The organism is Gelria sp. Kuro-4, from assembly GCF_019668485.1.
In the GTDB taxonomy this organism is placed as follows: Bacteria; Bacillota; DTU030; order DUMP01; family DUMP01; genus DUMP01.
Genome location: NZ_AP024619.1, coordinates 132,501 through 247,296, shown reverse-complemented (window position 1 = coordinate 247,296; position 114,796 = coordinate 132,501). Strand labels below are relative to the sequence as shown.

Genomic DNA, 114,796 nt, shown 5'->3' with positions numbered 1-114,796 from the left:
ATTGTCGAGAAAATGATCCGCCGCCACCCCCACGTGTTCGGCGAAGTGAAGGTGGGAACGAGCGCCGAGGTCCTGGTGAACTGGCAGCAGATCAAGCGCCGGGAGAAAGAAACGGCGGGGGAGGAACCGACGGCGCTAGGCGGCGTGCCGCGTGCTTTGCCGGCGCTGCTTAGGGCGTACAAGATCCAGGAACGGGCGGCCCGGGTGGGTTTCGACTGGCCGGATGCGGGCGGCGCCTGGGAGAAGGTGGGTGAGGAGGCGCGTGAGCTGAAGGCGGCGGCGGCCGGCGGCGATACAGCGGCCGTGGCGGAGGAGCTGGGGGATCTTTTGTTTGCAGTGGTAAATGTCGCCCGCTTCCTCAAGGTGGAGCCGGAGCTGGCCCTGGCGGCGACGACACGCAAGTTCGAGGAGCGCTTCGCCTTCATCGAACAAACGGCGGCGGCCACGGGTCGTTCGGTGGAGGAGTTGTCGCTGGCGGAGATGGACGACCTGTGGGAGCAGGCCAAGGCCATGGAAAAACTTTCTTAACGGGCGCGAAGTAAGAAGGATATTGGCTTTTCTTGGAGAATAGAAGAACAAGGTGACAGGCACGAATGAGGAGGGATTGTTGTGAACAAGACCGACCTGGTAAGCGTAGTCGCCGAGAAGAGCGGGCTTACCAAGAAAGACGCGGAAAAGGCCGTGAGCGCCGTCTTTGATGCAGTAGGCGAAGCGCTGGCCGCCGGCGAGAAGGTGCAGGTGGTGGGCTTCGGCACCTTTGAGGTGCGCGAGCGCGCCGCGCGCAAGGGCCGTAACCCGCAGACAGGCGAGGAGATTGACATCGCCGCGGCGAAACTGCCGGTGTTCAAAGCCGGTAAAGGCCTGCGTGAGACGGTGGGCAGGTAAGCACACCGGCCCGGGAGAGCACAATGTGGCGTTGAAAACGGGGGCGGCCCTCTGCGGCCGCCCTTTGTCATAGAGTTTAGAGGAGGCCTGGCAATGCGCCTGGATAAGTTTCTCAAGGTGGCACGCTTGGTGAAGCGCCGCACCCTGGCCAAGGAGGTTTCCGATCAGGGACGGATTATGCTCAACGGCCGGGTGGCGAAGCCGGCCAGCGAGGTGAAGCCCGGGGATACACTGCAGCTCAGCTGGGGCGGGAAACGGGTGACGCTGGAGATCCTGGCGACGCGGGAAAACGTGCGCGCCGCCGAAGCGAAGGACCTTTACCGGGTCATCAAGGAAGAACCCTGGGGCGGCGCTGCCGCGCCGCGGGACTAAAGACGGGGGCGAGGGGCATACTAAGGGCAAGAAAGCTGCGAGGAGGCTGCTACCGTGTTCAGGAGACGCCGCTTCTTGGCCCTGCTCGTTGTTGCTCTTGTTTTTGCCACCGCCGGTTGCCTGCGCCGTCCCCAACGGGCGCCCCTGCCGCCGCCGGCGAAAAAACCTCAGACCACCGGCCCGGTGGCGGTGGCCCGTTCTGGACGGGAACCGACCCTGTCGCTCTATGACAACAAAACCGGCCAGCGCCGCGATATAAAAATGGAGGAGTACATCGCTGGCGTGGTGGCGGCGGAGATGGAGCCCACGTGGCCGGAAAACGCCCTGGCCGCCCAGGCTATTCTGGCCCGCACCTTTACCCTGGAGGAGCTCGAGACCAAGGGCGGCACCCGGGCGCTCCACGGGACCGACGTTTCCACCAAGGTGGAGGAGTTTCAGGCCTACGACCCGACCCGTATCAACGACAAGGTCCGCCGGGCAGTGCAGATGACCCGCGGGCAGGTGGCTACGTACAACGGTAAGTTCATCCGCGGCTGGTTCAGCGCCTTTGCCGGGCCGCGCACGGCTACGGCCAAGGAGGGACTCGCCTTCAAGGGGCCGGAACCGCCCTATATTAAAAGCGTGAAGAGCCCCGGGGTGCGCTATGCGCCGCCGAATGACCGGAGCTGGACTGCCACCTTCACGCGTTCGGAAATCACTGGGGCGCTCGCCAAGATGAACCTGAGTCCGGGTGCCGGCGGCACGGTGAGCATCGCCAAACGCGGCCCCACCGGCCGGGCGGTGACCCTGAACGTTTATGGTACTCAGGTGCCGGGCGCGGATTTCAGGGTGGCGATCGGCAGTACCCGCTTGAAGTCCATCCTCATTGACGATATCAAGACCAGCGGTGACCGGGTGACCTTCCGCGGCCGCGGCTTCGGCCACGGGGTGGGCCTGTGCCAGTGGGGCGCGTACGCCCTGGCGAAAGAAGGCAAGAGCCCGCAGGATATCATCCGCTACTTCTTCAAGGATGTACGCGTCGACCGCCTGTACCGGTGAAAGAGCGGCCGGGGGCCGGCCGGGGTGAATCCCCGGCCGGCCCCGTTTGTCATTCTCTCGTCCCGCCCGGCATATATACAATTAAGTAGGGTTGGCAGGCGCCCGGTCCGGCGCGAAACCTGGCGGCGGGGAGGGGAAGGCTATGGAGCTCAAGCCCGAGGAACACCGTGTACTCATGCTGAACCGGGAACGGCTGGAGATAAGCGGTGTCCGGCATGTGGACAGCTTCGACGACAAGAGCATCGTGCTCGAGACCAACCTTGGCGTGCTGCACCTCAGGGGCGAGGGCCTGCACATCAAACAGCTCAGCCTGGAACAGGAGAAGCTGGAGGTGGAGGGAGAAATTACCAGCTTGGAGTACAGCGAGAGCCGTGCCGAAAAACGAGGCAAAGGGATCTTGGCACGCCTCCTAAAGTGAGGGGAGCGAAGCAGGCGTGCTGGAAGTTGAACTCACCACCTTAGGCTTTACCCTGGCCTGCGGCGCAGGCTTGGGCCTTTTGTTCGATCTTTGGCGGGCGTGCCGGGCGGTGCTGCACCCAGGCTGGATAGTCACCTCGGCCGGGGATTTGCTGTTCTGGCTGGTGGCCATGCTCGTGGCGGCGGCGACGCTGATGCTGGCGAACTACGGCCAGGTACGTCTGTACGTTTTTCTCAGCCTGGGGGCGGGTTTTGGCCTCTACCAGCTGGCTCTGAGCCCCCTCCTGCGCCGGCCGCTGCGGCTCAGCGTGCGCTTTTTCTACCGGGGGGCGGGTGGGGCCCTGCGCCTTCTGGGCTGGCCCTTTTTGTTTCCGGCCCGCCTGGCCCTTGGGCTGATGCAGGCGGGAAGCCAGGGCGGCCGCCGGTGGGGCAGGGCCGTGCAGCGGCTCATCAGGAGAAAGCTTGAGCTCTTAAAACCGAACAGGAAATCTTGACAGCGAAAGCAGGAAAACGCCCGGCGGCGCCGAAAAGAACTAGAAAGGCCGAGTGGTCGGGCAGCGAGGTGAACCGGGTGGCAATCTCCTTGCGCAGGGAACAGGGCGGCAGACGCCTCAAGGTACCGTGGCAGAAACATTCCGGGCCGCGGAAAAAGCCGCGGTGGGGCGTTTTCTTGCTTCTGGGTTTAACCGGTTATTTCCTTTATTGTTCGGCCGGGCAGCTCCGGCTGGCGCTGGAGCTAAAGGGCAGGCTGGACCAGGTGAACGCCCAGATCGCGGCGACCGAAAAGCGCACCGCGGAGCTGAAACAGGAAATTACCTACCTCAAAAGCGATGCTTATGTGGAAAAGGTGGCGCGCGAGCAGCTGGGATTGGTTAAGCCGGGGGAGATAATCTTTCTTCCGGCCCCTGACCGGGCGCAGAAATAAGTCGTTGACAGAAAAAGGGTTGGACAGCTATAATAATTCTGTTGGAGACGATATCAAGGAGGAAAGGGTCGCGCATGGCTTTGGAGGTAGGCAACATCGTCGAAGGTGTTGTCACGGGTATAACGCACTTTGGTGCCTTCGTCACGTTGCCGGGCGGGCAGACGGGGCTGGTGCACATTTCGGAAGTAGCCGACGCTTATGTGCGGGATGTTAAGGATTACCTTAAGGAAAACGACCGGGTGAAGGTTAAGGTCATCAGCTTGGATAAGAACGGCAAGATCGGTCTTTCCATCCGCCAGGTTACCCATGAAGGCCCGCGGCGGCGCGGCGGTCACCGCGAAGCGCGACATGCGAGTTTAAGCTTCGAAGACAAACTGGCCCGCTTCTTGAAGGAAAGCGACGAGCGGCAGTCGGACCTGCGCCGCAGCGCAGAGGAAAAGCGGGGCGGGCGGGGCACAAACCGGCGCAATCCCGAAATGTGGTAGTAGCCGTAAGAGAAAAGGGCAGGTTTGTGGCATCCTGAGGGATGCCTTTTTTTGTGGGAGGAAGAGCAATGCGTCTGGCCGCCATTGACATCGGCACCAATTCCACCCGCCTGCTCCTGGCGGAAACCGCCGGCAGCGGGCTGAAAGTCATCCGCGAGGAACTGGCCGCCACGCGCCTCGGCGAGGGAATCGGCGGCAGCAACGTGCTTAAGCGGCCGGCCCAGGCCAGAACAGCGGCCGCTGTCGCCCGCTTTTTGGAAGCTGCCCGGGCCGAAGGGGCCGTGCGGGTACGCCTTTTTGCCACCAGCGCGACGCGGGAGGCGGCCAACCGCGCCGAGTTTTTGGCGCGGGTGAAGGCGCTCACCGGGCTGTGTCCCGAGGTCCTAAGCGGCGCCGACGAAGCCCGGCTCAGTTACCTGGGAGCGGCGCGGGCGCTCGGCCTCACGGGGCTGGTGCTGGTGCTGGATGTGGGCGGCGGCAGCACCGAGCTTATTTGGGGCGAAGGCGAAAAACTTCATGCCGTGGAGAGCCTGAAGGTGGGCGCGGTGCGGCTGACCGAGGCCTACCTGAGGTCTGACCCGCCGACTCCGGCCCAGCTGGCCGCCCTGGAGCAACAGGTGCACGCCGCCCTGGCGCCGCTCGCTGCGCGCTGGCGGGGGAGGACCGGGCAGGCGGTGGCGGTGGGTGGAACGGCTACAACCTTGGCCGCCATGACCCAGGCGCTTACGGTGTACGACCCTCGGAAGGTGCATGGTTTTTACCTTACGGCGGCTCAGGTGGAAAGCCTGGCCGTAAAACTGGCCCGGCTTACGGTAAAAGAACGGCGGAAGCTGCCCGGCCTTCCCCCGGGCCGGGCGGATATCATCGCCGCCGGGGCCGCCGTCTTGGCTCTGGCTGTGCAGGATTTGAGGCTGCCTGGTCTCACTGTGAGTGCCGCGGACCTGCTCCTGGGATCGCTCTATGATGAGCTGGCGCACCGTCCTGTAACCGGCGGCGGGGAGAAGGCATAAACTGAGTTGAACGCTACTTGTTTTTCTGGGGGGTTGATCGGTGAGGGGTGAAGAGCTGCTTGCCGGCTTAGTGCTGAAGTCGCGTGCCACCGACGGCGCGCCGGCGTCGAACCTCAGGCGGGAGCTTCTGGCCACGGCGCGGATTATTATACCCATCCGGCCCCAGGGCTCCAAGTATAAGTTTTGGCCGTTGGGAAACTCTAAGTCAGGGTGAAAAAATGGCGGAACGAAAGGCAGCGGCCGGCAAGGAAAAACGCCAGCTGGTGGGAGTACGCAAGGAAGATGTCGATCGCCTGCGCGGCCGGCGGCGCCTGTATGATCCCGAGCGGGGGCCGGAAAACAAGGACTAAAATTTGAGCGGGCAGTTATAAAGCTGCCCGCTTTGGTACAAGCTAGCAATGGAGGTGAAAGTGCATGCCAGATGAAAAGCAGGGCGGAGAAGGTGGCGGCAACAATCAGATGGTTCGCCACGACCGTGACCTGGGTGGAGTAGGCTCCTGGGTCAGTCACATCGTGCGGTTTGTCGTTGCGGCGCTGGTGCTGATGCTGGTCGGCTATGTGGTTCCCGGTTTTAGCCGCCTGACCTTCGGTACCGCGCTCCTGGCAGCTATCGTCATTGCGCTGTTCGGTTACGTCATCGAGGCCATTGGCGGTCGCCAGATCTCGCCCTACGGCCACGGCATAGTGGGGTTTATCGTTTCGGCCATCGTTATCTATGCCGCGCAGTTTGTCGTGCCTGGTCTCAGGGTAACCATCCTCGGCGCTCTGCTCGGGGCCTTCGTCATCGGTATAGTCGATATGTTTATCCCGACGAAGGTGCGGTAAGGGTCAAGGCAAGGAAATGGGGCCCAGTCTCTGGGTCCCATTCTTTTTCTTGACGAGTGGCCGTCAGAAAGGTATAATGGGGACAAAAGGGGAGCTGGAAGGATCCGGCTGAGAGGGGACCTGGCGGTCCCGACCCTTAAACCTGATCTGGGTAATGCCAGCGTAGGTGCCATATGCTGACTACCGAGAGCTTGAGGCTGCCTGGCCCAGGGAGGGTTAGGCAGCCTTGATCATTTAGGAAGGGGGAAGACGGATGCCAGTTGTCAACGTCAGCCTGCAGGTGCTGCCGGCGGTGCCGGAAGAGCGCATCTACCCGGTGGTGGACAAGGTGATTGAGCTCATTCAAGCCTCCGGGGTGAAGTACGAGGTGGGCCCCATGGAAACCACCATGGAGGGGGAACTGGACCTGCTCCTTGACATCGTAAAAAAGGCCCAGGAGGTTTGCACTAAGGAGGGGGCCGCGCGCGTTGTCTCGGTGGTCAAGATTGATTATAAACCGGCTGGCGTTACCATGGCCGAGAAAGTCGGCAAGTACCGGCGGTAACTGGGTGGCGCCCGCCTTTCTAATGTTTCTTCTCGTACTTTGGGAAGCAGCGGTACGGCTCTTGATGATCGAGCCGTGGCTCCTGCCTGCTCCTTCCGCCATCCTGCGCGCCCTGGGCGAAGGCGGGCCGCTGTTTGCGCAACATACGGCTGTCACCTTGTACGAGTCCCTCCTCGGTTTTCTTCTGGCGGTGGTGCTGGCCTTTGCCCTGGCTTTTGCCATGGATGCCTTGCCCCTGGTGCGCCGGGCGCTGTATCCGCTCCTGGTGGCCTCGCAAACCGTGCCCATCATCTCAGTGGCGCCGCTTTTTCTCATCTGGTTCGGCTACGGGCTCCTCCCCAAGGTGCTCGTGGCGGTACTGGTATGTTTCTTTCCTGTAGCGGTGAGCCTGCTCGACGGCCTGGCGGGGGTGGACGGCGAGCTTATCGATCTGTTACGCTCCATGGGGGCGAGCCGCCTGACCCAGCTTCGACTGGTCAAACTCCCGGCGGCGCTGCCGGCGCTTTTTTCAGGGCTCAAGATCGCCGCCACCTACAGCATCATGGGCGCCGTCATCGGCGAGTGGCTGGGTGCCCAGGCCGGCCTGGGCTACTACATGACGCTCTCCCAGCGTTCCTTCGCCACGGCGCGGGTGTTTGCCGGCATCGGTATCATTACGCTGCTCAGCTTGGCGGTGTTCAAGGTAATCGAGCTTTTGGAGCACCGTCTGATGCCTTGGCTGCGGCTGAGGAGCGAGGAATAGCAACATAAGGGAGGAAGAAACCGTGAAACGACTGATTGCCCTATCCCTGCTCCTGGCACTCATACCTGCCCTGCTGGGCGGCTGCAGTGCTCAAACGGGGGACAAGGCGGTGCCGCCGACCCCTCCAGCGACCCAGGAGCCCGTCAAGGCGACGGTGCTGCTCGACTGGACGCCCAATACCAACCACACCGGGCTTTATGTGGCACGGGACAAGGACTATTACAAGGAGCAGGGCTTGGATGTCAGCATCGTCGGGCCGCTGGAGGGCGGTGTGGCCCAGCTGGTGGCCGCCGGCAAGGCGGACTTCGGCGTTAGCTACCAGGAAGAGGTGACCAACGCGCGCGTGGCCGGCATCCCGGTGAAGGCCATCGCGGCGGTCATCCAGCACAACACCTCCGGTTTCGCTTCGCCGGTGGAAAAGGGAATCAAAACCCCCAAGGACTTTGAGGGCCGCAAGTACGGCGGCTGGGGTTCGCCCATGGAAGAGGCCATGCTCAAGGCCCTCATGGATAAACACGGCGCCGACTTCAGGAAAGTAGAAATGGTCAACATCGGCTCGGCCGACTTTTTCACCACCGTGAAAAAGGACGTGGACTTCGAATGGATCTACTGGGGTTGGACCGGCATTGAGGCCGAGCAAAGGGGTATCAAGCTCAATTTCATCAAGCTGATCGATGAAGACCCGGCCCTCGACTACTACACCCCGGTCCTTATTGCCAGTGAAAAGACCCTCAGCGAAAGACCGGAACTCGTGAAAAAGTTCCTTAAAGCCACCAGCCAGGGCTACGAATACGCCATCGCGCACCCGGAAGAGGCGGCGAACATTCTCACCAGCGCTGTACCGGAACTGAACAAGGACCTGGTGCTGGCCAGCCAGAAGTACCTGGCCCAGGAGTACCGGGCCGATGCGCCGCGCTGGGGTGAAATGAAAGAGAGTGTGTGGAAAAACTACGCCGACTGGATGTACGACCGCCGAGTGATCGAAAAGAACATCGATCCCAAGGCGGCCTTCACCAACGAGTTTTTGCCTGCGAAGTAGGTGGGGCCGCTGATCCTGCCCGGAAGGCCGTGAAGAGTTTGCTGAAAGTGGAAGCACGGGGCATCAAGAAAACGTACGGCAACCTGCCGACCCTGGGCGACGTGAGCCTTACCCTGGCGGAGGGGGAATTCGTTGCCGTCGTAGGGCCCAGCGGCTGCGGCAAAAGCACCCTCTTTAACATCATCTCCGGGCTCCACCTGCCGGACGCCGGCACGGTGCACATCGACGGGGAGGACTACACGGGGCGTACCGGCCGGGTGAGTTACATGCACCAGAAGGACCTGCTCCTTCCCTGGCGGACCATCCTGGACAATGTCTGCCTGCCGCTGGTGGTTAAGGGATTAAACTGGCGGCAGGCGCGCGCCCAGGCCGCCCCTTATTTTCCCGACTTTGGTCTGGCCGGGTTCGAGCGCCACTACCCGGCCCAGCTCTCCGGGGGCATGCGGCAGCGGGCGGCGCTCCTTCGGACCTACCTCTTCGCCAGCGACATCATGCTGCTCGATGAACCCTTCGGGGCCCTGGATGCCCTCACCCGGCGCAAGATGCAGCTTTGGCTGCTCTCCACCCTGGAGCGGTACCAGACCTCGGTGCTCCTCATAACCCACGACGTCGAGGAGGCGCTCCTTCTCTCCGACCGGGTGTACGTACTGAGTGCGCGGCCGGCGCGGGTGAAGCTGGAGCTTAAGGTGGACCTGCCGCGCCCGCGCTCAGAAGAGACGGTGATGGCGCCGGGTTTCATCGCGCTTAAGCGCCGGCTGCTCGCAATCTTGTAAACAGAGGCGAAAGATGGCTTTCTTTGATCCGGTGGCGCCGGAGTATGACAAGTGGTACCAAACGCCGATCGGGCGTTTCCTCGATCAGGTGGAGACAAAGCTGGCCTTCGACCTCTTCACCCCGCACGCAGGTGCGCGCGTGCTGGACGCCGGGTGTGGTTCCGGCCTGGCTTACGTTTCTGCCACCTGGCGATCCACACATCCGTGTGGCCATGCAAGAAGGTCAAGATCTTTGATTTGAAGGGCGCTGCGGTCTGCCGTAATTGCGGCACTGCCACGCTGGCTAGACACGCTTTGCGTTGTATATGTCTCTATACCGGAACTTAAGGGTAGTGGTGAGGCAAATGATGAAAGAAGCCACAAAATAAAAGAGTACCTCCGTCAAAAGACGGGGTGCTCCTTTCATAAATACGGTAGACCAGGAATGCAGAATCCTTCAGCTATAAAGAGCTTACTGTTTCTGCAGCTGATCAGTCAGTGCCGCCTGTGCGGCCATTACTCGTCTCCGATCCCTTGTAGCGACCGGGGCTTTGTACCATGGGGGCAATAAAGTAATAGTAATGGGGAATATAGGTACACCTAAATCACCTACAGCTTCGACCAGGTCTTCACGCACCCCTGCCCCCACCACCGGAATACCGATCTTTTCTACCGCAGTCATAATAATGTTCAGCCCACTCTGAACGATTTCCGGTGTAGTCTCTGAACCAAGGTTGGCATTGGCCACCAAACCGGTTACTTTCAGGTGAGTGGCTTTTTCAATTGTAGTGAGCATTTTCTCAATACTAGGAACATCCCTAGTAAAAGGCCGGCAGGTGTTAACCACGAGTAACAGCTCGTGAGGCAGCAGTTTCAATTGATCGCTGAATCGACCCAATGCTGTGGCACCAATATCGTCGCCGCCGACGTCCACCACCACGTTTAATTCAGGATCATCAAAGGCTCCTTGGATGCGAGGGACAATAACAGGAAGGTCCGCCTGGACTAGTTCACGGGGCGGTGCTACTACCTCGATACCTTGGGCCATCAGTTTTTCGGTAACATCCCGCGACCGGAAATAAGGGCTGACAATGTCCAGATCGGCAATAGTAACCTTTTTATGTTGGGTGGCTAGTGTTTGTACATAGTTAAGTGCTATTTCTGTTTTACCGCTGCCAAATGCCCCTACAAAGATTGTTATCCGCTTCTCCAAATACATATTTCGACCTCTCAGCTTACTGTATTTCTGTGCTATGCATATATTTGCGGCCGTTCTTCCTGGTTCAGAACGCGCAAAGCCCCTTGAGCCAGGGCTTCCATCTCCCCTTCACCAGGATAAACCAGCACCGGTGCCAAAAACTCCACCCGTTCCTTAATCCAGGAAGTGAGTAATTCCGAGTGGGCCATACCTCCAGTCAGTACTATGGCATGGGGCCTATCTTTGAAGACGGCGGTGAGAGCACAGATGCTTTTGGCCACCTGGTACGCTAACGCCTTAAAAACAAGTTCAGCCTGCTCATCACCTTTTTCCACCCGCCGCTGTACTTCCCTGGTGTCAGTTGTCCCTAGATGAGCCATTAGGCCGCCTCGGCCTTTCACCATCCGCATTACATCTTGAAAGGTAAAACGGTCGCTGTAGCAAAGCCGGACCAAATCGCCTACCGGCAAAGTGCCGCTTCTTTCCGGCGACATGGGCCCCTCCCCATCCAAGGCGTTGTTTACATCTACCACCCGGCCGCGCTTATGGGCGCCAACAGAGATTCCGCCGCCCATATGGGCCACGATTAGATTGAGCTCTTGATATGGACGAGCCAGGGCCTTAGCGGCCTGACGGGCAGCCGCTTTTTGATTTAGGGCATGAAATTTGCTGCGGCGCGGTAATTCCGGCAAACCTGAGATGCGGGCCACCTCATCGAGCTCGTCCACCACTACCGGGTCTACGGTGAAAGCAGGGATGCCGCCCGCCTCTTGCGCCAGATCATAAGCTAAGATCGGCCCTAAGTTGCACGCATGTTCACCCCATTTGGCCGATCTTAAATCGGCTAGCATGCGCTCGTTTATCTGATACGTCCCGCCAGCCAGTGGCTTGGTAAGGCCTCCTCTACCGACTACCGCCGACAACGATGACAGAGCGATGTTCTTTTTACTGAGGAAATCCAAAACCGCCTTCTTGCGCAGGCCGTATTGGTTGATCACCGATCCACAGGCTTCCAGTTCGGCTGGCGGGTGGGACAGGTTTTCAGCCATAAGAAGTTGATCGTCGGCAAATAAAGCCAGCTTGGTGGATGTGGAACCGGGATTTAAGACCAAGATATGCATTTTTCTTCCCCCCCTTGTCCAATGCCTTCGATGACGCCAAGGAAACAGCCGCTTAAGTACCAAGCCTACTTCTTCAAATAGTGAGCCAACAAATTGGCTACCGCCAAGGAATTTAATTTGGTGTCGGCGCTGTCACTCCTGGATGTGGCAATGAGTGGGGCCCGGGCACCAATGACAACTGCCGCACCTTTAAAGTGAGCGCAGTGAACGAAAGACTTGTGAATTACATTCCCCGTCTTCATATCAGGCATTAGAAGAATGTCTACCTTACCTGCCACAGGGCTGGCAATACCCTTGTGGGCGGCAGCTTCTTCTGACACGGCGTTATCAAAAGCCAATGGCCCGTCTACAACAGCATTCTTTATTTCACCTCTATCGGCCATCTTAGCCAGGGCTGCGGCATCGAGAGTTTCAGGCATATCTGGATTAACTAACTCCAGTGCACATATAACCGCTACGCATGGGGTTTCGATGCCTAGTGCTTGAGCCAGCTGAATACCGTTTTCTAGAATACTTTTCTTTTGCTGAAGATCGGGCGTGATATTAATAGCACAGTCGGTTACTATTAACAGCTTTTCTTTTCCGGTCCATTCGAAAACACTGGCGTGGCTAATTAAACGCCCTGTTCGCAATCCCTTTTCTTTATCCAGCACCGGTCGTAGGAAAGTAGCTGTTTGCAGTAAGCCTTTCATGAGTACATCTGCCTCACCGGAATTGACTAAAGCCACAGCTTGCTTGGCACAGTCGTCTGAACTGGTCGCCTGTACTATGGTATAGGTCGTTGGATCCTCGTTAAGATCTGCCAGCAGGTCTGAAATACCCTTGGGATCGCCTACCAGTACCCCCTCTGCTATACCAACCTTTTTTGCTTCTATGATTGCCGTTAATACTTCTGGATCAGCCGCTTGAGCCACCGCCACGCGCACGGGACCCTGAGCCCTTGCTTGGGAAATCACTTCTTGGAAATTCTTCATTTACATCCCCTCCATGGCCAAATGCTGGATTGTTAGATTGGGCTAACCTTGGCGCAGTTCCTTATTGTCTGAGGCAGCTGCATATAAATTCCAACATGTAAAAGCTTTGCTCTACCTGACAAACAGAGGGACAGTTAGCTGGAAGCTCCAAAGTCAATTCTTAAAGCTGCCCCCGGCTTGCGGGAGCAGCTTTTGAGACCCTACTTTTGAGCAGCGCTTCGTCCTTTTTCGATGGCCTCTTTGTTAAGCGGCAATAGGTTCTGCCTATGTGCGGGCAGGTTCTTCCTTAAAGCTTCCAGTAGACCGTTTGGGGTCACCACGCCAGTAACCTCCACCACAGCGCCTAACGCCACCATGTTGGCCACCCGGGCATTTCCTAATTCATTGGCCACTTGGGTGGCTGCTACCTTAACTATGGTCACATCTTGGCGCTTGGGTTCCCGGGTTGCCAGCGAAGAATTTATCACCAGTACGCCGCCCGGCTTTACCGCTTCTTCAAACTTATCGAGAGAAGGCAAGTTCATCGCTACCACACAGCTGGGGCGGCTTGCCACCGGCGAGCCAATCTCCCGATCGGACACGATTACCGTACAGTTGGCAGTGCCGCCGCGCATTTCTGGCCCGTAAGAAGGAATCCAAGATACCTTCTTACCCTCGTCCATAGCCGCATGGGCCAGCAGCTGGCCCATGAGTAGTACGCCCTGGCCGCCAAAACCGGCAAAAATGAATTCCTGTTGCATCTACTCCACCTCCTTGGGAACCTTAAACTCACCCAGGGGGTAGTAGGGAATCATGTTTTCTTCCAGCCACTTTAAGGCCTTCTCCGGCGCCAGGCCCCAGTTGGTGGGGCAAGTCGACAGCACTTCTACTAAAGCGAAGCCGTTGTTGTTAAGTTGGACTTCAAATGCTTTTTTGATAGCACGCTTGGCTTTTTGGATATTGGCCGGAGAGTTAACTGCTACCCGAGCAATATACTGTGGAGCTACCAATGTAGATAGCATTTCGGCGACGCGAATGGGATATCCCACCGTATTTACATCCCGGCCGTTAGGCGAGGTGGTGGTTTTCTGACCCTCTAAGGTGGTTGGTGCCATCTGCCCGCCGGTCATGCCGTAGATCGCGTTGTTGACATAAATGACGGTAATGCTTTCACCTCGGTTGGCGGCGTGGACGATTTCCGCTGTACCGATGGAGGCCAGGTCACCGTCCCCCTGGTAGGTGAAAACGATGCGATCGGGCAGGGCTCGTTTAATACCGGTGGCCACCGCCGGTGCACGCCCGTGGGCGGCCTCCTGAAAGTCTACATTAAAATAGTTGTACGCCAGCACAGAACAACCTACCGGTGCCACCCCGATGGTACGTTCCGCCACACCCAGCTCATCAATGGCCTCGGCCACCAGGCGGTGAATGATGCCGTGCGTGCAGCCGGGGCAGTAGTGGGTGTTGACATCGGCCAGGGACTGGGGACGAGTGAATACCACCTTCATGCCTCACACCTCCCATTTACCGCCTTTTCGATTTCCGCCAGAACTTCTTCCGGGGTCGGGACAATACCCCCAGAGCGGCCGTAGAAGTAAACCGGCCGCTTGCCGTTCACGGCCAGCCGTACATCCTCTACCATTTGGCCGCAGTTCATCTCCACGCTGAGGAAAGCCTGAGCTGTGTCGGCGAGTTCGGCCAGCGCCGCACTGGGGTACGGCCACAGGGTGATGGGGCGGAAAAGGCCGGCCTTAATCCCCTTTTCCCGCGCCGCATCCACGGCGCTGCGGGCGATGCGGGCTACGGTGCCGAAGGCGGCGACCACAATAGCGGCATCATCGGTCCGGTACCCTTCCCAGCGCACTTCTTCCGCCGCTGCGCGCGCGTACTTTTCTTGCAGGCGGCGGTTATGCATCTCGAGGCGCTCGGGCTGCAGCTCCAGGGAGTTGATGATGTTTTTGGGCCTATCTTTTTTCCAGCCGGTGGTGGCCCAGGGCTTGGGCGGCAGTTCCCGCTTCTCCTCCGCCGGGAACGCCACAGGCTCCATCATCTGGCCCAGCAGGCCGTCGCCCATGATCATTACCGGGTTGCGATACTTGTCGGCCAGATCAAAGGCCAGGATGGTGAGATCCACCACCTCTTGGACCGACGCCGGAGCCAGGACCAGTAAACGATAGTCGCCGTGGCCGCCGCCCTTGGTGGCTTGAAAGTAATCGGATTGTGAAGGCTGAATGCTGCCCAGGCCGGGTCCGCCGCGCGACATGTTCACCACGACGCACGGAAGCTCGGCCCCGGCGATGTAGGAGAGGCCTTCCTGCTTCAGGCTGATGCCGGGGCTAGAGGAAGAGGTCATCACTCGTGCTCCTGCACCGGCAGCGCCGTAGACCATGTTGATGGCGGCGACTTCGGATTCCGCCTGAAGGAAGACGCCTCCCACCTGCGGCATCCGCTTGGCCAGATACTCCGGGAGTTCGCTCTGGGGTGTTATCGGGTAGGCGAAGTAAAGACGGCAGCCGGCCTGAATGGCCGCCTCGCCCAAGGCTTCATTACCCTTCATGAGCAGCTTTTCGCTCACGGTTCTCCCTCCTTCTTCTACTCGCGATAGACTTCAATGACACAATCAGGGCACATGCGGGCGCAAGTGGCGCAACCAGTGCATTTGTCCGGATCCAGAGCTTCGGCTGGGTGGTAGCCCAGCTTATTGATTTTGTCACTCATAGCTAGGATTTTTGCAGGGCATACTGTGGTGCAAAGTCCGCAGCCTTTACACCGATCCCCATTGAACACCACTTTTCCACGAGCCATTTCTTTCCCTCCCTTATACAACATGAAGTAGCAAACAAGCCTAAATTGTAGTTGACACAAAGGAACCTAAAAAGGGGTGGGGGGCCGACCAATTTTGGGGGCGCTTCCGGGAGATGGCCGCTTACAAGGCTTCCCCACCCCAAAACTATGACTGACATGTAAACTAGACTAAGGCGCCTGGATTAGGTAAGTGATATACTAAATGTAAAGCTCGCAAGTTTCATTAGCATGATATAATCCCAATGTGGTAAACTAATTTAGAAGAGTATTGTTACAAAGGAGGCCAACGCTGTGGAGGAGCGCATTAGCGAAGACAAACGAGAGAAAAAAGAGATGATTTGTTCGGCAGTGTGTGAACATGTCTACAGCCTACTAAGAATGGCCTGTGCCGAGTTGAAACAGTGCTTAGAGAAACACCAGTCTCATTCCACTCTTACCTTTTGGGAATGAGTGATTAGCCGTCACATGGTTCACATTATGGCTGCACGAAGTACTAGTGCAGCTTTTTAATTCCTCGTAGAATAGCATCTTCTGGAGATAAATACAAAACTCATGATCGCCCCAATGCCCAAGAAGGTTGTGGTTGTAAACGTTTCACTATGCAGGCCTGTAAAGACCATATACTCAGCCAACACCAGCAAGATTATTGAGACCACCTTAAGGCCCAGTGGCTGAGGCCATTTAAGCTGCAAGAAGACATTCGCTCCCAGAGTGAGCCCTAATAAAACAAACAGTGTCTTCATACATACCCCACACTTCCCTCACGCCTCAACATAGTTTACTTCGTTCTCAACATCATGCTGTAAAAGATGATGTTTGTTGCTGCACTCTTTCTATTATGGCGTTAGAATCCTTGAGCCCCTTTACCACTTCAGCAAATACAAGCACCGAAAGGAGGATATATACAATACTGAATATCGCGATCGACCATTTTCCTGTTGAAATATAACCATTTACTTGATACAAACCGCCAACTACAGTTGTAAACCACAGTGCACACCCTGGAATAAACGCAAGTTTGGGATTGCCACGCCAAGCTAAAATAAGGGTCGATAGAATCATTAATACGGCTCCACCAAGCAAATGATCGGCTAGCAACCAATTACCTAACGCCTCTAACACAGTAGAGGAAAAAGTAAGTAGGGCAATAATAATTGTGCTACATATTGTTGCTCCGACCACGGATTTGAACCAGCTGTATTGCGGCTTATCAGGCATAATCTCCTGAAAGATACATCTTCCTGTTCTAGGTAATGATTCGGCAGTTGTCATAACAAAGGCATTGAACCACACCATGGCAATCACGGTTCCAAGTTCGGCTGGAATGGCTGAAAAAGCAGCGTTTACTACCGTGCCAAACCCCTTACCAAACACCGGCGCTGGGCCTGTCGTTCTCATTGTTTCCACTAAAAAGTTACTGTCGGTGCCGGCAGCCATACACAACAACGCCGTTATTGCTATGAGTAGTTCCAGCGCAAAGGCACCTACGGCGACAAACCTCACATCAGTTTCCTTATCGATCTGCTTTGATGTAGGGCCGGTTCCTAATAAAGCATGCCCGCCTGAAATGGCACCGCAGCCCAGGAAAACAAACATCATAGGCCAAAGCGGCATACCGAGCATACTTTTAAACCCGTAGACCGCAGGCAAAACAAGAGGCAGGTTACTCTTAAGCAACGAAATGATGCCTAGAATAAGGCCCGCCATTAGAATATACAGATTCAGGTAACCGCGAGGAACCAAAAGGGCCCAAACTGGAAGACCGCTTGCGAAAAGAACATAGATCAAGAGGATTATGCGCCAGGTAGTTAAACCTATAGATATAGGAGGCATTTTAAAACCATAATAAATGGAACCAACGATTATAGCTATGGCGACAATGGTAACCGGTACAGGATTAACCTTTTTCTTGTAAAGAAGGTATCCAGTTATCACGGCAACAGGTACTGATATTATCGCACAAGGCACTGCCTGTGGAATACCTGCAAAACTCCCGGCTGCTGTGTTTATAAAGGCAGCCGATGCGCCAATCATGTATACAAAAGCAAATATCTGGATGATAGCACGGGCACGGGATCCTAAAATGTGCTGAGTATATTCACCAAATGTTTCACCTCCAAACCGGACAGATCCCATTATGGCAAAATAGTCGTGCACCGTACCCAGGATAGCACTTCCTACCAACAAATAAACTACACCAGGCAACCAACCCCAAAGAGCCGCAAAAGCAGGACCGGTAATAGGTCCAGCCCCCGCGATGGCCGGCCAATGAGATCCAAGAAGTACAACTTTATTCTGGGGCGCAAAGTCAACATCATCACGTTTGTAATGTGCAGGTGTGGGACGTGAATCATCAGGCTGCGCAATCGTTTTTTCTAAATGCTTACCCCAGATATTAAAGTTGAAATAGCCAACACATAGAGCAAGCAGCATTATAGGCAGTGTCGTCATGCCTTTCACTCGCTCCTTTGCTTTTGAATGGAATCCAGCTATACGTGGTATGATTGCTACACACTTGGGCTAGAACTGGTCACTATACGTGTTGTGTAATATTGTGATTAGGTGGTATAATGTCTCATTTACCGGGGTCGCGACTCCGTGCTTCTTACCTTCTCTTACTACAGCACCGTTAATGAATTCGATTTCTGTTTTCCGCTTTTTCATTAAATCTTGCGTCATTGATGGATAGTGTCCCCTCACCTTGGACGACAGGTCGTTTAGAAAGTCCATGCACTCCTCAAAATCGAGGTTTATACCTTTTGCACCAGCTACAGTAACGATTTCTTTAGTGATGTCCTTAAAGAGGGACTGGGTAATTTCGCCCTGATCCAGTAACGTACCCGTCCGTATTCTGCATACCGTACATAATGCGTTTAAGTTGCAGTTAATAACAAGCTTGCGCCAGATGTCTCGTTCTACCTCTAAGGATATCTCTGCGTTAATCCTTGCATTTCGAAATACCTGTTCGACTTGTTTTACTTTGTCATCGACGATATTATTCAAAGGCTTGAAATGTATCGTGCGTTTAGCCAGCTCACTGCTGATGCGGCCTGGTCCTAGAAGTACACTTGCAAAGTCGATTACGCCAAAAAGGACCTTGTCCTCACCTACTACATCAGCTATTTTCTCTGCATTTCCCAATCCGTTCTGTAAAGTTAGTACACGTGTATCCGGCTGAATCATCGGTGTGGCGTTCTTAATAGCCTGTTCGGTATGGGTCCCTTTCACCAAGAAGATTACTAGATCCACAGGACCAACCTGGGCTGGTGAGGTCTCGGCATTGATCTTTACGTTTTCTTCAACGCCATCACAGATCATAGTTAAGCCATGTTCTTTAATAGCTTTAATGTGGTCTTCCCAAACGTCTACCAGCGTAACGTCTTCGCCTGCTTGGGCCAGTAGACCGCCGAAGAGGCTTCCCATGGCTCCTGCACCCAGAACAGCAATCCTCATTACGTGATCCCCCTTCCAATTTTCCCCACATGGTGTACTTACTAATTTAATTAACTCCGTACACGTGCCGGACAAACCTCATACACTCTAGCTGGTTCGATCCGACCCCCTTTCAAAAAACACTCCTTCATCCACTCCTAGTACTCGGGCGAGAACCCTAAGGCTGGCAACAGATAGACCGCACTTGCCATGTTCGACATCACAGATGAAGCTACGTGACAACCCGCTCTTTTGGGCTAGGGCACGTAAAGATAGTCCTTGTTGTGTTCTAAGTTGGCGCAGTCTTTTGCCGACCATTGGTAGTCTCACCTCCCTGGACTAGTGCATGCCATGGCCGACCACATGTAAAACTCAGCGGTCGGCTGCGGCGACCAGTTATCTTCGTTCGCGGTGAGTATTCACTAGTTTTCTACGAAATTCGCAGTATTTTATGGTCGTCAGGCACGACCTGTCCGCTTATTGTTTTATACCTAATGTGCGGTATAATAGTGTACGGTGTCGCCGTACAGGGAGGGTAAGTTATCATGGAGGATATAGGGGCCAGGCTTAAGCGGATCCGCAAGAAAAAGGGCTTTTCCCTGCGCGGTTTGGGAAAAGCCGCTCATGTGTCCCATTCTTTTATCGCCGACATTGAGTCTGGACGAAGTAAAACGTCTTTGGATACGTTAAATTCGCTGGCAAAGGCATTAGATGTCTCTATACTGGAGCTTACAGGTGGTGAGAAACCACCTGTCACAAATACAGGAGATGACAGTTATTTTTGTGTCCGGGAACATAATGATTATGAGGGTTGGTCCGTATCGAACCGGACCATTGACCCAGAGCTGATTGCATTGTGGAACGACCTCGTGTGCCGCGAGGATTTGCAGGCCATGCTGAAGCAAATACGGAATTACGAACCGGAAACAGTGCGCAAGCTGATAGAGACCATTGGTTTGATTGAAAAAACTGGCAAACATTGAAGGGGTGCACGTGCCTGCGGGCCCTTGACTAAAGGAAGACATGCAGGTATAATAATTATTGTCGCGATGTCAAGCCGCGATGTACATGGCGCGGGGTGGAGCAGTCCGGTAGCTCGTCGGGCTCATAACCCGGAGGTCGCTGGTTCAAATCCAGCCCCCGCAACCAATTTAAACGTGGCGGCGTAGCTCAGTTGGCTAGAGCATGCGGTTCATACCCGCAGCGTCAGGGGTTCGAATCCCTTCGCCGCTACCATTCAAGATACTAACTTCCGCATTGAAAAAGCGGAAGTTTATTTTTGCCGTTCCATCTGGTTGCAGAACGACAGTATCCACGAAGGCGTCAACGGCTTCCTTAAGCTCGTTGGCGTCTTTTTTTGTTTCTATAGCCTGGGCGCACCTTTTTAGGTAATCCCGGATGGATTCTGGGGTAAACATGGCGCCGGCGGACTGCTCCACCTCCTAGAGCTTGGCGCGCAGACTGTGCCGCAACTCCCCTTCGCTCCGAAGACGTTCCTGCACGTCCTTGGTGCCAAGGCCCTGGGCCACGAAGTCTACCAAGTTACTGATCCTGCGTTCTGCTGCCGCCAATTCCTCCCGAAGGTACTCGGCCTCGGCTTTCCGGTCGGCATCCTGTTTCGCGGCATAATCGCTTTCGGAGGATTTTGGATGCCAGTGGGCTTTTTATCAAATTTTTTTATGGGCAAACCGAATTTCCAGGAGGATTCTACACCAGAATGTAGTATAATAAAGCTAAGCAAACCGTATAATGTGAATGAGTCCTCTGTATGCGAAAGTCGGCTCCATGCCGTGCGCGCATAACGGCGCCTAGCTACAGAGGGTTGCGGAAGGCCCTGTCTGCTTCGAAGTCCCAAGTTTATGTTTGGGATACTCATGTAGGAGCGATGGGGCCTTCCTGTTTGTGTTTGCTTTTAGTGTGGTCAACTTCGTGGTTCTCAGGGATAAACTCCCAGTGTCTGTAAGGATGATGCCAGCGATCAGTAACGCCATTTGGCGTTCCCGTGGATACTCCAATATTGAAACCGGGATGGATTTGCCTTATCCGTTTATTGATGTATTTGTAGAGCTTCTCCTTAGCTATGGTCTTGGCAGCTCTACGTCTTTGCCCTTTGGGTTTTTCTTTATGGAGATCGTTAAGGCGAAACTGCATGGATCCCAGGACAATATCCGTGCACTGTAAAATGACATGGTCCTTCGAATCGACTTCGGCGATATCTTCTCGCCGTATCAGAAGGTGCGCTTCCCTAAATTCTTTAAGGTGTTGTAAGCCATAAACGAATTCCTTGAACTTATCTGCTTTCTCCTTGGTGTCCGGGAATTTATCAAAGTAGAGGCGAAGATAAATGGGATCCCTACCCGGATTAGAATACCTGAGGCCGAAGGCGTGTTTGAGAAACTGATAGTAGAGCTTAAAGTATGATTCTTGAAGTTGCTCGCGCGTCAAGTTTTTGGGCTGGTATATATTATGGGTAAACATGATCCTCACCTTGATTTTTCCGGCAGCTATGAAATCAAAGAACAACGCCATCATCTCAATATACTTGTCTAAATAAGCCGCTGAAGTCTTAGCCCACTTGATTTCCTGCAGCCCCAGGCCTTCCTTCTTGGACTGCAACGCAGAACGGACTTCTGTGAGCCATTCCGAAGATACTAATGTGCCTCCGTAGAAGTTGCTGTAGTACTTGCCTTGCTTTATTGATTCATCACAGTAAATAATGTACTCCAATTCATTACCCCCGAAATAGTTGCCGCCTTTCCGGACGGCTTTTTATTTCCCCATCCCCGCTGCCACTTCCCGGGTCATCATATCCGCCTGCCGCTCCATGATCTCGTACTGCTTGTCTACGCCAACTGTGCGCCTTAGCCGGGGTTCGTCTTCGATGAAGAAGCAAAATGTCCGGCCTGTCCGAGCATTTGCCCACATTTAATGCTAAAGAACAAGCTCCCGAAAGATTAGCATGGGAACTATGGCATGCGTAGCATAACCTTGATTGTATATGAGCCTGATTCCTTCAGCGTATTGATCAAGGGGCATCCTCAGGTCTGAATCTGTAAACTGACTTAGGTTTTCTCTTTCTGTACTAATACAATCAACAACACCCAAAGCGTACCATTCACCGGGTATGTAATTTCCGTAGATCCGAAGAAGATCGTCCGGGCTAATCGTTAGGTATTCGCCCTTGAGAGTCCCAATGATACTCTCTCCCTGATTTGTATACATGTCCATTTCTAGGCCCATTGGTACAATCGAGAACATAGATTCGAAAGCCCTAGCATCCTTGGCCTTCAGCCCCAAGAGATTAGCCTTATTTAGCTTGGGGACCGTCGTCTTTAGCGTTTCAAAATTACGGATGGTTAGTGCACCCTTCAGCAAAACTAGTTGACCGTCCCCGGTATCTGAAAGAGATCCGTTATGCGGTTCTATGTTTAGCGCAGTAAGTAGGTCAAGTATAACCTGGTCATAAGGGGCATAACGCCTTTCTTGCGGACTAACTTATTTTCCGGCGGAGATGGCAACTTCTCGTACCGTGAGGTCAGCTTGGCGCTCGACGATGCTGTATTGCTGGTCGGCTTCGATGGTGTACCGGGCTTTGGGCATGTGCTCTATCACGTGGCAAAGTTCATGCAGGAGCACGCACTGCTGTCGCTCGTATGTAAGGACATCGCTGATGATTAGTGGAAATGACCATGGGCGCCCTTGTAGACGATTCCCCAGAGGTCAGAATCTGTGTTCTGGATGGATCCGCATATCGAACACCTTTAATAATTACTCAGCATTTGTTCGCACTTAGTCTTTAGGGCCTGAATATCCTGTGATCTCATCAAAAACTGAGCCATGGATAGGACTTCCAAAAAGACCGGATCTCTGTCAGCTATTCTAATCTGAAACCGAAGAGAATCAAGGTTTTGTTCCCGATTCTTCTTGTCAAAGTGTGGACCGCCTAGCTTATTGGCTGCGTACTGAAGTATCTCACGTCTAGTTTGTTTATGACCATTAACAACTATAGTTTGGCCATCTTAGGAAGGCTTTGAGGCCTACGGATGCGGGAGGCTCATTGAGGGTTTGTCGATCATGTTCGTAGTGCGTCCTTATCTCATCGTCACTAAGTGTCTTATTGTAGATGCGTACTTGCCCAATTACTCCCCAGCCTACGTTAGCTCTTGCTTCTTGTGCGTATACTAAATTGGGATGATTCACGGAGGTGCTCGGTTTAGGGATCGTGATCCTTGGTTCTTTGCTAAACCCACAAAGTTTCCAGGCTTTCTGCAGGTCGTTGTCAACCAACAGGCGTCTAAGCACCGTAGTATTACGGCGGATCTCTTCATCGGAGGGCTGTTGGTTGCACCAATGATTTTCCAGGTATCGCAGATCCTCAAGAACAACCTTCAGGAATTCGAGGTCATAACGAGAAAGCATTCTGCCCACCCCTTTGTCTTTTGCTTCCTTCGGACTGAGCGGTTCCCAGGAAGTAGACTTCACATCGATGCCGCAACAATCTTTTGGTAAGTCTTCGGATCCGCGACCGCCAGGAACTTCCGTCCGTCCTTAAGTTACACCGCAAAGGATATTTCCTTCCTGTTACCTCCGGCGAGCGCGCCCGCTACAAGACCAACAGGGCCCAGTAGGGCTCCACCGACTAATCCCCAGCCGGCGCTTGAGAGGAACTTCTTCTTGTTTTCCTCTGTCACCAACTTGACCCTTTCAATATTGCCTTTTAGGTCGAGTCTTTTGCCGAGCCCCAGCTGATGGCAGATTGGCCGAACGTTGACACGAACCCGGTATTCTTGGGGAAGTCGCCACCAAAAACCTTAAACACCCTAGCTAATCCTCCTCTAACCCGCCTTCCCGGCGCTTCCCCGCCGCGCCCTCGTGGTGCATAAGGACCGCCTGGTTATTCCTCCGCTCCAAGAGGTTTTGGAGCAGGAAGTGGAGGACTTTCTTGGCCGCAGGCACTATGAACACCGGCGGGACGAGGCGAATTCAAAGGTTATCGGGAAAGGGGAATACCACCGCCGAAGGTAACATAAGCGCGGCAGTGCCTTAATTACGGGGGACCGCAGCGCCCTTCAAGATCAAAGATCTGGATCTTAACCTTTTTGCGTGGCCACACGGATGTGTTGGATCGTCTGGTGGCAGAATGTGTGCAGGGAGGGGGTCCCATCCTGCCAAATCCCTTTCGTCTAGCAGGGCTGGGTGAACCAACCCTGAGTTTATTATTGCTGTCGCCGTGAATCCTAGAATCAGGCGCTTTGGGGGTTTTTTGCTTTGGGAAGCTCAACTTAACCTTTTGTAAGAAGTTGTTCCCAAAACATAAAGTGCCTGTCCCCCTCATAAGGATGAAGTAGAACCAAGAGGGGAGGGCAGAGGATGCACTTTAGCGACTGCATCTTCCTTACGGCCTATAAGGAGCACCTGCTGCACTGTGGCGCTGCGGGACAATTCGTCAAGTACCGAGACGTGAACGAAGGCTGGGCTTGTGGCGGCTGCCCGATTCCGGGTTTGTTGGAGAACCACTTTTGCGTTCATCTCCGGCCCAAACGGCATCTTAGCCGCAATGGCTCGAGCACGGAATGGTTTTGTTCCCTTACGGGCACACGACTGTTTAGTCCCGAAAGTTGTAAAGCCTGCCCCCGGTACGTCGGCGTCAAGCTGGGGCAGGTGATGGTCTGGCGGGCCCGGGAACAAGTCCAGGCTTGCGCAGGTGAGCGCATTCCCGGGTGACGCGCGGCGACCGGATGCGTGTTGTTGCCGGGCCGACGCAAGGGTTGACAAGGTGAGCAGCCTTGTGCTAAAATGAGTGACGTCAGTGAGGTGGGCCATTAGCTCAGCTGGTAGAGCACCTGACTCTTAATCAGGGTGTCGTGGGTTCGAAGCCTACATGGCCCACCAGACATACCAAGGCTTTCGGCCTTTCCCATATACCGTGATTACTGCAGTGCACTTCCAAGGCAAGGAAAAACCGGGGAGTATGGTCCCCGGTTTCATTCACAGGTCATCATGAGAGCCTTACGGGTTTGGCGGCCCGTAGGGCTCCTTTTTTCCTGCTTCTCTTGGGTAAGCAGAGTGTCCGGGCTCTTGGCGGCGCGCTCTTTACCGTCCGCCCTGCCTTCCGCCACAGCACCTGGTAGCTTTCGTACGTGATGGGCGTATTCAGCAGGGGCGCGGTTTTTTGGTATCGGAGATGGCCAATGTGAACACAGGCCGCAGGAGCGAACACAACCCGGGCGGAAAAATACCCGGGAAGCGAGGTGTGGCGCGCTTTCGAAGGCGAACACAGAATGTCGGACCACGGGCCGATCATATGCATCCTCAGCATCAGCTGGTAGCTGACGTTGTGCCCGCGCGGGCGAACAAAATCACCGTTGAACCTGTGACGCCCCAGAAAACAAAGGGAGTAGTTGCGTCTGTAGCCGGCAGGTGGAAGAACTGCCGCGACCTCGTAGAGGACCTAATGCGCATCAGGGAGGATGAAGATGACCGACCGGGAACAAGCCTGGGGTGTAAGGATTTCCCGACCAGGGAAAATTTTTTCTCCAAGTAATTGACATATGTTCATTAATTTGGGTATACTACTATTGAGCCTAGGGCCCCGGAAGGCAAGAGGCCGGTGAGGACGGTTGCATCGCGTCGCGGCCGCTTGGGTAGCAACTGTAGGGGGTGCCGGAGGTGGAAAGGGTGCGGCGCTTGCGCTGAGGCCTGCCGGTTTGGTGCCCCGGGTGCATTCTCTTTGACCGCGAACTGGTGGAGGCCGTCGCCGCGCGGCCGGCCGACGGGGGGCGGGGGGCACCGGGCCCGGTACCCAGGCCCTGGCCGCCCCCCGGGAAAACGTCGGCCGGGTGTTAGGGTAATAAAGAGCGATGTTAAATGACACGCAGCTGGACGGGAGGCAAACAAATGGCCGCAGACAAAACATGTGGCGCCGGCGTGACCGGTCAAGATACGGCACGGCAGGCACCGGTAAAGGAAAAGCCTGCTCCTTTGGAGAAACTGCCGCAGCCCGAACAAAGCTCGATCAAGCATACCATTGCGGTGATGAGCGGTAAAGGCGGCGTCGGCAAATCCACGGTGACAGCGCTCCTGGCTGCCGCCCTCGCCAAAGAGCAGCAGGCGGTTGGGATTCTGGACGCAGACATCACCGGCCCCAGCATACCCAAGCTCTTCGGGCTCAAGGAACAGCCGGTTTCCTCGCCCATGGGCATTATCCCGCCCAAGACCCTCCTGGGCATCAGGGTGATGTCGCTTAACCTCTTGCTGCCGCACGAGGACGACCCCGTCATCTGGCGGGGGCCGCTGATCGCCGGGGCGGTCCGGCAGTTCTGGACCGATGTCATCTGGGGGGATCTCGACTACCTGGTGATTGACTTGCCCCCCGGCACCGGTGATGCTCCGCTCACGGTTCTGCAGTCGCTGCCGCTGGATGGGATTATCATCGTCTCTTCGCCCCAGGAGCTGGCCATCATGGTGGTCAAAAAGGCCGTTAAAATGGCGGCAATGCTGAACGTACCGGTTTTAGGCCTGGTTGAGAACATGGCGTATCTTGCCTGCCCCCACTGCGGGGAGAAGATCGAGCTCTTCGGTCCCAGCCGGGCAGCTGCGGTTTCTAAAGAGCTGGGCCTCCCGTACCTGGGGTCGTTCCCGGTCGATCCAAAGCTGGCGGAGGTGGGCGACAGGGGAGAGATAGAGCGGTACCAGGCGGATTTCCCGGTGGACTTTTTGCTGCGTTTGGAGAAGGGCGCACGTCCGGCCCACTGAACAAAGAGACACAAGGAAGCCGTTCCTGGCGGGCGGCTTCCTGCTGTATTTACTTGCCAGCAGGATTTTCCCGCTTGGATGGGGAAATCTTCGCTGGTTTAAGTTTTTTGGTATGCTACTTGCATTTAAAAAGGTAAAGACCACGAGGGGGGCCTACGATGCTCAAACGCTATCTCATTGAACTCGGTACCGGGATCGACCAGCACGGCCAGGACCCGACCCGGGCGGCGCAGAAAGCGGTGAAGGATGCCATCTCCCACAGCTACCTGACGGGGCTGAGGGAGATTGTCGGCCTCACGGACTTCAACGCCATGGTGGTTAAGGTAAAGGTGGCCGTGCCGTACCCGGAGCGGGTGCGCCCCGACGAGGTGCTGGCGGTGATCCCCTTCGGCCGGAAGTCGCTCGAGGTGGTTCCCGGCGGCCTGGTGACAGAGGGCATGGTTCTCCCGGAGTTGGGCGACGCCACGCCGGAGATCCTCATGGCCAACGCGGCGGTGACGGTATGGTTGGAGGTCGGCGAATGACGGGGGGCAAAGTAGGCATCATCGCCAACCCGGCCTCGGGCAAAGACATCCGGCGCCTGGTGGCCTTTGGCTCGGTCTTCGATAACGAGGAAAAGGTGAGCATTGTCCGCCGCCTTCTCCTCGGCCTGGAGGCGGCCGGGGTGGACGAGGTGCTGATAATGCCCGACACTTACGGGATTGGGCAGCGGGCCCTGGACGGCCTGGGGCAGAGGCGCCTCAGGCCCCGCGTCTCGTTTCTTGAGATGGAGATCGGCCACGGGGGTGCCGATTCCACGCTGGCCGCCCGGCTGCTGCGGGAAGCCGGTGTAGGCGCCATGGTCGTGCTGGGCGGCGACGGGACCTGCCGCGCGGCCGCCAAGGGCTGCGGCGACGTGCCCCTGGTGCCCGTCTCCACCGGTACCAACAACGTTTTCCCGGTGATGGTGGAGGGGACCGTGGCCGGGCTGGCCGCCGGGGCGGTGGCCACCGGGCGGAGCGGCGCCGTGCACCGGGCCAAAAAGCTGGACATCATTGGCCCGGAGGGCTGGCGGGACCTGGCGCTAGTGGACGCCGTGGTGACCGATGATACCTTCGTTGCCTCGCGGGCGCTCTGGGACGTGGAGCGCATCCGGGCCATCGTCTGTACCCGCTGCGAGCCGCACACCATCGGCCTTTCGGCCGTCGGCGGGTGCCTCGCCCCTGTGCGGCCCGAGGAGCCGACCGGGCTTTATATGGAACTAGGACGGGACGCGGCGGCCGAGCCGGTGCTGGCCCCGGTGGCACCGGGCCTTTTTGCCCCGGTGTCGGTGAAGCGCTGGCGACGCCTGGCGCTGGGTGAGGGCGTCCGGGTGGACGCCGGTCCCCGGCTGCTGGCCCTGGACGGCGAGCGCGAGGTGCTGGTGCGGGCCGGTGAAGAGGTGGAGATTGTTCTTTCCGCTGCCGGGCCCTGCGTGGTGGACATACCGCTGGCGCTCCAAGAGGCCCAGCAGAAGGGAATATTTGCGCTAAAGGAGATGCCGGTATGAATCTGCCGGAAATTAAAGCGCGTCCGCCCTGGCTGACGCTGAAGGCACCCGCCCCGGGCACCCTGGAGCGGCTGCAGGAGCTCTTTCAGGGGCTGTCGCTCCACACCATCTGCGAAGGCGCGGCCTGCCCCAACGCCGGAGAGTGCTTTGCGCACCGCACGGCCACCTTTCTCATTCTGGGCGACACCTGCACCCGGGGCTGCCGCTTCTGCAACGTGCCCGGCGGGTCCCCCCTGCCGCCCGACCCGGCGGAACCGGAGAACCTGGCGCAGGCGGTGGCGGCGCTCGGCCTCAAGCACGTGGTGATCACCTCGGTGACGCGCGACGACCTGGCCGACGGCGGGGCGGGGCACTTCGCCGCCTGCATCGCCGCCGTCCACCGGTGCTGCCCGGAGACCAGCGTGGAGGTCCTGGTGCCGGACTTTAAAGGCAACCGGGCGGCCATCGAGACGGTGCTGGCAGCGGGGGTTACGGTGTTCGGGCACAACGTGGAGACGGTGCCGTCCCTGTACCGCAAAGTGCGCCCGGGGGCGGATTACCGCCGCTCGGTGGCCGTCCTGACGCTGGCCAAGGAAATTGCTCCCGGGGTGTTCACCAAATCGGGGTTTATGCTCGGCCTGGGCGAGACGGGGGCGGAAGTGCGGCAGGTGCTTTCCGACCTCAAGGCTGCCGGCTGTGACATTGTCACCATCGGCCAGTACCTGCAGCCTTCCCCCCGGCACCTGCCCATCGTGCGCTACGTACCGCTGGAGGAGTTCGCGCGCTGGGAAAAGGAGGCCTGTGCCGCCGGCTTTGCCTTTGTCGCCGCGGGGCCCTTGGTGCGCAGCTCCTACCGTGCCGCGGAGGCGGTGGCCGCCCTGGCGGGGCGTGCCGCCCCCGTGCCAGGGAAAGGAGACGGGCAGGGTGCACGCTAAAGCTGTGTGGCTCGGCCGGCTGGAGTACGGTGCGGCCCTGAAGCAGCAAAAGGAGCTGGTGGCGAAGGTGCGCCGGGGCGAGGAGCCGGACACCCTCCTTCTTGTGGAACACGACCCGGTGATCACCCTGGGCCGGACGGCGAAGAGGGAGCACCTGCTCTTTAAAGAGGCAGCCCTGGCAGAGCAGGGCATCTCGGTGTTTGCGGTGGAGCGGGGCGGCGATGTAACCTACCACGGCCCGGGCCAGCTGGTGGGCTACCCCATCCTCAACCTCAACCGCCACGGGCGGGACCTGCACCTGCTGCTCCGGAACTACGAGGAGGTGCTGATCCGCGCCCTGGCCGATTTCGGCGTCGCCGGCCGGCGCTTCCCACCCTATACGGGGGTCTGGGTGGGAGAGGAAAAGGTGGCGGCCATCGGCGTGGCCGTGGAGCACTGGGTGAGCTTTCATGGCTTCGCCTTCAACGTCGACCCCAACCTGGATCATTTCGGCCTCATCGTCCCCTGCGGGATCAGCCAGTACGGGGTAACATCGTTGGCGCGGCTCCTCGGGCGGCCGGTCGAGCTTTTCGAGGTCATCCCGCACGTCGTTCACCACTTTGCCGACGTATTCGGCCTGACGTTGGCCCCGTCCGCCGGAAGGCAGCCTGTAGGTTCAGAAGGATAAGGAAGAAGAGGAAACCGTTACCTCCCTGCCGAATACTGCTTTGGTATAATATAGACAGGGAGATGACGGTTATGGCAGATACAGACGTCCGTTCTTTAGCTGAACTTCTGGCTGCCAACAAGGGCCACGCTGTCGCCCTTACCGGGGCGGGCATTTCCACCGAAAGCGGCATCCCGGACTTTCGCAGCCCGGGAACCGGGCTCTGGAACCGGATTGATCCCATGGAGTATCTTTCGGTGGACGCCCTCTACGCGCGACCGGAGACGTTCTGGCAGTACTTCGCCGAGGTCTTCGGGCCCACCCTGGCGGCCCAGCCCAACGCCGGGCACCTGGCCCTGGCCAAGTTGGAAGCGGCGGGCTTTATCACAGGCGTCATTACGCAGAACATCGACGGCCTGCACCAGAAGGCAGGCTCGCGCACGGTTTACGAGGTGCACGGGCACCTCAGGACGGTGCACTGCCAAAGCTGCGGCCGCACCTACCCCATGAGCGAAGCCCTGGCGCAGCTGAAAAAAGAGCCCATTCCCCACTGCTCGGAGTGCGGTGGCCGGGTGCGCCCGGATGTGGTGCTCTTCGGCGACATGATGCCGGCGGCTTTCAGCCAGGCCGTGGCCGCGGTGGAGAGGAGCAGCCTGGTGCTGGTGGTCGGATCCAGCCTTACGGTGTCGCCGGCCAACTCACTGGCCTTCCAGACACCGCACCTGGCCATTGTCAACCGGGAACCTACCCCGGCCGACGGCCGGGCCGATGTGGTCCTCTCCGGCGGAGCGGGAGACACCCTGTCCGCTGTTCTTCGGGAATTGAACCTGGCTTAGGACAAGCCGGGCACCGGGAACGGCCAGCTTGGCAGAAGGGGGGCTTCTTGTGCAGGCGACTTCCTCGCCGCGGCGGGAGATCGCTCTCGCCTGGCAGCGTTTCGTGGAGAGCGGCATCCTCATCGAAGACGCCGTGCGGGAGGCGATCGCTGCTTCCTGGCAGCGGTGCCGCCGGGCCGGCGTAAACCCGTACGGGGGAAAGGGACCACGCCTGCCGGAAGCGCACCTGAAGGCACGCCGGCGGAAAAATGCCGCGCTCATTCGCCTGGCGCGGCCCTTCATGGAGGACCTGCTGCAGGTGGTGGGGAGCGGCTTCATCGTCATCCTGGCCGATGCGGAAGGATACCTCCTTGAGGTGCTTGGGGACCCACAGGTGGCCAAAAACACCCGCGAACTCAACTTTGTGCCCGGAGCCCAGTGGGTGGAGGAAACGGTGGGTACGAATGCCATCGGGACGGCGCTCAAAATGCGAGCACCGCTGCAGGTGTGGGCAGAGGAGCACTACTGCCGCCTGCACCATCCCTGGACGTGTTCGGCAGCGCCCATCCTGGGGCCGGACGGCGGCGTTTACGGCATCCTAAATATGACCGGGCCCTGCGGGTTGGTTCACTCCCACACCCTGGGGATGGTGGTGGCGGCGGCACGCGCCATTGAAAACGGGCTGCGCTGGGAAAAAGCCAGCCGGGAGCTGGAGCTCAGCAACAACCTCCTCACCTCCACCTTCAGCTCCATCTCCGAAGGCCTGCTGACGGTAAACTCGGAGGGAAGGATCACCCAGGTTAACAGCGCTGCCGCGGCACTTTTCGGTCTCCCACCGATTCAACTCGCAGGGCGTTTTCTGAAGGAATTTGTTGCCAACCCGGTCCGCCTCTTGCGCGCCCTAGAGGGAGATCCCGGCTGCAGTGACCACGAAACGGTGCTCCTCACTGCCCGCGGCCGGATTCACTGCACGAGCACCATCTGCACCATCATGGGAACGAGCGGCCGTTTAGAGGGCCTTGTCATCACCCTGCGGGAAAGCCGGAGCGTGCACCGGCTGGCCGGCCGGCTGGCCGGTTATCAGGCCAACTTTACCTTTGAAGACATCATCGGTTCCGCCCCGGCCTTGCGCTCAGCCCTTCAACTGGCGCACCAGGCGGCCGCCACCTCCCTGGCCGTTCTCATCCAGGGCGAAACCGGCACCGGCAAGGAGATGGTGGCCCAGGCCATCCACAACGCCAGCGCCCGGGCCCGGGGACCGTTCGTGGCCATCAACTGCGGCGCCCTGCCCCGCGAGCTCATCGAGAGCGAACTCTTCGGTTACGAGGGCGGGGCGTTTACGGGGGCTAGGAAGGAAGGCCGCCCAGGCAAATTCGAGCTGGCCGACGGCGGCACCATCTTCCTGGATGAAGTGGGGGAGATGCCGCTGGAGATGCAGGTGCGCTTCCTCCGCGTACTCCAGGAAAAAAAGGTGGTGCGCCTGGGCGGGCGGGAGGAGATTCCGGTGGATGTACGGGTGATCGCCGCCACCAACCGCGATCTGGCGCGGGAAGTGGTACGGGGCAACTTCCGGAGCGACCTGTACTACCGCCTCAACGTCATCGAAATTCACCTGCCTGCCCTGCGCGAACGCCCGGAGGACATACCTCTTGTGGCACGTTATTTGCTGGAGGACCTGAAGAAGCGTCTAGGCAAATTGGAGCTTGCCCTGACGCGCGAAGCGGAGGCGGCGCTGGCCGCTTACACCTGGCCCGGTAACGTGCGCGAGCTGGAGAACGTTCTCGAGCGGGCGGCGCACCTCGCCACAGGGCCGGTAAAGCTGGAGCACCTACCCAGCACGGTAACCGGCCGGGGGGATGCGCCGAAGGTGGGTCTGACACCCCTCGAGGAGGCGGAAAAGGAGGCCATTCTGCATGCCCTGGTGCTCTGCCGGGGGAACATTTCCCAGGCGGCACGCCAGCTGGGCATCGGGCGGGCCACCCTTTACCGCCGCCTGGAGCGCTGGCGTCTGCGGCCGGAGGATGTTGTTCCAGGACGACACAGCGTCTCACGGTGAGATAAAGTTGTAGCACCCCCTGTCCTGCAGCCTTTTCTGTGAATACCGCTTTCTGCGAATACTGCCGCTGTTTCAGGCTGAGACAGCGGTGTTTTTTTATGTTGGAGAAGAGCCGGTCGCTGGGGGATCTCGACCTGGTACGCCTCATGCAACTGTGTAAAACAGGTGCGGCACACGGTGTGAGGGGGGGTGGGGAGGCAGAGCGACCGCTTCGGCTTGCGGAGTGCAAGGGAAAAGGAGGTGCCTACTATGGAAAAAGAAAAGCTGATCGGGATGTACCGGCAAATGGTACGGATTCGCCAGTTTGAGACCAAGGTTTCCGAGCTTTTTGCCCAGGGGCGCATCCCCGGGTTCGTGCATCTTTATATCGGCGAGGAGGCTACGGCCGTAGGAGCCTGCGCCAACCTGCGCCAGGACGACTTCATCACCAGCACCCACCGCGGTCACGGCCACTGCCTGGCCAAGGGCGGGGACATGAAGCTGATGATGGCCGAGCTCTTCGGCAAGGAGACGGGCTACTGCAAGGGCAAGGGTGGCTCCATGCACATCGCCGACGTGGACATGGGCATTCTGGGCGCCAACGGCATCGTCGGCGGCGGCCTCAGCATCGCGCCGGGGGCGGGGCTTTCGGCCAAACTGCGCGGCACCGACCAGGTGACCGTGTGCTTCTTCGGCGACGGCGCGTCCAACCAGACCACCTTCCACGAGGGGCTTAACCTGGCCTCCATCTGGAAGCTGCCCGTCGTCTTCATCTGCGAGAACAATCAGTACGGCATTTCGCTTCATCAATCGAAGCACCAGCACATCGCCGATGTGGCCGACCGCGCCGTAGCCTACGGGATTCCCGGCGTGGTGGTGGACGGCAACGACATCATGGCCGTGTACGAGGCGGTGGGTGAGGCCGTGAAGCGCGCGCGCTCGGGCGAAGGGCCCACCCTCGTTGAGGCTAAGACCTACCGCTGGCGCGGGCACTTCGAGGGCGATCCCACCGTTTACCGGTCGGAAAAAGAGGTGCAGGAGTGGAAGGAGCGCTGCCCCATTGCGCGCTTTAAGAAGCACCTGCTGGAGATGGGCATTCTGAGCGAAACCGAGGCAGAGGAGATCGATGCCGAAGCGGCCGCTGAGGTTGAGGCTGCGGTGCGCTTCGCCGAGGAGAGCCCGCTGCCGGAGCCCCAGGAAGCTCTGGAAGACGTGTATGCATAGGGAGGTGGAAAAGGTGCGGGAACTGACATACGCGGAAGCGGTGCGGGAGGCGCTGCGCCTGGAGATGCGGCGCGATCCCAGCGTGTTTGTTTTGGGTGAGGACGTGGGGCGGTTCGGCGGTTGCTTCGGCGTTACCGGTGACCTGTGGAAGGAGTTCGGCGAGGACCGGGTGCGCGACACGCCGATTTCCGAAACGGCCATTATCGGCGCAGCCGTGGGTGCGGCGGCCACGGGGATGCGGCCGGTGCCGGAGATCATGTTCTGCGACTTTCTCACCGTCTGCATGGACCAGCTGGTGAACCAGGCGGCCAAGATGCGCTATATGTTCGGCGGCAAGGCACGCCTTCCCCTGGTGGTGCGGGCGCCGGTGGGCGGCGGCATTTCAGCCGCAGCGCAGCACTCCCAGAGCCTGGAGGCCTGGTTCACCCATGTGCCCGGGCTCAAGGTGGTTATGCCTTCCACCCCGGCCGATGCCAAAGGGCTTCTCGCGGCGGCCATCCGCGATGACAACCCGGTGATGTTTTTCGAGCACAAGCTGCTCTACCCGGTGAAAGACGCGGTCCCGGAAGGTGAGTACGTGGTGCCGCTCGGCCGGGCCGAGGTTAAGCGCGAGGGCGGCGACGTCACCGTGGTGGCCACCTCGCTCATGGTGATGAGGGCGCTGGAGGCGGCGGAAAAGCTGGCGGCCGAGGGCGTGAGCGTCGAGGTTGTGGACCCGCGCACCCTGGTTCCGCTCGACGAAGAGACCATCCTGGCCTCGGTGCAGAAGACCGGGCACGTGGTGATCGCGCACGAAGCGGTCACGCGCTCCGGTTTCGGGGCGGAGATCGCCGCCATTATCGCCGAAAAGGCGCTGGACTACCTGGACGCGCCGGTCAAGCGCGTGGGGGCCAAACCGGCTCCCATACCGTTCGCCGGCGTGCTGGAGAAATATGTCCTGCCGGGTACGGACGATATCGTGGCTGCAGTAAAAGAGATCATCTAAGCCGGTGCCGGGCACCTGGGAAGTATTCCCAGGTGCCCGGCACGGCCGAAAGGAGTACTGTCATGGCCCTGGAGATCGTCATGCCCAAACTGGGCCTTACCATGACCGAGGGCACCATAACGGCGTGGCTTAAGCCGGACGGGAGCGAGGTAAAAAAGGGGGAGCCCCTCCTCGAGGTAGCCACGGACAAAATTACCAACAAGGTGGAGGCGCCGGGGGACGGCATCCTGAAGACCCTGGTGCCGGAAGGAAGCACCGTGCCGGTGGCCGGGCGCATCGGTTACCTCTTGGCGGCCGGGGAAAGCCTGCCGGCCGAGGGAGCAGGTGCGGCGCCGCCGGCGGCGGAAGAAAAAGCAGTCGGTTCGGCTGCAACCGTGCCGGCCGCGCCGACAGCCGTGACGGAAGCGGCGGGCGCCGGCGGCGGGCCGGTGAAGGCCTCGCCGGCGGCCAAGCGCCTGGCGCGGGAGAAGGGCGTGGACCTGAGCCTGGTTCCAGGAACGGGTCCTGAGGGGCGCATTACCGAAAAAGACGTCGAGGCCTACGCGGCCCAAAAGGCGGTGCCCGCGGAGACCCCGGCCGCCCCACCGGCGGCGGAGGAACCGCCGGTGCGGGCCACGCCCACGGCCGTGCGGCTGGCCCAGGAGCTGGGGGTGGACTTGGCCAAGCTCGCCGGCGGGAAGCGCATCACCAAGGAGGACGTACTGGCGGCGGTTCTGGCAGAGAGCGAGCCGGCCGAGAAGCGGGTGCCGCTGGCCGGCATGCGCCGCGTGATCGCCCGGCGGATGAAGGAGAGCTGGAGCGTCGCTCCTCACGTTACCATTAACATGGAAGTGGACATGAGCCGGGCCAAGCAGATTCGCGCCGAGCTCAACGCCACCGCGACGCCGGAGGAGAAGGTCTCCTTCAACGACCTCGTCATCAAGGCGGCCGCGCGGGCGCTCACCGAGTTCCCCCTGATTAACGCCACGATCACCGAAACGGAGATCATTTACCACCCCGAGGTGCACCTGGGCGTGGCGGTGGCCCTTGCCGATGGGCTCATCGTGCCGGTGGTACGCCGGGCGGACAAGAAAGACATCCGGACGGTGGCGCGGGAGGTAAAAGACCTGGCCGAGCGGGCACGAAGCGGTCAGCTTAAACCCGATGAGGCCGCCGGCAGCACCTTTACCGTGACCAATCTTGGCATGTACGGTGTGGACCACTTTACGCCCATCATCAACCAACCGGAGAGCGCCATTTTGGGCGTCGGCTGCATCAAGGAGCGGCCGGTGGTGGTCAACGGCGTCATCGAGGTGCGCCCGGTCATGACCTTGAGCCTTAGCTTCGATCACCGCCTGGTGGACGGTTCGGTGGCCGCCGAGTTCTTGGGCCGGGTGCGCGAGCTCCTCGAGAATCCCTACGGCCTGCGGCCGGAGCTGGCATAGGAGCAGGTATGGGAGCTGGTAGAGGAGCCGGTGGAGAGGAATGGCGTCAGGTCTGTGTTCCCAGATGCCCGGCACCTGGAAAAAGGAGGCAGTGACCATGCATCTTGTAGTTATCGGCGGCGGGCCGGCCGGATACGTGGGGGCGCTGCGCGCCGCCCGGCTGGGGGCCGCGGTGACCTTGGTGGAGGGAAGGCGCCTGGGGGGCACGTGCCTCAACGTCGGCTGCATGCCCACCAAGGCCCTGCTGCACACCACCGAGCTTCTCGCTGCCCTCAAGGAGGCCGGCCGGTTGGGCCTGGAGGTGGAGGGGCTGCGCCTGAACTGGCCGCGTCTTTTGGCCCGCAAGGAGGCGGTGGTAAACCAGCTGGTACAGGGCGTGGGTACGCTCCTTAAGCGGGCAGGGGTGAAAGTGATCGCGGGGCGCGGCCGGCTCGTCGGCCCGGGCCGGGTACGCGTTACGGCAGAGGGCGGCACTGCCGCCGAGCTCACCGCCGACCGGGTACTCCTTGCCCTGGGGTCGGAGCCGGCGCGGCCGCCCATTCCGGGTCTGGAGCTTCCCGGCGTGATCGACAGCGATGCGGCGCTCAGCCTGCCGGAGGTGCCGGCGCGCCTGGCCATTGTCGGCGGCGGGGTGATCGGCGTCGAGCTGGCCAGCGTCTTTGCCGCCGCCGGCAGCCGGGTGACCATTGTCGAGATGCTGCCGGAGATTCTGCCGCCGGTGGATGCCGAACTGGCCGCTCAGTTGCGCGGTATTCTTACTGACCGCGGGTTGAGCATCAAGACGGCGGCCAAGGTTTTGGCCATTGAGGAAAGGGCCGACGGACTTGCGCTGAAGATTGAAGTGGGCGGGCAAGAAGAGACAATCCCTGCGGACAAGGTCCTGGTGGCCGCCGGGCGGCGCCCCGCTACGAAAACCGCCGGGCTCGAGGCGGCGGGAGTAAAGCTCGAGCGCGGCCGGATTGTGGTCGACGAGTACCTGGAGACGAGCCTTCCCGGGGTTTACGCCGCCGGCGACGCCATCGGCGGCACCATGCTGGCCCACGTCGGCTTCTATGAGGGCGAGGTGGCGGTGGAAAACGCCCTGGGCGGCAAAAAGCGCCGCGTCGACTACAAGGCGGTGCCCAGCGCCGTCTACACCAGCCCGGAGGTGGCCGGCGTCGGGCTGACGGAGGATGAGGCGCGCAAGCAGGGCTTCCAAATCAAGGTGGGCAGGTTTCCGCTCGCGGCCAACGGGAAAGCCCTCATCGAAAACGGCGGGCGGGGCCTGGTGAAGGTCATCGCCAATGCGCGCTACGGCGAAATCCTGGGCGTTCACATCCTGGGGCCGCGGGCCACGGACCTCATCGCTGAGGCGGCGCTGGCCATCGGGCTAGAGGCCACGCTGGACGAGGTGGCCCACACCGTTCACCCGCACCCTACGGTGAGCGAGGCCCTGGGCGAAGCCTGCCTGGCGGCTCAAGGGCGGGCCCTGCACATCCCCAACTAGCAGCGTGGGCGCGGACCGCAGGCGGGCAGGTGTTGGACTGTAACTGTAAGGCTCACCAAAGCGCAAGGAGGGAGAAAAATGGCACTCAAAGCAGCCTTCATCTTTGTCGCCCCCGGTGCCGACCCCCAGGTGAACCGGGCCGTGGTGCCCTCGCCGGAGGTGGAGCTTACCGTGGTGGGGGTGCCGGATTACGGCGCCGCCGAGCAGACGGCGGCCGAGCTTGCGGCCGCCGGCGTCAAGGCGGTTGAACTGTGCGGCGGGTTCGGCCATGAGGGTGCGGCGCGGGTTGCCCGCGCCGTGGCCGGCCGGGCCAAGGTGGGGGTGGTCCGTTTCGACTGCCACCCGGGTTTGGAGGGCCGGAGCGGGGATGAGCTTTTCGCCTGAGGCCGGGGTACACCCCCGGCTCTCTGTGCTAAACTTACTGATTTTTAATATTTCAGTAGGCAGGATTTTCGCCCGCCGTCGCTAATATAATCTTAAAGAAGCAATAACTTCAGAAAGTTACTTCCGATTTGCCGCTTCCCTCCGGGAAGGGCAAACGTCAGGGTCGGGGAGCAATCCCTCGGCCTGCCATTGGCAAAGGAAGGTACTCTTTCAAAAGAGGGTACCTTTTGCTTTGCGCAGCGAACCCCTAAAGGAAGTGACAGCATGGTGCCAGCGGAAAGTCAAGGGGCCGAAGTGGCCGGGATCCTCGAGCGGCACCCGCGCCGGCCGGGGGAACTTCTGGCGATCCTCCTTGACCTCCAGGAGAGCTACCACTACCTGCCGCGTGCGGCCCTCAAAGAGGTGGCACAGTACCTGGCGGTGCCGGAGAGCCGGGTCTACAGCGTCGCTACCTTCTACAAGGCGCTCACCCTCAAGCCGCGCGGGGAACGGGTGATCCGTACCTGCCTGGGTACGGCCTGCCACCTGCGGGGCAGCCCGGCGGTGCTGGAGCGCCTCGAAGAGGTCCTGGGCATTAAGCCGGGGGAGACCACCCCCGACGGGCGTTTCACCCTGGAGACGGTGAACTGCCTGGGGGCCTGCGCCCTGGCGCCGGTGGTGGTCATCGGCGACGATACCTACGGCCAGATGACGCCGGACAAGGTCGAAAAACTGCTGCGGGAGTTGTAAGCATGCGACTTGCAAGCGTTGAAGAGCTGGCCGCCTACCGCACCCGCCTTTCGGCTGGGCGCGCTGAGGGCCGCCCGGCGGTATGGGTGTGCGCCGGGACGGGCTGCCGGGCCAACGGGAGCCTTAAGGTGTTAGAGGCGCTGAAGGAGGAAGCGGCCCGCCAGGGCTTGGTGGCCGAGATCGGGCTTAGGCTGAAGACATCCGGCTGCCACGGGTACTGTGAGCGCGGGCCGATCGTCATCGTGCAGCCGGGGAACATCCTCTACCAGCGGGTGCAGCCGGACGATGCCGCCGCCGTCCTGCGGGACACGGTGGCCGCGGGCCGGCTCGTTCCCCGCCTGCTCTACCACGATCCCAACACCAAGCAGGCCATCCCGAGTGCCGACGAGATACCTTTTTATAAGCGGCAGTACCGCGTGGCCCTGCGGCACAACGGGCTCATCGACCCGGAGAACATCGACGACTACATCGCCGCCGGCGGCTACAGCGCCCTGGCCAAAGCCCTGACCGGTATGACGCCGGAAGAGGTTATTGAAACGATTAAGCTTTCCGGCCTGCGCGGGCGGGGCGGGGGCGGCTTTCCCACCGGCCGCAAGTGGGAGACCTGCCGGCGGGCGCCCGGGGCCGTGCGCTACGTCGTCGCCAACGGCGACGAGGGCGATCCGGGGGCGTTCATGGACCGGAGCATCATGGAAGGCGACCCGCACAGCGTGATCGAAGGGATGATCATCGGCGCCTACGCCGTGGGCGCCCACACAGGGTTCATCTATGTGCGGGCCGAGTACCCCCTGGCAGTGAAGCACCTTACCACCGCGCTGGCCCAGGCGCGGGAGCTGGGCCTCCTCGGAGAAGACATCTTAGGGAGCGGCTTTGGCTTTGACATAAGCGTGAGCCGCGGCGGCGGGGCCTTCGTCTGCGGGGAGTCCACGGCCCTCATGGCCTCCCTGGAGGGGCGCCCGGGCGAACCGCGGGCCAAGTACATCCACGCCACGGAAAAGGGCCTTTACGAGCAGCCTACGGTGCTGAACAACGTGGAAACGTGGGCGAACGTGCCGGAAATCATCAACCGCGGCTGGCAGCGGTATGCCGGCTTGGGCACGGAGAAAAGCCGCGGCACCAAGGTGTTCTCCCTGGTGGGCAAGGTGAAGAACACCGGCCTGGTGGAGGTGCCCATGGGCACCACCCTGCGCGAGATCATCTACGACATCGGGGGCGGTGTGCTGCGCGACCGGCAGGTAAAGGCGGTGCAGACGGGCGGGCCTTCCGGCGGCTGCATCCCGGCCGGCCTGCTGGATCTCCCGGTGGACTATGAGCGCCTCACTGAGGCAGGTTCCATGATGGGCTCGGGCGGCCTCATCGTGATGGACGAGCGCACCTGCATGGTGGACCTGGCCCGCTACTTCCTCAAGTTCCTGGCCGAAGAGTCGTGCGGAAAGTGCCTGCCCTGCCGGGAAGGGATACCCCAACTCTTGCGCCTTCTTACCGATCTCACCCAGGGCCGGGGGCAGGCCGGGGACATCGAGCTCATTGAGGAACTGTCGCTGGGGCTTAAAGAAACGGCCCTCTGTGCCCTGGGCCGGACGGCCGCTAACCCGGTCCTTTCCACCCTGCGCTACTTCCGGGAGGAGTACGAGGAGCACCTGGCAGGCTTCTGCCGCGCCGGCGTGTGCCGCGCGCTCTTCGCCTACTGGATCGACCCGGCCGCCTGCCGGGGGTGCGGCGCCTGCGCCCGTGCCTGCCCCACGGGCAGCATCAGCGGGGAGAAGGGCCGCGCTCACCTCTTGAACGAGGCCGCCTGCACGCGCTGCGGCGCCTGCTACGACGCCTGCCGCTTTGCTGCCGTAAGGATCACGCGGCGCGCCCGGCAAGAAGTTTTGCGGAAGTGAGGTCAACAACATGAAAGGCAGCATCGTGCTCCGAATAAACGGCGCGGCGGTGCCGGCCACGCCGGGTGCCCGGCTGCTGGATGTCCTCAAGGGGGCGGGAGTGTTCATCCCCACGCTCTGTGACCACCCGGCCCTGCCGCCTTTGGGGGGCTGCCGGCTCTGCCTGGTGGAGGTTGAGGAGGGGCGGCGCCGTCGCCTGGTGGCCTCCTGCCTCTACCCCGTGGAAAAGCCGCTGGAGGTACTCACCGAAAGCCCGCAGGTGCAGGCCGCGCGCCGTTATCTCCTTACGCTGCTCCTGGCGCGCCACCCCAAGGTGGAGGCTGTGGCGGAGCTCGCCGCCCGCTATGGGGTGCAGGCTGAAGCGCGGCTTGCCGCCGAGCCCCAAGAGTGCATCCTTTGCCTGCGCTGTGTGCGCGCCTGCGCTGCTGAAGGCAATGACGCCATCGGGACCGCCTGGCGCGGGCGGGAAAAGACGGTCGGTCCGCCCTTCGCCGAGCCGCCGGAGGCCTGCGTGGGCTGCGGCGCCTGCGCCGCCGTCTGTCCCACCGGCGCCATTAAGGTGGAAGAGACGGCCGAGCGGCGCCGCATCTGGGACCGCGACTTTACCCTGGTGCGCTGCGAGCGCTGCGGCCGGCCTTTCACCACGGTGGAACAGCTGGCGTGGGCGGCGAAGGAACTGCCTGGAGCGCCACCGGAGGCCCGGTTCTGCCCCCGCTGCCGCCGGGAGGACGAGGCCCGACTTATCGGCCGGACGCTTGGATCAGCGACTCCCTGAGGGTGTGGGAAGAAGGCGCGACCAGCGCACCGCTGCAAGACTACCAGATGCTGGGCCGGGTTGTAGGGCGCAATTCAGTGCGCCCGGGATCCATGGCCCAGAAGGAGGTGGGGCCTGGGAAAGGTGGTTGGTCCTGCGTTGCCGGAAATTTGAAAAGAGGGGGAAGAATACGTGAGCCACGTCCTACTCATCAGCCCCGAGCGCTGCACCGGCTGCGGGAGCTGCGAGCTGGCCTGCTCCCTGCAGCACGAGGGCGAGTTCCGGCCGGCGGCCGCGCGTATTTCCGTGCTGCGCTTCGAGGCGGGGATTGCCGTGCCGCTGACCTGCCTGCAGTGCGACGAGCCGTCCTGCCTGAAGGTCTGTAAAGTGGGAGCCATTACCAGAGACGCGGCCGCGGGCCTGGTCTCCGTGGACGGGGAAAAATGCATCGGCTGCCGCATGTGCGTGGTGGCCTGCCCCTTCGGCAACATCACCTACAGCCCCGCCGCCAAGCAGGCGGTGAAGTGCGACTATTGCGAAGGCGACCCGCAGTGCGTGGCCTTCTGCCCGGAAAAGGCCATCGAGTACCTGCCGGCCGACACGGTCACCCTCGGCCGCAAGAAGGCCTACTCGGCCAAGTTCGCCAAACTGGTGGAGGAGGTGCGGGCGTGATGTACGGTTGGGTGGGCAAGATCCTGCGCGTCAACTTGAGTGCGGGAAAAGTCGGCACCGAGTCCCTGTGCCCCGAGCTGGCGCGCCGGTTCATCGGCGCCCGGGGCCTGGGCGAGAAGATCTTCAGCGACGAGGTGGATGCAAAGGTCGATCCGCTCAGCCCGGAGAACAAGCTCCTCTTCGTCACCGGCCCCCTCACCGGAACCTTCGCCACTTCGGGCGGGCGCTACAACGTGGTCACCAAAGGGCCGCTGACGGGCACCATCGCCGCCTCCAACTCCGGCGGCTACTTCGGCCCGGAACTGAAGTACGCGGGGTATGATCTCGTCATCATCGAGGGGCGTGCCGCCCAGCCGGTATACCTCTGGATCAACAATGACCGGGTGGAGCTGCGCCCGGCCGGGCACCTCTGGGGAAAGGTCGTCGGCGAAACCACCGATACCCTTCTGGCCGAGACCGACCCCGAGGCCAAGGTGGCCTGCATCGGCCCCGGCGGCGAGAACAGGGTGCTCTTTGCCGGGGTGATCAACGACAAGCACCGCGCTGCCGGCCGTACCGGCGTGGGCGCGGTTATGGGTTCGAAGAATCTCAAGGCCGTGGTGGTGCGCGGCACGGGCGGCGTCAAGGTGGCCGACAAAGAGGTTTTTAAGCAGGCGGTCCTGGACGCGCGCGCCAAGCTGGCCGCCCACCCGGTGACCTCTGGCGGCCTCCCTACTTACGGTACCAACGTTCTCATCAACATCCTCAACCAGCTGGGCGCGCTGCCGACGCGGAACTTCCATACCGGGTACTTTGAGACGGCGGACAAGATCAGCGGCGAGACCCACACCGCCACCCGCCTGGTGCGCAAGAAGGCCTGCTTCGCTTGCACCATGGCCTGCGGCCGCGTCACCGCGGTGCCGTCCGGCCCCTTCGCCGGCGCCGGTGAGGGTCCGGAGTACGAGGCCACCTGGGCGCTCGGGGCCCAGTGCGGCATCGATAACTTCGATGCCATCTGCAAGGCCAACTTCCTCTGCAACGAGCTGGGGATCGACCCCATCACCATGGGCAGCACCATCGCCTGCGCCATGGACCTCTATGAAGCGGGTGTGCTGGACGAAGCCACCGTGGGACAGGCGCTCCATTTCGGCGACGCCGCCGCTATGGTAAAGCTCACGGAGGACACCGGGTACAAGCGCGGCTTCGGCGCCGACCTGGCGCTGGGCTCCTACCGCCTGGCCGAGAAATACGGCCACCCCGAGTTCTCTATGTCCGTCAAGAAGCAGGAAATGCCGGCTTACGACGGCCGCGTGGTACAAGGCATGGGCCTGGAGTATGCCACCTCCAACCGCGGCGGCTGCCACGTGCGCGGTTACCTTACCTCCCCGGAGGTCCTTGGTATTCCCGAAAAGCTCGATCCGGACAGCACCGCCGAGAAACCGGCCTGGCTCAAGACCTTCCAAGACCTCACCGCGGCGCTCGATTCCAGCGGCATCTGCCTCTTTACCACCTTCGCCCTCGGCGCGCCGGAGATCGCGGCCATGCTCAGCGCCGCCACGGGTATTGAATACAGCGTAGAAGATTTTATGGCCTGCGGCGACCGCATCTGGAACCTGGAGCGGCTGTTCAACCTGGCCGCCGGGCTCACTGCCGCGGACGACACTCTCCCGCCGCGCCTCCTCACCGAGCCGGTGGAAAGCGGGCCGGCCAAGGGCAAAGTCTCTAAGCTTCCCGAGATGCTGCCCCAGTACTACGAGGTGCGCGGCTGGTCCGCCGAGGGCGTACCTACTCCCGAAAAGCTCGCCGGCCTAGGATTGGCGTGAAGCATGGTCCGGGTTCTCTTCTTCGCCGGGATCCGCGAAATCACCCGCGCCAAAGAAACAAGAGTGGCCGCCGGCTCGGTGGAGGAGCTCCTCCGCGAGCTGGCGGCCCGCTACGGCCCCAAGTTTCAGAGTGCCGTCTACGGCCCCGACGGCCTCAGCCGCGAAGCCATCCTTATCCTCAACGGTCGGCACTTGGCCCACCTGCCGGACGGCCTGAAGACGAAGCTCGTGCCTGGCGATACCGTATCCATCTTTCCCCTGGTCGCCGGCGGCTAGACCTTCCAGGCCACCGAGGGATCGGCTGAGCAAGGTGTCTTTAGACGGAAGGGCGAGGCCCTTCTTTTTTCTTTGCCCAGGCACCCATGCTTTTGGGGACAACCCGGGACAAATATCCCGCCCGGGCTATGGGCATCGGCGGCAAAAAGTCTGGACAGGTGCACCATGCAGAGGCTCGTCCCCGGTGCTATTATGGACTCGAAGGCAGGCGAGGAACCGAGAATACAAAACACGGGAGGTAGAGAAAAATGCTTGAGCACCTCAAGAAGCTCCTGACCGGTGAGGAAGGACAGGGCATGGCCGAGTACGGGCTCATCCTGGCGCTGGTGGCTGTGGTGGTGATTGCAGCTCTCCAACTCTTGGGACAAGGTATTAATACCAAATTCACTCAGGTAAAAGATGGTTTGGAAGGGAAGACGCCCTGATCGGGTACAAAAATTTTAGAGGCGGACTTTATTGTCGTTGGCCCTACTCTTCGGTAGGGCCGCTTCAGCAAGAAAGCCTTTAGAAAAGAGCTGGTTGTATGGCGACTGCTGACTACTTCCTTATCCTGGTGGTGGCCGTTTGCACATATACGGATTTCAAGTGCCGGAAGATCTACAACGCCGTGCTTTTCCCCGCGGCGGCCGTGGGCCTGGTGGGCAATTTTTATGCGGGAGGTCCGGCCGGAGGGTTAGCCGCGCTAAAAGGCCTTACGTTGGGCATGGCGCTTCTCTTCGTGCCCTTCATCATGGGCGGGATGGGGGCGGGGGATGTCAAGCTCCTAGGGGTTGTGGGAGCCTTTAAAGGCCCCGACTTCGTTTGGGCGGCGTTCCTTTACACGGCCCTCGTCGGCGGCCTCATCTCCATAGTCGTTATGATCAGGAGCGGAGGTTTTGGGGCACGGGTTAAAGCCGCGCTCTTTACTCTACTCTCGGTGTTGGGCCTTATGCCGCGGGTCAACCTACTCGACACCATCTACACCGGTTCGGCCCAGACCTTTCCGTACGGCATAGCCATTGCGGCGGGCACCGCGCTGGCGTATTTCCTGGGGTGATGTGGTATGGTCAAAGGGGAAAAGCTCTGGAAAAGCCAGAGAGGGCAGTCGCTGGTTGAACTCGCCCTGACCCTGCCGGTGATTATCCTGGTGCTGTTCGGCATCCTGGAATTCGGTCGCATCTCTTATTCATACATCGTTATAACGCACGCCGCCCGGGAAGGAGCGAGGGCCGGCGCCGTCGGTAAAACCGACGCGGAAATTGTCGCCACGATCCGTGAGACCGCTCCCCTGCCCAACGCCGACACCAATTTGCACATAACAAAGCTCGAGCCGAGCGAGTCCGCTCGGACGTCGGGTCTGCCGCTTACCGTGGAAGTTGCTTACGACGTGGAACTGGTAACCCCGCTTTTCGATAAATTGTTGCCGAATCCCTTCACGCTGAAAAGCCGGGTTACCATGAGGATAGAATGATGAAGAGGCCGAATGACGTTCTTCAAAAAATAAGGCGCGACGAGAAAGGGACAGTCCTTGTCCTGGCTGCTGCTCTGATGACCGTAATCCTGGGCTTTGCCGCTTTGGCCACGGATGTGGGGGCCCTCGCCTTGGGAAAAAACCGTCTGCAGAACGCCTGTGACGCCGCGGCCCTGGCCGCCGCCCGGGAACTTCCATCGACGGTGGCGGCCGGAGAAAAGGCGGTAGAATACCTGGAATATAACGGGGTGAATCCGGAAGAGGCCGCCATAAGCTTCGATTCCGCAGGTGCGCGGGTGACCGTGGAAGCGTCCCGCCGGGTTGATTTTACCTTTGCCCGGGTTTTCGGTTTAAGCGGCAGCCAGGTTTCGGCAAAGGCCTCTGCCGTTTTCGGCAGGGTTAAGAGCGTAACCGGAGTGGTGCCCTTTGGAATCCCCGACCAGAGGTTGGTCTATGGACAGGAATACAAGTTGAAGGCCGGTTCGCACGACGGATACGGTCCCGGCAATTACGGGGCCTTGGCGCTGGGGTTCAGGGGTGCGTCCAGCTACAGAAATAACCTGAAATACGGTTACAGCGGCACTGTAAGTGTGGGAGATTGGGTGTTGACGGAGCCGGGAAACATGTCGGGCCCTACGGAAGAAGGAGTAAATTACCGTTTGAGCCTGTGCCGGCATACCCCCAAGTGCACGATAAATTCCTATCACCCCGACTGCCCGATGGTTATGATAGTGCCGATTTTTGAGCCCGCCTACTTGAGCGGCAGGGACGAGGTAAAAATAGTCGGGTTCGGCGCCTTTCTATTAAAAGGGGTGGAAGGGACGGGCCATGAAAGCGTTGTATCCGGCTATTTTTTACAGATGGTCCCGCCGGAAGGGCTGCGCTATACCCTGGACCCCAACGGAACCGACTACGGCCTGCACGCGGCCAAGCTGGTGGAATAGAAACTGGCGAGGAGAATTGACCTTATGAGAAACAGACTCATCTTTCTACTGGCGATCATTTTCGGCCTGGCGGCCGCTCTCGGCACCTATAGCTACCTGGAAAATCTCAAGAGAACTTACAGGACCTCCGGGCATTTCGCCCGCGTGGCCATAGCCAAACGGGAAATAGCAGCCAGGACGGTCATAAGCGGCGAGATGCTGGAATTCAAAGAGATGCCTGTGGAATACGTCCTGCCGGGCACGGTGGTAGACGTCAAAGATGCGGCGGGCAAAATAGCCGTGACCGACATCTATCCCGGCGAGCTGATCTTGAGCAGCAAGCTGGTGGCGAGAAGCGACGTCGCCGCCGGCCTGGCGGCGAAAGTGGAGAAGGGGAGGCGGGCAATTTCCATTCCGGTGAATAACATTACAGCCCTCCACGGGCTTATTAATACGGGAGACCGCGTTGACGTGCTGGTTACTTTCAACGCCCCCGATGAACAAAAAGCTCCCGTCACGTCCACCATAATTCAAAACGTGCCGGTGCTGGCCGTCGACGGAAATCTTGAAGGCGGCGGAGGGTCAAAACAAGAGCTCCAGACCGTTACCATTATGGTCGAACCGGTTGAGGCCCAGCAGATAGCCCTGGCCGTCCAGCACGGTAGTATTCAACTGGCGCTGCGCTCGCCGGATGACGTCGAAGTCGTGCCTGTTCTGACAAGCAGACTTGAACACTTAGTGCGATAGCGGGGAGAGTTTTGTATGACGCCGATAAGGGTTTTGATTGCCGACGATATAGCCACCACACGCGAAGACGTAAAACGCCTGCTCTATTTTGAAGACGACATAGAGGTGGTGGGTGAAGCCGCCGACGGTTGTGAAGCTGTGTCCTTGGCGGAGGAACTGAAACCCGACGTGATACTTATGGATATAAACATGCCCCGCCTGGACGGCATCGGTGCCACGGAGCAGATTTCCGTGAATGTGCCCCAGTGTGCCATCATCATCATTTCCATCCAGGGGGAGCGGGAATACCTCCGCAAGGCTATGGCCGCCGGTGCCAGGGAGTATCTGATAAAACCTTTCTCGGCCGATGAACTGGCCAACGCCATCCGCCGGGTCGACGAATCCCAGAAGCGCCGCAACATATACCTGACGTCGCCCATGGGCGCCAATGCTTCGCCGGCCCTCAGGCAAAAGGGCAAAATCATCACCTTTTTCTGCACCAAAGGGGGCGTAGGCAAAACAACCCTGGCCTGCAATCTGGCCGTGGCCCTGGCGCAGGAGACCGGGAAAAAGGTGGCCCTAGTGGATCTGGACCTCACGGCCGGCGACGCTGCGGTGATGCTCAATATTAACCCCGGAAGCACCATAGCCGACCTGGTCCAGGAACAGGAGACCCTGGATTTTCAACTGGTGGACGTATTTTTGGTGCCCCACCTCTCGGGGACCAGGGTTCTTCCGGCGCCGCTCTCGCCGGAGCAGGCGGAACTGGTCCATGCGTCCCACGTGGAGCAGCTTCTGAAAATCTTGCAAGAAAACTTCGACTACATCATAGTAGATACTGCTCCGCTTTACAGCGATATCAATCTGGGAGCCCTGGAAGCGTCTGACCGGATAGCGCTCGTCTTGAACCAGGACCTCACTACACTAAAACACGTCAAAACCGCTCTGGACATCATGAAAACCCTGAACTGTGAGTCTAAAGTGAGGATAATCCTGAACCAGCAGAGCAGCGAAGGCCTGAAGGTCAAGGAACTGGAAAAGACGCTGAACACCGCCATAACGGCTGCCGTGCCCGAAGACACCAAAACGGTACGAAGTGCCGTCAACAAAGGGGTGCCCTTTGTTATGGCCCAGCCTTATGCCAAAGTAGCGGCCGCCGTGAAAGAGCTAAGCGGCCTGTTGGATCTGCACAAAGGAAACGAGGGCAGGGAAGTAACCACCCTCAAGTCTTTGGTAACAAAAATGTTCAGTTTTTGAGTTCACTATTTCTATACGGAGTGACCGAACATGTCCTTGCTGAAGAGGCTTGAAAGCAAGAGAGCGGCGGAAGATGTGCACCGCGAGGAACGGAAGACGGCTCCAAGCCACTCCGGGCGGGACCCTTACGCCGCGTTAAAGACCAGCCTGCATAAGAAGATTGTAGATGAGCTTAAGGACATAAAAGCTCCTGAAGAAAGAGACAACGCGCTCTTGGCCAAACGCATAGAAGAGCTGGTGGAGGCTTATTTGACCTCCGACGGCGAAAGCCGCATTCCCCGCCCGGAAAGGCTTAAGATAGCCGCGGAGATAGTCGACGAGATACTGGGCTACGGGCCGATTACTCCCCTCCTCAATGACCCTGAGATCAGCGAAATAATGGTCAACGGCCCGCACCAGGTTTATGTGGAAAGAAACGGCATGCTGGAACTCACCGATGTCTTTTTCCGGGACAACGACCATGTCATGAACATCATCGACAGGATAGTTTCACCGCTCGGAAGGCGCATCGATGAGAGCATGCCCATGGTGGATGCCAGGCTTCCGGATGGATCCCGGGTAAACGCCATCATCCCCCCTCTCGCTTTGAACGGCTCGGTCATCACCATCCGGAAGTTTGCTCAGGACCCGTTCACGGTAGAAGACCTGATCAATTTCGGCACCCTCACCCGGGAGATGGCCGCTTTCCTCGAGGCCTGCGTCAAGGCGAGGCTTAATATCGTGGTGTCCGGCGGCACCGGCAGCGGCAAGACGACGACGCTCAACGTCCTGTCTTCCTTTATCCCCCCGACAGAAAGGATCATCACCATTGAAGACGCGGCGGAGCTTCAGCTGCGCCAGCCGCATGTAATCACCCTGGAGAGCCGGCCGCCGAACATCGAAGGCAAAGGAGCTATAACCATCCGCGACCTGGTGCGGAACGCTCTCCGCATGAGGCCCGACCGGATAATCGTAGGCGAGGTGCGCGGCGGCGAAGCGTTGGATATGCTGCAGGCCATGAACACGGGCCACGACGGGTCGCTCACCACCGGCCACGCCAATTCGCCGCGCGACATGCTCTCCCGCCTGGAAACCATGGTGCTGATGGCCGGGATGGAACTGCCGGTGCGGGCCATTCGGGAGCAGATTTCGTCGGCGATAGACTTGATCATCCAACAAAGCCGCCTGCGGGACGGTTCCCGGCGTATCACGCACATAACGGAGGTCCTCGGGCTGGAGGGAGAAGTGATTGTGCTGCAGGATCTGTACACCTTCCGCCAGACGGGGATGGAACGCGACGGCAGGGTTAAGGGGTGTTTTTCCTGTACCGGCATCCGGCCCCAATGCCTGGACCGCATCGAAGCCGGCGGTATCAAATTGCCGCCGGAAGTGTTTCAGCCGTCGATTCTGTAGGCTGAAGAGGGTGAAGCAGTGGAAGCCGTAAGCGTGCTGGTCTTCTTAGCGGTTTTTTTGACGGCGCTGGGGCTGACCGAGGCCGGTTCTTCCGATCGGCGTCTGGTGATGACGCGCATAAAAAGAATCGCTTCGCGGGACGCCGGAAAAGAAGAGCCGACCGCTGCTCGGCAGCGAGCGGAATTATGGCGGAGATTATTGACCTGGGCGGGCGGTTTATCTCTGGCGCGGCGCCTGGGGCGGCTGGCGGATAAAAAACTGGAAGAAGCCGACGTGTTGCTCCGCGGAGGGGAATTTATCGTCATTGTCCTCGCCTGTGCCGTTGCCACCTCGCTCGTTGCGTTTACGATAACGCTCAATCCTGCCGGAAGCTTAGTTCTGGGCCTTACGGCCGCCGCGATGCCGTTTGTGGCGCTCGACGCCGCCAGGGCCAAAAGGCTTGCAAGTTTTAACGCCCAGATCGGTGACGCCCTGACCATTACGGCCAATTCCCTGCGCTCGGGCTTCAGCTTTCTGCAGAGCATGGATATGGTGCGCAAGGAACTGCCGGATCCCATAAAAAAAGAGTTTACAAGGACCATAAAAGAAATAAGCCTGGGGACCCCGACCGAAGAGGCCCTTGAAAACATGGCCAGGCGGGTGAACAGCGAAGACCTGGACCTGGTAGTCACGGCGGTCCTGATCCAGAAGCAGGTGGGGGGCAACCTTGCGGAGGTTTTGGACAATATTGCGGAGACCGTCCGGGATCGCATGCGCATTAAGCGGGAAATCAGGACCCTCACCGCCCAGGGGCGTATCTCCGGCCTTATTATAGGCCTCCTACCCCTGATCCTGGGTGGCTTCATGATGGTGGTAAGGCCCTCATACGTAATGGAGCTTTTTTCCTCCCGGGCTGGATGGACCATGTTGACGCTGGCCGTAACAGGCGAATTGACTGGGCTGCTCATAATCAGGAAGATCGTGGACATCAGGTTCTGAGGAGGCCGTATTAGAGTATGGCAGCTATGGCTTGGGCTTTGATCGGGGTTTTCGGCGCTGTGTTTAGCCTTACCCTGTTCTTGCACCGCTCGCTCTGCGGGGAAAGCATAAGGATGAGCAAGAGGGTGACGGAAGTGGTGGGCGCCGCCCCCGTTTCCATCAGGCAACAGGAATTATCCTTCCCTTTATTGCACAGGTTCATAAAGCCCATGCTGGCCGGTGCGGCGAAAGCTCTGGTGCGGCACATACCGGCCGCCGGCACGGAAACGCTGGAGAAAAGGCTCCTGGAGGCAGGCAGACCGTGGAATCTTTCCGCGCGGGAACTCTTAGCGGTGAAGTATGTGCTGGCGGGGCTGGGGGCGCTGGGGTTCATGGAGCTATGGAAGCTGGCCGGACAGACGCCGATGCAGTCTGCGGTGATGGCCTTTTTAGGGTGCATCGCCGGGTGGCTAGCGCCGGATGCGGTTGTGAGCTCCAAAGCCCGGCAGCGCAGGCAGCAGGTGGAAAAGTCTCTGCCCGACGTGCTGGATCTTATCACCGTGTGCGTGGAGGCCGGATTGGGGTTTGACGCCGCCCTGGTGAAGGTGGTGGAGAGATCCAGGGGCGTCCTGGCCGACGAGCTGTTCCAGGTTTTGCAGGAAATAAGGATGGGAAAGTCCAGGAGAGAAGCACTCCGGGAGATGGCCGACAGAATGGCCGTCGACGACCTGTCGAATTTTGTGGGGTCGGTCATCATGGCTGAACAGCTGGGCATAAGCATAGGGAACGTGCTGCGCTCGCAGTCCAAGGAAGCCCGGCAGAAGCGCCGCCAGCGGGTGGAAGAAACCGCCATGAAAGCACCCGTAAAAATGCTCCTGCCCATGGTGATGTTCATTTTCCCTGCGGTGTTCATCGTCTTACTTGGTCCGGCGGCCATCCAGATAATGCGTGCCTTTGGTTTCTAAGGGGAGAAATCATGAAGGCGACTAATTTCACCAGGAAAACGGTCCTGGCCCAGCAGGTTAGGACGGCCTTCTCTTTTGCCGAAAGGCTGGTTGGTTTGATTTGCACAGCGGATTTTCGAACGGGTATGGGGCTCTTGCTTGTGCCGTGTTCATCTATACATACCTGGTTCATGCGATACCCCATCGATGTGATCTTCCTGGACCGCGACGACCGGGTCTTGAAGGTGGCGCACTCCGTCCCGCCGTTTCGGTTGGGGCCGGTGGTCAGAGGGGCCACAAAAGCTCTGGAACTCCCGGCCGGGGTGTGCAGAGCCACCGGCACAGAAATTGACGATGTGATTGAATTTACTTTTGAGGAGTGATAAAATATGACAACAAGCTGGTACAAAGGCGGAGGTTTTTCTCTTACCTTCCGGCTGAGCCTCGGTTTTACCCTGATCATCACCCTCTTGATGGGAGGGGTGGGTTTTTCCACGTATGTCAGGGAGCGCGACGCCTTCATAAATGGGGTCGTGGACCGGGGTTGGGCGACAGTTCGCCTTGTTAATACGGTTGCGCTCGAAGCGACAGGGTCGGGGAATTATCTGCTGCTTAACCGGATGATGAAAGATATAGAGGACGATGCCTCTATCCTTGAGGCTGTAGTCTTAGACAAAAACGGCGACGCCGTGGCCTCCTCCGGCATCGCGGGTGGGGCTTCGGCTAAAGATAAAGCCGACGATCTAATAGCCGGGGCGGGCGGCAAAAAACTTGCCCTTATAAAAGACGGTAGCGGTAAGGTGACCGCCGTTGCTTTTACATCGCCCATCGTCGACACCGGCGGGCAAGCCCTCGGCCATACGTACATCCTCATGGACTTCCGTTCGGTTGAGAGTTACCTGCGCCAGACGGCGTACAACATTATTTTCAACTTTGTGCTGGCAACTTTGGCCGGGCTCCTGCTGGCCCGCCTGATAATCATCAGGGCGGTGGGGCGCCCGATAAAAGGGCTGCTGCTGGCTACAGAAAGGGTTGCCGTCGGTGATTTTTCGTATAAGCTGCCCGTGGCTACCCGGGATGAACTGGGGCATCTGACCAGAGCTTTCAACGTGATGACCAGGGAGCTGGGGGTGCTCTTTAATACCATAAGGGAGAAACTGGGCGATATGTGCTCGACTTCCAATCTTATAGCCAGGCACTCGGAAGTCTTTGAAAAAGATGCCGGCGAGCTCGAAGCCGCCCGACGGTCCGAACTGCTGAAGGAGCTTAACTCCTGTGCCAGGCGCCTTGTCCGTATGTGCGACCAGCTTAACTCACTGGTGCTGCAGTTTAAGACGGAAGGCTGAAAAGTACTATAATTTGGGTTAGAGGATGAACGGCTTTGGTCAATATCGAGAATCTCGAGAGGATAATACAAAAGACGCGAAGAGTTGTGGAAAAGAGCAAGGAGCAGCTCTACCAGTTGGGCGAGAGCGCGAGGCTGGAGTACGAGAGGACAAAGCATGAGCTTGAGTCGGTAAAAAAGGAGATAGCAGGTATTATCCGAGAGGTTGACGACCTGGAAAAGGCCTACGCCCAGGCGAGAAGGCATTTAATGGAAGTCAGCCGGGATTTTAAGCGTCATAGTGAAGAGCAAATTAAACGAGCTTACGAAGAAGCCAATAAAAAGCAGATCGAGCTTTTGAGCAAGCGCGAACAGGAAAAGTTGCTCCGACTGCACAGGGACCACCTGGAGCGCAACCTCAAAAACTTGGAGGTCACCATAAAGCGCTCGGAAGAGTTGATTGCCAACGTGGGAATGGTGCTCAAGATATTGAGCAACGATCTTGACGCCATCAGCAGCCGGATAGGCGAGATGCAGCAGATGCAGGCCCTGGGCCTCTCGGTTGTCATGGCCCAGGAAGAGGAGCGCAAGCGGGTGGCCAGGGAGATTCACGACGGGCCCGCCCAGAGCCTGGCGAATATAGTGATGAGGGCCGAATTTTGTTTGAAGCTCATGGAAGTTAATCCGGCGATGTTGAGGGAGGAACTCTACAGTTTGATGGACCTGGTGCGAAGGAGCCTCCAGGACGTGCGGAAAATAATTTTCGATCTTCGCCCCATGTCCCTTGATGATCTGGGCCTCGTGCCGGCCCTCGAGCGCTACGTCGAACAATACATGAACGACTACGGTATCTACGTCGAGATAGTGGTTGTGGGAAAAGAGTACGAACTCCCTTCTCCTCTAGTGGTGGCTGTTTTCCGCGTCGTCCAGGAATCCATGACCAATATCAGGAAATATGCCAGGGCTACGGAGGTGCTGACTAAAATAGAGTTCTTGAAAAACCGAATAAATGTAGTGGTCCGAGACAACGGCTGCGGTTTCGACGTGGAAAGAGTAATGGCCGAAAAAAGCGGGACGGCCTTCGGGCTTGTCGGAATGAGGGAGCGTATACAGTTATTGAAAGGCAAATTTGAAGTAAAATCTTCCCCGGGCCGGGGAACGGAAGTGATTCTAAGTGTACCGACCGCCCCCGAAGAAAATGGCTTGGTTGGGGTTCGGAGGGGTGAGCATGTCACAGGCAGAGAAAAAACAAATTAGAGTAATTATTGCCGATGACCATGCTCTTCTGCGGGAGGGTATAAGAAAAATTCTTTCATTGGAGCCGGATATCACCGTGGTCGGGGAGGCCGAAGACGGCGACCAGGTGATAGAACTGGCCAGGAATACCGATGTCGACATCGTATTGATGGACATCAATATGCCGAATGTTGACGGCATAAAAGCCACGCAGGTGATAAAAGAGGAAAAGCCGGGGATAAAGATAATAGCCCTCACGATCCATAACCAGGAGGAGTATTTGTTTGAGCTTATAAGGGGCGGCATTTCCGGCTACGTCTTAAAGGACGTCAGGCCCCACGAGCTTGTGAAAACCATCCGGTGCGTGGCGGAAGGGGAGGGTTTTATCCCTCCTTCACTTACCCCCAAAGTTTTCCACGAGCTCAACCGGCTTTCAAAAAAAAGAGAAGAAGAGTCGCGCTATCATTTTGCTTTGACGGAGAGAGAGCTCGAGGTGCTGCAGCAGATCTGTCTGGGGCTTTCCAACAGGGAGATAGCGGAAAAGCTCTACATAAGCGAAAAGACGGTGAGGAACCACCTGACCAACATATTCCAGAAGCTGGGAGTCGGCGACCGGACCCAAGCGGTGCTGTTTGCCATCAAGCACAATCTGGTGCAGACTTGACATCACGTGCTGGGACTGGGAGCGACCAGTCCCCCGTCCCCGGATCTATGTGAGCATCGAACGATGTGCGGCCGGAACTTCTCAGCTACCTTTAGTGCACGGCACTGTGAGGAGCCGTGTGCGTCAATTGTGCAGGCACGGTTCTGAGAGGGGTGCAGGGCAATCCGACCTGCAGCTCGTCACGGGCCGGAAAGCCTTGCACTTACTCTACCCTGGTTGATTATTACTTCTATACCCAGTGGCTGATCTTGGCGTCGATACTGCTGATCACCGCCCGAGCGTTGGCGTAAGCCCACTCGGGCGGGAGCAGGGTGCGTACCAGGTACTCGCGGCTGTCGTTATCCGGGTCGAGGGCAGCTACCAGATTCGGCTTCTTGGACAGGTCCGGGTCGGTGATGCGCAGGGGCAGCAGCCACTTATATCCGCCGACAGAGGCGTTCTTGTCCCGGAACCACTGCGGTACGGCCACCTGCGAGGCAATCAGGTGTGCTGTCTGGATGGCGCCGAGTACGATCAGGTACCGCTGGTAAGAGGTAAGGTTGGGCAAAGCCGCTGCCACGCGTGATTCGTGGTCGCTCAGGTAGTGGTCAAAGTTGAAGTTGAGCTTGTAATTGGCATGATAACTGGGGAACTTGTAGCGCGGTGCCTTGGGCGCTTTTTCCCGCACGGTGCTGTCCCCAACCTTGGCATCGAATTCTATACCCTTAAAAACAAAGAGGGCCAAGTAAGGCTGCTTGTTTTCCAACCTGTTCTTAACAAAAAGGATGGTGATAGGCTCGCCCCGGTCGGTCACCAGGTGCCCTACGCGCCAGAGACAATAAGATTTGTCCTCGGCGAATTTAATCAGGTTCTGTTCATAAGCGATTTCAAAGTTGTAATCAATGTACTTTTGAAGAATACTTAAGTCTTCTTCGTTTTCGCCCCACTTTTCCTTAACGGCAAACTCAGCAACCTTCTTGATAATATCGGGCCGGACGAATGCAAACTCGCTTAGAAGCAATATCTTCCCTCCTACAGAGTAATACCCGGCAGAGACGCCGTAATCATAATTATACCAGAGAAGGTTATAGCTGGCAATAAACAACCCCCAGGCCACACCTGGGGGTTTCCCGTGGCGGGATCATGGTGCGGGCTAAAAGGGCCGGCCGGGGCCATTGCCGGCCGGCTTCTAATTTCCCCGCCAAAGCTCGAGTGCGTCCTTTACTTCCTGGACCAACTGCGCGTAGACTTCGCTCCCCAGCTCCCGGCGGGGTTCGCAAAAAAGGTAGAGATCACCTTTAATGTGGATTTTGACGGCAGGCAAATAGGTTTCTTCCCCCGCCCTGGTCAGGAAGTGCAAACGACGGCCCAGGGCCTGGGCGAAGTAGGCCTTGGCAATAGGATAGCGGGTGCAGATCTGCGCCGCAATCGGCCTCAGGGCCGCTGCTGGTGGGCTTGACCGGCCGGAAGGCGGGCTTTGCTGTCGGCTAGAAGTAGAGGTCACGTTCGCCCGCCTCCAAGCGCTGGAGCCGTTCGTGGACGGCCTGCGCCTGCGCCGGCCGGCCGGCCTCCAGCGCTGCCAAGTAATGCTGTATCACTCCTTCACCTGCCTGGCGGGTTGCCGGGGAGGCATAGTCGAGGAGGTATTCCTTGAAGGTGAGGACGGCGTTTGGGGTGCAAAAGTTCTTGACGAGACCCTTTTTCGCCAGGGACATGAAGTGTTCGCCGGTCCGGCCGCAGCGGTAGCCCGCGGTGCAGAAAGAAGGGATGTAGCCGTCTTCGCACAGCTCCCGGATGAAATCGTCCAGCGAACGGGTATCGCCCAGCTGGAACTGCTCCCGGTCGGGGATGTGCTCGTGTTCCATTTCTTCGTACCCGCCGATGGCGATGCGCGAGCCGGCATCCACCTGGGACACGCCCAGGGGTATCACCTGCCGGCGCACCTCAGGGCGTTCACGGGCGGTGAGGATGAGCCCCGTATAAGGCACGGCGCATCTTAAAACCGCCACGATCTTTTTCAGCTCTTCATCTGATACGAGGTAGGGCGAGGCGGTGGCGTAGGGTGTATTGGCGGCCGGCTGCAGGCGCGGGAAAGAGATGGTGTGCGGGCCGACACCGAATTCGCGTTCCAGGTCCTCCGCGTGGTAAAGCAGCCCCAGCACCTCAAAGCGCCACTTGTAAAGCCCGAACAGGGCGCCGATGGCTACGTCATCAATACCCGCCTCTTCGGCCCGGTGAAGGGAAAAGAGGCGCCAGGTATAAACATGCTTTAAGGTGCCGCGCGGATGCAGGCGGGCGTAAGTGCCATGGTGATACGTCTCCTGGAACACCTGGAAGGTACCAATGCCTACCTGCTTCAACTGCCGGTACTCAGCGACAAAAAGGGGCGCGGCATTGACATTGACGCGGCGGATTTCGCCGGTTCCTTTGCGGATGGCATAAATCCTTCTTATGCTTTCACACATGAAGTCTATATCGCTGGCGGGGTGCTCGCCGTAGACAACTATCAACCGCTTATGTCCCTTCCCGACCAGGGCTTGGACCTCTTTCTCCAGCTGGTCCCAGCTGAGCGTTTTACCCTGGACCTGGGGATTGGAGTGCCGGAAGCCGCAGTAAATGCAGTCATTGACACAGGGGCTGGAGATGTAGAGAGGAGCGAAGAGCACGATCCGGTTGCCGTAGATTTCTTGTTTAATTTCGCGGGCGACGGCGTACGTCTCCTGCCAAAGGTCTTCATTCGTGTTATTCAGAAGTATGGCCGCTTCCTCCGGCTTAAGCCCTGCCAAGCTCCTGGCTTTGGCCAGGACATCGCGCACTTTTTCCTTGGCCGGATCGGCCGTCTCTTCGAGAAGCGCTTCGATCCTGCCGTCATCGATAAAATCCCGCCGCTTCTCCTCAGCTTCGTGCTTCAAGATCCTTTCCAAACGTTCGTCTGCCCAGCTTCTTGCGGCTGCGCTCAACATCAGGCCGCCCTCCTTTACTAAATGGCTATCCGGCGACAAAAATGCCACGCTTGCCGGTGCCTTTACTGCGGCAACCGGCAAGGTGGCCTCAACGAATGCTGAGCATGTTCTTCTCCCCCCTCGGCCCTCGCTCGCAGAATTCCCCTGAGCTCAGGTACTTGAGGCTAAGTGTTTCCTGGCCTTCGCCGCAGCCGGAGCGGCCTTGGCTGGGGCCGTAGAAACTTTCTTGACATAAGTTTAACATATACGGCAGCGCAACTCAAGAGCAGAGAGCGCACAAAAACCCCCAGGTCCCTGCCTGGGGGTGTCTTCCTACCAGCGATCGTAATGCACCCGGGCCGGGTTGAAGCGGTCGGCCGGGGGCTTGTGCTCCGCCGGGTAGCCGAGGGGGACGAGGGCGAAGGGCACCACCTTTTCGGGGAGGCCAAAGAGTTGCTGTAGGCCGTGCACGCGCTCCTGGCGCGGGTGAACGCCCAGCCAGACGGCGCCGAGGCCCTTAGTCTGGGCCGCGATGAGGATGTTCTCTGTGGCCGCGGCGCAGTCCTGCACCCAGTAGCCGTTCGTGGCATCCCGGGAGAGGTCGCCGCAGACCATGATGACCAGCTGCGCTCCCGGCACCATCTGCGCATAGGGGTGAATCTTGGGGATTTCGGCCATGAGCTTCCGGTCCTTGATGACGACGAAATGCCAGGGCTGTTCATTGTTGGCCGACGGGGCGCTCATGGCCGCCTGGAGAAGGTAGGTGATGTCCTCCGCCGGGACAGCCTGGGCGGTATACTTACGGATGCTCCGGCGTGCCAGAATAGGATCCAATTTACCTCACCTCTGCATCCGGCTTCCTACCGCGGGAGCCGTATTGTATTTTCGTTAGTATAATTCGTTGGCCCGCTGGATTATCCTACCGCGTGACGCCGACCGGCGGGGCTACCACGAGGTGCGGTGGGCCTTAAGGAAGATCTGTGCGGCGAGGTCGCGCACGTCGCCGCCGCGCTGGAGGATGGGTTCCACAAGCTCGGGCGGGAAGAGGCGCCTGATGCTGGGGGCGTAGTAGGCGCCGTCGCCGGGCTTGTCATAACCTACGGGAGTGAGGCTCCCGTCGGGGTCACGGCGGAACTTGAGGACGAGGGGAAGGCTTGAACCGCTTCCGACTTTAAATCCCGTGTCTTCCCGCACAATCTCGTGCAGGAGCGCCCAGACGTAGGCCTGGATCTCCCCGTTCTTTTCCGCCGTGCCCAGGAGCTGGTAGGCAGCGAAGACCTTTCCGCCGAAGGGGGCATGCTGGATCCCGCCCTTCTCCAGGTAGTCAGTCATGGCCCGGGCCAGACCGGGGATGAAGGTGATGCCGTCCTTCTTGAAGCCGTTCACCAGGAACCGGCCGTCCTTTTCCAGGAAGGTGACGGTCACCCCGGCCGCCGGGCCGCCGGTGATGGTAAGCGGGCCGCCCTGCTCAGGGCTGGGCCCCGGCGCGGCCAGGTCCAGCTGCCACCTCTGACCGACGGGCTCCTGCGTGAGAACCAGGGCGCGTGCCCAGTCAAGAAGCTCAGGGTGGGTGACGAGCTTTGCAGCTTCGTCATCACGGCCGGTGCTGAGGTCGTAGATGAGCTCCACCAGCGTGGCGTAGGCGGAGGGGAGGGTGCGGGTGCGCACGCGCCTAAAGGCGTCGCCGTCGCGCTGCCAGGTGTCGAGGAAGCGGCGGTGCGGGCCGGCATTGGCCTCCTGGAAGATGTTGTCCCTCCCATCCCCGACCGACCAGGAATCGCCCTCCAGGGTGAACTCAGTGAGATCCGGCCCGGTGAAGCGGATCTGGCCGTGGCTGTTCCGCCAGAGGGTCGGCGCGCCGGGCGAGCGCCAGAGGATGCGCCAGAGAACGGGCAACGGCCGGCCTTCCAGGCGCAGGAGGTACAGGACCGGGCGGGGACTGCCGCTCCCTGTGGCGGCGCTGTCGTAGATGAGGGCGGCCTCCGCCTGGCTGCCGACCCCGTGGGTGAGCATCGCTTCCGTTGCGGCGAAGCCGGCATCCAGCCCGTGGTAGGCGGCCTCGCTGCTGTAAAAGACCTGGGAGTGGAAGCGCTCCAAGCGGGGTCCGTCCCACCAGAAGAGCCCGTGCGCCGGATAGAGGCCGGCCTCAGCAGGGCCGAAGTCCACGGTGATGAGCTCCCGCCCGGCGCCGCTCGCCTTGGTAACGTGCAGCCGGAGGGCTTTTCCGCCCCGGATCTGGTTTAAGGCGCGCTCGGGATCGGCCCGCTCCTCCGGAGTAAGGCGTTCCAGCGCCGCGGTTATCTGCCGCGCCAGGGGTTCAAGGTCCAGGCGGTCGAGGGCCTGCTCGGGCAGCGGCCAGTCCGGATCCAGTTCATGCGCCTTCCGGTAGTCGGCCCGGGCGGCGTCCAGGTTGCCCAGGGCCTCGGCGGCGCGGGCGAGGCCGTAGTGGGTGCGGGCCTGATCATGCTTCCCCAAACGAGAGGAAAGCGCGGTGATCTCCCGAAAAGTACGCAGCGCCTCCTCGTTGCGGCCCAGGGCGAGCAGGGCCTCGCCCTTGACCAGCGCGAGGGCGGCCGGCGGCAGGCCGGCGTCGGGCAGGGCCGCGGCCTTGGCCAGCGCCGACAGAGCTTCCTGGGGCTGACCGGCCTTCACGTGGGCGTCGGCCAGGTAGTACCAGAGAAAGGCGGCTTCCGGGGCGGCTTTGAGCTGCTCCTGGTAGTACTTCACCACCGTAGGGAAGTAGGCTGTGTACGTGTCAGGAGCGGGAATCAGCTTGCCCTCGTGGTAGCGGAAGACCTCCACAGCCATGGCGGTGCCCGTGTCCTTGCTCCAGAGGGCCAGCTCTTCCTTGCCGTCCGGTCCATAGGCGCCGGAAAAGTCGGCCACGTCCAGGCGGTGGTAGGCGTTTTGGGCCAGCACCTGGGGTCGGCCGCTCGGGAAGCCCACTACCTTCAGGCCGTTGCCGACAGAGGCGCCGATGGAGACGCCCACTAAAAGCTCGGGCACGCCGTCGCCCGTGACGTCGGCCGGCTGGAGGAGGGCCAGGTCGTTGCCGCTTGCCTTGTCCTCCCAGATCTTGTGCCAGCCGTAGGTGTTGTGGTCGATCATCCCTTCGGCCAGCACCAGGACGCCCACGCTGCCTTGACCCAGGCGGTAGCCGGCGACAAGCTCATGTTCACCGTCGCCGGTAAGGTCTACCGTCTGCACCGCGGCGGGCTTGCCGAGGTGCGACCCTTCCTGCGTCGGCTCGATGAGGGTGGCGCCTGCCGGCAGGAAGGACTGGACGATCTGCTTGTAGTCCACTTCGGCCTCCGACCCCGGTTGCCCGCCGGGCGTAGGTGGCTTAAGGAGCGAGCCCGGCGAGGGCAGGCTGGTACAGCCCGCAACCATGAGCACCCCGGCTGCGGCCAGAGCCGCGCCCTGCAGCCAAACCTTTCTGCTCAGTCCCATAACCTTTCCTCCCATTTGACGCTGCGTCAGCCGGTCGCTCAGGGTGCTGACTGGGAACAAAGCACCTTTTCCGGACGCGGTTCTGCGCGCACGCCGTGTGAATGCGGCCGGCTTTCCACTTTTCACCTCGAGTATAGCGAACGCAGGCCGGTAAAGGGTGAACGACCGGTAAAAGAAGGGTTACCAAAGGGTTACGGGCGGGGAGAGGGTCAAACATCAGTGGAAGGCGCCATACCATCCAGGGGCAGAGTGCAGCGCACCGTGGCCCCCTGGCCGGGAGCGCTTTCCGCCTTGAGCTCCCCGCCGTGGAGGGCCAGGATTTCCTTGACGAGCGCGAGGCCGAGGCCGCTCCCGGCGCCGGGGCGGCTACCGGGGGCAAAACGCCGGCCGAGGCGGGCCAGCTCTTCGGAAGTAAAACCGGGGCCGGTATCGGCCACGCCGAAGGTAAGCCGGCCTTCGGGGGCGTCCAGGCCGGCGAATACCCGCACCGTGCCGCCGGTAGGGGTAAACTTAAGGGCGTTGTCGAGGAGGTTCACCAGCACTTGGCGCAGGCGGGCGGGGTCGGCGTTCACCTCGGGCAGAGCAGGGGGGACGTCCAGGGTCAAGGTAAGGCCGAGGCGGCGGGCGCGCGGCTGCATCTCCGCCACGGTGCTCTGAAGGAGCGGGGGAAGGGCTACCCGCCCGCGCCGCAGCGTAAGCTTCCCGGCCTCCAGGCGGCTGAAATCCAGCAGCTCTTCCACCAGCCCTGTCAGGCGCTCACTTTCGGCGGCGATGATCGTGAGGCCCTGCTCCTGGTAGGCAGGGTCCACTGACCCTTCCTTCAGGGAGACGGCCCAGCCGCGGATCGCTGTGAGCGGCGTCCGCAGCTCGTGCGAGACGGAGCTCACGAATTCCTTCTTCAGCTGGTCCAGGCGGGCCAGTTCCGCCGCCATGTAGTTCAAGGTCTCGGCCAGGGTGCCGATTTCGTCGTGGAAATGCCGGCGCGCCCGCACGGTGAGGTCGCCGCCGGCGATCCGGCGCGCCACGCCGGTAAGTTCCTGCACCGGCTCCACAATGGTGTGCGCCAGAACGAAGCCGACCGCGGTCATAACCAGGATCAAAAGGATTCCGAGGAGAGCCAGCCGCCCGGCCAGGCGGCCGAGGAGGGCCTCGAGGGGTGCCAGCGAGGTGACGAAGCGGATGGCCCCTTGTACCGTGCCGTCGACGGCCAGGGGTGCAGCCACGGCCAGGTAGGGCTCGCCCCGGGCGGTGCTGCCGCTATAGGTCGCCGCCTTACCGGCCAAGGCGCGGGCCACGTCCGGCGCGCTGCTCAGATTGGGCCGGTCGGACGCCGCAGTGGAGTCGGCCAGCACGCGGCCGGAGGAATCGAGCACCTGCACCGCCGCGGCCGTGGTGGCGGAGAAGGCGGCCGCCAGGTCCGGCGCCTCCTGGACGAGCGGGTTTTTCCCCAGATAACTCTGGTAGAATTGCGCGGCCAGCCCGGCCTGCTGGTCCAGGATGTCGCGGATATTATCCAGGTAATACTGGCGGACGGCGGTGAGGAGCGCGACGCTGATGAGGAGGACGGTCACCGCCACCAAGAGGAAGTAGGTGCCGGCCAGGCGGCCGCGGATGCCGGCCCAGGGGCGAAGCTGCGACGGCCGGCCGGGGGTCGCCATCACGACTCCACCTCCCGAAAGCGGTAGCCCAGACCCCAGACCGTTTCTATGTAAGGACGGCCGTCCGGCGCACGGCCCAGTTTGGCGCGCAGGCGGCGGATGTGTACGTCCACCGTTTTCGGGTCGCCTACGAAATCCTGGCCCCAGGCGGCGTCGAGGAGCTCATCCCGGCTGAAGGCCCGGCCTTTGTGTTCCATGAGCACTTTGAGCAGGGCGAACTCGCGGGGGGTAAGCGCAAGAAGCGCGCCGTCTTTGCGCACCTCGTGCGCGGTAAGGGACAAGGTCAAAGCGCCGGCCGAAAGCTCGGCGCTGTTTTCGGCTTGGACGGGGCGCAGGCGCCGCAGCACCGCCCGCACCCGGGCGGTGAGCTCGAGCGGATTGAAAGGCTTCACCACGTAGTCATCCGCACCCAACTCGAGGCCCAGCACCTTATCCAGGTCCTGACTGCGCGCGGTGAGCATAATAATCGCCACCTCCGGGTGGCGGTCGCGCAGGCGGCGGCAGACGCTGTAGCCGTCGACGCCGGGCAGCTTAAGGTCCAGCACCACCAGGTCGGGCGGGCTCTGCTCAAGCTTAGCCAAGGCTTCTTCCCCGCTGGCCGCTTCCTCAACGCTGAACCCGGCCTGCTCCAGGTTCAGCCGCACCAGGAGCCGGATCGGCTCTTCATCCTCCACCACCAATATGCGCCTCGTTTCTGCTGCCATCGCCTTCACCTCGCCGCTTACTTCGCCTTCGCCCGGCGCGGTTCCTTCCTCCAACCAGAGGAAAAGCGCGGCAGAACAGGCGCGTAGTCCTAAGGCCTTAAGCCAAGGCTGCCGATAAAAAGAATAAGGCTATTTATCGGGCCGCGCCGGCCCGAAATCCACGCGGGGGTGCTGACATGCGCGCGCACAAACTCACAGCTTTGGCTCTGGCCTTCTTTCTCCTTTTCCCGCTCTTCTCCCCACCCCCGGTCCGGGCCGCGGGGCCAGAGATTACCGGCATAACAGCACAAGATGGCTACCTCTCTGCGGCGGGCGGAACGATCGTAACTATTTCCGGTAGCGGCTTTGCCCAAGAAGTGACGGTGACTTTCGGCGGCCGGCCTGCAGAAAAAATTATCCAGGTTTCAACGGACGGTAAGAGCATTGAAGCAGTGGCTCCTTACGGAGACGTTGGTGCGACCACCCTCAAGGTGACGAACCCGGATGGCCAGGCTGCCACGTACACCGTGTATTACCGGAAGAGCGCACCATCGATAAAGAGCGTATCCCCCGCCTATGGCCATGTCAAGGGCGGGACCGTGATAACCATTACCGGCTCAGAGTTCGACAACCGTCGCGACGCTCAGGGCAATTACCTTGTCACCGTTCAGGTTGGGAATGCCAACGCCCGCGTGACCGACGTTGCCCACGGTGCGGACGGCACCCACGTTATTACTGCGGTTACCTCCGCCGGTTCCGCCGGGCTGCAGCCGGTGAAGGTCATCAACCCCGATGGAGGATCATACCAGTTCTACTCTACCGACGTTTCTAAGCCAGAGGGTTTTGAGTACGTCGAGGCCCCGTATGTCACCAGCATTACGCCTAACTACGGTCCGACCTCCGGCGGCACCGAAGTGGAAATCCGCGGCCAGGGATTCTTTCTCCTCTTGCCTAGTAACCCAGACCTTGACCAAGGTCAAACATATGTTTCCCTCGGAGGGAAGAAGCTTACCAGGGCAGATACAGGTCCCCTCAATGCTGGCTACTACCAGGTGCTAGATGATAATCTGATCAAGGCGAAAACGCCGGGAGGCGTGGGCGCTGCCGATCTGGTGATAAGTTACACCAACACCAAGGCGCAAACCGTGGAATCCAGATTACCCGGCGGGTTTGTCTACACCAGCGAACCTGTCACCCCCACTATCGCTTCCATTTCGCCTAACGCCGGTTCTACAGCCGGGGGGTACGTGGTGACCATTACGGGAACCAACTTCATCAGCGGGGCCAGGGTGTTTTTTGGCGCTCAGGAAGCGAAAAACGTTGCCGTTAAGAACGGTCAGGAGATCGAAGTCATTGCCCCGCCTGCGCCCGGCGGGTTGGACGGTTGGCAGGACGTCAAGGTGGCCAACCCCGAGCCAAACGGGTATGCGGTGCGGCAGCAGGGCTTCTTGTATCAAAAGCCGGAGAAAGCCCTCGTTATAACGGGTGTGTCGCCTGCCCAGGGGCCCATGGGTGAGCGAACCACCGTAGTGCTTCAAGGCATCAACTTTCCTACGGCCGACGACGGCACGGTCAAGGTATACTTCGGCGGCAAGGAGCTTGAGGGAACGGGCGTAATTCAGAGCGACGCCAGCACCATGACGGTCACCACACCCATCTTCGCTTCGGACGAAGACCAAGTGTCGGTTACGGTGTCCCTTCTGGTTTATCGGCCCATCGACGGCAACTGGGTTACGGAAGTGGCGGAACTGCCGAGCGGCTTTACCTTCTACAAGCCCGTCCCCGTTCCCGAATTCGCCGACCAGCTGAACGGTGCAGCAGTTCTCCCTATCCATAATGTAGAGACGCTGAGCCCCGAGGGGCCGGTGGCGGGCGGTTCTACCGTGGTCATTTATGCGCGGCGCCTGACCAAGGATGTAAAGGTTTACTTCGGCCCCGAGCCGACCGACCAGTACCTGGCCGCCCGGCAGGATATGCGCGTGGCCGACGCAGTTTACAGCAGTGACCCTGTCTTCGAGCTTACGGTCACGGCGCCACCTGCCCCCGGCAACGTTCCCGGTTCGGTTCCCGTCTGGCTGGTGAACCCGGCACCGGCAGGGCAGAGGCCCGGCATCGCCCAAAAAGAAGGCGGGTTTATCTACCGGGGGAACAACCTGTACCTCTCCAGCGTTCGGCCGGCGGAGGGACCGACCGCCGGCGGAACTAAAGTTGAAATCATCGGGGAGAATTTCAACTGGATAAATAAACCCGAAAGCGAGCTGACCGAGGCAGAAAAGCAGCTCAGGCTGGAGAAAACGCACATCTACTTCGGCAGCGAAGAAGCCACCGAGGGTAAAGACATCATCCCGGTGGAAAACGGGCTGGACATAATCCGCGTGATCCTGCCGGCGAATACCGAAGGCGTAAAAGACGTAACCGTACGCAACCCCTTCGGCGAGCGCAAACTTTTGCGGGCGTTTACTTATTACACCATCAAGAGCCGGCCGACGATTCGGGCGGTTGAGCCGGCCTTTGGCGACGGCCGCGGGGGGACAAGTTTAACCATCACCGGCCTGGGGTTCGAAGAGGGAGCAACGGTCCTAGTGGGCGGCAGGCCGGCTACCAACGTTAAGCTTACGGTTACCGGTGAGGTTTATGAAAACCAAACGGTGGTCCAGCTCACCTGCCTCACTCCCTCCGGCGACCCCGGGCCGGCGCGGATCACGGTGACGAATAAAGACGGCGGCAGTACCTTTGTCGATGGGAAGTTTACGTACATCAGCGTCCCGAAGATTACTTCCGTCACTCCGGCGGCAGGGACTATTGATGGCGGCACCTGGGTGACGATTAAGGGCACGGGGTTCCTGCAGGAAGAGAGAGAAAACGGCGGCCAACCGGAACTCGTTGGTCCCACGGTGTATTTCGGCAGCCGGGCTGCCGGACGCGTTGTTTTCATCTCGCCCACGGAAGTGGCGGCCAAAACGCCGCCGGCTGCGAAAGGAGCCGGACCGGTGGACGTAACCCTCGTGAACCCGGACGCCGGGCGGGACGGCAGCCCGGACAGCGGCCGGGTGACGCTTCCGGGCGGGTTCACCTACCGCGTACCGGCAACAGCGCCTACCGTTCTGGCCATCGATCCGGAGCGAGGGACCACAGCGGGAGGTACCGTCGTGACCATCACCGGGTCGGACTTCCGCCAAGGGGCCGCAGTGTACTTCGGCTACAAACCGGCAAGCAAAGTCACGTGGCGGGATTACGGCAAGCTCGAGGCGACAACCCCGCCCGGGGAAAAAGGCAGTGTCGACGTGACGGTGATCAACCCGGATTACGGGCAGGCCCAAAAAGAGGGTGGCTTCACGTACGTCGCCCCTGGTTCCCTCCCGGAGATCCACTCGGTTTTCCCGCTGGAAGGGAGCCTCGCCGGCGGTACGTTGGTGACCGTTAAAGGCGTGGATTTCCGCGTGCGCCTTAGCGAAGGTGGCGAAGTCGAGTATCCCAAGGTGCTTTTCGGCAATCAGCCTGCTGAGGTGCAGTCTCTTACCGACAGCCGAGGTAAGCCGGTCGAGGACGCCGATGAGTACGGGACCACCCTCAAAGTTCTCACCCCGCCGGCGGACCAAGAGGGACCGGTGGACGTTACCGTCATCAATCCCGATGCGGCGCAGGTGACCCTGGCCGGTGCCTTTACCTACCGCCGCACCAGCACGCGCCCGCAAATCGGCGGCCTTTCCCCCAGCCGGGGACAGGCCGGCGGGGGTACGCCGGTGCTGCTGACCGGGAGCGATTTCGCCCAGGGGGCCAAGGTGTACTTTGACGGCAACCCGGCGCAAAAGGTCACCTGGCTGAGCAGCACAGCGCTCGTTGCCATAACGCCCGCCGGTCCGGCCGACCGCACGGTGGATGTGACCGTGCTTAATCCAGACGGTGCGAGTTACACCATGGAGCAAGGGTTCACCTATATTCCCGACCCCCTCCTTCAGCCGAGCATCACGGCCGTAATTCCGAACCAGGGACCGGTGACCGGCGGCACGAAGGTGGACATCTGGGGCACGAATTTCCAGGAAGGGCTGACTGTGCTTTTCGGAGGACAGACTGTGCCGGTGGAAGTGTATGGGCCGGGCCCTGCCGGCTCCGCGTACGTGCGCGTGACGGCGCCGGCGGTGGAAAAGGCCGGTCCGGTGGACATCTCCGTGATCAACCCGGACGGTGGGACCGCCACGGCGCCGGGCGCCTTTACCTACACGGCGGAGACGGCGGCGATCACTCTGGACGGCATCGCCCCTACCAAGGGCCCGCGCAGCGGGAACATCCCGGCCCAGCTCACAGGTTCCGGCTTCCTCCAGGGAGCGAAGGTGTTCCTGGGCGGCACGGAGGCACAGGGTGCCCAGGTGGTCGATGGCTCCACCATCACCTTCACGGTGCCGCCGGCGCCTCCCGGCCAGGGCGATCTTACCGTAGACGTGGTGGTGGTGAACCCGGATGGAGCGAGCGATCGATTGGCAGGGGGATTTACTTATACGACACCGACGAGCCGGCCTAAGCTCACGGCGGTGGCACCCAACACCGGCCGCAGCCAGGGCGGTACGCCGGTGACCATCCAGGGTGGTGGGTTTGAGCAGACCCCGGCCGTGTTCTTCGGCGGCCGCCTGGCCGATAACACAGCCTGGGTAAGCGATACCGAGCTCACCGGCCGCACGCCGCCCGGCGCCGCCGGCGCGGTGACGGTGACGGTGGTGAACCCGGACGGCGCCGTGGCCAGCCTGCGCCAGGCCTTTACTTACGAGGATAAGCCTGGTCCGAAGATCACGGCGCTTAACCCGACCAGCGGCCCCTCCGCCGGCGGTACAGAGGTGACCATCACCGGAAGCAACTTTGACCTCGGAATCCGCGTCGACTTCGGCGACGTCCCGGCGACAAACGTGACGCGTGTGAGCGACACTGAACTAACTGCCATAACCCCCGAACACGATCTGGGTGCGGTGGACGTCACCGTGACCAACCCGGACGGTTCCACCTTCACCCTGCCGGACGCCTTCAGCTTCACCGGGCCGCCCAAGCCGCCTACAGGCCTTACGGCGCGCGCCTTAAGTGCCAACACCATCGAGCTTAGCTGGACGGCGCCCGCGGGGGCTCTCACCTACGAGATTTACATGGGCCAGGATAGAGATGACCTAACCTTCTTCGGCACCAGCGAGGGGAAGGCGTACGGCGCCCCGGCCGACCAGCCGGAGATACGCTACTTCTACGCCGAAGGCCTGGAGCCCGATACCCGCTACTACTTTGCCGTGCGCGCGGTGAACGCGGAAGGGGTCTCCGGCGAGACCATGACCGCCAGCGCCCGCACCAAGGATGAGGACTACAGCGAGCCCGGCGCCAAACCGGAGCTACCGGAGTACCAGGTCACCCCGGCCGGGGGTGCAGGCGGCACGGCCGTGAGCATCGCGCCCGGTACGCTCGGCGGCTCGCGCTATACCATCGACCTCGACAAACCGGAGTACGCGCGCGAGCGCCGCTTCAGCCTGGTGCTGCCCGCGGCGGACCTGAGCGGGCGCACCACGGTTAACCTCACCACGCCGCGCCTTGCCCTGAGCTTCCCCGTGCGCGCCCTTTATACCTCACCTGTGCGCGACCTCAGCCGCAGCGAAGAAAAGCAAGCGGCGGTTACCCTCACCATTGAAGAAGCCCAGGGGGCGGAGGCCGCAGCCCTTCTGCGCGAGCTCCCTGCGGGTCTGGTCCCTGCCTCCCCGCTTTACCGCTTGAGCACCGGCCTCAGCGTGGGGCACCGGCAGGTGGAGCTGCCGTATCTGGCGGAAAGCGTGAGCCTCAAGGCCAAGCTCGATCCCGCCTACTACGCCGGCGCGCCCACCCTCTACCGCTACGATCCCGACCGCGACGCCTGGGTGAACGCCGGCGCCTACCTGAGCGCCTGGAGCGGGGAGACGGTTCTCGACCGGCCCGGCTTCTACGTGATTTTGGCCCGGCACCGCTGAGGAGGCTAGACTATGCTGCATGCTCCTTACTGCAATAAACCGCGCCCTTACACTGCGCACCGGCCCGCAGCCGGCCGGGCGGCCGCGCGCGCAGCGGCCCTAACATTGACCCTGCTCCTCCTGCTGCCGGCAGGCACAGTGCCCCTCAAGGCCCAGGCGCCGGGGGGCAACTTCGGCGTTTACCTCACCGGACGGGAACGGGCGGTGGAATTCCTGCAGGCGCTGCGCTTCCGCGACCTGCCTGCCGGGCCGGCCGCCGTGCCGCTGCTTCGCCTGGCGGCCCAGGGGGTGCTGCGCGGCGATGGCAGCGGGGACATCCGGCCGGACGCCGTCATCACCCGCCAGGAAGCCATCGTGGCCCTGGTCCGCCTGCTTGGCCTGGAAGGGGAGGTGGCCGGCGCGGTCCGGGGCACATCGAGTTCGGCGAGCGGCGGGGCTGGCGGGGCTGCCCCCTGGGCGCAGGGCTATGTGGCTGTGGCCGGTACGCACGGCATCACAGGAGGTTCAGCCGCCCAGGCGGTACCCGGTGCCGGCGGCCCGCAGCAGGCCTGGGACGCCCCGGCCACGCGCGAAGAGGTGGCCGCCTGGGCAGTACGGGCCCTGGGCCCGGCTGCAGCGGCCGCCGGTGGTGCCTCCGGACTCCTGGCTACTTATACCGATGGCGGTGAGGTGAGCCCGGAATTCAGGCCCTTGGTGGAACGAGCCTTGGAGCTGGGGCTGGTGGAGGGGCCGACTCCGCTGCGCCTGGCCCCGCACGGAGGTTTAACCCGGGCGGAACTTGCCGAGATCTTGGACGCGCTGGCACACCGGCTTCCTCCCGCCCCGGCGGCGACCTGGCAGCTGGGAACCATTACGGCCCAGCTCGCTGAAGACGAAGACCTGGGCGGGCGGCCCGTCCGTTCCACCCTCTTGGAAATCACCGGTCCCGGCGGCAGTACGTCTACCCTGAAACTCACGGTCACCCCGGCCGGCACGCCCCTCAAAGACACGGTGGTCCTCCGGAGCGGCCGCCTGGCCCTGGGCGACAGCCTGCGCGTCGGTGAGACGATTCGTTACCTGGTCACGGGCGACGGGGTGGTGCCCTTCGCCGAGGTGCTGCCCGACGCTGTGGTTACCTTGACGGGTACGCTGGAGGAGATTGAACCCGGTGCCGGGACGCTGCGGCTGCGCGATGCAGCCGGGCAGAGCCGTTCTCTGGCGCTTTTGTCCTATACCGCCGTCAGCATAGCCGGCCGGCCGGCCACGCCCGCGGACCTGGCGGCGGGTGAAACAGTCACGGTGAGGGCGGCGGCGGGCACCGCCTGGGAGGTGGCCGCGGCAGGCAGCACGCCCGGCACCTCCACAGAGCCGGCGGGCGCGGTGGTGAGCGGCCGGGTTCGTTACCGCGATGCCGAGCACTTGGCCCTTACCCTGCAAAATGGAGAAGAAGTGGAGTATGAGCTCAGCGCCGCCACTCAAGTGCTCGCTGGTGGCCGCACGGCCGACCTGGACGCGGTGCAGCCGGGCGACCGGGTGGAGGTCCGGCTCGGTGGGGCGGATGGTACCTGGGTGGAACGCCTTACCGTCGCCGGGGCCGCCGGCCGGGTGGCGGGGCTCTACCGGGGCCGGCTCGGCTCTTTCGCGCCGCGGGGCGGCGAGGTCATCCTTACGGAGCCCGAGCGCCTGGAGGGCGGCACCTGGCAGCCTGCCGGGAGCGCCGCTCTGCGCCTGCCCCTTTCCCCTGCCGCCACCCTCTGGCTGGGTGGTCGGGAGGTGGACCTGGCCACCGCCGCCCGCTACAGCGGCCACGATGCCTATGCCGCCGTAAACACCGGTTTCGGGCGGCCCGAGGCCCTGCAGCTGGTGATCAAAACCGGACAGGAGAAGGCCTACGAAGGCCGGGTGGAAGAGGTGAACCCGGCCTTGGGTGAGGTGAAGCTCTCTTCGGGAACAATCGCCCTCAGCCCCGGCGCCATCGTCCTCAAAGCCGGGCGCCTTACCGATGCTTATGCTCTGGCGGAAGACGACAGCATACAGGCCCTGGTGAGCAAGGAAGCCGCCGGCAGCCTGGGGCTGGTGGTGCAGGTGCTCGGCCGGGCGGAGGCCCTGCCCGGTGCGCTCACCGTGTACAAGGGGCAGGTGGACGAGGTGGGCCAGGACGCCTGGACGCTCGACCACTACTACACGCTCAGCGAGAACGAGTGGGACTACCACGGCCGCCGGGCCAGCGACGACCTGGGGCTCAGCCGGGATACGCTCATTTTGAGCCTCCTCGGAGCTGCGCCGGAGGTTCTCACCCCGGCCGAGTTCCGCCAGGGGTACTTCCGGAAGCAGTACGGCAATGTGCTGGCCCTGGCGGTGACCGAGGGCGATGAGACCCTGGGCCTGGCCCTATGGCCCGAGGAAGATCTGGGAGGCGAGCGGCTTTCGGCCGGGCGCGTGGCCGGCGTTGCTGAAAGCGGCAGCGGCGCCATCCTCACCCTGGCAGAGGCGCGCGACTTCAGCCCCGCCAAGAACGCCTGGCAGACGGCCACCTCGCCCCAGCGGCTCAGCCTCACCGGGGCCCTGGTGATCAAGGACGGCCGTGCGCAAACGTGGGAAGGCCTGGCGGTCGGCGATACGGTGGACGTCCTTCGCCGCGGGCAGCAGGGACTTCTCATCCTGGTGAAGGAGTGATGGCGGTGCGGAGGCAGCTTGGCACCTTTCTGACCGTCTTTCTGGTATGCGCGGCGCTTCTTTCTCCCGGGGCGTCGGCCGCTCCCAGCCCGGCCGGCCTGGAGGGCGGCATCAGCGGCGACCTGGGTATAAACGGCAGCGCCACTTACCAGGAAGTGGTCTTGGTCACCGGCGAGCCGCTGGTGGTGAGCGGCACCGTCATGAAGCGACAAGGGCGGGCACGCGGGAACACAGTGGAGGACACCTATACCTACCGCCTGGAAAACAAGGCCGCCGGCCTGGTGCTCACCCGCCAGCTCACCTTGGCCACCACCTGGAAAGAAGAAGGCAAGCAGGTTACGGCCCAAACCCAGGCCGTGCGCATGCGCGAAACCATTACCGTCGGCCGCACCCGCTATACCCTGGACGAAGGCAGCTCGGTGTGGAACCGTTCCACCGTAACAGTGAATGAGCCCGCCGTTTCCTACTTCGCCGGGAACGTGGAAGGGCGCCGCGTCTATACCATCAACCAGAACGAAGGCACGGTTACCGTGACGCTGTCCGGCGACATCACCGGGTACGACCAGCCCTGGGGGCGGACCGAGGTTCAGGCCATGTACGGCACGGTTACCTCCGACCGCACCTGGACCACCCAAGAGCAGACCACCGACGACCAGGGACGGCCGGTGCGGCGCACGGTGGAGCACCATAGTTCCTGGGACGGCACCTTCACCAGCCAGGTTTCGCGCACGGGCAAGTTCGACCTGAAGTATGTCCCCAATGAGCCGCGCGAAATCAGCTTTGCCGGCGGGTACCTGGAAACCGAAACGCAGGAAGGGATACTTCGGGTGAGTTACGACCTGCCCCGCCTGGACAGTGCGGGCGAGGTTTCCGGCAGCCGGCGCAACCGCGGCGAAAAGACGCTCAACCTCACCGGTACACCCAGCACGCGGCGCCTGCCGGTGCCGGAGTATGTGGACGTGGGCGGGCGCTGGTCGGCGGCCGACATCACCCTTTTGGGAAGCCTCGCCGCCTGGGACTGGCAGGATAAGTATTTTCACCCTACAGCGCCCGTGACGCGGCGGGAGTTTGCCCTGGCCCTGGCGCACGCCCTGCGCCTTCAGCCACCCGCCCCGCCACCCACCGGCCGCCTGCCCTTCGGACAGGCGCCGCCGCCACCTGTGAGCCCCTACCGCGACCTGGCCGCCACCGACCCCGCCTGGCCCTATCTCAAAGAGGTGAGCGACCGCGGCATCATGACGGGTGTAGCGCCGGGGTACTTCGGCGCCAAGGCGAATCTTACGCGTGCGCAGGCCGTCACCGCCTTTATCCGCGCCCTCGGCTTTGAAAATTTGAGCCCGGCTGCCGCGAGCACAGGCTTTGCCGACGACCGCGAGATCCCGACTTGGGCGCGGGGAAGCTTCGCTGTGGCCCGCGAGATCGGGCTGGTGAGCGGCGACAGCTTCGGCCGCGCCCGCCCCAACGCCTACCTTACGCGCGAAGAGGCGGCCGGCATGTTGGCCCGCCTTATCACCTACCTGCGCCAAGACATACTACGCGACTACCGTGACCGGATCTTTCTCTTTCACTAAGTGCTAATGGGACACGCCGGCCGCTTCCGCCCTTTCCTGGGCCAAGTCCCTGGCAAAAAGCGCTGCTCCGTACGCCCCCATGAACTGAGAGAGTGGGGGCACGACTATTTTTTGCCCGATGAGCTGCTCCAGCGATTTTCTAACCCCGGCGTTCAGGCTTACCCCGCCGGTAAAAACGACGGCCGGGACCACGCCCGCCCGGCGCGCCATACCGGCGATGCGCGCGGCCACGGCTTCGCACAGCCCGCGAATAATGACCGGCCGCGGTGTGCCGGCGGCGACCAGGCCGATCACCTCTGACTCCGCAAAAACAGTACACGTGCTGGAAACCTTGGCGGCCGCTTTGGCCCTGAGCCACTCGCCGCCGAAACTCATAAGGTCAATCTCGAGCCGATTGGCCATAACCTCGAGGAAACGTCCCGTGCCGGCCGCGCACTTGTCGTTCATGACGAAGTCGAGCAGCAGTCCCGCGTCGTCGAGGCGGATCACCTTGGAGTCCTGTCCGCCGATGTCGATCACGGTCCGGGCCTCCGGTACCAGGGCGTGAGCGCCTCGAGCATGGCAGGTGATCTCTGTGAGCGTCCGGTCGGCTTGGGACAAGCGTTCGCGCCCATAGCCGGTGGCCACCACGGCTTTTACGTCGGCGGCCGGAGCCCCGGCCCGGGCCAAAGCCGCTTCCAGGCAGCGCGCAGCCGCGCGCTGAGGGTCTGCACCTGTGGCGGCAGTGTAGGCGGCACAAACCCGCCCGTCGGCAAGGAGCACCACTTTGGTGGCGGTTGAACCGGAGTCAATGCCGGCTACCAGCATGATCATGCACCTCGTTTTGCCGTGTGATTGCCTCAATTCGTCGACCCGGCGGCAGCGTATTTCGGGCTTCAAGCAACTCAACGAAAGCTGCAATGCGGGTGAGCTGCTGGGCCGCTCCAGAACTGCGCCCGTCTACGCCGTCGCCCGCCAGCTCCAAAAAAGGAATACCGCGCGCCCGCAAAAAGTCGGCCAAGAAGCGACCGCCGCCATTAGACTGCCGGCAGCCCCATTGGTTAAACTGGACTACCCCGTCTATTCCATACTCCTGGACCAGGGACCAGACGGTTGCCAGCCTCCGCTCGATCGGTCCCCAGCCGAAGTGGGCCACGAGCTTGGCGGCTAAGCTTTCCGCCCAGGCTTCGGGGGTGTGCGCCGGCCAGTAGAGGTGACTGTATTCTTCGAAGGCTGTGGAGGTGTTGCACTCCTTTTCCAGGTAGGTGAAAATCGGGGTGGCGTAGTAGGGGCGAAGATTGAGCCAGAGCAGGCGGTGGCGCTCTTGGGGGACCGGAAAGGCGCGGCGGCGGATGGCTTCCTCCAAGTGGCACCTGAGCTGGGCGTAAAACTCAGGCAGCCAGCTGCTTCCCCAGCCCGAAAGGAAAACCGCCACGTAGTTCAAAGCCTCGCTCCCAGCCCAGGGTGCGGGCCGCTCGCGCCTGAGCCGGCAGACGGCCAGATACTCGGTGCGGGCGCGGTTGGCGGCTGCGAGTGCCCCCGGCAGGCCGGCGAGGGAGAGCCCGGGCACCTTCAGCACCAGATCTCGGGCTGTGCGCTCAATCTGGTGGGCGAGCCAGGCCGCTCCGTCCGGCGTCGCGGCATAGGGGACATCGAGAACGTAGAATGGGCAGCCGAACGAACGGCTGTGGCGGTAGAGTGAGCGCCGGCCGCCGTCGCAGAGGTGCGACGAAACAATGACGGCCGCCGGCTTTGGTAGAAGCTCGAGGTTTTCCAGCCCCAAGCTGCAGCGGTGAAAGCTGCACAGGTCTTGAGAGTAACCGGCCGCCTCGGAAGCGGTTACCGCCGGCGCACCGAACCCGGCCGCCGCGGCGAAACCGCTCCACACTTCAGGCAGAACGGGGATGGCGCCGAGCCCGTAGATGAGCTCCGTTGGTACGAAGGCACTGGCAAAGATTACGGGCTTCTCCCCGGAATAAGCGGCATGGAGTTCCGCAAGGATACCCTGGACCGCCGCTTCCTGGTAGGGCCGGAGCCGACGCCCGAGCGGCCTGAGGGCCAGGCGGGCCAGGAAATACGTCAGGTTATTTGTGAGGAACATGCGAGCGAGCTGCAGACCGCGTACGTTGCCTCCGGGAGAGAGGGGGCCGGATCTTATTGTTCCTTTCTTCTCTTTCATGCCCGTCACTCCTCTTTTGCCTCGAGCGCGCCTTGGGCCCTTCTCCTTTCCTCCAGCAGTTCCCGGAAAGCGGCGAGCCGGGTGCGCGTTTGGGCGGTGAGCCCGGCGCCATATTCGCCTTCCAAGAGAAGGAAAGGCAGGCCATACTCAGAGAGCCGGTCCTTGACATCCACGCTTTCATAGTACCCGTGATCGCAGAATTTTGGTACGAAGTAAACCACACCGTCGACCTTGGCCGCCTTCCCCTCTGTAAAGAGGAGCGCGTCCAGCCAGCGGCGGCGGGCCTCGCGAACAAGCAGGCGCGGGCAGGGAGGCTTTCTGAGGTAGGCTGCAGCCAAGCGGGAAAAGATATCCCCCTCTGCTTCCGGGAGCATCACCTTTAGGCTTCGCCAACCCAGGCAGGAGTCCACGGCGGCAATGCTGAACCCAGTGGCCTCGATTGCCGCCGGTACTGTAGCATCGAGCAGGAAGCTCCCCGTAAGGAGCACCGCCGGCCCCCGCAGCGCCGCCGGCGCGGTTCTCTGGCGTAGGACGGCCTCGACTGCCTGCAGCCGGTGGGGCCGGCTGGGGCCCGGGAGCGCGAGCGCCTCGTTCAGCGCGAGGCAGAGCTCTACCCACTCAGTGACAGTAGCGCACGCCCGAAGCGGCTTCTCGCCGCTGCCGGAGCTGTTCGGAACAGGTTCGGCTGTTGGATAGGCTGTAAGGAGGGCGCGGCGCAGAAAGTTCAGCTCCTCAGCCGCTTGCCGAAGCCGCTCGGGCCATTCCTTTTCCGGCGGAGCGCCGGGGTAGCCGGCCGCCAGCTCACGGGCAAAAGAGCGGAGCACACCGGCGTAGTAGGAAACGGCATCCTGATCCTGGGTCCGGGGTACGTCCAGGTAATAGCTGCGAATGCCTGGAGCGTAGTGCCGCAGCGCGTCATAAACCCGCCGCATTGCATCGCAGGAGCCGGCCACGGCCACGCCTAGATGCGCGCGAGACGCCTCATCGGCCGAGACCTGGCTCAGCACGCCGCGCGCGTAGGGACAAAAATCCCGGGGTAGATAGGGATCGGCCTGGGGGCCGGCGGGCTTAGCGATCAACCTTCGCGCCGGTATGCCCAGGGCCAACGGGATTTCCAAAGGAATGTAGCTGCACGTGGTTAAGAGCAAAGCTATGCCCCCTGTCTTTCGGGTGCTAACGGCCGGGGATGGTGCCTGGAAGGCGTAGCTGGTGGGTCGAGGTAAAAAAGAGGCGGTAGCCCAGGAGGGCCACCAGCATACTGGTGATCCCGACCGAGGCGCTCAACATGAACTGCACCAGGATCTGGTACTTAACCGCTTCCACCGGGCTGGCGCCGGCGATGATCTGACCGGTCATCATGCCCGGCAGCTGCACCAGGCCTACCGTCTTCATGGAATCCACGGTGGGGATCATGCCGGCCTTGACCGCCGCTTTGAGGGCGGGCTCTGCCGCCTGGCGGGAGGTGCCGCCTAGGGCTAGGGCGGCCAGGATGCCGGGCCGTTGGGCCGCCACCTCCGCCCGCAGCCGGTTGAGAGTGAGGCCGGAGGCGACCATGGCGTTGCCGATTACCATGCCGCTGATGGGGATTACATACTGCGGTGTGAACGGAATGATCCCGAGCCCTACCAGCATCCCCAAGGTTACGGCTTCGGCCACGGCAATGGCCAGCGTCGCCAGGCGGAAGGCGCCGGGCAGCCCCTCGCCGCGCCGGGCGGCGTTCTGGCCTGCCACGAGCACCATCACTGCCAGCATGGGCGTGACGTACTGCCAGCCGGCCGGCTCGAAGATAAACTTCAGCACGTAACCCACCGCAGTCAGCTGGATAAAGGCCCGCACCGTACCCACCAGGAGGTCCTTCTCCAGCTTCAGGTGCTGCCAGAGGGAGATGAACATGGCGAGACCGACGAAGGAGAGGGATAAGGTAAGGGATAAGTAGGACATCAGTGCACCTCCCCGCTGTTTTCCGCAAGGCGTCCCGCCAGGAAGGCCCGCCCGGTTTCCGTCTGGGGCGACAAGAAAAAGTCTGCCGTGGCGCCTTCCTCCACTTTGCACCCGCCGACGATGAGGACCACCCGGTCGCTCACGCGCCGCGCCTGCTCCAGGTCGTGGGTGACCCAAAGGGCTGTCAGCCCGCGCTGCCGGCAGATCCGGGCGATGAGTTCCTCTACCTGGTGGGCGGCCGTCTTGTCCAGCGCGGCGGTCGGCTCGTCGAGGAGCAGTACCTCCGGGCCGTTAGCCAGGGCGCGGGCCAGGGCGACCCGCTGTTCCTCGCCGCCGGACAGGTTCTGTGCGTCGCGCGCGGCGAACTCCGGCGGCAGACCGACTTCTTTTAGATACTCTTCTGCCGCCTGCGCGGGTTTTTCGCCCCGCAGCGCCGGACCATAGGTGATGTTGGCTGCCACCGTGCCCGGGAACAGGGAGGGGCGCTGAAACACCATCCCTACCCGGCGCCGGAGGACAAGCACGTCCAGGGCACGGATGTCCACTCCATCCAGGCGGATGCTGCCGCCGGTTGGGTCTTCCAGGCGGTTGAGCAGGCTGAGCAGAGTGCTCTTGCCGGCACCAGAAGGCCCGATCAGCGCCAGGATGCTGCCTGCCGGTACGGCAAAGGAGATGTTCTCAAGCAGCGCCTGTCCACCCACCTCTTTACTCACCTGTTCCAAGACCAGTTTATCTGTCATACGGTTTCTCCTTCCTGATCCTCGTTCCCCGGACCTGAACCCTGCTCTTCAAGGTCAGGTCGTGCGCCGTCGGAGGAGGGCGGTACTAAAGCGGTCCCCTTTTGTGCAGGTTCTTTCAGGTGGCCCGGAAAGAGCTCCGCAACCAGTTCCCGTACCCGGGCGCGGGAAGCGGCCAGCGCTTCGCGGCCGCGGGGCGTCAGCCGGTAGTACTTGCGCACGCGCCCTTCTACCAAACAGCTTTCCTGCACCAGGTAACCGGCGGCGGCCAGCTGGTGCAGGGTGGGGTAGAGCGTGCCCGGGCTGACGCTGTAGCTGTGCCGGGAGAGCACCTCCATCAGCTGAATGCCGTACACCGGCCCCTGCCCGGCGTGAAAGAGGATGTGCAGCTTGATAAAACCGGAGAGCAGATCGCGTTCGAGGTCGATAATTATCGCCTCCCGATATCGAATATGGATATAATACCACAGGCCGGTCGGGGATACAAGCGCTTTTCAGGGATCCAAGCTGATCCCTTTCATACCTTTGCACCAACGCAAAAAAGGCCAACCTCAGGTCCCTTTCCCGCGCGGCCGCGCGCCGCCCTACCTTGACGGCAGGTGGGCGCCGTGCTAAAATAAATAAGCGGATTCCGGGTATATGCGGGCGGATAGCTCAGCGGGAGAGCACCTGCCTTACAAGCAGGGGGTCACAGGTTCGATCCCTGTTCCGCCCACCAGTATTCTCAAAGGTTTTGGGACCCAGGTTTATTGTAGTAGCCAGTTTTACTGCAACGATTTAAGCAGTAGCTTCATATGGTGGTTAGTCGAATAAAAACCCGCAGGAAACCAGTACTTTCCTGCGGGTTGCTGTACGGTTGTCTTCCTCTCGGCTCAGCGCTGAGGGGAAGTCTTTTTCTTGCGGTTCTTCCCGGCGGAGTGCGGGGGTTTACTTGACTTCGGGAGGAGGTCGTTCAGGACCTGCACCGCCTGGGTTTCGCTCTCCTGGGCCACGTGGGAGTACGTATCGGCGGTTACCTGATAGCTCGCGTGCCCGAGAAGCACCTGGGCGGTTTTCATTGGCACGTCGCGTTCAATCAAGCGTGTGGCATAGGTAAGCCGCAGCGCATGCAGGTTTATCTTGGCTGACAGCTTGGCCTTATCCCTGATGCGGTAGAAAGTTCGGTTGAAGTTGCAGGGCTCTATCGGCGCGCCGAACTCCGTGGTGCACCTGCAGCGGGTCCCGTGGGGAGATAAAAAAGATGCGCGGCTTCCGGCGGCGTAACATAGTCCGCATTGAGTTTCAGCCCGGTGCGCTCTGCAGTTGCAGCGCCCGCAAGCACCGGGTAGGCCAGATGGCTTCACGCGCTTGGCCACCAGCGAGTTATCCGCGTCGAGCGCGCGGAAAGCTGTGCAGAGCGCCCGCAGGATAGTGCGGCGTCGGCCGGCGTGCGGAGTCTCGACGGCCACCCGCACTGTGAGATCGAACGCATCCGTGCCCTTTCTGCAGCGTGGCCTGGGATAGGCCGCCTTCCTGCAGTACCCTGGGCTCGGTATAGTCTTCAACAGGTTCCGGCTCGGTTGGTTCGCCCGTGATAAACTTTTGTCCTGGGTGCATTATCCCTCAAGATTTGCTATAATCTTTCTTGGACAGGTTCCTTTCTGTCGGAACCTGCCGATGCGCGGGGAGAAAAGGCACCTCCTCTTTACCGAGGGGCATGCGGCCCGGGGAGAACCCGGGAGAGGAGGTGCCGCGGTGGAAGTACACATCGGACCGCTGGACATCGTCATTGCGCCGCTGGTGGCCCTCGTGCTGCTGCGGTACATTCTGGCCAACATCCGCAAGAAAAAATAGAGCCTACTTGATTAAGTAGGCAAAGCCCTTAACTCCCCCGGGTCACAATGCCCTCCGGAGCAGGAAGCTTTCGCGGAGCTTCCTGCTCCTATTATAACCTAAATGTGCCTAGTGGGCAACTTAATTTGGGGGGCAGGTGAAAAAAGGTGAGGACGCATCGCATGTGCCTCTGGAAACAGTGGAAACGGGTTCGGACGCGCTACCGCGAACTGCGCGCACTGGGTCTACCAGAGTGGGTCGTGCATCAGTTTGCGAATGCCCGCAAAGGACCCTGGCGCATGGCCAATGGGCCAATGAACAGGGCCCTGGGCATCGCCTACTGGGAAGCCCAGGGCCTCATGAGTTTAACCGCACGTTACCAAAGCGTTCGTCAAGCTTGGTGAACCGCCGTATACCGAACGGTACGTACGGTGGTGTGAGAGGACGGGGGCTAGCCGCCCCCTCCTACTTGATTTTGGCCTTCTGACCTTCCGTAGAGGCGTACAGCGCCTCACTGAACACACGACCGTGGTTTCTTGTCGGGTCGTGCATCCAGCGGGCTTATCCCGAGTGGACGCTTGAAGTCGCACAGACAAACTGCAGGGCGGGAGCTGAGTTCTTCGCCCGTACGGTTCCACTAATAAATACCCTTACTCCCACCACTTGCGGGGCTTATCCGGCGGAGTCATGTAAGTAAGCCGGCTGTGTTTAACTCCCATCGCAATGCAGCTCTCTAGCATTTTCATGGCTGCGAAGACAGGGTCGATAACCGGGATGTCGTAACCTGTTTCCTTCAATCTTTTATGGAGATTCATAGCCATCCCCATCATGCCGGTACATCCCAATATAAGCACATGAACCCCGTCTTTTCTAATTGCCTCAAGGCCCTGCTGGTAAAGAGCATTTTCCAATTTATCCCGGTTACCTAGTTCTAAAACCGGAATGTCAACACAGCGGATAGAAACAAGCCTGCCTGCGATACCAAGTTTGGAAGCCAAGTCTTCCAGCATGGGGACCACGTTAGGTAAAACAGTGACTATGCCCAAGTGCTGCCCTAACCCAGCGGCCAAGAGTATTGAGGGTTCAAACCCGCCATATACCGGTATGTCAACTAGTTCCCGCGCAGGTTTTACCCCGGGGTCACCGAAGCAATCGATTATCACCCCGTCAAATCCATTTTGCGCAGCCTTTTGTACCTTATTTAAGATATCAGGTACCGCCAATGCCTCATCGAATTCACTTTCGATTGAGGCCGGCCCGTAGTCAAGATTTTCCACATCAAACTCTACCCCCGCACCCGCGTAAGCGCCGAATTCCCGCCGTACTTCTTCGTTGAAAACAGCGGAAGTTATGGGCACAATTACCTTAATCCGCATCGCACCTTTCCTCCTCGTGAATTCAATTCTTTGCGTTCTTCAGGTCGCCGGCTGCTTTTACCCTGATCCGCGTGGCATTACCGGGCAGGTAAGCCAGCGGCACATCCTCCACTTCAACAATCTGGACCGTGGATGGCTCGGCGCCGGCCTTGACCGCTTCTTCAAAGGCTATTGCTTTCGCCCGCCTGAGGGCTTCCTCGCGTCCGATCTCGCTTAGGGAGTATACTCGTTCAACCTGACCACTTACCTGCGCGATGGCAGCACCGAGGGCGTTGGCCACCTCATAGTTTTCAGGGTGAACGATTTCCGAGACCCCTTCTACCTCATTGGTTATTATGATACTTCCTCCTCCGACAACGATCAGCGGTACTGGGTCAGGGGAAAGCTTCATTTTGTCGATTGCCTCGTTGACCATCGCCGATATCTTATTCAGAACTGCCTGGGCAAAATCTCTTTCGATATGACTTACCTTGGCCGGGTCGCCCACCTCGGCTAAGCCTAAGCGAACGGCAATATCCGTGGCGGTCAAAGTGTTTCCACCGAATACTAGCGCTTCCTCGGTTAACCGGTAACCTACGCTATCGGGACCTACTTTAATCTCGCCGTTCACCTCCCGGATAATCGTTCCACCCCCCAAGCCGATCGAAATGAGATCGGGCATCCGGAAATTAGTACGAACTCCTCCGATTTCCACCGCCGCCGATGACTCGCGGGGAAAGCCATTAACCAGGACCCCGACGTCACTGGTGGTTCCCCCCACGTCCAACACAATGGAATTGTGCCGGCCGCTCACGAAAGATGCCCCACGGATGCTGTTGGTTGGTCCGCAGGCGACTGTCAGGATAGGGTACCTGAGGGCATAGTCGAGGGACATCAGCGTGCCGTCGTTCTGGCAAAGGTAAATACGGGCGTTCTTAACCCCCTCCCGCTCCAGGCTTGTTCTAAAGCCAACGGCCGTGGTTTTGGCCACCTGTGCCAGCGCCGCATTCAGGATAGTCGCGTTTTCCCGTTCCAGGAGACCAATAGAGGCGATTTCATGAGAAAGGGAAATAGGTAGTGCCCCCAACTCTTCCCGCAAAATTTCAGCAGCCCGCATTTCGTGCTTCGATGAGATCGGTGAAAAAACCGACGTTACGGCCGCTGCGTCCACCTTTCCCTTCAGTGCCCGAGCCGCCGACCTCAATTCTTCCTCGTTTAAGGCGGCGATTTCTCTGCCGTCGAATTCGTGCCCCCCGCTCACTATGAAATACTCTGCGCCCACTACCTGCACCAGGTCTGATGGCCAATCCGCCATTGGTGCAATCGCCATTGTTGCAGGCTTGCCAATTCGGATAATCCCCACCCGGCAGAGGCGCTTGCGTTCGACGATGGCATTAGTACAGTGAGTTGTCCCCAACATAGCATAGGAAATATCGTCTTTGCTTACTCCTGATTGCTCCAGTACCATACGTAACGCCGTGTATATACCTGTAGTCACGTCTTCTGTAGTAGGGGTCTTAACCTTTGCCACCAGGTTAAGTTTTTCATCAATGATCACGGCATCAGTGTTCGTGCCGCCCACGTCTATACCCAACCGGTAGTTCATTGTGCTTCACCGCCTTTTACCAACTCTTCGACTGGAACATAGTCCAAATCGTAACCGAAATAACGCGGTCCCACCGTCTCAATGCCTTTGGGCGTGCGCCATTTGGGATCGCAGGGGATGCCCAACACCAGAATACGGTGGCCATACTTTAGTCCTTCGGTGGTGATAGGGATGGCGGTCTCTAAGTTAACTATGCAGATTAGATCAGGCACTGAGGCTATAACTTTGTCTCCTTTAAGGGCTACCAGGTTTTCGTTCTGGAATTTGACCTCCAACGACTCGCCTCTGTATTCTTCTATCCCTTCAATCCTGGCTTCACCGCGGGCGAACCCGCCTTCTGTCCGTCTTAAAACGTCTACTACTTTCCCCTTAAACAATTTGAAACCACCCGTTACTCTCAACAAAGCTGCAGTCGGGTTTTCCCCCACTCGCCGGGCTTCCTGAACGGCCCGCCCGATTCTTGCCGAATAGGACACAATATTTATTATTGCCGCCTCTTTAAGCACTTTACCGGTCATCGGGTAAATGCTTAACATTGCGGATCCTCCCATGGTTACAACGGCGTTCCTGGCGATACTCTCGGCCCAGTGATTGTTTATGGTTTCCATAATGATGAGGTTGCCTTTTTCATCAGTAAGGGTCATGGGAGTAGCCGAGACGTTGTAGAGATGAAAAGTAACCATTTGAAGCTCGGGGAAAGCACGCCCCATGCCATCGCAGTCCACCAGAGGAATCCCAAGACGAGCGGCGATGGCGATGGGGATCATCGAATTGATCCCTCCCGCCTCGATGGGGAGAGTGGCAAAGATCTCCTTCCCCAAGTAGTTTCTCAGTCCGTTAAAAGCCCTGAAGATTTCCTCGCCGTTTGGTATTTTCTCCAGTAACACCGTCGGCGCTCCCATCATGGCCGTTGGTACCACCACGGCGTCATCCGGTACTTCTTCCGGTTTTATCACGGTAACCGGACCGTATGCTTTAATGGCCTGTAAGGCCATGAGTTTCCCGACATGCGGATCTCCACCCCCACCGGTACCCAGGAGAGCTGCACCCAGCGCAATGTGTTCAACCGCCTGTGCGTCGATTCTTTCCATGCCGTTTCCTCCTCGTAATGCACCAGATTTGCCTGCACCCCATCCGCAGGGCAATTATCAGCACCGCAACTGCCCGCAGGCAGCCACATGGTGCGTGCCCGATCGAAAAAACCTTACACACCTTTTTCTACGGCAGGAGAAATGTTTTTCGCCTTCAACGCGGTAATAATCAGATAACTTAGCATGGAAACGGCTATCCCGGTTACCGGTGCGATCCCTGCCTTGAAAGCATTAGCAGCAACCACACCTAACAACCAAGATAGGACACCCGGCCGGTTAACGCCCGGATAGGCGCTCCACCTGGAAGGATCACCTTTACCCAAAACCCAGTAGTCGGCAATCATAACCCCGGCTACGGGTGGTATGCCGGACGTCAGGACCATGAGGTAGTTAAGAAAATAATTAAGGATTCCCGCCACCGCCAACACGGTTCCTAACCCACCTGCAACGGCGGTAGCCAGTGCTCTCTTGTCATCGCTTAATTTAAACATGTTGGTAATCGCCAGGCCGCCCGAGTAAGCATTTACTGTATTTGTCGTCCACGTTGCCAGAATAAGGATAATCAATCCGACTGCCGGGATCCCCATCTCCGTCAAGACTATAGTGATGTCGTATGAACCCGCCACCACTGCCATGACGGCCCCCATGAAAAGCATCGCCACCCCGGCCGGCCACACACCGATCACTGAAGAGAGAATAGCGTCTTTTCTGCCTTTGGCGTATCTAGAATAGTCTCCGGCTATGACGCCTCCCACCGCAAATGTTCCAACTGCCAGGGCGATTCCTTGTAATAGCGAAAAAGGTGTGGGCGGTTGGTACGTCGAAAGCACCTGGAGGCCGTACTTTGAAATGGCAACATATGTCCCGTAGATAGACAAAATAATCAGAGAGGGCACAGCGACGTAATTCAAGTATTTCAACGCGTTAAATCCAAGCATGGCCGTCGCTAACATAATCACGCCCCAAACCAGGGAAGAAAGCCATACCGGTATGCTTACTCCTGTCCACGATTTCATGATGCTGCTGAATGCAGCTCCACAAACATTAGCCTGTACGCCAAACCACCCTAAACAGGCAATACCGAGAACGAAGGATATAAGAACCCGCGAACCGGTGATTCCAAAAGCGGAACCGGCAGTAATAACTGTAGGCCTTCCCAGATCTGCCGCCTGCATTCCTTGAAAGCTCATATACAACACTACGATGGTATAGCCGATAACCCCGGCAAGAAATGCATTAGGTAAAGTTAAACCCGTTATTAAGGCGCCTCCCATCATTAGAGCAGGTACGCAGATCATTACCCCGATCCAAATGAGAGCAATGCTGTACCAGGGTTGTCTGCTGTCTTGAGGAACCGCCTCCAGGGCATATTTTTCAAACGCGTCACCTTTCTGCCTACTGTCCAAACCAGCTCATCTCCTTTCTACATCTTCTAATCTTTAAACCTTTACCCGTTGTTTCTTGTCATCATCCTGCTTCCTCACCTCCTCACCTTTAAGAAAACAAACAGGCCGGAGCCTGCTTGCATGAGCCGAGCGGGCCTATTCTGCCATGTTTGTAGCGCTTGTCAAGCAAATGCAGTGAACAGCTCCTTGGCCAACCATCGGCTTACATAACCAGCAGCGTTTTTACTGCTTGAAGTCAGAGCAGGTAAAGCTTTTTAGTAGTTTAATAGGTTGATCCCACATTTGTCAAGGTGGTGGCAAAAAAATTTTCTGCCAACCGCACCTTTCCCAATAGCCAATAAATACGGGGTTCTCTCGAAGAGCAATATCAAGATATCAAGAGCCAGCGGGTTTTCAGAGATCTTGTTTTACAGAAATTTAACATAGAAGCTGGCGCAAAAAACTTGACGCAGCTATACAGGCGGTTGTATAATCCCGACAAACATTAATTGAATAATCGAAGGTAATTGTACAGATTATTGGAAGGGTGCCTAGGGTTCCGGCAGGAGCGTCTGGACCAAGCGGCACCGGCCGGCGGAGCCGGTTACACCGTTAGGATAAAAGCCTTTCGGAAGGTTCCAGTTCTTGAATCTTCCGAAAGGCTTTTTGCTATATCATAGACAAAACGGGGAGGAGAAAATGTGTACAAGAAACCGGAGGCAAAAGACATTTCGGGCTGTGCCATTGTCGGCATAATCAATGAAAAAGGCAAATGCATCCGGGGTGACGTCATAACGAACGCCATTGCGGTGATGCACGAAAGATCCAACGGCCTCGGCGGAGGATTTGCCGCCTATGGCATATATCCGGAATTCAAGGATTATTACGCGTTTCACGTAAGCTATGACGATGAGGGAACAAAAGCATCCGTGGAAAACTTTTTGCAGGAAAAGATGGTGCTGGTCAAAAGCGAGGCCATCCCCGTAAGAAAAAAGATGCACCTGCCGAATATTCCGATACTCTGGAGATATTTCCTGGAGGTGCCCAAGAGCAAGCTTTTGTCGGGAGTGTCGGAGGAAGATTATGTGGTTTCAGTGGTGATGAGAATAAACACCCAGTTTGGCGGCGCTTTTGTGTTCTCCAGCGGCAAGAACATGGGAGTGTTCAAGGGAATGGGGTATCCGGAGGATGTGAGCCGCTTTTACAGGCTGGAAGAGTATGAAGGGTATCTCTGGACGGCTCACGGTCGTTTTCCCACCAATACCCCCGGCTGGTGGGGAGGGGCACATCCCTTTGGACTCTTGGACTGGGCGGTGGTCCACAACGGCGAGATTTCTTCATACGGCACCAATAAAAGGTATCTGGAGATGTTCGGTTATCAATGCACGCTCATGACCGATACGGAAGTAATAGTTTACATGCTGGACCTGCTCTTAAGAAAGCACAATCTGCCGCAGGAAATAGCTCTCACGGCTCTGGCTCCGCCTTTCTGGCGCGAAATAGACGAGATGGATAAAAACAAGATGGAGGCCATGACCGCCCTGAGAATGGTATACGGCAGCGCCCTTTTGAACGGACCTTTCAGCATAATCATTTCCAACGCCAATTCAATGGTTGGCCTTACGGACAGGATTATGCTAAGGCCGATGGTGGCGGCCAGGAAGCAGGATACCGTTTATATGTCTTCAGAGGAGGCCGCTATCAGGGAGATTTGCCCGGACCCCGACGATGTGTGGAGTCCCCAGGGCGGAGAGCCGGTTTACGCCAGATTGGAGGAGAGACCATGAGGATGATACCGCCGGAGTTTATGGTGAAAATAGACGAGAAGTGCAGCAAGTGCAAAAGATGTGTGAGCGAGTGCAGCTTCGGCGCCTTAAAGTTCGATAAAGACAGGGTTGTCGCCGATCACGAAAAGTGTGCGGCGTGCCACCGCTGTGTCAGCCTTTGCCCCGCTGCGGCCATCACCGTGGTAAAATTCCCTCTGGCACTTAAAGAGAACAGCCTGTGGGGTCAGGACATACTGAGGAACCTGTGGAAACAGTCGGAATCCGGCGCCAAGATACTGACCGGGGCGGGGAACGACAAGCCTTATCCGATCTTCTGGGACAGAATGCTGCTGGATGCCTGTCAGGTAACAAATCCTTCCATAGACCCTCTGCGGGAACCAATGGAGCTCCGGACTTATATAGGCAAAAAGCCGGATAGGCTGGAATTCTGGCAGGATAAGAAGGGCGAGATGAAGCTTACCACGGTGATGGAGCCTCAGATCAGGCTGGAAACCCCTATCATATTTGCGGGTATGTCTTACGGCGCCGTAAGTCTGAACGTGCAGCTTATCCTGGCGCGAGCCGCCAGGGAACTGGGAACGATCATGAACACTGGAGAGGGCGGCCTTCCGCGGGAGCTTCTCCCGTACAAGGACAGTATTGTGGTGCAGTGTGCCTCCGGGAGGTTTGGGGTGAATCTTTCCTACCTGAACTCCTGCGCTGCCGTGGAGATAAAGATAGGCCAGGGGGCCAAACCCGGCATAGGCGGGCACCTGCCCGGTGAGAAGGTCACCGAAGATATATCCAGGACCCGGATGATACCCGCCGGAACCGACGCCATATCGCCGGCGCCGCACCACGACATTTATTCCATCGAGGATTTAAGGCAGCTCATTTACGCCTTGAAGGAGGCTACCAGGTATAAAAAGCCCATCGGAGTGAAGATAGCGGCGGTGCACAATGTGGCGGCCATCGCCAGCGGGGTGGTCAGGGCCGGCGCGGATATACTGACAATCGACGGATTCAGGGGGGGAACGGGGGCGGCGCCCCAAGCGATAAGGGACCACGTGGGCATCCCCATCGAACTGGCTCTGGCCAGAGTGGATGAACAGCTCCGGAAGGAAGGTATAAGGCACATGGCTTCCGTCATCGCCAGCGGGGGCATAAGGCAAAGCGTCGATGTTGTGAAGGCCATAGCCCTGGGGGCCGATGCGGTAGCCATCGGGACTTCCGCCCTGATCGCCATGGGGTGTCACCTCTGCCAGAAGTGCCATACGGGCCTGTGCGCCTGGGGCATAGCCACCCAGAAACCGGAACTGGTGAAGCGCCTGGATGTGGAGGAAGGAACAAAAAGACTTACCAACATGATAAAGGCGTGGAACCTGGAAATTAAGGAAATCCTGGGAGCACTGGGAGTAAACTCCATCGAAAGCCTCCGGGGCAACAGGGAAAGGCTCCGGGGCATCGACTTGGATGAGGTTTCTCTGGATATTTTGGGCATAAAACCCGCAGGAAAGTAACGGAAATCGTGCTAAGCTTGGTGTGAGCTTTTGCCTTTCGAAGGCGCCTGAGCTTTTTCCCGGCAAATTCAAACCAGGGCCTCACCACTGGGTGGTTTCAGGCCGTTACATTCCCGCTATAATTCAATTTATGAAAGGGGTGTATAAAGATGAAAATCGATGCGAAGGGGTTAAATTACCGCGAACTGAACGAGCGGATTCATGATGCGGTGGCCCGGGGGGTTAAGGAGATCGACCTGGTGAACGTCCTGGGGCAGAGGTACATCGGCACAGGGGTCGACAAGGATGTCACCCTCAACATTTATGGGACTCCCGGCAGCGACCTGGGGGCTTTTATGGACGGGCCCAGGATCAACGTTTTTGGCAGCGGACAGGACGACATAGGCAATACCATGAACGGTGGCACCATTGCCATACACGGCGACGCGGGAAACGTTATAGGGCTCTCCATGCGGACCGGCAAGATTTTTGTAAAGGGCAGTGTGGGTTACAGGGTCGGCATACACATGAAGGCGTACCAGGACAAGTACCCGGTGATAGTGGTAGGCGGCAGGGCGGGGGATTTCCTCGGCGAGTACATGGCCGGCGGGAAGCTCGTCGTTCTAGGGCTCTTTAAGAAAGAAAAGGACCCGGTGGTCGGTCGCTATATAGCCACTGGCATGCACGGCGGCGCCGTGTACATCCGTGGCGGCGTCAACAAAAACCAGCTGGGCAAGGATGTGGCGGTAGAAGAAGTTGGCGATGAAGAAAAAACAGCCCTTAAAGGGGACATAGAAGCCTTCTGCAGATATTTTGGGGTGACAGAAATTGACGACATATTATCTTCTCCCTTTATCAAGCTGTCGCCCAAGAGCAGCAGGCCTTACGGTAAGTTGTATGCATATTGACCGTTAACGAAGGGCATCAAAGCTCAAGTGAGGTAGAGTAAAATCGTCGCAGGTGGATCTCCCCGGGAGTATCGGGGGAAGGAGGGAGCCACCACCCCCCTAGGGGGGTCCCTTCTTAATCTGGCTTCGGTGGATATTTCTTCCTTCTCGAAGTAGAGGGGCATCGGAATAGCCCCCCTTTGACTAAGGCTTTGCATACGCTCCGACAGCTTCGCGCGGCGATTGGCATATGGCAGGAACTTTGTAGAGTGCTTTCATAGCTGTCCGGCATCCTTTAAGGCCCGGCCATAACTCAGCCGGGCCTCAACGTTTCTTATCGGCCGGTTTTTCTGAGGGCGATGTGCGCCTCGGGCGTTGAGAGGCCGCCGAACGCGGCACCACGGTCGTCTATTCGACTCATATTTTGGCCGATTTAGAACGGGCCTGCGACCGGATCGGGCTTCTACACGGGGGAACGATTGCCGTGGAAAAAGCGATTGACGAGCTGAAAGCAGATGCCGGGCGCATCCAGGTGGTTTGGGAAGGAGAGCCGCCGGAGGATCCGAGAACCTGGCCGGAAATAGCGGCCTGTGAACGCCGTGGCCGCGTGTGGTCCTTGACCGTAACTGAAAATGCCGCCCGGGTTGTAGATAAGATCAAAGCGGCCAGAGCAACTTTCTTCGAGGAGCTGCCGCTTTCGCTGGAAGACTGGTTTATAGCCTCAGTGGGGAGGGACGTGCAGCATGAAAAGAATAGTTAACTGCCACCTCCTTTTCCGCGAGTGGATACAAAACGGTTATCTGATGATCCTCACGGGTTTGGTTCTGGCTTTCGGGCTCAGCTGGTACACTCTGCTTTGGTTGGTCAAGCACGGCCCGGTCGCCGACCTGCCCTACCTGCCGCCGGAATTCACCCCGGCTACTTACTGGGCACACGACTTAGTAGTTAAGTTGGCCTACGTGAACCCGGAAGTGTTCACTGCTCCGGGCTTCAACTATGCCTACAACGGCTATCCCGGCTGGGGAACCTTTATCCTGCTTATGGTTTTAGGCGTAACGCAGATGGCCGGCGAACGCTACGGGCGAAAGCTGGAGCATCTGCTGGCTCTGCCGGTGACGAGGGGTGAGGTTGTGCTGACAAAGTTTTCCGCCGGCACCCTTACGCTCACCTTGGGAACGGCCTTGGGCCTGATAATAACGGGCCTCCCGGTCCTCTTTCTGCCTACGCCGCCCGGCCTCACTTTCCCGGTTGTGGCCGGGACATACCTGAGGTGGTGGTCGGTCTTCCTCACCGTTTACGCCCTCGCCTTTCTCGCGGGAACCGTGGCCGGCAACTGGCGCTCGGCCGTACTCTGCTGCGCGGCTCTAGAGTTTGCCCCCTTCTGCCTGGCCCTGGCGGCCGTTGCGGTGCTCATGACCTTGGGCGTTGACCCCGGCAGGCGGTATTTATGGCAAATCTTCCACTACGGCCCGCTCTTAACGCCGGTGATACTCGTCCAGGAAGGCTTCGGGTGGGAAGGTACAGCTCTTATGCTGCTCACTTCCGCGGCCGTCCTGGCTGCGGCTGTGTGGGTTTTCCAGGCGGCGCCGTTTGAGAAGAACGGAGAGTTCTTTTCTTTCGGCAACAGCCGGGCCCTTCTGGGAACTGCTTTTGGCACGGTTGCGGCCGTCGTGCTTAATTGGACCGTTTACCGAGGGGTCTTGGGGGGAAAGCCGAATTGGTTGGTAGCTCTAGCCGTACTCATTGTGGCCTTTGCCGCCGCATTTCAGGCAACGCGTTTTGTGGCGCGCAAAGGAGTTAGCTAAGAATCAAAGAAAAATTATTTGGCAAAAACTGAGGAGGAAAGTAGAATAAAGGCAGAGCTTCCAACGAAGGTGGGCAGCGTAGAACCGAAAAAGGAGGAAGGTGAGCGTGAAAGTCCGGCGCTTCATTGCCGCGACTGCTTTAGTGGTGCTTCTTTCTGGTGAGACGGCCTGGGCCGCCCCGCTGCGACTTATCGTCAATGGTGAGGACGTGACGAAAGCCGTTTCACCGGAGCTTACGAAGGGTACCGTTCTTGTGCCCCTCCGGGCTTTGGCCGAGGCCGCCGGTTTTTCTGTGAGGTGGGACGAAAAAACCAATACGGTGTATCTTGATGCGCCCTCGGCGGATTCCGGCATGCCGCGCTTGGTGCTCTTGGAGCGGGCGATGTTCGTCCAGGCTCTGGCGCCGCGTTCGCCCGAGGAAGCCGCTTTAAAGTGGGCCGAGGGGGTTAAGACGCGAAATGGAGCCCTGCAGTATGCGGTGCTGGCCCCCGAGGTTCAAGAGGCGACGAACATACGGCCCTATATGGTAACCGGTGTGTCCAGCCCATGGGTGGAAGACTACGATGTAGAGGCCCTGGTTCAAAGGGGTGACGGCGGAAGCGCCCGTTTCCACGTGCGCTACAATATGTGGACCTCCTCAGGCTTTTTCGGGGTAGAAGAAGAGGAAATCCTGGTCAGAAACTACGGCGGTCGGGACGGTTGGCGGGTGGCCGAGATTCGGGCGGTGGCGCCGCCCGAGGAGAAGCAGGCCCCGCCCGGTCAAGGGCCGGAGCGCCAAACTGTAGTTCCTTTCCTTACTGTAGACAAAGCCCAAGAGACCGCGCAGGACTTGGGCGCCTACCCGGTGGCCCGCGCCGTCTGGGACCTGGAGGCGGGGAGGCTGCTTTTCCCCGGGCGCCGCTTGTTCGAAGTAAGAGCGAAGCCCGCCTTCGGCGGTTTCTTCTTCAGCTGGGACGGCGGCGAACGGGTGGCCCTGGTTCCGGAAAAGGGTAGCGACCTATCCTTTACTGAACCTCCCGGGTCGCCGGCGGAGATCCTTGCCGGGGCGAACGCGGCAGCCGGTCTCGACCTCGTCCTGGCGCTGAGCGGGCGCAGCGAGATCCTGATTGTGCGCGGGCAGCGGGGGCCGGAGACTGCCGCAGAACTCGAGGTCCGGTCGGCGGCCGGCGCAAAGAAGGTGCCGCTTACGCCGGACTGGGATCGGCAGGTGGAACTCTTCCGGCCGGTGGCGGCGGAATGGGCCGGCGCGCAGGTAAAGGCGTATTTTGAGTTCACGCGTGCCGACTCCCGGGGCGAGCCGTGTTACGGGCTGGCGGAGGCGATCTGGTCGCCGGAGGGTGTGAGGTGGCGCGTGATTGCGGACGACCTGCCCATTTTCGAGGCGGGTGCCGGTACGCGCATGGCTAAGCTTGGCGACACCGTCTACATCGCCACGCAGGAGGCCAAGGTGCTGGCGGTGGATACAAGAAGCGGCCGGGTTGCCTCCTGCCCGGCCGTTGACGCGGCCCTGGCTGTGTTCGCCAGAAAGTACGCCGCCCGCACGGAAGCCGCGACCCCGCCCGACCTCACTGCCTACAAGGACACCCTCATCGTTTCCTGGCGGCCGCCGGCCCTGGAGGAAGAGTGCGCGAGCGGCGAACTGCGTGATAAGATCGTGCCGGTGAGCTGCACCCTGGCCGTGAGAGACGGTGAGGTCCGGGGCGAGGTCGATGTGGCCCGGGGTCGCCTCACGGTGCTGAAGGACGGCCGCCTTACCCAGGCCTTGTGGCTGTCGTGCCCGGCCAAAGCCTTGGACTGGGTTTTTCCTGGCTGCAACTAGCCGGAAGAAGGCCGATTTTTGCCAAAAACGGCGCCGAAACGGCTGCAGCGCAAAAAGCTCGCGTAAAAGATCCCTTGACATATGGCAATGTCCCCTGTAATATAATCAGCAGTAGGCAATCAAAGCGGTTAAATTCGATGAGCGGGAAGAGTAGGCGGCATATCCAGGTTATAGAGAGCCGGGGCGGTGGAATTCCGGTACCTGTGGGTGTCGTTGAATGGGCCCGGGAGAAGTCATGCGAAATTGTAGTAGCAGAGACCGGTGGTCTACCGTTAAAAGACAGGGTATCGAAGTGTAAACTTCCGTACCTGAAATGAGACGGCTGCGTTTAGGTGGCTAGCGGATGCGAAAGCATTTCGCCCTAAAGAGGGTGAAGTGCTTTTTTGTTATCTAGACGGGCTGAAGTTGGGTGGCACCGCGGGGGTACCTCGTCCCAGTAGGACGAGGTATTTTTTTTTTACACTGAGAACAACGAAAGGGAGTGGAACCTTGATACTTCCTGGGAAATCGGCATTTTACGGTTTGAGAAAGAAGGGAGGCATCGTACCGGTAATATTGAAGATAAACGCAGACGAACTTACGCCTATCGGTTTATTTTACAGTTTAAAAGGGAAGCGCAGGTTCTTACTGGAAAGTGCGGAAAACGGCAAAAAGTGGGGCCGGTACTCCTTCTTGGGCCGTGATCCATACATGGTGATTAAAAGCTATAGAGACGAGATATATGTGGAAACCGGCGATAAAACGGAAGTTATAAGAGGCAGGGTGCTCGATGAGGTTAAAAAGCGCATGGGCGGCTACCCCGTCCTGTCTGCAGCTGAAATGCCCGCTTTTACAGGCGGTGCAGTGGGCTATGTGGGTTACGACGTCGTAAGGCAGTACGAAAAACTGCCCGATGAGAACCCCGACGTCATCGGAATACCCGAGGCGTGCTTGCTGTTTTATAAAGAGGTCATAGCCTACGACCATTTCTACCATACAGTTTCCATCATTTACAACGTAATGCCGGAGGAACAAGCAGAGTACGACCGGGTCGTCGAGAGGCTGAATGCAATCAGAGAGGAGATTATGAAGCCGGGCAGGATCCATCCCTTAAATACGTCAGGCAATTTGAGCGGCCTGGAAGCAAACTGTGATAAGGAGGCCTTTTGCGAGATAGTAAGAAAGGCGAAAGAGCATATTGCGGCGGGAGACATATTCCAGGTGGTGCTGTCTCAAAGGATAACGGCCCAAACGGATATCGATCCCTTTGCCGCCTACAGAAAGCTGAGGTCTTTAAATCCCTCGCCGTACCTGTTTTACATTGATTTTGAGGACTTTCAGATCGTAGGTTCATCGCCGGAGAGTTTGGTGAGCGTTGAAGGCCGGGTTGTGAGGACAAACCCCATAGCAGGTACAAGGCCCAGGGGAAGGACGAAAGAAGACGACGAGAGGCTGAAGGAGGAGCTGCTTTCGGACGAAAAAGAGCGGGCCGAGCACGTAATGCTGGTAGACCTGGGAAGAAACGATCTCGGTAAGGTAAGCAAATTCGGCACTGTAAAAGTAGATAGGTTTATGGAAGTGGATATGTATTCGCATGTAATGCACATAGTTTCTACCGTATCCGGCGAACTGAAGGAAGATAAGACCTGCTTCGATGCGCTTGTGGCGTGTTTGCCTGCGGGTACGGTGTCCGGGGCGCCGAAGGTAAGAGCCATGGAGCTGATCGATGAACTGGAGAATGCAAGGCGCGGTGTATACGCAGGGGCGGTGGGTTATTTCGCCTATACGGGCGATATGGACATGTGCATTGCCATAAGGACGATTGTGTTTAAGGACGGAAGTGCTTATATACAGTCCGGTGCGGGTATCGTGTACGATTCGGTGCCGGAGATGGAGTATCAGGAAACGCTGAATAAAGCCATGGCGTTGAAGGAGGTTTTGTAGATGGTGCTTTTAATCGATAACTATGATTCGTTTACTTACAATTTATACCAGTACATTGGCGAGTTGTACCCGCATGTTGAAGTGGTCAGAAATGATGAGGTAACAGTGGATGAAGTAATAAACTCAGGCGCCGGAAGAATTGTCTTGTCGCCGGGCCCCGGAAGGCCTGAGGATGCCGGCATATGCGTCGAGCTTATAAGAAAATTGGAAGGGCGGGTACCCCTTCTCGGCATCTGCTTGGGACATCAGGCGATAGGTTATGCTTATGGAGCGAAGATCGTAAGGGCAGGTAAGATAGTGCACGGAAAGACATCGATGATAATACACAACGGGCATTGGGTATTTTACGGTGTCAAAAATCCCATATGTGCGACCAGATACCATTCGCTGGTGATAGAAAAAGAGAGCCTGCCGGAGGAACTGGAGATTACTGCACGTACATCGGACGGAACGATTATGGGTATAAAGCATAAGAAGTTACCGGTATACGGCGTTCAATTTCACCCGGAGTCTGTCTTGACAGAAAATGGCAAGCAGATATTAAAGAATTTCTTGGGAGGGATTATCAATGCGGCTTGAAGCCGCTGAAAAAGATCGCATTGCATGAAAGGCGCATTTCAGAGATACCCTGTCGGTAGACCACAGGGTGTTTCTTTTATGGTCGGGAGAAAAGGGCGGCTTGGCATATCGGCAGTACTGGTAACCGGTCATTGCAACTCTTTCAAGATGTACTGCTGAAACATGGGCTCGACAAAAACATAGCTGCCTCGGGCTGTTCTTTCAATCACAGCCTTGGTGATCAGATAGTCAATGGCCCGCTTGATCTTGTTAGGGTGGACACCTTCTTCGTAGACGTTTTCTCCCGCTGCCAAATGGTCGAGGACTATCCTGGCCTGAGGACGGTTGCTCAAGTCATCGAGAATTTCGTCGAAAACCGGAGCCAGAGCGAGAAGTGCTCGCTGGTACCCCAACAGGACGTAATCGTGCGTAAGGGCGGCAGCACCTGTTTCCAAGAGGGTATAGTACACTTCCGAGCATATAAACATGGTGTCCTGGGGATGACCACCCGAGAGCCGGACGATTTCCCTGACTGCCGAATCCGAGGCTGCAACTCCCCGGGAGGCGAACTTTTTTGCGATGTAGGGTACCCACTCTTCTTCATCTATTCTTGGAATCGGCAGCATAATTGCAAAGCGATAAAAGGCTTCTTCCTTGCCGCTGAAAAGAACCCGCATCATGCCTTCTTTGGAGCCCAGGAACAGATACGCGACTCTTTTCTGGGTCTGAAAGTGAGCGCGCATCCTTTTGAAGATCTCTCGGTCCATCACTCGGGAAGCGTCTTGAAACTCGTCGAACATGATCACCATTGATTTGTCGTCCCGTTCCGTGAGGATTCCCGGGAGCCGCAAAGCATAGTCCAGCAACTCATCATCTGATTTTCTCTCTGGGAATCCCAGTGAAATCTCCAGGTCATGAAGTTTGATGGCAAACTGGACACCACCTGTCAGGGCTTTTGTCCGGTCTCCCAAAACAGAGAGGGTTTTCCTAATCCCAGTGCGGTTTTCCAAGCAGGCATCAATAAAGTTGGTGGCAAAATCGCGTTTCCCGGAAAAACGAAATAAATCGACGGCCGCGGTGTACGCCCCTCGCTCTTTGGTTCTCCGTAAGACTTCATGGGCCAAGGACGTCTTCCCAATCCTCCGAGGGCCGGCTAACATGACACTCTGCCCCTCAGAAAGCCGGGACACCAAAGAAGTGATAAAAGCCTCCCGGCCTACCAGGTCTTCTGCTTCCACCGGGCCTCCGAGAGGAAACAACCCACCCACCATATCTGCACCTCCGATTATATCACATTTCACGTGATATTATATCACCAAATTCGTGATATGACAACACGTTTTTCCACGTTATGTCTGGACCGCCGGCAAACAACCTTTGTGCCCTGCTTGCCGTTCCACAGTGCATCGCTGACAAGCGCAACCCCCGAAGAACCTGTTTCCCCGTCCAGTCTCCTACCTGCACGCGGCCACCAGGAAATGACAAGTTTTTCCAGGGAAGTGTGCTAGAATAATCCTACCACTTGGAGGGTTTAGCCGGTCGCAAGCGACCGCGCTACCCGTGGTAGGGGGTGTGGGCATGGCGGAAGGCAAGGAGGCGTTTATGCGCCTCTGTCCCTACCCGGGCCGGACGGTGCACAGCGTGAGGAATTGGGGGCGGAGCCTGCGGCTGGGGAGAAAGGAGAACCTTCTTCTCGCCGCCGGCGCGTTTCTCGCCGGTCGCACCAACCTTTTGGGCGGCATAGCCCCCTTCGGTCCGGCTTTGTTTGCGGCGCTCCTGGCCGAGTCGCCGCTCACCGCGGCCGTGGTCGGCCTGTGGACGCTCATCGGTCTCGGAACTGTCTTGGGTTTAGAAGGGAGCCTGCCCTACGCTTTTGCCTTGACGGCGCTCGCCTTTTTCCGCCGCAAGGCCCACGTCCCGTGGCGCCCGGCGGCGCAGGCCCTGGCCTTGGGCGCTTCCCTGCTGGCTGCCCGTGCCTTGGCCGTCCTGGTAACGGGTGGGGCAGGGTACGACCTGGGCTTGGTCGCCTTTGAGGCCGTCCTGGCGGCGGTGGCCACGATGATCTTCGCGCACGGCCTGCCGGCGGCCTTGGGGCGCAAGGGCGGCGCGGTGCTCAGCAACGAAGAGGTTATCTCTATTGGGCTGGTGACGGCGGTGGCTTTGGCGGGAACCGCCGGCCTGCCGGGCGGGGCGCTGGCCCCGGCGGCGGTGTTGAGCCGCTTCCTGGTGCTCGTTTTGGCCCAGGCCGGTGGCGGCGGCATGGGCGCCGCCATGGGTGTTTTGGCGGCCACCGTGGGCACCATCGCCGGTACGTCCGGGCCGGAAAGCATCAGCATCCTGGGCTTCGCCGGCCTCCTCGCGGGGCTGATGCGTGAGGCCGGAAAGCCGGGCACCGCCACCGGCTACCTGTTGGGGGACCTGGTTTTATCCCTCTACCTGACCCCGCATCGCCTGGACCTGGCCTACCTTCTCGCTCCGGCTGCGGCTTTGGCTCTTTTCGGACTGACGCCGCGCGCGTGGCTCACGGAGATCTCCAGCCTGGTACCCGGCACGCGCGAGCAGCGGGCCCGGCAGGAGGGCTATGAGGGGCACCTGCGCCAGATTGCCGGCCAGCGCCTGGCCGAGTTCAGCCAGGTGTTCAGCGAACTGGCTAATTCGTTCAAAGAAGTGGCGGCTACCGCGCGGGCCAAAGAGGAAAACCGGTTGAACACCCTGTTTACCGCGCTTACGGCTAAGGTGTGCGAAAGCTGTAACCTGTACCGCAGCTGCTGGGAGACAGAGTTTTATAAAACCTACCAGAGCACCTTTGACCTTCTGGCGCTGGCCGAAGCCCACGGGGGCCTGGTGAAAGAGGACATACCGGCCGGAATCCGCCGCCGCTGCCGTCACCTGCCCGAGCTGCTTACCACCGTCAACTACCTTTTTGATACCTACCGTATTAACACCAAGTGGCAGAAGCGCGTGGAGGAAGACCGGGAGATCGTCTCTGCCCAGCTCGCAGGCGTCGCCCAGGTGATCGGCAACCTGGCGGCGGAGCTGAAGGTGGATGTCCGCGCCCTGGAGGATGAAGCCCAGGCCGTCCGGGAAGAGCTGGAACGGCACCAGCTGAGCGCCGAGCGGGTGGAGGTTTGGCAGAGCACGGTCGGCCGGCCGGAGGTACTCTTGGACGGGCTCAGTTGTCCCGGCGGGCGCGAGTGCATCACGCTGCTCACGGCCATTCTCGGCCAGGCCCTGGGCCGGCCCATGCAGGTGCGGGCCATAAGCTGCGGCCTGACCGACGGCCGGCCGGGATGCCGGCTCAAGGCGACGCCCGCCGCCGGTTTCCGCTTTCTGGCCGCCGGCTACAGCCGGGCGAAGAAGGAAGGCGAGGTTTCCGGCGATTCTTTCCGGGCGCTGGAGCTTCCCGACGGCAGGCAGGCGCTTATCCTCAGCGACGGCATGGGCTCCGGCACCCAAGCGGCACAGGAAAGCCAGGCTACTGTGCGCCTTTTGGAAAAACTTCTGGCGGCCGGGCTGGAGGAGGACCTCATCCTGCGTACGCTCAACTCTGTGCTCGCCCTGCGCTGGCCGGAAGAACGCTTCGCCACGCTGGACCTGGCCCTGCTCGATCCCTACCAGGGAGAGGTGGAGTTCATCAAGGTGGGGTCTTGCCCCAGCCTCGTCAAGCGGGGGCGCACCGTTACCGTAATCAACCCCGGCGCACCGCCCTTGGGGATTCTGCCACAGGTGGCGCCGGCGGTAAGCAAAAAACGCTTGCGGGCGGGCGACGTGATCCTTATGGTGAGTGACGGTGTCCTCGAGGCACGAGGGCAGCGCGCCGCTGGAATCGACTGGCTGGTGGAATACCTTGCCCGGGCGGGCGATGAGCCTGAAGAACTGTCCACCGCCGTCCTCGACCTGGCCGGCCGGCGGGCCGGTGGGGCCCCGGACGACATGACTGCCCTGGCGGTGCGGGTGGAGCAGGCCTAACCGGGCGCTTGAGGGCGCCGGGCCTGAGGCGCAGCAGGCAAGCTGTGCCTCTATTTTTCTTGCAGCAGGAAATACTAGCCACACGGCGAATAGGGGTAACAGGTGAACTAGAGGTGGTTACGGCATGGCGACGCTCGTTACCAAGGTGCGACAGGCTATCGAGCGCTACGGCCTTTTTGCGCAGGGTGAGCGGGTGATTGTCGCCGTCTCCGGCGGCCCCGACTCCACCGCCCTGCTCCTGGCCCTGGCGGCTTTGGCACCGGAGTACGGTCTGTCCCTCATTGTCGCGCATCTCAACCACATGTTCCGCGGTGCGCAGGCGGAAGCGGATGCCCGCTGGGTTGAGGAGCTGGCGCGCCGCCTGGGTGTGCCCTTTGCCCGCGAGGACGCCGATGTCCCCGCCTTGATCCGGCAGAGCGGCATGACTGTAGAACAGGCCGGCCGCGAAGCCCGCTACCGCTTCTACGAGCGCCTGGCGCGCCGCACCGGTGCCACCAAAGTGGCCGTTGGCCAGACCCTGGACGACCAGGCGGAGACGGTGCTGCTGCACCTGGTGCGCGGTGCCGGGCTTACCGGCATTGCCGGCATCCGTCCCCTGCGCCGGGCACCGTATGGCTACGTGGTGCGCCCGCTCCTTTGGGTAACGCGGGCGGAGACCGAGGCCTACTGTGCCGCTCACGGCCTGAAGCCGCGGCACGATCCCTACAACGACGACCCCCATTACCTGAGAAACCGTATCCGCCGGGCGTTCCTGCCCTGGCTGGCGGAGGAGGCCAACCCGCGCATCAAGGAGGTGCTGGCGCAGTCCGCGGCCATTTGGCAGGAGGAAGAGGACTACCTGCAAGCAGCGGCGGCCGCAGCCTACCGGAAGGCGGCGTGCGCGCAAAGGGATGGCGTTGGATTAAAGGCTGAAGAGCTTGAGGCGTTGCCGCCGGCGCTGCGCCGGCGCGTCCTGCGCCTGGCTTACGCGGCGGTGAGCCCCGCCGGCGTAAAGGACCTCGGTTTTACGCACACGGAGGCGCTGCTGGATCTGGCAGGCGGAGGGGCTGGGCGGGTGCTGGACCTGCCGCACGGGGTGCGGGCGGAGCGGCACCCGGACTACCTGCGCCTTACGCGCGTTCCGCCGGCGGCGGCGGTGCCGCCCTTCTCCTACCCGCTGGTGGTTCCGGGCGTGACCATTATTCCTGAGTTAGACTATGCCGTACATACCTTCTTCGCCGACGACGGGGACAGGGCTTCTTCAGCTCCGGTTTCCCTTGTCGCGAGCGCTGTTTTTGACTATAATGAAGCCGGGCCCCGCCTTTTTGCCCGCAATTGGCGGCGCGGGGACTGGTTTTGTCCCCGGGGCCTTGGTGGGCGTAAAAAGCTCAGCGACTTTTTCATCGATGCCAAGATCCCGCGCTCTGAGCGCAGCCGCATTCTCCTAATTGCCACGGCCCGCGACATCATCTGGGTGGCAGGGCTGCGGGAGGACGCTCGCTTCGTGGCGGGTCCGGGTACAGCGAGGAGAATCCACATCGAGGTACACAGAACGGACAGCGGAACAAAGGAAGGAGACACAGATGAGCAGCATTAGTCAAATCCTCGTGGATGAGGCCACTTTGAAGGCCCGCGTCAAGGAGCTGGGCGCCGCCATCACCAAGGACTATGCGGGCAAATCCCTCCTGCTGGTGGGCGTGCTTAAGGGAGCGGTTATCTTCTTGAGCGAACTGGCTCAGCGCATCGACCTGCCGGCGACGTTCGACTTTATGGCCGTCTCCAGCTACGGCTCGGCCACCGAGTCTTCCGGCGTGGTGCGTATCCTCAAGGACCTGGACGAAAGCCTGGAAGGCCGGCACGTGCTCGTTGTCGAGGACATCATCGATACCGGCCTGACGTTGGATTACCTCTACCGGCACTTGGCCAGCCGGAAGCCGGCCAGCTTGGCCATTTGTACCCTGCTTGATAAACCATCCCGGCGGCAGGTGGAGGTCCCGGTGAAGTACGTGGGCTTCCAAATCCCGGATTATTTCGTGGTCGGCTATGGGCTGGATTTCAACGAGATGTACCGGAACTTGCCCTACATCGCCGTGCTCGAGCCCTAGGTCTGGCGTTTCGTTTTGTTGCCCCCTCCGCAAAAATATGCTACAATTAGCTAGTATCGGCCTGGGAGCCGCGAGCTTTGGCATTTCAGCAGGTACTGGGAGGCGTACTTGAGAGGAGGGCTGCTTTTGAACCGCGTGTTTCGCAGCATGAGCCTCTACCTGCTGCTCATCATCATTGCCCTATCCATCATTAACTACTTTTCGACCACCGCTCCGCAGGAAAAAGAGTTTAATTATACCCAGTTCTTGAGTTATGTGGAAAAGGGTGAAGTAGCAGCAGTAACGATTTCAAATACTAAGGTCTCCGGTGTGCTCAAAGACGGCACGCACTTCAACACGCCCTTTTTAGGTGACACCGCCCGCCTGGAGGAGAAGCTGGAAGCGCACAAGGTGGAGATATCCTACAAACCGGTGCAGGGACCGCCCTGGTGGTCCACACTGTTCTCTACCCTGCTGCCGATTCTTCTCTTAATCGGCGTTTGGGTGTTCATTATGCAGCAGACACAGGGCGGCGGCAACCGCGTGATGTCCTTCGGGCGCAGCCGGGCCCGGCTGTATACGGTGGACGAGAAAACCCGCGTTACCTTTGCCGATGTCGCTGGTGCGGATGAGGCCAAGGAAGAGCTGCAGGAGATTGTCCAGTTCCTCAAGGAGCCGAAAAAGTTCCTGGACTTGGGGGCGCGCATCCCCAAAGGCGTGCTTTTGGTCGGCCCTCCGGGGACCGGCAAAACCCTGCTCGCCAAGGCGGTGGCCGGCGAGGCGGGAGTACCGTTCTTCAGCATCAGCGGCTCCGACTTTGTGGAGATGTTCGTGGGCGTCGGAGCAGCCCGCGTCCGCGACCTCTTTGAGCAGGCCAAGAAGAATTCCCCCTGCCTGGTGTTCATCGACGAGATCGATGCCGTTGGCCGGCAGCGCGGCGCCGGGCTGGGCGGCGGCCACGACGAGCGCGAGCAGACATTAAACCAGCTGCTGGTGGAAATGGACGGCTTCGGCGTCAACGAGGGCGTCATCGTCATGGCGGCCACCAACCGGCCCGACGTGCTTGACCCGGCGCTGCTGCGCCCCGGCCGCTTTGACCGCCAGGTCATCATCGACCAGCCGGACGTCGTTGGCCGCGAGGCCATCCTTAAAGTGCACGCGCGCAACAAGCCCCTGGACAAAGACGTCGACCTGGGCGTGTTGGCCCGGCGCACGCCGGGCTTCACCGGGGCGGACCTGGCCAACATGCTCAACGAAGCCGCCATCCTGACGGCGCGCAAGAACAAGCGCCGCATCGGCATGAGCGAGCTGGAGGAGGCCATCGACCGCGTCATCGCTGGGCCCGAGCGGCGCAGCCGCGTGATCAGCGAGCGCGAAAAGCGCCTGGTGGCGTATCACGAGGGCGGGCACGCCGTGTTAGGGTACCTTCTTCCGAACACCGACCCGGTGCACAAGGTATCCATTATCCCGCGCGGCCGTGCGGGCGGTTACACCCTCAGCCTGCCGAAGGAAGACCGCTACTACATGACCCGGTCCGAGCTGTTCGACCGGATCACGCAGCTTCTCGGCGGGCGCGTGGCCGAGGAACTGGTGCTCAAAGAGGTGAGCACCGGTGCCCAGAACGACCTGGAGCGAGCCACCAACCTGGTGCGCAAGATGATCACCGAGTACGGGATGAGCGAAGAGCTGGGGCCGCTTACCTTCGGCCACAAGCAGGAAGAGGTGTTCCTCGGCCGGGACATCGCCCGGGATCGCAACTACAGTGAAGAGGTGGCTTCCGCCATCGACCGCGAGGTGCGGCACTTCATCGACCTGTGCTACAACAAAGCGGCCCGCCTTCTGGCCGAAAACAGGGCCCGGCTCGACCGGGTGGCCGCAGCGCTGCTGGAGAAGGAAACCCTGGAAGCGGACGAATTCCAGGCTCTAATGAAGGACAAGGAGCTGGAAGAGCAGAGCAGCAAGCCGGCCGAGCTTCGGATCTCGTTTCCCCCGGCGCCCCAGCAGGCGTAAGCCCGAAAGGACAACCGGAAGGTCGCCCTTTTCCATAGGTTTCACCGGAACGCTGCTGAGAGGAAGTGAAAGCGTGGAGTTCAAGCTGCAACCCGGGCTCAAGGCGGAATTCACGGCCGAGGTGAAGGCCGAGCACACGGCGGCCCACCTGGGAAGCGGTGGTGTGCCGGTGCTGGCCACCCCCATACTCATCGCCTTTTTGGAGCGGGCGTCACGCGAGGCCGTGCAGCCGGAGCTTCCAGAGGGCTGGACCACGGTAGGCACCCTGGTGAACATCCGGCACCTGGCGGCCACACCCGTGGGGCTTAAGCTTACGGCCCGTTCCACCCTTACCGAGGTCGACGGGCGGCGGCTGGTGTTTGCGGTCGAAGCCTACGACGACAAGGAGAAGGTGGGCGAAGGCGTCCACGAGCGCTTTATCATCGACACCGAGCGCTTCCTGGGTCGGGTCGAGGCGAAACGGCGGTAAAGGCGGGTGAAAGCATGGGGCTTCTTCTCGCCTTGGACGTAGGTAATACCCACGTTACGGCCGGGGTGTTCCGCGGGCCGGAGGTTCTGGCCCGCTGGCGCCTGGAGACGGACCGCGCGCGCACGGAGGACGAATACGGGGTCTTTTTCCGGCACCTTTTCGCCCTGGCCGGGCTTTCCCCGGACGAGGTGGAAGGGGTGGCTATCGCCTCCGTGGTGCCACCCCTTAACTGGATCCTGGAAAAGCTTGCCCGGCGCTACTTCGGTCGGGCGCCGCTTATGGTGCGCCCGGAGATGGACACCGGTATCGAGATCCGTTGCGATAACCCGCGCGAGGTGGGGGCGGACCGCATAGTAAATGCAGTGGCGGCTTTCACCCAGTACGGGGGGCCCTGCATCGTGGTGGATTTTGGCACGGCCACCACCTTCGATGTGGTGTCGGGGTCGGGCGAATACCTCGGCGGGGCCATTGCTCCCGGGATTCTCACCGCCACGGAGGCCCTTTTCCAGAAAGCGGCCAAACTCCCGCGCATTGAACTGGTGGACCCAGGCACGGCCATCGGCAGGAACACCATCACCAGCATGCAGGCGGGGATTGTGTACGGCTTTGCCGGCCAGGTGGACGCCCTGGTGCGGCGCATCCGGCGCGAGCTGGGCGCGGCGGCGCCGGCCATTGCCACCGGTGGGCTGGCCGGCATGGTGGCAGAGCACGCGGAGACCATCGCCACGGTGGATGTGGACCTTACTCTTACCGGGCTCAGGCTCATCTACGAACGTCAATCCCGCACTGCCTGACCGCTCAGCTCTGAGCGGTCTTATCGTAAGCGGTGGGCGCGCTGAACGTTCCAGCATAGAATAAGGGGGAAAGCTCGCTTTGCGCTTAGGAGGGCTTACGCTGGCCAACCCCGTGGTGCTGGGGCCCATGGCCGGGGTGAGCGACCGGAGCTTCCGGCTCCTGGCTTGGGAGCAGGGCTGTGCGCTGGCCTGGACAGAGATGATCAGCGCCCGCGCCCTGCTTTTTGGCAACGAACGTACCTGGGACATGGCGCGAGCGGCACCGGGCGAGGGGCCGCTGGTGATCCAACTTTTCGGTTCCGAGCCGGAGGTGGTGGCGCAGGCCGCGCAGCAGGCAGCCCGGTTGCAGCCGGCGGCCATCGACATCAACATGGGCTGCCCGGTGGCCAAGGTGGTAAAAAACGGTGAGGGTTCGGCCCTCATGCGCAACCCGGAACGCGCCGCGGCCATCGTTAGAGCCACGGCGGGGGCGGTGGACGTGCCCGTCACGGTAAAAATCCGTGCCGGCTGGGATAGGGAACACATCAATGCGGTTGAGGTGGCTCGGGCGCTGGCCGCCGCCGGGGCCGCGGCCATTACGGTACACGGGCGCACCCGCGCCCAGCTTTACAGCGGCCGGGCCGACTGGGGTATCATCCGCGCGGTGAAGGAGGCAGCGCCGGTACCCGTTATCGGCAATGGCGACATCTTCAGCCCGGAAGACGCCGCCCGCATGCGGGCCGAGACCGGGTGCGACGCGGTGATGCTGGCCCGCGGAGCGCTGGGGAACCCCTGGCTCATTGGGCGCACCGTGGCCTACCTGACGGAGGGCGTGCTGCCCGCGCCGCCGGAGGTGCGTGAGCGGCTGGCGGCGGCGCGCCGGCACCTGGAGCTGGTGATCCAGGAGCACGGGGAAAGCCGGGGGATACGCGAGATGCGCAAACACCTGGCCTGGTACCTCAAGGGGCTGCCGGGGGCGGCCGGCATGCGGGCCCGCATTATGGCGGCCGGCACCCGGACCGCGGTGCTGGAGCTTCTGGAGGGCTATGAGCGGACGCTGGCAGAAAAGGGGTGGATCACATGAACCTACTGGCCTTACCCGTGGCGAACGGCGTGTTTCCGCGGCCGGGTGCGAGCATACAGGGCCTTTTCCTGGATGCCTTTTCCCTCCGCACCCTGGCACGTCTGGGGGCGGGCTCAGTGGCCTTTTTGGTGCCGCTCACGCTCGGCGGCCGGGCGCTTTACCCGGCGGGCCTGCTGGTGCGCATTGAAGAGCTGGAGCGGGCGCAAACGGTGGATGCCGTCACCTGGAACAAGGGTGAGCTCTTAGTGGCGCGCCTTGCAGGGCTGGCACACGCGCGTGCCCGGCGTTTTGTCGCCGAAAGGCGCTTCATCGTGGCCGAAAACGTCGAAGAGCTGGACCTGGACCGGCTGCGCGCCGGGGGCCAGCCCGTTATCTCCGGGGCGGGCTGGCAGCCGGCGGGCGGTTACACGGAGCCGCGTTCCGAGCGGGATATTACCATCACCATTTACGGCCGGGACTACGGCGGCAGCGAACTCAAAATCCGGGGACAGGTGGGCGGCCTGGTAACCGCCGAGCAGGCCCATACCGTGGAGCACGCTATCATCCGCGTGCTGCGGGAGTGCGGCATCTGCACGGCCAGAAACCTGGCCTGGGCCATGCGCGAGGAGACGCGGGAGCTCAAGGATTCCATTGCCTGGGGACTGCACTTTAAGCTGCCCGAGGTGCTCGGCCAGACCAAAAGCGGTTACTGCGGCAATCCCATGACCAATCTGGCGCACCTTTACCTGGGGCAGGAGCTCGAGCGCTTTTTACACGAAGGGGAAGCCCTGCCGGCGGCGCTGGAGCGGGCGCGTACCCGGACGCTCTCGCGCCTTGCCCGCGACCTGGACTTGGGGAGCCAGCCGGAGGTGTTGACCCTGCGCAGCCTCAAGCTGGGGATGCTGCACGACGACAGCCGGCTTTTGCAGCAGACCCTGCGCCGCGTGCTGGGCCGCTTCCCCTCCAGCCCTTGGGATTAGGTGCACCGGCGACCCTGGCGGCGCCGGGCAGGGGCGGGACGGTGCCGGCGGGCCAGGGGCCGTGCCGGGTTTTCGTCTGCGTACGCCTCACCTGCCGGCTTAAGCAGCGGAGAAGGCGGGATCCACCCGGCGCAGGTCGGGGTGGATCCTTTTTCCTATGGCGGGTGCTATAATATAAGGGCGGAAGGAGGAATGCGCGGTGCGCCTGCCCGAGCCCGTGATCGCTTGCCTGCGCACGCTGAAGTCAGCGGGCTACCCCAGCTACCTGGTGGGGGGCTCGGTGCGCGACCTGCTCTTAGGCAGGGAACCCGAGGACTACGATGTGGCCACAGCCGCCCCGCCCGCCGTGGTACGAGAGCTCTTTCCGCGTACAGTGTTCACCGGCCCCAAGTACGGCACGGTTACGGTGCTCCTCAGCCGCCCCATCGAGGTGACCACCTTCCGCCGGGACGGGCCGTACAGCGACGGGCGCCACCCCAGCCACGTGGTCTTCAGCGGGGACCTCCGCGAGGACCTGGCCCGCCGGGATTTCACCATCAACGCCATGGCCTTCGACCCGCTGGAGGAGGAGCTGGTGGATCCCTGGGATGGCCGGGCGGACCTGAAGCGCAGGCTGCTGCGGGCGGTGGGCGATCCCGCACGGCGCTTTCGCGAAGACGGGCTGCGGCTGCTCAGGGCGGCGCGCTTTGTTTCCCAGCTCAGTTTTCAGCTGGAAGAAAAAACGCTGAGCGCCCTGAAGGCCGAGGCAGGGCGGCTGGCGCTGGTGGCAGCCGAGCGGCGGGGCGCGGAGTTTGCGCTCCTTATCACCGGGCCCAACGTGCGGGCGGCCTTGGACCTTCTGGTGGAAAGCGGCCTCATGCGCAGCGTGGTACCGGAGCTTTTGGCAGGACAGGGCGTGCGGCAGAGCCGCCTGCATCCCGACGACGTGCTGGGGCACAACATCAAGACCTGTTCCCTCACCCCGCCCCAGCTGGAACTGCGCTTAGCGGGCCTGCTGCACGATGTCGGCAAGCCGGAGCGTTGGGAAGAGGGTCCCTACGGCCGCTTTTTCCCCGGGCATGCCGCCCGCTCGGCGGCCCTGGTGCCCGTTATCCTGCGCCGGCTGCGTTTCAGCCGGCGCACCGTGCGCACGGTGGCGCTCCTGGTGGCGCACCACATGTTCTTCTGGCGCGCTCCCCAGGGCCTGGCGCCGGTACGGCGTCTGGCGGCCGGCGTGGGCTGGGAGAACTTCCCGGCGGCGATTGCCCTTATTCAGGCTGACCGGCTGGCTATCTGGGGGGATCCGGAGGCTGCAGGGGTGAGGGAGCTGGCCGAGGCGGCCGCCGCCGTTGAGGCCGAGCATCCGCCGCTTACGGCAGCAGATCTGGCCCTTTCCAGTGCCGAGCTCATCGCGCAACTGGGGCTTAAGCCCGGACCGCGCTTGGGAGCACTGCGGCGGCGGTTGCTGGAGCTGGTGTGGGAGGATCCGGGCCGCAACAACAAAAAAGCGCTCCTGGACCTGGCCCGCCGGGAAATCAGCACCTCTTCGAGCAGCGACGACAAATAACGACACAATCCGACAACGAATAATGGTAAAATAATCCTCAATAGACGAGCGTGAAAGGTAAACCCAGCCGAAAGGTGGGGGCACAAAGCCATGGGTCTAAGGCGTAGAGCTAGGATCGCCAGGCTGCCGTACAGGGTGCCCTGGTTCAATTAGTCCAGGGCTGGTTTTGCTTGCGGAAAAAGCGCACACGCCCGGGATGGGCAGTAGTATAAGCGAGGAAGGAGAAGAAGTAATGCAGAGACTTTCCTGGCCACGGATTAAGTTCCGGCTTCCCCGACTGCCGAAGGGGCCTTGGCGCCGCGGCACAGGGCAGCCCGGGCCGGCCGGGCGCTCGACCAGCCTTATCACCGGTATCCTCCTTGGTTACTTCGTCCTCATTGTCTTCATGGTTGCCGTCGGCGGGTACAGCTACTGGGGCATGCAGCAGGTGATGCATGAGTACCAGCAGATAGTGGAACAGGCGCATCCCTACGTGCTGGCTATCAGCGAGATAAACAGTGCGCTTACGGCACAGCTCAACGCCCAGCGCACCTACCTTCTGACCGGGGACGAACAGTACACCCTGAGGGCCGAGTTAGATGCGAATAACGTGCGGTCGGCGATCAATAAAGCCGAGGGGTATGCCCAGGAGTCGGAAGAAAAGAACCTTTTGCAGCAGATCGGCTCGATTCATGATAACCTGGTTCAGCAACAAAAGGACGTCTTTGCTACATACGCCGCCGGTGACAAGGAAGGGGCCATCCAGCAGGGCCTCACCGGTGTGGACGATATCCTCAAGCGCCTGACGGCCAACTTCAACGTGCTCCAGGGGATCAACCAAAAACGCGTTCATGACGCACAGCAAGCCGCGCAGGCCGCCGCCACCAACACGGTGCGCCTGGTGCTTGTTCTGGTCTTGGTCGGGGCAGTGCTGGGGATTCTGCTGTCGGTGTTTCTGGCCCGCCGCACTATCAGCCCGCTGCGCCGGCTGGCCACGGCGGCAGCCGGTATTGCCGGGGGGGACCTCAGAGAGGAAGTGCCTGTCCGGGGCCGGGATGAGGTGGCCCAGCTCGGCACTGCCTTCAACCAAATGGTGGGCAACCTCAGGGAGATCATCACCGAGGTTCGCACCAGTATCCTTAAGGTGAGCGAATATGCCCAGCAGCTGACCACCAGCGCCGAAGAGACCACCCGGGCTACCGAGCAGATCGCCGCCAGCGTGCAGGAGGTGGCGCAAGGCGCCGAGCAGCAGGTCCGCGAGGTGTCCGATGCCAGCAACACCGTAAAGCAAATGGCGGCGGCTATGGAGCAGGTGGCTGAGAGTGCGCAGGCGGTGGCTGCCTCTTCTCAAGAATCGGCCCGGCTGGCCGAAGAGGGGAGCACTGCCATCAAAAACGTCATCCGCCAGAACGATGTGGTGCGCGAGTCCATGACCAACCTGTCCGGGCTGATCAACGAGCTGGGTCAGCGCTCGCGGGAGATCGGCCAGATTGTTGAAGTGATCACCAGCATTGCCGACCAAACCAACCTCCTGGCGCTGAACGCCGCCATCGAGGCCGCCCGGGCCGGCGAGCAGGGCCGAGGCTTCGCCGTGGTGGCCGACGAGGTGCGCAAGCTGGCCGAGCAGTCGGCTCAAGCGGCCAAGCAGATCGCCGGCCTGGTGGACCGCACGCAGAACGATACCGGAAAGGCCATCAAGACCATGGAGGCGGGCAGCGCCGAGGTGGCCTCCGGCAGCGAGCTGCTGCAGTCGGCCCAGAGCACCCTGGAGAAGATCTTTGCCGCTGTGGGTAAGGTGGCACAGGAGATCCAGGAGGTGAGTGCAGCGGCCCAGGAGATGGCCGCCAGCTCCGACCGGGTGGTGACGGCCACGGAGAACGTCAGCCGCATCGCCGAGAACACCAGCGCCGGCACTGAGAACATCGCCGCCGCCACCGAAGAGCAGACGGCCACCATGGAGGAGATCTCCTCTTCGGCCCAGGTGCTGGCCGACATGGCCCGCAAACTGGAGCAGGCGGTACAGCGGTTTAAGCTATAGCCCCCGGCCGCCCAGACTCTTTGACGCCCCTCAACCGGGGCGTCTTTTGTTTTATCTGCCTGAGGTCACTTGCTTTTTTCCTCCTCGATTGGTAAAATCATCATAGCTTGTGCACAATAATGTGTACATAAGATATAGGGGTGGTTAAGGGGGGAACAGGGGTTGGAGCTTACGCGCATCGGTGGCAAGGTGATCGACCGCGGGCGCATTTACCGTGTTGTGGACCGCATCCTGGATTTACGGGCGGCCGGGGTTTCCCAGCAGGAGGTGGCCGCGCACGAGGGGACGGAGCGCTCCTTTGTTTCACGCCTTGAGGCGCTGGGTGAGGTACATCGGGGCGCCCGTATCGCCCTGGTCGGTTTCCCCATCGGCAACAAAGAGGAGATTCTGGCCCTGGCCCAAGAGGAAGGAATAGAGTACACCCTGGTCATGACCGATGAGGAGCGCTGGCGCTTTGTGCGCGAGAAAAGCGGCAGCGAGCTCTTGAACGAAGTGATGCAGATTATCGCCGCCGTACGCGGCTACGATGTGGTGGTGTTTCTCGGCTCGGACATGCGGGTCCGGGTGGTGGAGGCACTGCTCGACAAGAAAGTGGTGTGCGTGGAGATCGGCCATTCTCCCATTAAAGGAGACAGACTCGTCGACCCAGAAAAGCTACGGCGGCTCCTCCGGGAGCTTAAAGCCGGGGGTGCCGCCGCGAACCACCGGGAAAGCGGGAGGCGGTCAGAGTGAAGCACGTTGTGAGCGTAAGCTTAGGGTCTTCCAAGCGCAATCATAAAGTAGAGGCCGAGTTTCTCGGCGAAAAGTTCCTCATTGAGCGTATCGGCACCGACGGCGACATGGAAAAAGCCATCACCCTGCTGAAAGAGCTCGACGGCAAGGTGGACGCCTTCGGCATGGGCGGCATCGACCTTTACCTGGTGGCCGGAGAGCGGCGCTACGCCATCCGCGATGCCCAGCGCCTGGCGCGAGCGGCCGCCAAGACACCCATTGTCGACGGGAGCGGCCTGAAAAACACGTTGGAGCGGCGGGTAATCCGTTACCTGGCCACCTCGGGGCGCATTCCCCTGGCCGGCAAGAAGGCCCTTCTGGTTTCCGGCGTAGATCGCTGGGGTATGGCGGAGGGTTTAACCCAGGCCGGTTGCCGGCTGACCATCGGCGACCTGATGTTTGGACTGGGCATTCCCGTGCCGCTGAAGTCCCTCACTCAGCTTAAGGTGGCGGCAGCCCTGGTCGCCCCGATCCTGGTGCGCCTGCCCTTTGAGATGCTCTACCCTACCGGCAAGAAGCAGGAGGAGATAAAACCCCGCTTTAGCCACTACTACCTGAGCAACGACATTATTGCCGGAGACTTCCTCTTCATCAAACGCCACCTGCCCCCGGAACTGCCGGGCAAGGTGATCATCACCAACACGGTGACGAGTGCGGATGTTGAAGACCTCAAGCGGCGCGGCGTCCGAACCCTGGTGACCACCACGCCAGAACTTAACGGTCGCTCCTTCGGCACCAACGTCATGGAAGGCGTGTTGGTGAGCCTGGCGACCAAACCCTGGCAAAAGCTCGGGCCGGCCGACTACGAAGAACTGCTCGACCGTTTAGACCTCAAGCCTCGGATCGAAGACCTAAACTAAGGAGGACGGCCATGCAGAACTTCGCTTTTCTCATCCACCCGCTCGATACGAGCTACATCTACAGTAAGTTTCCCTGGTTGCGGCCGCTCCCCGACCCGTTGCTAGAAAAAGCCTTCACGCTGGTACCGCCCCTTAAGGTGTCGCACATCACCGGCATCAAATCGCCCCACGCCGAGGCCGAGGGTTGGTTTGTCGCCTGTCCCCTGACGGCCCGCCAGATGGTGACGCTCCCCGAACCATTCGTCTTAAAGCGCATCATCCAGGCCGCAAAGAAGGCCGAGACACTGGGTGCAAAGATCGTCGGTTTGGGCGCGTTCACTTCCGTGGTGGGAGATGCCGGCGTTACCATCGCTCGGAACCTGTCCATCCCGGTTACCACCGGCAACAGCTACACGGTGGCCACGGCGCTGGAAGGAACGGAGCTGGGGGCCGAGAAAATGGGGATCGATCTGCACGAGGCTGAGGTACTGGTGGTGGGGGCCAACGGCTCCATCGGCAGCGCCTGTGCCCGGCTGCTGGCGCGTAAGGTGCGCTACCTCACCCTGGCCAGCCGCAACAGCGGCCAGCTGGAGCGCCTGGCGCGCCAGATTCTTAAAGAGAGCGGGCTGGCGGTGCGGGTGGCGGCCGATCTGCACCAGGCCCTGCGCCGCGCCGATGTGATCCTTACCGTTACCGGTTCCGCCACGCCCATCATTGAGCCTGAGGATCTCAAGAGCGGTGCCGTGGTGTGCGACGTGGCGCGGCCGCGCGATGTGTCGGTGCGGGTGGCGCGGGAGCGCCGGGACGTGCTCGTCATTGAAGGCGGCGTGGTGCAGGTGCCCGGGAGCGTGGACTTTCACTTTAACTTTGGTTTTCCGCCCGGCACGGCTTACGCCTGTATGGCCGAGACTATGATCTTGGCTCTGGAGGGCCGGTACGAGAACTTCACCCTGGGCCGCGACATCTCGGTGGAACAAATCGACGAGATCGCCCGCCTGGCGAAAAAACACGGCTTCCATCTGGCGGGCCTGAGGAGCTTTGAACGGGCGCTGAGCGAAGAAGAGGTGCGCGCCATCCGCCGGCGCGCCGGCTGAGCGCGCGGCGTCTCAAAATTCCTTGACACCCTTCCGCCCATCTTTTATAATTGACTAGAAACGGTGAGATACTACCATAAAGCAAGCTACGGACCAGCGGGAGCGCGGGTTCGTAGTATTTCTTATGGGGTTAGGAGAACTTACAAAGCCAAGAAAAGGGGCGTAAGAGATGGGGGAAAACAACATGGCAGAGAAAGAAGTCATTCTCACCCGGGCCGGCTTGGAAAAGCTCGAACAGGAGCTGGAAGACCTTAAAACCCACCGCCGGCACGAGGTGGCCGAACGCATCAAGCAGGCGCGTGAGTTCGGCGACATCAGCGAGAACTCGGAATACGAAGACGCCAAAAGAGAGCAAGCTTTTATTGAAGGCCGCATCCTGGAGCTGCAAAACATGCTGCAAAAGGTACGCGTCATCGATGAAGCCGAGGGCGACGGCCGGGTGCAGGTGGGTTCTACCGTAACCATCGTCGACCTGGATGCCCCCCAACCCGAAGAGATAGAGTACACCATTGTCGGTTCGGCCGAAGCCAACCCCCGGCAAAGGAAGATTTCGAACGAATCGCCGGTGGGTAAAGCGCTGTTAGGCCAGAGTGTCGGCTCCGAGGTGGAGATACAGGCACCCATCGGCTTGCTGCATTACAAGATCGTTGCGGTACAAAACTGAATTTATCCCCAAAATCACCCGCCCAGGTTAAAACCCTGGGCGCTTGCGCAAAGGAGGACCGAGATGGAATTGGAAGCGTTCGATCCCGCGAGCGAGTTGGCGGCGCGGCGCCGCAAGCTGGACGAGCTGCGGGAGCGGGGACAGGATCCCTTTAAGATCGACCACTTCGCGTTTTCCCACCATGCCCAGGAAATTCTGGATAACTACGCTGCCCTGGAGGGTACCGAGGTCAAGATTGCCGGCCGGTTGATGTCCATCCGCGAGCACGGCAAGGTGACCTTTGCACACCTCAGGGATGCCTCGGGCCAGATTCAGGTGTACGCGCGGATCGATAACCTGGGCGAAGAAAGGTACAAGGCGTTCACCAACCTGGACTTGGGCGACATCATCGGCGTCGAGGGGAAGGTGTTCCGGACCCGCCGGGGGGAGATCACGGTGGAGGTGTTCTCTTACACCCTCCTCAGTAAATCGCTGCGCCCCCTGCCCGAGAAGTGGCACGGGCTCAAGGACGTGGAGATCAGGTACCGCCAGCGCTACCTGGACCTTATGGTGAACCCG

At 60.3% G+C, this 114,796-nt stretch carries 108 protein-coding genes, 4 tRNA genes, 2 riboswitches and 1 other annotated feature (2 of these 115 only partly in view); of the genes, 81 read left to right on the top strand and 31 right to left on the bottom strand.

Going from position 1 to position 114,796, the window contains the following annotated elements; all coding sequences use genetic code 11:
* From mazG to K5554_RS01270, 17 genes are all read left to right on the top strand, one after another.
* Positions 1–528, top strand: partial view of a nucleoside triphosphate pyrophosphohydrolase gene (gene mazG, locus K5554_RS01345; RefSeq protein ID WP_221039384.1) — the end only. The gene continues 945 nt to the left of window position 1, outside the view; only the last 528 of its 1,473 coding nucleotides appear in the window; its start codon lies beyond the left edge, outside the window; its stop codon occupies positions 526–528.
* 81 nt (positions 529–609) lie between these two features.
* On the top strand, positions 610–885 hold the full coding sequence (locus tag K5554_RS01340; protein WP_221039383.1) for an HU family DNA-binding protein: 276 nt from the start codon (positions 610–612) through the stop codon (positions 883–885).
* 93 nt (positions 886–978) lie between these two features.
* On the top strand, positions 979–1,257 hold the full coding sequence (locus tag K5554_RS01335; RefSeq protein ID WP_221039382.1) for an RNA-binding S4 domain-containing protein: 279 nt from the start codon (positions 979–981) through the stop codon (positions 1,255–1,257).
* A gap of 54 nt (positions 1,258–1,311) precedes the next feature.
* Positions 1,312–2,295, top strand: a complete 984-nt coding sequence (locus tag K5554_RS01330; RefSeq protein ID WP_221039381.1) for a SpoIID/LytB domain-containing protein — start codon at positions 1,312–1,314, stop codon at positions 2,293–2,295.
* Positions 2,296–2,437: 142 nt separating this feature from the next.
* The gene (gene yabP, locus K5554_RS01325; protein ID WP_221039380.1) at positions 2,438–2,713 is read left to right on the top strand and encodes a sporulation protein YabP; all 276 of its coding nucleotides are present in this window, start codon (positions 2,438–2,440) and stop codon (positions 2,711–2,713) included.
* Between the two features lie 16 nt (positions 2,714–2,729).
* Complete coding sequence (gene yabQ / locus K5554_RS01320) at positions 2,730–3,206, top strand: spore cortex biosynthesis protein YabQ (RefSeq protein WP_221039379.1); 477 nt, start codon at positions 2,730–2,732, stop codon at positions 3,204–3,206.
* 89 nt (positions 3,207–3,295) lie between these two features.
* Entirely contained in the window at positions 3,296–3,637 is a 342-nt protein-coding gene (locus tag K5554_RS01315; protein WP_221039378.1) for a septum formation initiator family protein, read from the top strand.
* Positions 3,638–3,711: 74 nt separating this feature from the next.
* Positions 3,712–4,122, top strand: coding sequence for a S1 RNA-binding domain-containing protein (locus K5554_RS01310; RefSeq protein ID WP_221039377.1), 411 nt, complete (start codon positions 3,712–3,714; stop codon positions 4,120–4,122).
* 68 nt (positions 4,123–4,190) lie between these two features.
* Positions 4,191–5,132, top strand: a complete 942-nt coding sequence (locus tag K5554_RS01305) for a Ppx/GppA phosphatase family protein (RefSeq protein ID WP_221039376.1) — start codon at positions 4,191–4,193, stop codon at positions 5,130–5,132.
* A 40-nt stretch (positions 5,133–5,172) separates the two neighbouring features.
* Positions 5,173–5,346 carry a hypothetical protein gene (locus K5554_RS01300; protein WP_221039375.1) on the top strand — a complete coding sequence of 58 codons (174 nt, stop codon included), beginning with the start codon at positions 5,173–5,175 and terminating at the stop codon, positions 5,344–5,346.
* Between the two features lie 4 nt (positions 5,347–5,350).
* Complete coding sequence (locus K5554_RS14335) at positions 5,351–5,482, top strand: hypothetical protein (RefSeq protein ID WP_255565453.1); 132 nt, start codon at positions 5,351–5,353, stop codon at positions 5,480–5,482.
* Positions 5,483–5,591: 109 nt separating this feature from the next.
* Positions 5,592–5,957 (top strand): phage holin family protein, encoded by a 366-nt coding sequence (locus K5554_RS01295; RefSeq protein WP_370636954.1) that lies wholly within the window; start codon positions 5,592–5,594, stop codon positions 5,955–5,957.
* An 82-nt stretch (positions 5,958–6,039) separates the two neighbouring features.
* Positions 6,040–6,136: riboswitch (TPP riboswitch) on the top strand.
* A 74-nt stretch (positions 6,137–6,210) separates the two neighbouring features.
* Entirely contained in the window at positions 6,211–6,501 is a 291-nt protein-coding gene (locus K5554_RS01290; protein WP_221039373.1) for a thiamine-binding protein, read from the top strand.
* A gap of 22 nt (positions 6,502–6,523) precedes the next feature.
* Complete coding sequence (locus K5554_RS01285; RefSeq protein ID WP_221039372.1) at positions 6,524–7,243, top strand: ABC transporter permease; 720 nt, start codon at positions 6,524–6,526, stop codon at positions 7,241–7,243.
* Positions 7,244–7,265: 22 nt separating this feature from the next.
* The gene (locus K5554_RS01280; protein ID WP_221039371.1) at positions 7,266–8,282 is read left to right on the top strand and encodes an ABC transporter substrate-binding protein; all 1,017 of its coding nucleotides are present in this window, start codon (positions 7,266–7,268) and stop codon (positions 8,280–8,282) included.
* A 29-nt stretch (positions 8,283–8,311) separates the two neighbouring features.
* Entirely contained in the window at positions 8,312–9,055 is a 744-nt protein-coding gene (locus tag K5554_RS01275) for an ABC transporter ATP-binding protein (RefSeq protein ID WP_370636930.1), read from the top strand.
* 13 nt (positions 9,056–9,068) lie between these two features.
* On the top strand, positions 9,069–9,296 hold the full coding sequence (locus tag K5554_RS01270) for a hypothetical protein (protein ID WP_221039369.1): 228 nt from the start codon (positions 9,069–9,071) through the stop codon (positions 9,294–9,296).
* A 210-nt stretch (positions 9,297–9,506) separates the two neighbouring features.
* Here K5554_RS01270 and K5554_RS01265 read toward each other — a convergent pair whose 3' ends face one another.
* From K5554_RS01265 to K5554_RS01235, 7 genes are all read right to left on the bottom strand, one after another.
* Positions 9,507–10,253, bottom strand: coding sequence for a hypothetical protein (locus K5554_RS01265; RefSeq protein ID WP_221039368.1), 747 nt, complete (start codon positions 10,251–10,253; stop codon positions 9,507–9,509).
* 32 nt (positions 10,254–10,285) lie between these two features.
* Positions 10,286–11,353, bottom strand: coding sequence for a butyrate kinase (gene buk, locus K5554_RS01260; protein WP_221040471.1), 1,068 nt, complete (start codon positions 11,351–11,353; stop codon positions 10,286–10,288).
* A 65-nt stretch (positions 11,354–11,418) separates the two neighbouring features.
* A complete protein-coding gene (locus K5554_RS01255; protein ID WP_221039367.1) occupies positions 11,419–12,327 on the bottom strand; it encodes a bifunctional enoyl-CoA hydratase/phosphate acetyltransferase in 909 nt (302 codons plus the stop codon).
* 200 nt (positions 12,328–12,527) lie between these two features.
* Positions 12,528–13,067 (bottom strand): 2-oxoacid:acceptor oxidoreductase family protein, encoded by a 540-nt coding sequence (locus tag K5554_RS01250; RefSeq protein ID WP_221039366.1) that lies wholly within the window; start codon positions 13,065–13,067, stop codon positions 12,528–12,530.
* Entirely contained in the window at positions 13,068–13,814 is a 747-nt protein-coding gene (locus K5554_RS01245) for a thiamine pyrophosphate-dependent enzyme (RefSeq protein WP_221039365.1), read from the bottom strand.
* A complete protein-coding gene (locus K5554_RS01240) occupies positions 13,811–14,881 on the bottom strand; it encodes a 3-methyl-2-oxobutanoate dehydrogenase subunit VorB (RefSeq protein ID WP_370636929.1) in 1,071 nt (356 codons plus the stop codon). The genes K5554_RS01245 and K5554_RS01240 overlap by 4 nt, the downstream gene beginning before the upstream one ends.
* 17 nt (positions 14,882–14,898) lie before the next feature.
* A complete protein-coding gene (locus K5554_RS01235) occupies positions 14,899–15,111 on the bottom strand; it encodes a 4Fe-4S binding protein (protein ID WP_221039364.1) in 213 nt (70 codons plus the stop codon).
* 291 nt (positions 15,112–15,402) lie between these two features.
* Between K5554_RS01235 and K5554_RS01230 the strand changes: the two genes are divergently transcribed.
* Positions 15,403–15,561: a hypothetical protein gene (locus K5554_RS01230; protein WP_221039363.1), complete on the top strand. Its 159-nt coding sequence runs from the start codon at positions 15,403–15,405 to the stop codon at positions 15,559–15,561.
* A 345-nt stretch (positions 15,562–15,906) separates the two neighbouring features.
* On the opposite strand, the gene K5554_RS01225 is transcribed toward K5554_RS01230, so the two are convergent.
* The 3 genes from K5554_RS01225 to K5554_RS14625 form a co-directional block, all read right to left on the bottom strand.
* A complete protein-coding gene (locus K5554_RS01225) occupies positions 15,907–17,562 on the bottom strand; it encodes a carbon starvation protein A (protein WP_255565561.1) in 1,656 nt (551 codons plus the stop codon).
* 69 nt (positions 17,563–17,631) lie between these two features.
* Positions 17,632–18,564, bottom strand: a complete 933-nt coding sequence (locus tag K5554_RS01220; protein ID WP_221039361.1) for a ketopantoate reductase family protein — start codon at positions 18,562–18,564, stop codon at positions 17,632–17,634.
* 87 nt (positions 18,565–18,651) lie between these two features.
* Complete coding sequence (locus K5554_RS14625) at positions 18,652–18,861, bottom strand: helix-turn-helix transcriptional regulator (RefSeq protein ID WP_221039360.1); 210 nt, start codon at positions 18,859–18,861, stop codon at positions 18,652–18,654.
* A 227-nt stretch (positions 18,862–19,088) separates the two neighbouring features.
* Between K5554_RS14625 and K5554_RS01210 the strand changes: the two genes are divergently transcribed.
* The 3 genes from K5554_RS01210 to K5554_RS01200 all read left to right on the top strand — a co-directional run bounded on the left by K5554_RS01210 (position 19,089) and on the right by K5554_RS01200 (position 19,779).
* The gene (locus K5554_RS01210; RefSeq protein ID WP_221039359.1) at positions 19,089–19,526 is read left to right on the top strand and encodes a helix-turn-helix domain-containing protein; all 438 of its coding nucleotides are present in this window, start codon (positions 19,089–19,091) and stop codon (positions 19,524–19,526) included.
* Between the two features lie 89 nt (positions 19,527–19,615).
* Positions 19,616–19,692, top strand: a tRNA-Met gene (locus tag K5554_RS01205).
* Between the two features lie 10 nt (positions 19,693–19,702).
* Positions 19,703–19,779: transfer RNA gene (locus K5554_RS01200), tRNA-Met, on the top strand.
* Between the two features lie 636 nt (positions 19,780–20,415).
* On the opposite strand, the gene K5554_RS01195 is transcribed toward K5554_RS01200, so the two are convergent.
* Together K5554_RS01195 and K5554_RS01190 are read right to left on the bottom strand one after the other, a co-directional pair.
* Positions 20,416–21,270: a DUF3800 domain-containing protein gene (locus K5554_RS01195; RefSeq protein ID WP_221039358.1), complete on the bottom strand. Its 855-nt coding sequence runs from the start codon at positions 21,268–21,270 to the stop codon at positions 20,416–20,418.
* 204 nt (positions 21,271–21,474) lie between these two features.
* The gene (locus K5554_RS01190; protein ID WP_221039357.1) at positions 21,475–21,918 is read right to left on the bottom strand and encodes a hypothetical protein; all 444 of its coding nucleotides are present in this window, start codon (positions 21,916–21,918) and stop codon (positions 21,475–21,477) included.
* A 165-nt stretch (positions 21,919–22,083) separates the two neighbouring features.
* Between K5554_RS01190 and K5554_RS01185 the strand changes: the two genes are divergently transcribed.
* The 33 genes from K5554_RS01185 (at position 22,084) to K5554_RS01025 (ending at position 54,731) form a co-directional block, all read left to right on the top strand.
* Entirely contained in the window at positions 22,084–22,221 is a 138-nt protein-coding gene (locus tag K5554_RS01185; protein ID WP_221039356.1) for a hypothetical protein, read from the top strand.
* A 2,138-nt stretch (positions 22,222–24,359) separates the two neighbouring features.
* A tRNA-Lys gene (locus K5554_RS01180) sits at positions 24,360–24,435 on the top strand.
* A 1,005-nt stretch (positions 24,436–25,440) separates the two neighbouring features.
* Positions 25,441–26,298, top strand: coding sequence for an Mrp/NBP35 family ATP-binding protein (locus K5554_RS01175; RefSeq protein WP_221039355.1), 858 nt, complete (start codon positions 25,441–25,443; stop codon positions 26,296–26,298).
* A 158-nt stretch (positions 26,299–26,456) separates the two neighbouring features.
* Positions 26,457–26,822 (top strand): Lin0512 family protein, encoded by a 366-nt coding sequence (locus tag K5554_RS01170; protein WP_221039354.1) that lies wholly within the window; start codon positions 26,457–26,459, stop codon positions 26,820–26,822.
* Entirely contained in the window at positions 26,819–27,826 is a 1,008-nt protein-coding gene (locus K5554_RS01165; protein ID WP_221039353.1) for an NAD(+)/NADH kinase, read from the top strand. The genes K5554_RS01170 and K5554_RS01165 overlap by 4 nt, the downstream gene beginning before the upstream one ends.
* A complete protein-coding gene (gene lipA / locus K5554_RS01160) occupies positions 27,823–28,740 on the top strand; it encodes a lipoyl synthase (protein ID WP_370636928.1) in 918 nt (305 codons plus the stop codon). Before K5554_RS01165 ends, lipA begins: the two co-directional genes overlap by 4 nt.
* A complete protein-coding gene (gene lipB, locus K5554_RS01155; RefSeq protein ID WP_221039352.1) occupies positions 28,730–29,407 on the top strand; it encodes a lipoyl(octanoyl) transferase LipB in 678 nt (225 codons plus the stop codon). Before lipA ends, lipB begins: the two co-directional genes overlap by 11 nt.
* 71 nt (positions 29,408–29,478) lie before the next feature.
* The gene (locus K5554_RS01150) at positions 29,479–30,222 is read left to right on the top strand and encodes an NAD-dependent deacylase (protein ID WP_221039351.1); all 744 of its coding nucleotides are present in this window, start codon (positions 29,479–29,481) and stop codon (positions 30,220–30,222) included.
* 49 nt (positions 30,223–30,271) lie between these two features.
* A complete protein-coding gene (locus tag K5554_RS01145) occupies positions 30,272–32,257 on the top strand; it encodes a sigma-54-dependent Fis family transcriptional regulator (protein WP_221039350.1) in 1,986 nt (661 codons plus the stop codon).
* A 249-nt stretch (positions 32,258–32,506) separates the two neighbouring features.
* Positions 32,507–33,460 carry a thiamine pyrophosphate-dependent dehydrogenase E1 component subunit alpha gene (locus K5554_RS01140; RefSeq protein WP_255565452.1) on the top strand — a complete coding sequence of 318 codons (954 nt, stop codon included), beginning with the start codon at positions 32,507–32,509 and terminating at the stop codon, positions 33,458–33,460.
* Positions 33,461–33,473: 13 nt separating this feature from the next.
* On the top strand, positions 33,474–34,445 hold the full coding sequence (locus K5554_RS01135) for an alpha-ketoacid dehydrogenase subunit beta (protein ID WP_255565451.1): 972 nt from the start codon (positions 33,474–33,476) through the stop codon (positions 34,443–34,445).
* Between the two features lie 62 nt (positions 34,446–34,507).
* Complete coding sequence (locus K5554_RS14535; protein WP_221039348.1) at positions 34,508–35,869, top strand: 2-oxo acid dehydrogenase subunit E2; 1,362 nt, start codon at positions 34,508–34,510, stop codon at positions 35,867–35,869.
* A 97-nt stretch (positions 35,870–35,966) separates the two neighbouring features.
* Positions 35,967–37,355, top strand: coding sequence for a dihydrolipoyl dehydrogenase (lpdA, locus tag K5554_RS01125; protein ID WP_221039347.1), 1,389 nt, complete (start codon positions 35,967–35,969; stop codon positions 37,353–37,355).
* Positions 37,356–37,433: 78 nt separating this feature from the next.
* Positions 37,434–37,739, top strand: a complete 306-nt coding sequence (locus K5554_RS01120) for a DUF6506 family protein (protein ID WP_221039346.1) — start codon at positions 37,434–37,436, stop codon at positions 37,737–37,739.
* Positions 37,740–38,003: 264 nt separating this feature from the next.
* Positions 38,004–38,468 carry an NADH-quinone oxidoreductase subunit NuoE gene (nuoE, locus tag K5554_RS01115; protein WP_221039345.1) on the top strand — a complete coding sequence of 155 codons (465 nt, stop codon included), beginning with the start codon at positions 38,004–38,006 and terminating at the stop codon, positions 38,466–38,468.
* A 2-nt stretch (positions 38,469–38,470) separates the two neighbouring features.
* A complete protein-coding gene (locus K5554_RS01110; protein ID WP_221039344.1) occupies positions 38,471–40,354 on the top strand; it encodes an NADH-ubiquinone oxidoreductase-F iron-sulfur binding region domain-containing protein in 1,884 nt (627 codons plus the stop codon).
* Between the two features lie 10 nt (positions 40,355–40,364).
* Complete coding sequence (locus K5554_RS01105) at positions 40,365–41,129, top strand: 2Fe-2S iron-sulfur cluster-binding protein (protein ID WP_221039343.1); 765 nt, start codon at positions 40,365–40,367, stop codon at positions 41,127–41,129.
* Between the two features lie 171 nt (positions 41,130–41,300).
* Entirely contained in the window at positions 41,301–41,780 is a 480-nt protein-coding gene (locus K5554_RS01100; RefSeq protein WP_221039342.1) for a 4Fe-4S dicluster domain-containing protein, read from the top strand.
* Positions 41,780–43,582 carry an aldehyde ferredoxin oxidoreductase family protein gene (locus K5554_RS01095; RefSeq protein WP_221040467.1) on the top strand — a complete coding sequence of 601 codons (1,803 nt, stop codon included), beginning with the start codon at positions 41,780–41,782 and terminating at the stop codon, positions 43,580–43,582. The genes K5554_RS01100 and K5554_RS01095 overlap by 1 nt, the downstream gene beginning before the upstream one ends.
* A gap of 3 nt (positions 43,583–43,585) precedes the next feature.
* Positions 43,586–43,858 (top strand): MoaD family protein, encoded by a 273-nt coding sequence (locus K5554_RS01090; protein WP_221039341.1) that lies wholly within the window; start codon positions 43,586–43,588, stop codon positions 43,856–43,858.
* 248 nt (positions 43,859–44,106) lie between these two features.
* A complete protein-coding gene (locus K5554_RS01085) occupies positions 44,107–44,283 on the top strand; it encodes a Flp family type IVb pilin (protein ID WP_221039340.1) in 177 nt (58 codons plus the stop codon).
* A gap of 98 nt (positions 44,284–44,381) precedes the next feature.
* The gene (locus K5554_RS01080) at positions 44,382–44,894 is read left to right on the top strand and encodes a prepilin peptidase (RefSeq protein ID WP_221039339.1); all 513 of its coding nucleotides are present in this window, start codon (positions 44,382–44,384) and stop codon (positions 44,892–44,894) included.
* Between the two features lie 6 nt (positions 44,895–44,900).
* Positions 44,901–45,308 (top strand): TadE/TadG family type IV pilus assembly protein, encoded by a 408-nt coding sequence (locus K5554_RS01075; protein ID WP_221039338.1) that lies wholly within the window; start codon positions 44,901–44,903, stop codon positions 45,306–45,308.
* Positions 45,308–46,252: a pilus assembly protein TadG-related protein gene (locus K5554_RS01070; protein WP_221039337.1), complete on the top strand. Its 945-nt coding sequence runs from the start codon at positions 45,308–45,310 to the stop codon at positions 46,250–46,252. The genes K5554_RS01075 and K5554_RS01070 overlap by 1 nt, the downstream gene beginning before the upstream one ends.
* A 24-nt stretch (positions 46,253–46,276) precedes the next feature.
* A complete protein-coding gene (gene cpaB, locus K5554_RS01065) occupies positions 46,277–46,978 on the top strand; it encodes a Flp pilus assembly protein CpaB (protein WP_221039336.1) in 702 nt (233 codons plus the stop codon).
* Positions 46,979–46,993: 15 nt separating this feature from the next.
* Entirely contained in the window at positions 46,994–48,214 is a 1,221-nt protein-coding gene (locus K5554_RS01060; RefSeq protein WP_221039335.1) for a CpaE family protein, read from the top strand.
* A 30-nt stretch (positions 48,215–48,244) separates the two neighbouring features.
* On the top strand, positions 48,245–49,606 hold the full coding sequence (locus tag K5554_RS01055; RefSeq protein ID WP_221039334.1) for a CpaF family protein: 1,362 nt from the start codon (positions 48,245–48,247) through the stop codon (positions 49,604–49,606).
* 18 nt (positions 49,607–49,624) lie between these two features.
* Positions 49,625–50,584, top strand: a complete 960-nt coding sequence (locus K5554_RS01050; RefSeq protein WP_221039333.1) for a type II secretion system F family protein — start codon at positions 49,625–49,627, stop codon at positions 50,582–50,584.
* A gap of 17 nt (positions 50,585–50,601) precedes the next feature.
* Positions 50,602–51,528 carry a type II secretion system F family protein gene (locus tag K5554_RS01045; protein WP_221039332.1) on the top strand — a complete coding sequence of 309 codons (927 nt, stop codon included), beginning with the start codon at positions 50,602–50,604 and terminating at the stop codon, positions 51,526–51,528.
* 11 nt (positions 51,529–51,539) lie between these two features.
* On the top strand, positions 51,540–51,890 hold the full coding sequence (locus tag K5554_RS01040; RefSeq protein ID WP_221039331.1) for a DUF192 domain-containing protein: 351 nt from the start codon (positions 51,540–51,542) through the stop codon (positions 51,888–51,890).
* Positions 51,891–51,896: 6 nt separating this feature from the next.
* The gene (locus tag K5554_RS01035; protein WP_221039330.1) at positions 51,897–52,853 is read left to right on the top strand and encodes a HAMP domain-containing protein; all 957 of its coding nucleotides are present in this window, start codon (positions 51,897–51,899) and stop codon (positions 52,851–52,853) included.
* Between the two features lie 35 nt (positions 52,854–52,888).
* On the top strand, positions 52,889–54,088 hold the full coding sequence (locus tag K5554_RS01030) for a sensor histidine kinase (RefSeq protein ID WP_221039329.1): 1,200 nt from the start codon (positions 52,889–52,891) through the stop codon (positions 54,086–54,088).
* Positions 54,060–54,731 carry a response regulator transcription factor gene (locus tag K5554_RS01025; RefSeq protein WP_221039328.1) on the top strand — a complete coding sequence of 224 codons (672 nt, stop codon included), beginning with the start codon at positions 54,060–54,062 and terminating at the stop codon, positions 54,729–54,731. The genes K5554_RS01030 and K5554_RS01025 overlap by 29 nt, the downstream gene beginning before the upstream one ends.
* A gap of 229 nt (positions 54,732–54,960) precedes the next feature.
* On the opposite strand, the gene K5554_RS01020 is transcribed toward K5554_RS01025, so the two are convergent.
* The 7 genes from K5554_RS01020 to K5554_RS00990 all read right to left on the bottom strand — a co-directional run bounded on the left by K5554_RS01020 (position 54,961) and on the right by K5554_RS00990 (position 63,464).
* Positions 54,961–55,731 (bottom strand): DUF3825 domain-containing protein, encoded by a 771-nt coding sequence (locus tag K5554_RS01020; RefSeq protein ID WP_221039327.1) that lies wholly within the window; start codon positions 55,729–55,731, stop codon positions 54,961–54,963.
* Positions 55,732–55,899: 168 nt separating this feature from the next.
* Positions 55,900–56,214 carry a hypothetical protein gene (locus tag K5554_RS01015; protein WP_221039326.1) on the bottom strand — a complete coding sequence of 105 codons (315 nt, stop codon included), beginning with the start codon at positions 56,212–56,214 and terminating at the stop codon, positions 55,900–55,902.
* Entirely contained in the window at positions 56,198–57,673 is a 1,476-nt protein-coding gene (gene hydG, locus K5554_RS01010) for a [FeFe] hydrogenase H-cluster radical SAM maturase HydG (RefSeq protein WP_221039325.1), read from the bottom strand. The genes K5554_RS01015 and hydG overlap by 17 nt, the downstream gene beginning before the upstream one ends.
* A gap of 312 nt (positions 57,674–57,985) precedes the next feature.
* A complete protein-coding gene (locus tag K5554_RS01005) occupies positions 57,986–58,486 on the bottom strand; it encodes a nitroreductase family protein (RefSeq protein ID WP_255565450.1) in 501 nt (166 codons plus the stop codon).
* A gap of 111 nt (positions 58,487–58,597) precedes the next feature.
* On the bottom strand, positions 58,598–61,102 hold the full coding sequence (locus tag K5554_RS01000; RefSeq protein WP_221039324.1) for a tetratricopeptide repeat protein: 2,505 nt from the start codon (positions 61,100–61,102) through the stop codon (positions 58,598–58,600).
* A gap of 209 nt (positions 61,103–61,311) precedes the next feature.
* Positions 61,312–62,760, bottom strand: coding sequence for a HAMP domain-containing sensor histidine kinase (locus K5554_RS00995; RefSeq protein ID WP_255565557.1), 1,449 nt, complete (start codon positions 62,758–62,760; stop codon positions 61,312–61,314).
* Entirely contained in the window at positions 62,760–63,464 is a 705-nt protein-coding gene (locus tag K5554_RS00990; protein WP_221039322.1) for a response regulator transcription factor, read from the bottom strand. Before K5554_RS00990 ends, K5554_RS00995 begins: the two co-directional genes overlap by 1 nt.
* Before the next feature lie 176 nt (positions 63,465–63,640).
* On the opposite strand from K5554_RS00990, the gene K5554_RS00985 reads away from it, so the two are divergent.
* The 3 genes from K5554_RS00985 to K5554_RS00975 are packed head-to-tail and all read left to right on the top strand — an operon-like array spanning position 63,641 to position 73,638.
* Positions 63,641–69,412 carry an IPT/TIG domain-containing protein gene (locus tag K5554_RS00985; RefSeq protein WP_221039321.1) on the top strand — a complete coding sequence of 1,924 codons (5,772 nt, stop codon included), beginning with the start codon at positions 63,641–63,643 and terminating at the stop codon, positions 69,410–69,412.
* 12 nt (positions 69,413–69,424) lie between these two features.
* Positions 69,425–72,067, top strand: coding sequence for an S-layer homology domain-containing protein (locus K5554_RS00980; RefSeq protein ID WP_221039320.1), 2,643 nt, complete (start codon positions 69,425–69,427; stop codon positions 72,065–72,067).
* A gap of 5 nt (positions 72,068–72,072) precedes the next feature.
* Entirely contained in the window at positions 72,073–73,638 is a 1,566-nt protein-coding gene (locus K5554_RS00975) for an S-layer homology domain-containing protein (protein ID WP_221039319.1), read from the top strand.
* Positions 73,639–73,641: 3 nt separating this feature from the next.
* Here K5554_RS00975 and K5554_RS00970 read toward each other — a convergent pair whose 3' ends face one another.
* Genes K5554_RS00970 through K5554_RS00945 form a run of 6 tightly spaced genes read right to left on the bottom strand, consistent with a single transcriptional unit; the run spans position 73,642 to position 78,857 of the window.
* Entirely contained in the window at positions 73,642–74,445 is an 804-nt protein-coding gene (locus K5554_RS00970; protein WP_221039318.1) for an acyl-CoA dehydratase activase, read from the bottom strand.
* On the bottom strand, positions 74,426–75,796 hold the full coding sequence (locus tag K5554_RS00965) for a 2-hydroxyacyl-CoA dehydratase subunit D (protein ID WP_221039317.1): 1,371 nt from the start codon (positions 75,794–75,796) through the stop codon (positions 74,426–74,428). The genes K5554_RS00970 and K5554_RS00965 overlap by 20 nt, the downstream gene beginning before the upstream one ends.
* Positions 75,797–75,801: 5 nt before the next feature.
* Positions 75,802–76,944 carry a 2-hydroxyacyl-CoA dehydratase subunit D gene (locus K5554_RS00960; protein ID WP_221039316.1) on the bottom strand — a complete coding sequence of 381 codons (1,143 nt, stop codon included), beginning with the start codon at positions 76,942–76,944 and terminating at the stop codon, positions 75,802–75,804.
* A 25-nt stretch (positions 76,945–76,969) separates the two neighbouring features.
* The gene (gene fetB / locus K5554_RS00955) at positions 76,970–77,737 is read right to left on the bottom strand and encodes an iron export ABC transporter permease subunit FetB (protein ID WP_221039315.1); all 768 of its coding nucleotides are present in this window, start codon (positions 77,735–77,737) and stop codon (positions 76,970–76,972) included.
* Entirely contained in the window at positions 77,737–78,477 is a 741-nt protein-coding gene (locus K5554_RS00950) for a phosphate ABC transporter ATP-binding protein (protein ID WP_221039314.1), read from the bottom strand. The genes fetB and K5554_RS00950 overlap by 1 nt, the downstream gene beginning before the upstream one ends.
* Positions 78,474–78,857, bottom strand: a complete 384-nt coding sequence (locus K5554_RS00945) for a PadR family transcriptional regulator (RefSeq protein ID WP_255565556.1) — start codon at positions 78,855–78,857, stop codon at positions 78,474–78,476. Before K5554_RS00945 ends, K5554_RS00950 begins: the two co-directional genes overlap by 4 nt.
* A gap of 260 nt (positions 78,858–79,117) precedes the next feature.
* Here K5554_RS00945 and K5554_RS00940 point away from each other — a divergent pair.
* Positions 79,118–79,192: transfer RNA gene (locus K5554_RS00940), tRNA-Val, on the top strand.
* A gap of 154 nt (positions 79,193–79,346) precedes the next feature.
* Here K5554_RS00940 and K5554_RS00935 read toward each other — a convergent pair.
* From K5554_RS00935 to K5554_RS00915, 5 genes are all read right to left on the bottom strand, one after another.
* A complete protein-coding gene (locus K5554_RS00935; RefSeq protein ID WP_255565555.1) occupies positions 79,347–79,817 on the bottom strand; it encodes a tyrosine-type recombinase/integrase in 471 nt (156 codons plus the stop codon).
* Between the two features lie 1,119 nt (positions 79,818–80,936).
* Entirely contained in the window at positions 80,937–81,662 is a 726-nt protein-coding gene (locus K5554_RS00930; RefSeq protein ID WP_221039312.1) for an aspartate/glutamate racemase family protein, read from the bottom strand.
* Positions 81,663–81,684: 22 nt separating this feature from the next.
* Positions 81,685–83,247, bottom strand: coding sequence for a hydantoinase/oxoprolinase family protein (locus K5554_RS00925; RefSeq protein ID WP_221039311.1), 1,563 nt, complete (start codon positions 83,245–83,247; stop codon positions 81,685–81,687).
* Positions 83,244–84,338: a DUF917 domain-containing protein gene (locus K5554_RS00920; RefSeq protein WP_221039310.1), complete on the bottom strand. Its 1,095-nt coding sequence runs from the start codon at positions 84,336–84,338 to the stop codon at positions 83,244–83,246. Before K5554_RS00920 ends, K5554_RS00925 begins: the two co-directional genes overlap by 4 nt.
* 113 nt (positions 84,339–84,451) lie before the next feature.
* Positions 84,452–85,744, bottom strand: a complete 1,293-nt coding sequence (locus K5554_RS00915) for a cytosine permease (protein WP_221039309.1) — start codon at positions 85,742–85,744, stop codon at positions 84,452–84,454.
* A 680-nt stretch (positions 85,745–86,424) separates the two neighbouring features.
* Here K5554_RS00915 and K5554_RS00910 point away from each other — a divergent pair.
* The 8 genes from K5554_RS00910 to K5554_RS00875 all read left to right on the top strand — a co-directional run bounded on the left by K5554_RS00910 (position 86,425) and on the right by K5554_RS00875 (position 96,001).
* Positions 86,425–87,510 carry a glutamine amidotransferase family protein gene (locus K5554_RS00910; protein WP_221039308.1) on the top strand — a complete coding sequence of 362 codons (1,086 nt, stop codon included), beginning with the start codon at positions 86,425–86,427 and terminating at the stop codon, positions 87,508–87,510.
* A complete protein-coding gene (locus tag K5554_RS00905; protein ID WP_221039307.1) occupies positions 87,507–89,009 on the top strand; it encodes a glutamate synthase-related protein in 1,503 nt (500 codons plus the stop codon). Before K5554_RS00910 ends, K5554_RS00905 begins: the two co-directional genes overlap by 4 nt.
* A gap of 149 nt (positions 89,010–89,158) precedes the next feature.
* Positions 89,159–89,896 (top strand): hypothetical protein, encoded by a 738-nt coding sequence (locus K5554_RS00900; protein ID WP_221039306.1) that lies wholly within the window; start codon positions 89,159–89,161, stop codon positions 89,894–89,896.
* Positions 89,897–90,359: 463 nt separating this feature from the next.
* Positions 90,360–90,635 carry a DUF4162 domain-containing protein gene (locus tag K5554_RS00895; RefSeq protein ID WP_221039305.1) on the top strand — a complete coding sequence of 92 codons (276 nt, stop codon included), beginning with the start codon at positions 90,360–90,362 and terminating at the stop codon, positions 90,633–90,635.
* Positions 90,619–91,680, top strand: a complete 1,062-nt coding sequence (locus K5554_RS00890) for an ABC transporter permease subunit (protein ID WP_221039304.1) — start codon at positions 90,619–90,621, stop codon at positions 91,678–91,680. The genes K5554_RS00895 and K5554_RS00890 overlap by 17 nt, the downstream gene beginning before the upstream one ends.
* Before the next feature lie 106 nt (positions 91,681–91,786).
* Positions 91,787–93,499 (top strand): copper amine oxidase N-terminal domain-containing protein, encoded by a 1,713-nt coding sequence (locus tag K5554_RS00885; RefSeq protein WP_221039303.1) that lies wholly within the window; start codon positions 91,787–91,789, stop codon positions 93,497–93,499.
* Between the two features lie 128 nt (positions 93,500–93,627).
* Positions 93,628–93,938 (top strand) — a binding site (T-box leader).
* Between the two features lie 50 nt (positions 93,939–93,988).
* Positions 93,989–95,422 (top strand): anthranilate synthase component I, encoded by a 1,434-nt coding sequence (gene trpE, locus K5554_RS00880; RefSeq protein WP_221039302.1) that lies wholly within the window; start codon positions 93,989–93,991, stop codon positions 95,420–95,422.
* A complete protein-coding gene (locus K5554_RS00875) occupies positions 95,423–96,001 on the top strand; it encodes an aminodeoxychorismate/anthranilate synthase component II (RefSeq protein WP_221039301.1) in 579 nt (192 codons plus the stop codon).
* 128 nt (positions 96,002–96,129) lie between these two features.
* Here K5554_RS00875 and K5554_RS00870 read toward each other — a convergent pair whose 3' ends face one another.
* The gene (locus K5554_RS00870; RefSeq protein ID WP_221039300.1) at positions 96,130–97,251 is read right to left on the bottom strand and encodes an ATP-binding protein; all 1,122 of its coding nucleotides are present in this window, start codon (positions 97,249–97,251) and stop codon (positions 96,130–96,132) included.
* Positions 97,252–97,558: 307 nt separating this feature from the next.
* Here K5554_RS00870 and spoIIE point away from each other — a divergent pair, with 307 nt between their 5' ends.
* From spoIIE to lysS, 15 genes are all read left to right on the top strand, one after another.
* Complete coding sequence (gene spoIIE / locus K5554_RS00865) at positions 97,559–99,949, top strand: stage II sporulation protein E (RefSeq protein ID WP_221039299.1); 2,391 nt, start codon at positions 97,559–97,561, stop codon at positions 99,947–99,949.
* 124 nt (positions 99,950–100,073) lie between these two features.
* Positions 100,074–101,525 carry a tRNA lysidine(34) synthetase TilS gene (gene tilS, locus K5554_RS00860; RefSeq protein WP_221039298.1) on the top strand — a complete coding sequence of 484 codons (1,452 nt, stop codon included), beginning with the start codon at positions 100,074–100,076 and terminating at the stop codon, positions 101,523–101,525.
* Positions 101,512–102,033, top strand: a complete 522-nt coding sequence (hpt, locus tag K5554_RS00855; protein WP_221039297.1) for a hypoxanthine phosphoribosyltransferase — start codon at positions 101,512–101,514, stop codon at positions 102,031–102,033. The genes tilS and hpt overlap by 14 nt, the downstream gene beginning before the upstream one ends.
* A gap of 126 nt (positions 102,034–102,159) precedes the next feature.
* Entirely contained in the window at positions 102,160–104,022 is a 1,863-nt protein-coding gene (ftsH, locus tag K5554_RS00850) for an ATP-dependent zinc metalloprotease FtsH (protein ID WP_255565447.1), read from the top strand.
* Positions 104,023–104,095: 73 nt separating this feature from the next.
* The gene (locus K5554_RS00845; RefSeq protein ID WP_255565446.1) at positions 104,096–104,491 is read left to right on the top strand and encodes a thioesterase family protein; all 396 of its coding nucleotides are present in this window, start codon (positions 104,096–104,098) and stop codon (positions 104,489–104,491) included.
* Between the two features lie 14 nt (positions 104,492–104,505).
* Positions 104,506–105,285: a type III pantothenate kinase gene (locus tag K5554_RS00840; protein WP_221039296.1), complete on the top strand. Its 780-nt coding sequence runs from the start codon at positions 104,506–104,508 to the stop codon at positions 105,283–105,285.
* A 79-nt stretch (positions 105,286–105,364) separates the two neighbouring features.
* Complete coding sequence (dusB, locus tag K5554_RS00835) at positions 105,365–106,348, top strand: tRNA dihydrouridine synthase DusB (protein WP_221039295.1); 984 nt, start codon at positions 105,365–105,367, stop codon at positions 106,346–106,348.
* Positions 106,345–107,307 (top strand): hypothetical protein, encoded by a 963-nt coding sequence (locus tag K5554_RS00830; protein WP_221039294.1) that lies wholly within the window; start codon positions 106,345–106,347, stop codon positions 107,305–107,307. Before dusB ends, K5554_RS00830 begins: the two co-directional genes overlap by 4 nt.
* 199 nt (positions 107,308–107,506) lie before the next feature.
* Complete coding sequence (locus K5554_RS00825; protein ID WP_221039293.1) at positions 107,507–108,853, top strand: CCA tRNA nucleotidyltransferase; 1,347 nt, start codon at positions 107,507–107,509, stop codon at positions 108,851–108,853.
* A gap of 46 nt (positions 108,854–108,899) precedes the next feature.
* A riboswitch (cyclic di-GMP riboswitch) is annotated at positions 108,900–108,984 on the top strand.
* A 101-nt stretch (positions 108,985–109,085) separates the two neighbouring features.
* The gene (locus tag K5554_RS00820; RefSeq protein ID WP_221039292.1) at positions 109,086–110,870 is read left to right on the top strand and encodes a methyl-accepting chemotaxis protein; all 1,785 of its coding nucleotides are present in this window, start codon (positions 109,086–109,088) and stop codon (positions 110,868–110,870) included.
* A 162-nt stretch (positions 110,871–111,032) separates the two neighbouring features.
* Positions 111,033–111,602: a transcriptional regulator gene (locus tag K5554_RS00815; protein WP_221039291.1), complete on the top strand. Its 570-nt coding sequence runs from the start codon at positions 111,033–111,035 to the stop codon at positions 111,600–111,602.
* Positions 111,599–112,501: a quinate 5-dehydrogenase gene (locus K5554_RS00810; protein ID WP_221039290.1), complete on the top strand. Its 903-nt coding sequence runs from the start codon at positions 111,599–111,601 to the stop codon at positions 112,499–112,501. Before K5554_RS00815 ends, K5554_RS00810 begins: the two co-directional genes overlap by 4 nt.
* A gap of 11 nt (positions 112,502–112,512) precedes the next feature.
* Entirely contained in the window at positions 112,513–113,574 is a 1,062-nt protein-coding gene (locus K5554_RS00805) for a shikimate dehydrogenase (RefSeq protein ID WP_221039289.1), read from the top strand.
* 184 nt (positions 113,575–113,758) lie between these two features.
* Complete coding sequence (gene greA / locus K5554_RS00800; protein WP_221039288.1) at positions 113,759–114,238, top strand: transcription elongation factor GreA; 480 nt, start codon at positions 113,759–113,761, stop codon at positions 114,236–114,238.
* 63 nt (positions 114,239–114,301) lie between these two features.
* On the top strand, positions 114,302–114,796 hold the start of the coding sequence (lysS, locus tag K5554_RS00795; protein WP_221039287.1) for a lysine--tRNA ligase. Its footprint extends 981 nt past the window's final position; the window shows 495 of its 1,476 coding nt (coding positions 1–495); it begins with the start codon at positions 114,302–114,304; the stop codon falls past the right edge of the window.

Excerpts from the sequence above, each read along its gene's own strand:
- K5554_RS01335 (WP_221039382.1), top strand. The coding sequence starts at position 979 with ATGCGCCTGGATAAGTTTCTCAAGGTGGCACGCTTGGTGAAGCGCCGC.
- yabP (WP_221039380.1), top strand. The coding sequence starts at position 2,438 with ATGGAGCTCAAGCCCGAGGAACACCGTGTACTCATGCTGAACCGGGAA.
- K5554_RS01310 (WP_221039377.1), top strand. The coding sequence starts at position 3,712 with ATGGCTTTGGAGGTAGGCAACATCGTCGAAGGTGTTGTCACGGGTATA.
- K5554_RS01305 (WP_221039376.1), top strand. The coding sequence starts at position 4,191 with ATGCGTCTGGCCGCCATTGACATCGGCACCAATTCCACCCGCCTGCTC.
- K5554_RS14335 (WP_255565453.1), top strand. The coding sequence starts at position 5,351 with ATGGCGGAACGAAAGGCAGCGGCCGGCAAGGAAAAACGCCAGCTGGTG.
- K5554_RS01295 (WP_370636954.1), top strand. The coding sequence starts at position 5,592 with ATGGTTCGCCACGACCGTGACCTGGGTGGAGTAGGCTCCTGGGTCAGT.
- K5554_RS01290 (WP_221039373.1), top strand. The coding sequence starts at position 6,211 with ATGCCAGTTGTCAACGTCAGCCTGCAGGTGCTGCCGGCGGTGCCGGAA.
- K5554_RS01285 (WP_221039372.1), top strand. The coding sequence starts at position 6,524 with ATGTTTCTTCTCGTACTTTGGGAAGCAGCGGTACGGCTCTTGATGATC.
- K5554_RS01270 (WP_221039369.1), top strand. The coding sequence starts at position 9,069 with ATGGCTTTCTTTGATCCGGTGGCGCCGGAGTATGACAAGTGGTACCAA.
- K5554_RS01265 (WP_221039368.1), bottom strand. The coding sequence starts at position 10,253 with ATGTATTTGGAGAAGCGGATAACAATCTTTGTAGGGGCATTTGGCAGC.
- buk (WP_221040471.1), bottom strand. The coding sequence starts at position 11,353 with ATGCATATCTTGGTCTTAAATCCCGGTTCCACATCCACCAAGCTGGCT.
- K5554_RS01255 (WP_221039367.1), bottom strand. The coding sequence starts at position 12,327 with ATGAAGAATTTCCAAGAAGTGATTTCCCAAGCAAGGGCTCAGGGTCCC.
- K5554_RS01250 (WP_221039366.1), bottom strand. The coding sequence starts at position 13,067 with ATGCAACAGGAATTCATTTTTGCCGGTTTTGGCGGCCAGGGCGTACTA.
- K5554_RS01245 (WP_221039365.1), bottom strand. The coding sequence starts at position 13,814 with ATGAAGGTGGTATTCACTCGTCCCCAGTCCCTGGCCGATGTCAACACC.
- K5554_RS01235 (WP_221039364.1), bottom strand. The coding sequence starts at position 15,111 with ATGGCTCGTGGAAAAGTGGTGTTCAATGGGGATCGGTGTAAAGGCTGC.
- K5554_RS01225 (WP_255565561.1), bottom strand. The coding sequence starts at position 17,562 with ATGACGACACTGCCTATAATGCTGCTTGCTCTATGTGTTGGCTATTTC.
- K5554_RS01220 (WP_221039361.1), bottom strand. The coding sequence starts at position 18,564 with ATGAGGATTGCTGTTCTGGGTGCAGGAGCCATGGGAAGCCTCTTCGGC.
- K5554_RS14625 (WP_221039360.1), bottom strand. The coding sequence starts at position 18,861 with ATGGTCGGCAAAAGACTGCGCCAACTTAGAACACAACAAGGACTATCT.
- K5554_RS01210 (WP_221039359.1), top strand. The coding sequence starts at position 19,089 with ATGGAGGATATAGGGGCCAGGCTTAAGCGGATCCGCAAGAAAAAGGGC.
- K5554_RS01175 (WP_221039355.1), top strand. The coding sequence starts at position 25,441 with ATGGCCGCAGACAAAACATGTGGCGCCGGCGTGACCGGTCAAGATACG.
- K5554_RS01170 (WP_221039354.1), top strand. The coding sequence starts at position 26,457 with ATGCTCAAACGCTATCTCATTGAACTCGGTACCGGGATCGACCAGCAC.
- K5554_RS01165 (WP_221039353.1), top strand. The coding sequence starts at position 26,819 with ATGACGGGGGGCAAAGTAGGCATCATCGCCAACCCGGCCTCGGGCAAA.
- lipA (WP_370636928.1), top strand. The coding sequence starts at position 27,823 with ATGAATCTGCCGGAAATTAAAGCGCGTCCGCCCTGGCTGACGCTGAAG.
- K5554_RS01150 (WP_221039351.1), top strand. The coding sequence starts at position 29,479 with ATGGCAGATACAGACGTCCGTTCTTTAGCTGAACTTCTGGCTGCCAAC.
- K5554_RS01140 (WP_255565452.1), top strand. The coding sequence starts at position 32,507 with ATGGAAAAAGAAAAGCTGATCGGGATGTACCGGCAAATGGTACGGATT.
- K5554_RS14535 (WP_221039348.1), top strand. The coding sequence starts at position 34,508 with ATGGCCCTGGAGATCGTCATGCCCAAACTGGGCCTTACCATGACCGAG.
- lpdA (WP_221039347.1), top strand. The coding sequence starts at position 35,967 with ATGCATCTTGTAGTTATCGGCGGCGGGCCGGCCGGATACGTGGGGGCG.
- K5554_RS01120 (WP_221039346.1), top strand. The coding sequence starts at position 37,434 with ATGGCACTCAAAGCAGCCTTCATCTTTGTCGCCCCCGGTGCCGACCCC.
- nuoE (WP_221039345.1), top strand. The coding sequence starts at position 38,004 with ATGGTGCCAGCGGAAAGTCAAGGGGCCGAAGTGGCCGGGATCCTCGAG.
- K5554_RS01110 (WP_221039344.1), top strand. The coding sequence starts at position 38,471 with ATGCGACTTGCAAGCGTTGAAGAGCTGGCCGCCTACCGCACCCGCCTT.
- K5554_RS01105 (WP_221039343.1), top strand. The coding sequence starts at position 40,365 with ATGAAAGGCAGCATCGTGCTCCGAATAAACGGCGCGGCGGTGCCGGCC.
- K5554_RS01095 (WP_221040467.1), top strand. The coding sequence starts at position 41,780 with ATGTACGGTTGGGTGGGCAAGATCCTGCGCGTCAACTTGAGTGCGGGA.
- K5554_RS01090 (WP_221039341.1), top strand. The coding sequence starts at position 43,586 with ATGGTCCGGGTTCTCTTCTTCGCCGGGATCCGCGAAATCACCCGCGCC.
- K5554_RS01085 (WP_221039340.1), top strand. The coding sequence starts at position 44,107 with ATGCTTGAGCACCTCAAGAAGCTCCTGACCGGTGAGGAAGGACAGGGC.
- K5554_RS01080 (WP_221039339.1), top strand. The coding sequence starts at position 44,382 with ATGGCGACTGCTGACTACTTCCTTATCCTGGTGGTGGCCGTTTGCACA.
- K5554_RS01075 (WP_221039338.1), top strand. The coding sequence starts at position 44,901 with ATGGTCAAAGGGGAAAAGCTCTGGAAAAGCCAGAGAGGGCAGTCGCTG.
- K5554_RS01070 (WP_221039337.1), top strand. The coding sequence starts at position 45,308 with ATGAAGAGGCCGAATGACGTTCTTCAAAAAATAAGGCGCGACGAGAAA.
- cpaB (WP_221039336.1), top strand. The coding sequence starts at position 46,277 with ATGAGAAACAGACTCATCTTTCTACTGGCGATCATTTTCGGCCTGGCG.
- K5554_RS01060 (WP_221039335.1), top strand. The coding sequence starts at position 46,994 with ATGACGCCGATAAGGGTTTTGATTGCCGACGATATAGCCACCACACGC.
- K5554_RS01055 (WP_221039334.1), top strand. The coding sequence starts at position 48,245 with ATGTCCTTGCTGAAGAGGCTTGAAAGCAAGAGAGCGGCGGAAGATGTG.
- K5554_RS01045 (WP_221039332.1), top strand. The coding sequence starts at position 50,602 with ATGGCAGCTATGGCTTGGGCTTTGATCGGGGTTTTCGGCGCTGTGTTT.
- K5554_RS01040 (WP_221039331.1), top strand. The coding sequence starts at position 51,540 with ATGAAGGCGACTAATTTCACCAGGAAAACGGTCCTGGCCCAGCAGGTT.
- K5554_RS01035 (WP_221039330.1), top strand. The coding sequence starts at position 51,897 with ATGACAACAAGCTGGTACAAAGGCGGAGGTTTTTCTCTTACCTTCCGG.
- K5554_RS01025 (WP_221039328.1), top strand. The coding sequence starts at position 54,060 with ATGTCACAGGCAGAGAAAAAACAAATTAGAGTAATTATTGCCGATGAC.
- hydG (WP_221039325.1), bottom strand. The coding sequence starts at position 57,673 with ATGTTGAGCGCAGCCGCAAGAAGCTGGGCAGACGAACGTTTGGAAAGG.
- K5554_RS01000 (WP_221039324.1), bottom strand. The coding sequence starts at position 61,102 with ATGGGACTGAGCAGAAAGGTTTGGCTGCAGGGCGCGGCTCTGGCCGCA.
- K5554_RS00995 (WP_255565557.1), bottom strand. The coding sequence starts at position 62,760 with ATGGCGACCCCCGGCCGGCCGTCGCAGCTTCGCCCCTGGGCCGGCATC.
- K5554_RS00990 (WP_221039322.1), bottom strand. The coding sequence starts at position 63,464 with ATGGCAGCAGAAACGAGGCGCATATTGGTGGTGGAGGATGAAGAGCCG.
- K5554_RS00985 (WP_221039321.1), top strand. The coding sequence starts at position 63,641 with ATGCGCGCGCACAAACTCACAGCTTTGGCTCTGGCCTTCTTTCTCCTT.
- K5554_RS00980 (WP_221039320.1), top strand. The coding sequence starts at position 69,425 with ATGCTGCATGCTCCTTACTGCAATAAACCGCGCCCTTACACTGCGCAC.
- K5554_RS00970 (WP_221039318.1), bottom strand. The coding sequence starts at position 74,445 with ATGCTGGTAGCCGGCATTGACTCCGGTTCAACCGCCACCAAAGTGGTG.
- K5554_RS00965 (WP_221039317.1), bottom strand. The coding sequence starts at position 75,796 with ATGAAAGAGAAGAAAGGAACAATAAGATCCGGCCCCCTCTCTCCCGGA.
- fetB (WP_221039315.1), bottom strand. The coding sequence starts at position 77,737 with ATGTCCTACTTATCCCTTACCTTATCCCTCTCCTTCGTCGGTCTCGCC.
- K5554_RS00950 (WP_221039314.1), bottom strand. The coding sequence starts at position 78,477 with ATGACAGATAAACTGGTCTTGGAACAGGTGAGTAAAGAGGTGGGTGGA.
- K5554_RS00930 (WP_221039312.1), bottom strand. The coding sequence starts at position 81,662 with ATGCGGATTAAGGTAATTGTGCCCATAACTTCCGCTGTTTTCAACGAA.
- K5554_RS00925 (WP_221039311.1), bottom strand. The coding sequence starts at position 83,247 with ATGAACTACCGGTTGGGTATAGACGTGGGCGGCACGAACACTGATGCC.
- K5554_RS00920 (WP_221039310.1), bottom strand. The coding sequence starts at position 84,338 with ATGGAAAGAATCGACGCACAGGCGGTTGAACACATTGCGCTGGGTGCA.
- K5554_RS00905 (WP_221039307.1), top strand. The coding sequence starts at position 87,507 with ATGAGGATGATACCGCCGGAGTTTATGGTGAAAATAGACGAGAAGTGC.
- K5554_RS00900 (WP_221039306.1), top strand. The coding sequence starts at position 89,159 with ATGAAAATCGATGCGAAGGGGTTAAATTACCGCGAACTGAACGAGCGG.
- K5554_RS00890 (WP_221039304.1), top strand. The coding sequence starts at position 90,619 with ATGAAAAGAATAGTTAACTGCCACCTCCTTTTCCGCGAGTGGATACAA.
- K5554_RS00875 (WP_221039301.1), top strand. The coding sequence starts at position 95,423 with ATGGTGCTTTTAATCGATAACTATGATTCGTTTACTTACAATTTATAC.
- K5554_RS00870 (WP_221039300.1), bottom strand. The coding sequence starts at position 97,251 with ATGGTGGGTGGGTTGTTTCCTCTCGGAGGCCCGGTGGAAGCAGAAGAC.
- spoIIE (WP_221039299.1), top strand. The coding sequence starts at position 97,559 with ATGGCGGAAGGCAAGGAGGCGTTTATGCGCCTCTGTCCCTACCCGGGC.
- tilS (WP_221039298.1), top strand. The coding sequence starts at position 100,074 with ATGGCGACGCTCGTTACCAAGGTGCGACAGGCTATCGAGCGCTACGGC.
- hpt (WP_221039297.1), top strand. The coding sequence starts at position 101,512 with ATGAGCAGCATTAGTCAAATCCTCGTGGATGAGGCCACTTTGAAGGCC.
- K5554_RS00840 (WP_221039296.1), top strand. The coding sequence starts at position 104,506 with ATGGGGCTTCTTCTCGCCTTGGACGTAGGTAATACCCACGTTACGGCC.
- K5554_RS00830 (WP_221039294.1), top strand. The coding sequence starts at position 106,345 with ATGAACCTACTGGCCTTACCCGTGGCGAACGGCGTGTTTCCGCGGCCG.
- K5554_RS00820 (WP_221039292.1), top strand. The coding sequence starts at position 109,086 with ATGCAGAGACTTTCCTGGCCACGGATTAAGTTCCGGCTTCCCCGACTG.
- K5554_RS00805 (WP_221039289.1), top strand. The coding sequence starts at position 112,513 with ATGCAGAACTTCGCTTTTCTCATCCACCCGCTCGATACGAGCTACATC.
- greA (WP_221039288.1), top strand. The coding sequence starts at position 113,759 with ATGGCAGAGAAAGAAGTCATTCTCACCCGGGCCGGCTTGGAAAAGCTC.